This window comes from Azorhizobium sp. AG788, assembly GCF_004364705.1.
Lineage (GTDB): Bacteria > Pseudomonadota > Alphaproteobacteria > Rhizobiales > Xanthobacteraceae > Azorhizobium > Azorhizobium caulinodans.
Map to the genome: position 1 here is coordinate 227579 of NZ_SOBM01000002.1, position 111419 is coordinate 338997.

The window sequence follows — 111419 nt, forward strand, 5'->3', positions numbered from 1 at the left end:
GTGCTGCTGTGGCTGCTGCTGGCCCGCACCGACACCGGCAAGGCCATCCGCGCCGTCGCCAAGGAGAAGCTGGGCGCGAGCCTCGTCGGCATCAATGTGAAGCACATCTTCGCCGTGACCTTCGGCATCGGTTGCGCGACCCTCGCTATCGCCGCCTGCCTGCTCATGCCCATCTTCTATGTGAACCCGCGCGTCGGTCAGGCCTTCGTGCTGGTGGCCTTTACCATCGTGGTGCTGGGCGGCATGGGCTCCATTCCCGGCGCGGTCATCGGCGGGCTGTTCATCGGCGTGGTGGAGAGCCTCACCGGCCTCTTCCTCGGCGACAGCCTCGGCCAGATCGGCATCTTCCTCATCTTCATCCTTGTCCTGCTGCTGCGGCCCAGCGGCCTGTTCGGAGCCCGGGCCTGATGACGCGCGGCATCCTCCCCCTTCTCGCCCTTGTGGTGCTCATCGCGGCGCTGCCGCTCGTGACGGCCTCCAACACGGCCATCAATTTCGTCGTCTTCGTGCTCATCATCGCTTTGGGCGCGCAGGGCTGGAACCTGCTGGGCGGCGTCGGCGGCCAGTTCTCCTTCGGCCATGCGGCTTTCTTCGGCACGGGCGCCTATGTCTCGGCCGTGCTTCAGGCCCGCTTCGGCGTGAACGCGTGGGTGGCGTTCGCGGCCGGTGTCGCCATGGGCGCGCTGGTGGGCTGGGTCATCGGTTTCCTGAGCTTCCGGGCCGGCCTGCGCGGCTCCTATTTCGCCCTTGTGACGCTCGCGTTCGCGGAGGTGCTGCGCATTCTCGCCAATGCGCTGCCCATCACCGGCGGCGGCGCGGGCCTGCTGCTGAAGCTCGATTTGGGTCTCGGCAACTTCCAGTTTTCCAGCCGCGCCGTCTTTCTCTGGATCGCGCTGGCGCTGGTGGCGGCGGGGCTTCTGCTGTGCCGCTGGATCGCGGATTCCCGCTTCGGCGCGCAGCTCGTCGCCGTGCGCGAGAATGAGGATGCGGCGCGCGCGCTCGGCGTCGACGTGCTGAAGGTGAAGCTCAAAGCCATTACCCTTTCCGGCGCGCTCACCGCCGCCGCCGGGGCCTTCTATCTTCAGTATTTCCTCTATCTCGACGCCAACATCGCCTATGGCGTGTGGATCTCCGTGGAGGTGCTGCTGGCGGCCATGGTGGGCGGCCGGGGCACGGTGCTCGGCCCGCTGGTGGGCGCTTTCGCGCTCCATGGCCTCGGCGATGTCACCAAGCAATATGCCGGCGGCATTCCCGGCATCGATCTCGCCGTCTATGGCGCGGTGCTGATCTTCGTGGTGGCTTTCGCCCCCTCGGGCCTCATCGGGCTGGTGCAACGTCTGTTCGCCCGCCGCTCCACGGCCGCGCAGGGAGGCGCATGATGCTGGAGGTCTCCGACATCACCATGCGCTTCGGCGGCCTCGTCGCCATCTCGGACGCCTCCTTGAGCGTGCCGAAGGGCGGGCTCGTGGGGCTCATCGGGCCGAACGGCGCCGGCAAGACCACGCTCTTCACCATCATCGCCGGCTTCCAGATGCCGACCGCCGGCCGTGTACGCTTCGACGGGGCGGACATCACCGGGCAGCCGGCCCATGTGCGGGCGCAGCACGGCATCGCCCGCACCTTCCAGATCGTCCAGCCCTTCGCCGGGCTGAACGTGCGGGAGAACATCGCGGTGGGCTCCTATCTGCGTTATCCGCGCCGGGCCGACGCTCACGCGAAGGCAGAAGCCGTGGCCGCGCAGGTGGGCCTTGCGGCGGAGCTGGACAAGCCGGCGGCGAGCCTCACGGTCGCCGGCCGCAAGCGGCTGGAACTTGCCCGCGCGCTCGCCACCGAACCCAAGCTCCTGCTGCTGGACGAGGTGCTGGCGGGCCTCAACCCCTCCGAGATCCGCGACATCATCCCGGTGATCGAGGGCATCCGCGCCGGCGGCGTGACCATCCTGATGATCGAGCATGTGATGCAGGCGGTGATGAGCCTGTGCGAGCAGGTCTATGTGCTGGCGCAGGGGCGCATGATCGCTCATGGCCCGCCCCGCGAGGTGTGCGCCGATGCCCAGGTGATCGAGGCCTATCTCGGCAAGGGCGCCGCCGGGCGCATCAACGGCGGGGAGGCGGCCCATGCTTGAGGTTCGCGGTCTGCGCGCGGGCTATGGCGCGGTCGAGGTACTACGTGGCATCGACCTTCAGGTGAAGGCGGGCGAGATCATCGCCGTGCTCGGCTCCAACGGCGTCGGCAAGACGACGCTGAACAAGGTGCTCTCGGGCGTGCTGCCGCTCAGCGCGGGCGAGGTGACGTTCGAGGGGCGGCGGCTCAATGGCCTGTCGCCGGCCGCCATCGTCGAGGCGGGGCTGATCCACGTTCCCGAAGGGCGCAAGATCTTCCCGAACATGAGCGTGCGGGAAAATCTCGAGCTCGGCAGCTATCGTCGTGCCCGTCCGCGCCGCGCGGCCAATCTGGAGCGGGTGTTCACGACCTTCCCCCGCCTGCGCGAGCGCATGACGCAGGCTGCGGGGACGCTCTCCGGCGGCGAGCAGCAGATGGTGGCCATCGGGCGCGGCATGATGGCCGAGCCGAAACTGCTGATCCTCGATGAACCCTCCCTCGGCCTTTCGCCTTTGCTGGTGGAGGAGATGTTCGCGCTTATCCAGCGGCTGAATGCCGAAGGCCTGCCCATCATGCTGGTGGAGCAAAATGTGGTGCAGTCGCTGGAAATGGCGTCCCGCGCCTACATCATCGAGAACGGCCTGGTGACGCTGGAAGGCGCGGCCGCCGACATCCGCAGTGATCCCGAACTCAAGCGCGCCTATCTGGGGCTTTGACATGAGCATCGTCACGCCGGGCGTCGTGCCCGCTTCAGTTCTGCTCAGCGAACCGGCCCCCGAATGGCTGGGCCGCTGGACGCAGTTTGCCGCGGACTTGCGCTTCGAGGATCTGCCGGACGAGGTGATCGCCCGCGCGAAGCTGGTGCTGCTGGACAGCATCGGCGTCATCGCCGCCGGAATGCAGGAGCCGGAGATGGCCGCGCTGGTGGCGCGCCTCGGCGCCCGGCGCACCGGCAAGGCGGCGGCCATCGGTGCGGGGCAGGGGCTTGATGCGCGCGATGCCGCGCTCGTCAACGGCACCGCCGGCACCATGCTGGAGCTGGATGAGGGCAACCAATATGCCCGCGGCCATCCCGCCATCCATGTGGTGCCGGCCCTGCTGGCGCTGGCGGCGGAGAGCGACGTGTCCGGCCCGGACCTGATCACCGCGCTGGCGCTCGGCTATGAGATTGGCGCGCGTATCGGCATCGCCTCGCGCCTCAAGGTCACCATGCATCCGCATGGCACCTGGGGCACGGTGGGGGCGGCGCTTGGCGTCGCGAAGCTTCATGGGGCGGACGCGGGCGAGATCGGCCGCTCCATCGGTATCGCTTCGTCGCTGGGCCTCTCCACCAGCCGCCGCACCATGCTGGAAGGCGCGACCGTGCGGAACTGTTACGCCGGTTTCTCCAACCAGCTCGGTCTCACGGCGTGGGATCTGGCGCAGGCGGGCCTCATGCCCGAGCGCGACGGCATCGGCACGGTCTATGGCTCTGTGATCGCGGACGATTTCCGTCCCGAGGCCATGGTGGACGAACTGGGCTCGCGCTGGGAAATCGCGCGCAATTACTTCAAGCGCCACGCGGCCTGTCGCTACACCCACGGCGCGCTGGATGCGCTCATGGGCATCATGGAAGACGCCGGGGGGCTCAATCCGGAGAACATCGAGCACATCATAGTGGACACCTATGTGTGGGCCGCCCAGCTCGATCACCCCGCCCCGCAGACCATGCTGGCGGCGAAATTCTCGCTGCCCTTCGCCCTCGCCAGCGCCATCGTGCGCGGGCAGGCAGATGTGGAGGCCTTCCGCGATGCGGCCCGCGCCGATGCGGTGACCCAGGCCCTCGCCGCCCGCGTGGAGGTGCGCGAAGACCCCGCGCTCACCGCCAAGCTGCCGGGCCTGCGCCCGGCGCGCGTCACCGTCATGCTCAAGGGCAACCGCCAATGGACGGCCGAGGTGCTGACCAATCGCGGCGACACCGAGGATCCCTACACGGCGGTGGAAGTGGAAGAGAAGTTCCGCGAACTCGCCGGACCTGTCTGGCCAGCCGCGCGGCTTGAGGCCATCGCCGGGGCGGTTGCGAGCCTCGACAAGGCGCCGACCCTGGCGCCGCTGCTCGATCTTCTGGCCTGAGGCGAAACCGCCTCCGGCTTCTGTTGTGAACGGCGCCGTCCGGCCCATCGCTCCGGACCCCGCCCCTTTGGGAAAGACCTGTGCCATGAGTCTGAAAGCCCGCCTTGCGCAGGAGCGCGTCCTGCCCGCGCCGGGCATCTATGATGCCCTCACGGCTTCGCTCGCGGCCGCCGCCGGCTTCGAGGCCCTGTATCTCTCCGGCGCCGCCATCGCCTATACGCGCCTCGGGCGGCCGGACATCGGCCTCGTCTCAATGACCGAGGTGGCCGAGGTGATCGCACTGGTGCGCGACCGCGTGCCGACGCCGGTGATTGTCGATGCGGACAATGGCTATGGCAACGCGCTGAACGTGCAGCGCACGGTGCGGACCTTCGAGCGGGCGGGCGCAAGCGCCCTCCAGCTTGAGGATCAGACCATGCCCAAGCGCTGCGGCCATTTGCAGGACAAGAGCCTGATCAGCACCGCCGAGATGATCGGCAAGATCAAGGCCGCCGTGGACGCGCGGGCGAGTGAGGAGACGCTCATCATCGCCCGCACCGATGCGGTGGCGGTGGAGGGCTTCGAGCCCGCCATCGAGCGCGCCCGGCTCTATGCGGAAGCCGGGGCCGACGTGCTCTTTGTCGAGGCCCCGCGCTCGCGCGATCAGCTCGCCGCGGTCACTCAGGCGCTCGGCAATGGCCTGCCGCTGCTCGTGAACATGGTGGAAGGCGGCGACACGCCGCTCGCGACCACCGAGGAATTGGGCGAACTCGGCTTCAAGATCGTGATTTTCCCGGGCGGCATCGTGCGCGCGCTCGCCCGCACGGCGCAGGCCTATTACCGCTCGCTCTTCACCAATGGCAGCAACGAGCCGTTCCGCGAGCACATGTTCGATTTCTCCGCCCTCAACGGCCTCATCGGCACTGCCGACCTGCTGGCCCAGGGGCGTGAATATGATGTCTTCGGCGCGGCTCTGGCCGATGCGCCGCTCACCAGGAAAGCCGCGCGATGACCGCCATCGACCCCGTCACCCTTGCCGTCCTGAAGGGGCGGCTCGAGCAGATCGCCGACGAGATGGACGCGACGCTCTATCGCTCCGCTTTCAATCCCATCATCGCCGAGGCGCGTGACGCCTGCCACGGCCTCTATCATGCGGAAACCGGCGACACGCTGGTCCAGGGCACCAAGGGCCTGCCCATCTTCGTGGGCGCCATGGCCTTCGCGGTGCGGGCGGTGATCGAGAAGGTGGCGCGCGACGGCGACCTCCAGCCGGGCGACACCTTCCTGTTCAACGACCCCTATGCGGGCGGCACCCATCTGAACGATTTCCGCCTCGTGCGGCCGATCTTCCGGGGTGGCAAGCTCTATTGCTGGCTCGCCTCCGTGGGCCACTGGCTGGACATCGGCGGCAATGTGCCGGGCGGCTTCAACGCGCGGGCGACGGAGAGCTTCCAGGAAGGCGTGCGCATTCCGCCCGTGAAGCTGTTCAAGGCGGGCGTGCTCAATCACGACATCATCGAGATCCTCTCGGCCAATTCCCGCGTGCCGGTCTCCAACTATGGCGACCTCAACGGCCAATTGAACGCGCTCGATCTCGGCGAGCGTCGGCTGGCGGAACTGCTCGACGCCTATGGCGAGAGCATCGTGGCGCAGGCCTTCGATGCCTTCTCCGACCGCGCCGAAGCCATGATGCGCGCCGCCGTCCGCGCCCTGCCGGACGGCACCTATTCGTTCGAGGACTATCTCGACAATGACGGCATCACGCCGGACCGCCTGACCATCGCCCTCGACCTGACGGTGGACGGCGAGAAGATGACGCTCGATTTCTCGCGCTCCTCCGCCCCCTGCGCGGGGCCGCTCAACATCGCTTATTCCACGGCGGCGGCCTGCTGCTATGTGGCGCTGAAGCACGTCTTCACCGATGTGCCGGCCAATGCCGGGTGCCTCAGGCCCATCACCTTTGTCATCCCCGAGACGACGCTCCTCGGCGTGAAGCCGCCCAAGCCCGTGGGCGGCTACACGGAGACGATCCTGCGTGTCATCGGCGTCGTCTTCGGTGCGCTGGCGAAGGCGGACCCCGCCCGCGCGACGGCGGCGCCCTTCGGCACCATCAACGCCCTCTCCCTTGCCGGCCACCGGACGGATGGCTCGCGCTGGGTGATGTTCTCCTTCTTCGGCGGCGGCCTCGGCGGCAATCCGGAGAGCGATGGCCTCAGCCACGCCAACAACCCCATTTCCATGGCCACCATTCCGCCGGCGGAGATCCTTGAGGCGGCCTATCCCGTGCTGTTCACCCAGTGGGCGCTGCGGCCGGATTCCGCTGGCGCGGGCGCCCATCGCGGCGGCCTCGGCGCGGTCTATGAGATCGAGCCCCTCACCGATGCGGATGTGTTCCTGCTGGGCGAGCGCGGCATCTATCCGCCCTTCGGTGTGGCCGGCGGCACGCCTGCCGCGCTGAACGTCTTCTCGTGGCAGACCGAGGATGGCGAGCGTTCGCCCCCGCTCGCCTCCAAGGTGACGGACGTGAAGGTGCGTGCCGGCCAGCGCCTGCGCCTGGAAACCCCCGGCGGCGGTGGCTATGGCGACCCCAAGGACCGCAAGCGCGAGGATGTGGAGCGCGACGTCCGGCAGGGCCTCGTGAGCGTTGAGGCCGCCCGCACCCTCTATGGCGTCGAGATCGCGCCGGACACCACCATTCCGGCGCAGGGAGCAGCCGCATGAACGCCCATACCGCAACCCCCGAGGCTAAGCCCGCGCCGGTGGTCGGCGTGGATGTGGGCGGCACCTTCACGGACCTCTTCTTCTTCGACGCCGCCGCCGGCCGCTTCCGCACCGCCAAGGTGCCGTCCAATCGCGGCGACGAGGCGGTGGGCTTCCTCGAAGGGCTGAAGACCTTCGGCCCCGTGGCCCAGCTCGGCTCCATCGTCCACGGCACCACGGTGGGCACCAACGCCCTTCTGGAGCGCAAGGGCGCGCGCACCGCGCTCATCACCACGCGCGGCTTTCGCGACGTGCTCGAGATGCGCCGCCGCGACCGCCTGCACACCTGGGGCCTGTGGGGCGATTTCGTGCCCGTCATTCCCCGCGACATGCGCTTCGAGGTGAGCGAGCGCGTGCTGGCGGACGGCTCCGTGCGCACGGCCCTCGATATCGAGGAAGTAAAGGCGGCCACCAAGGCGGCGTTGGCGCAGGGCGCGGAGGCGATCGCCATCGTCTTCATCAATGCCTATGCGAATCCCGCCCATGAGCTCGCGGCGCTGGAGGCGGTGCGGGCCCTGTGGCCGAACGAGAACATCGCCTGCTCGGCGCAGATCCTGCCCGAGATCCGCGAGTTCGAGCGCACCTCCACCACGGCACTCAATGCCTATCTCCAGCCGGTGGTGGGCAGCTATCTGAAAAAGCTCGATGACGCGCTGGTGGGCGAGGGCTTCACGGGTCGCTTCCACATCGTGCAGTCGAGCGGCGGCGTCATGTCCACCGTCACCGCCCGCAAGCTGCCCGTGCGCACCGCGCTGTCCGGCCCTGCGGCGGGCGTCATCGCGGCGGCGGCTATTGCGGAAGCCGCAGGCTATCCGGATATCATCACCGGCGATCTCGGCGGCACCTCGTTTGACGTGTCGCTGGTGGCGGGCGGCAAGACGGCGCTGGCGGCCCAGACCACCATCGACTTCGGCCTCGTCATCCGCACGCCGATGATCGAGATCACCACCATCGGCGCCGGCGGCGGCTCCATCGCTTATGTGGATGCCGGCGGCATGTTGCAGGTGGGGCCGGAAAGCGCCGGCTCCCGGCCGGGCCCGGTGGCCTACGGGCAGGGCAACACCCGCCCGACGCTCACCGATGCCAACATCGTGCTCGGCCGCATCAATGCGGAGCGGCCCATCGGCGGCAAGCTGGCGCGGCTCGACGTGGAGGCGGCGAAGGTGGCCATTGACACCCATGTGGCCAAGCCCCTCGGCCTCGGCGTCATGGAAGCGGCGGAAGCCATCGTCCGCATCGCCGACGGGCGCATGGCGGGCGCCATCCGCCTCGTCTCCATCGAGCGCGGGCATGATCCGGCGACCTTCGCCGCCGTGCCCTTCGGTGGCGGCGGTGCACTCCATGCGGGCGCGCTCATCAAGGACGTGGGTCTCAAGGCGGCGCTGGTGCCGCGCTATCCGGGCGTCACCTCGGCGCTCGGCTGCGTCATCGCCGACATCCGGCACGATCAGGTGCAGACGGTGAACCTCACCGTGGATGCCCTCGATCCCGTGGCGCTCGACGCCCGCATGGTGGAGGAAGCCGCCGCCGCCCGCGCGGTGGTGGAGGCCGCAGGCCTTGCGGTGGACCGCATCGACACGGTGTTCGAGCTGGACATGCACTATGTCGGCCAGACGCACACGGTCTCCGTGCCGCTGCCCGTCGAGGTGGAGAACGGCACCACGGGCATCGACCGGGCGACCATCGCGGCCGCTTTCGATGCCGCCTATCAGGCCTCCTTCAGCCGCCTGCTGCCCGGCGTGCCGGCCAAGATCGTGAACCTGCGCACCGCCGCCATCGGCCGCCGTCCGCACTTCGATCTCAAGGCGTTGGCGCCGGAGGCCGAGGCGACGGTGGACGGCGCCAAGCGAGGCTCGCGGCCGGTCTGGTTCGCCGGAGCCTGGCACGAGGCGCAGGTCTTCGCCCGTCTCGAACTGCCGGTGGGCGCGACCATTCCCGGTCCCGCCGTTCTGGAGCAGCCCGACGCCACGACGCTGGTCGACCCCGATCTCGTCGCTCGCGTCGATGCGCTGGGCAACGTCATCGTGGAGCGCGCGTGATGCACGAAGCCATCCCGTTCTCACAGACGGCGCTGGTGCTCGTCGATCTCCAGAACGACTTCATCGACCCGAAGGGCGCCTATGGAAGGGCGGGGCAGGGGGCGGCGGCCATCGCCGCCCTTCCCGATCGGCTGGCGCCACTGGCGGATGCCATGCGGGCGAAGGGCGGGTGGATCGTCTCCACCCATTTCACGCTCGTCCCCGCCAAGGGCGGCGAACCGCTGATCTCGCCGCATCTCAAGGAATTGCGGCCCTTCCTCGCCAAGGGCGACTTCCTGCCGGGAAGCTGGGGCCACCAACTGGTGGATCGCCTCGGGCCGTCTGATCTGTCGGTGGAGAAGATCGCCTATTCGGCCTTCTACATGACGCGGCTCGAGTGGGTGCTGCGCAAGTGCGACATCCGCCGGCTCATCGTCGGAGGCATCGTCACCAATGGCGGCGTCGCCTCGACCGTGCGCGATGCCCATGTGCGGGACTTCGACGTGAGCGTGCTCTCCGACGGCAGCGCCGCGTTCTCGGACGAGGTGCACCAGACCGCCATCGCAGCGCTGAAGCCGGTCTGCACGGTCACCACCATCGCCGAGGTGATGGGTGAGGTCGGTGCGGCCTGAAAGGTCAGGGCTTCCGGTAGCGGACATGCTCCGGACGGAAGCCCAGCCCCACCAGCCGCCCCGCCAGATGAGCGAGCAGCGGCCAGCGGGCGATGGTGCGGATGAAGGCGGGCGGACCTGAAGACGGGCGGGCGTCCGTCTCGCGCTTGCGCCGGTCCTTCTGCATCATCAGCTGGAGCTTCTGCGTCGCCTTGGTCGGGAAGGTCCGGCGCTTCTGCACGGCGGCGAGCGCCGCCTCATCCACGGCGCCCTTGAGCAGAGGTGCCGTCAGGATATTGGCGGCGGCCACGGCATCCTGAATGGCGAGGTTCACGCCCACGCCGCCAATGGGCGACATGGCGTGCGCGGCGTCCCCGATGCACAGCAGCCCCGGCTTCCACCATTGCGTCAGCCGGTCGATGCGCACCTGAAGCAGCGAAACGTCCGTCCAGTCCCGCACCTCATCCATGCGGGAGGCGGGCAGGGGAGAGACGGCCGCCACCGTCGCCCGGAAGGCGTCGAGCCCGGCGCGCTTCACCTCATCGAAGCTGCCCTTCTTCAGCACATAGCCGCACTGCCAGTAGTCGCCCCGGTCGATCATCACGAACCCCTGCCGGGGGCCGGCATGGCCCATGGTGTAGGGCGGATCGTCGCTCTGGCGGGAGAGCTTCATCCACAGCACATCGCGCGGACTGCCGAATGCCTCCACCGCGAGCCCGGCCTTTGCCCGCACCCGCGAATGGCGCCCGTCGGCCGCCACCACGAGACTAGCCCTTATCTCCATGGGGGCGCCATCACAGGTGGCCCTGAGGCCCACCACGCGCCCGTTCTCCTCGATGAGGTCCTCCACGGCCGTGGACATGAGCAACTGGAACGAGGGATAGCGGGCCGCCTGCCGGGCCACATAATCGAGAAAATCCCACTGCGGCATGAAGGCGATGAAGCGGCAGCGGGTGGGCAGGCGGGAGAAATCGGCGAGCGTCACATCCGTGCCGCCGATCTCCGCATGAAGCTTCGGCGCCTGCGTATGCGGCAGCTTCAGTAGGCCTTCCAGAAGGCCGATCTCGTGCATCACCTCCAGCGTGGAGGGGTGGATGGTGTCACCCCGGAAATCCCGCAGGAAATCCTTGTGCTTCTCGAGGACGATGACCTCGACGCCCGCCCGCGCCAGCAGCAGCCCGAGCATGAGCCCGGCTGGCCCCGCGCCCACGATGGCGCAGCGGGCGGTAAAGACGGTGGGGCAGGGAAGGGGATCGGTCATGCGGCGCAAGATGGCCTCTGCCTGCGGGGCCCGCAACTGGCCGCAGGGCCTGTTGGGCTGATCGGCGAAGTCGCCCGCTCGCCGCTTGTGTCTGTTGAACGAAACAACCCGCGCCGGATGCGGCACGGTTCAAGACCGGAAGGGATGTCAGAGGCCATGGTTTCCCGGAAAGGGAGACGCTTCATGACCCCATCCCCCCTGATCGAACCCGCGCAGTGTGCGCTCATCCTCGTCGACCAGCAGGCCGGCCTGGCCTTCGCCTCCGGATCTGCGGATGCGCAGATGCTGCGCAACAACGGCCTTGCCGCGGCGAAGACCGCCGTCGCCTTCGGCCTGCCGATCGTCGTCTCCACCTCGGCAAGCAAGGTCTATAGCGGGCCGCTCATGCCCGCCTTTCGCGCCGTGCTGCCCGATGTGGCACCCATCGAGCGCCGAAACATGAACTTGTGGGAAGACGAGGCCGCCCATGCTGCGGTCGTCGCCACCGGCCGCAAGACGCTCATCTTCGCAGGGCTTCTGACGGAGGCGTGCATCAGCTTTCCCGTGCTCTCCGCTCTCGCCGACGGCTACCGCGTTTTCGTGGTGGCCGACGCCTGCGGCGGACTGACGGCGACGAGCCACGATCTGGCGCTCCGGCGTCTTGAGGCGGCGGGCGCGACCCTGACCTCCTGGCTACAGATGCTGCTCGAACTCCAGCGCGACTGGACCCGCCACGACACCTATGAGGCCGCGCGCGCCATCGTCGTGGAGCATGGCGGAGGCTACGGCACGGGCCTCGCCTATGCGCGCGACATGATCAAGCCGGCCTGATCCTCGCGTGCCGGTCCGGCGCGCGCCATCCCGCGGCGCCGGACGGCGCCCCCGACCTGCACCCCCTATCCATCATCCCGATCCTGTGGAGAGCCTCCTATGACTGACGCCGCAATCCGACCGACCGTCGTTCTCGTGCACGGAGCCTGGGCGGACGCCTCGAGCTGGCGCGCCGTGATCCGTCTCCTGCAGCAGCGGGGCATCGACGTGGTGGCGGTTCAGAACCCCACCACCTCGCTTGATGCCGATGTCGCCGCGACCCGCTTGACCCTCGACAGCATCGCAGGGCCGGTCGTGCTCGCGGGCCATAGCTGGGGCGGTACCGTCATCAGCGAAGCTGGCAACGACCCGAAGGTGAAGGCACTGGTCTATGTGGCAGCCTTCGCGCCGGATGCCGGCCAGTCCACGGGCGATCAGGTGCGGGCGCATGCGGCCCCTCCCGGGCTCGGCGGCGTCGTGCCCTTCGGCGAGCACTTCCTGAAGATGAGCCCGGAAAGCTGGATCGCCAACGTAGCGCAGGATCTGCAGGAAGAAGAGGCCCGCATCCTTGCGGCCGTCCAGACCCCGCTCGCGCTCGTCACCTTCGAGGACAAGGTGAAGACCCCCGCCTGGAAGGACCGTCCGTGCTGGTACGTCCTGTCGACGCAGGACCGCGCCGTCAGCGTCGATCTTCAGCGCGCGCTCAGCACACAGCTCAAGGCTCGGACCGTCGAGCTGCCGGCGAGCCACATGTCCCTCATGTCCCACCCCGAGGCCGTTGCCGGGGCGATCCAGGGGGCGGTGGCGGCGGTGTCTGCGGCCTAAATCAGGAAGGCGCCGGAAACGCTGGCGACTCGCGCTTCACGTCCCGCCGTCGTACATGTTCGACGGGACGGGGCTGTCTCACGGGCGGGGACGGCATCGATCTCCGTTCGGTGGCCATGCCCAAAAGATCGACGCCCGGCGAACGCTTTCCGTACAGTCCGGCAATCAGCGATCCGATAGAGAAAGCGGCGCAGCGTCACACTGTCGGCCGGTGCAGAGCGGGTGCTGTGGCGCGTGTTACGACAAATCGGCCCGACGCCTCTAGCGTGTCGAAGGGAGGCGGCTGTAGGCGAATACCCACTCTTATACCGTGGCCGCGACCATCGGAAGGCGAGGCCCGCCGCAGCTCATGCAGACCATGATGGCGGAAGGGGTGGGATTCGAACCCACGGTGGGCTTGCACCCACGGCGGTTTTCAAGACCGCTGCCTTAAACCACTCGGCCACCCTTCCGAACCGGCGTCGCAGACCTCTTAGCCGATCCAGCGCCCCGGCGTCGAGGTCAGGCAGGTGCGGTCCAAGATTGTTGTGAATGACGCGCGGCGTCCCTCGATTCGAGCCCCGAACCCGGGCAGGCTTGTGCGAAGCTGAGGTTTGCCGCTCGGGCGGAAGGGAGCACAAAGCGGCGCGGGTGCTCGCAAAACGTGGCGGAACATTACAGGGCGTTTACCTTAATCACAGGCGCGCCGCATTTCTGCCTCGATTTCCGCACCTCTTGTGGCAAATTCAACGCAGGCATGCACAGTCTGCTTGCTTCGAAAAATCCGCCCATGAGGGCCGGGTGGGTTTCGGCGACAAGGACGCACATGACGCGAGAAACTCAGATCGTTTCCTTCGTTCGCGCTTCGCGGGGCACCGTCGGCGTGGCGGCGCTCTGCCTGTCGCTCGCCGCCTGCAGCTCCGCCGGGAAGCTCGCGAGCCAGATCGATCCGAAATATGGCGTGTCGGCGAGCCCCAAGGTGGTCGCCGACGGCCAGCCCGTTCCCAAGGGCGGCGGCACCTACCGCGTCGGCAAGCCCTACGTGATCGCGGGCCGCACCTACGTCCCGCAGGAAAACCCCGACTACAAGGCGGAAGGCGTCGCCTCCTGGTATGGCGATGATTTCCACGGCCGCCTGACGGCCAATGGCGAGGTGTTCGACCGCACCTCCATCTCCGCCGCCCATCCCACGCTGCCCATGCCGAGCTATGTGCGCGTGACGAACATCCAGAACGGCCGCTCGATCATCGTGCGCATCAACGATCGCGGCCCGTATCACCAGAATCGCGTCATCGACGTGTCCCATCGCACCGCCGACCTGTTGGGCTTCTCGTCCAAGGGCGTGGCGCGCGTGAAGGTGGAATATGTCGGCCGCGCGCCGCTCGACGGCTCGGATGACCGCAAGCTCGTCGCCACCCTGCGGGACGACGGCTATCCGGCGCAGGTGCCGGCCAATTCCGCGGTGCAGGTGGCATCCGCCGCGCCGTTCGTGCCGGAAATCGCTCCGGTGATGCCGCGCACCGCCTCCAGCGAAATCCCCGTGCCGCTCCAGCGCCCGTTCGATCTCGGCCATGCCGATGCCGGCGATCAGGTGGCCGATGCGCAGCCGGCGGCTCCGACCCGCCGCACGGCGTCGGTCTCGTCGGATGCCATCAGCGCTCAGCTCGCCAAGGCCGATGTGACGGCGCCTGCCAGGTCAGGCACCGTGGCACCAAAGGTCGCCTCGGCCGCCAATGCGTCGCAGGCCATCCACAGCGCGACGGGCGGCTCCGCCCCGACCGGCTGGAACGTTGGCCCTGCGCCGGTTTCCGGCCTCAGCTATTCCGGCGTGACGTCGTCGCGCTGATCCGTAACGGGTGCTCCGGGGGGGCGTCCATGACGTTCGAAATGTGTCACGAGCAGCCCCGGTCGGGGCGCTCCGCAGGAATGAAGCGCCGCCGACCTCTCGGTCTGGCGGCGTTTTTGTCGGCGGGCGCCGGCGCGTTGCTGACGGTGGTGGCTGCGCTGCTGCCGCTTCAGGCGGCCCGCGCCCAAACGGCGTTCCAGACAGCGGTGCCCGAGGCGACGCTGGTGGATTTCGCTTCCGGCACGATCCTGTTCGAGAAGAATGCGCAGGGGCGCGTGGCGCCCGGCGGCATCGTCAAGATCATGACGGCGGCGGTGATCTTCGATCAGATCCGCGCCGGCAAGATCACCCTCGATACGCCCTTCTATGTGAGCGAGAACGCGTGGCGGCGCGGCGGCGGCCCGTCGGGCGGCGCGGCCATGTTCGTGCCGGTGAAGAGCCAGGTGCGCGTGGGCGACCTGTTGCAGGGCGCGCTCGTGGTCTCGGGCAATGACGCGGCCATCGCTCTGGCGGAAGGCCTCTCTGGCACGGAGAGCGAGTTCGCCCAGCGCATGAATGCGAAGGCGGCGGAACTCGGCATGTCCGGTTCGCAGTTCCGCAATGCCACGGGCTTTGCCGATCCCGACCAGTTCACCAATGCCCGCGACATGGCGGTGCTGGCGCGCTCGATCATCCGCAACGATCCCGAACTCTACAAGATTTTCGCCGTACCCGACATCGAGTGGAGCAAGATCAAGCAGCGCAACCGCAACTCGCTGCTGAATGCCGGCATCGGCGCCGACGGCCTGCACATGTCCTGGGTCAAGGATGCCGGCTATCACCTCGTCGGTTCGGCGGTGCAGGGTAACCAGCGGCTGATCGTCGTGGTGATGGGCGCCAAGACCGAGAAGGAGCGGCTGGAAGAGGCCCGCCGTCTGCTCGAATGGGGCTTCCATTCCTTCCAGTACAAACTGCTGTTCGCCGGCGACACCGAAGTCGGACGCGCCAGCATCTGGGGCGGGGCGGCAGGCTCCGTGCCGCTCGTCACCGGTTCGGAACTCTCGTTGCTGCTGCCGCGCAACAGCCAGGAGAAGCTGGTGGCCCGTGTCAGCTACAAGGGCCCGCTGCGGGCGCCGGTGGCCAAGGGCACGGAGGTGGGGCGCCTCGAACTGACGCGCGGCCAGCTCAAGGTGCTGGACGTGCCGGTCTATACGGCCGCCGATGTGCCTGTGGGCACACTGTGGCAGCGGGCGCTCGACGGCGGCTGGACGGTCGCGGGCGACGCGGCGCGGGACCTCACCACGCAGGTCATGGCGAAGTTCCGCAAATGAGTTCCGCCCGCGGGCGCTTCATCACGCTGGAAGGCGGAGAAGGCACCGGAAAGTCCACACAGGCCCGCCGTCTCGCCGCTGCCCTCCAGAAGGGCGGCCTCGAGGTGGTGCTCACCCGCGAACCCGGCGGCTCGGTGGGCGCGGAGGCGGTGCGCCATGTGCTCCTGTCAGGCGCGGCCAAGGACTTCGGCCCGCAGGGTGAGGCCCTCCTCTTCGCTGCTGCCCGGGCCGACCATGTGGACAGCCTCATCCGCCCCGCTCTGGCTGCCGGCAAGTGGGTGATCTGCGACCGCTTCATCGATTCCACGCGGGTCTATCAGGGCGCGGTCGGCGCTGTGCCCGGAGCGCTGCTGGACAGCCTCGAGTGGGTGGCCGCTGCCGAGGCGCGGCCGGACCTCACGCTTGTGCTCGACGTGCCGCCGGAGGTGGGCCTTTCCCGGGCTGCCGGGCGCGGGGAGGGAGCAGACCGGTTCGAGAGCGAGGGGCTTGCCTTCCACACCCGCGTGCGGGATGCCTTCCTCGAACTGGCGAAGGCTGATCCCGCCCGCTGTATCATTGTGGATGCCTCGGGCGGCCCGGATGACGTGGCGGCGCTCGTCTGGTCCAGTGTCCGCGAACGGCTGGTCCCTCCGGAAAAGCCTTTGGCGGCCAAGCCCGCCGTGACGCGCAAGCCGGCCGGAAGCGGCCGCCGCCTGACTCGTTGAGCGAAGGAGCAGATCTTGGCGCGTGCACCCGCCCCGAAGGATGACGGCGAGGCGCTGGAGGGCGATGTTCTGTCCGGCGCACCGCATCCCCGGCGTCAGGATCGGCTGTTCGGTCATGCGGAAGTGGAAGCCGACCTCATGGCGGAATGGCGCTCGGGCCGCCTGCCGCACGGGCTGCTGATCGGCGGGCCGGAAGGGGTGGGCAAGGCGACCCTGGCCTACCGCATCGCCCGCTTCGTCCTGTCGGGCGGCGCCGCGCCCGCCTCGCAGCACAGCTTCGATGTGCCGGAGAGCCACCCGGTCTGGCGCCAGGTGGCGGCGCTTTCCCATCCAGACCTCCTGGTGCTGCGGCGCGTGCCGGAGCCGGGCGAGGAGAAGATCCCCACCGTCATCCCCGCCGAGATGGTGCGCAAGGTACGCAATTTCTTCGGCGCGACAGCGGGTTCCGGTGGCTGGCGCGTGTGCATCGTGGACGCGGTAGATGATCTCAATGCCTTTGGTGCCAATGCGCTTCTGAAGACGCTGGAGGAGCCGCCCCCGCGCGCGCTGTTCCTGCTGGTGACGCACGCGCCGGGCCGCGTGCTGCCCACCATTCGCTCGCGCACCCGCGCGGTGCGGCTGAAGCCGCTAGGCGGCGCGGAGGTGCTTGCGGCGCTCGATCATCTGGCGCCGGCTCTCGCGCTGGAGGAAGCGGACCTGCCGGCGGCGGCCGCCGCCAGCGGTGGCAGCGTGCGGCGGGCGATCGTGCTCGCGCGGGGCGAGGGCATGGAGGTGCGCGCGGCCACCCAGCGGGCGCTGGAACAGTTGCCGCAGCCGCGCATGGAGGAGCTTCACGCCCTCGGTGCGCGCTTGCAGGGCGACCGGGGCGACGGGCTCGACCTCTTTCTCGAGACGGTGAGCGACTGGATCGCGGCGGAGGCCACCTCGGGCCTTGCCGGGCGTGCGCGCCTTGTCCGGCTAGGCGAGGTGTGGGAGAAGGTGAGGCGAAGCGGCGCTGAGGCGGACATCTACAATCTTGACCGCAAGGCGCTGGTTTTTCGGATTTTCACCGAGCTCGCGGAGGCCGCGCGCGCCTGAAATGGGCGCGGCCCGCATCCCGCCGGTCTTTTGTTCGGACGTGCCCCGATGTCTTCCAAGCGGCCCTTCTACATCACCACCGCCATCGCCTATCCCAACGGCGTGCCGCACATGGGCCATGCGTATGAGGCGATCGCCACCGACTGCATCGCCCGCTTCAAGCGGCTCGATGGCTATGACGTGCGCTTCCTCACCGGCACGGACGAGCATGGCATCAAGATGCTCCAGACCGCCCAGAAGGCGGGCCTGACGCCGCGCGAGCTGCTGGACCGCAACGTGCCCGCCTTCAAGGCCATGGGCCCGGCCTTCAACCTCTCCAATGACGACTTCATCCGCACCACCGAGGAGCGGCACATCAAGTCGTCGCAGGCCATATGGGAGCGCATGGCGGCGAAGGGGGACATCTACAAGTCCACCTATTCCGGCTGGTATTCCGTGCGCGACGAGGCCTATTACGCCGAAGACGAGACCACGGTGAACGAGCAGAACGTCCGGCTCGGCCCGCAAGGCACGCCGGTGGAATGGGTGGAGGAGGAGAGCTATTTCTTCCGCCTCTCCGCCTATCAGCAGAAGCTGCTCGACTTCTACGCCGCCAACCCCGGCTTCATCATGCCGGAGGCCCGGCGCAACGAGGTGGTGAGCTTCGTCTCCGGCGGCCTGCAGGATCTCTCCATCTCGCGCACCACCTTCGACTGGGGCATTCCGGTGCCCGGCGATCCGGCGCACATCATGTATGTGTGGGTGGACGCGCTGACCAACTACATCACCGCGCTCGGCTATCCCGACACGGATGCGGAGCTGTTCCGCAAGTTCTGGCCGGCGGACCTGCACGTCATCGGCAAGGACATCATCCGCTTCCATGCGGTCTATTGGCCTGCCTTCCTGTGGTCGGCGGGGCTGGAGCCGCCCAAGCGCGTGTTTGGCCACGGCTTCCTGTTCAACCGCGGGGAGAAGATGTCGAAGTCGGTCGGCAACGTGGTCGATCCCTTCGGCCTCGTTCAGACCTACGGCGTCGACGCCACGCGCTATTTCTTCCTGCGCGAGGTCTCCTTCGGCCAGGACGGCTCCTACAGCCACGAGGCCATCGTGAACCGCATGAATGCGGATCTCGCGAACGACCTCGGCAACCTCGCCCAGCGCTCGCTGTCGATGATCTCGAAGAATCTCGACGGCGTCGTGCCGGAGCCCGGCCCGCTCTCGCCGGAGGACGAGGCCATCCTCGCGCTCGCGGACGGCATGCTGGAGAAGGCCCGCGAGGCCATGGAGGTGCAGGCCATCCACCAGTATCTCGCCGCCGTCTGGGCGGTGGTGGCAGAGGCCAACCGCTATTTCGCGGCCCAGGCGCCCTGGGCCCTGCGCAAGACCGATCCCAAGCGCATGGAAACGGTGCTCTGGACCACGGCCGAGGTGATCCGTCAGGTCGCCATTCTTGCCCAGCCGGTGATGCCGGAGAGCGCGGGCAAGATGCTGGACCTCCTGGTGGTGCCTGCGGAGCAGCGTGGCTTCGATGTGTTGGGCGGTGCCTTCCGCCTGCCGGGCGGCACGAGCATCCCGGCTCCGACCGGCGTGTTCCCGCGCTATGTCGAGCCGGAAGCGCCCGCCGCCGGCTGAACGTCTGCGATCAGAAGACCAAAATGACAAAGGCCCGACGCGCTGCGCCGGGCCTTTGCTTTTGGGGCGCGCCTACGTGCAGATCACTCGTTGATCGAGGCGCCCGAGGCCTTGACGACCGGCCCCCATTTGGCGAGTTCCGCCTTCACATGGGCCGCCAGCGCATCGGGCGTGCTGCCGACGGAGACGGCACTGATATCGGCGAGCTTGGCCTTCACGTCCGGATCGGCGACGGCCGTCGCGCCGGCCTTGGCCAGCTTGTCGATGATGGCCATGGGCGTGCCGGCCGGGGCGAAGATGGCGTTCCAGCTATAGGTTTCATAGCCGGGCAGGCCGGATTCCGAGACGGTGGGCAGGTCCGGCGCGGCGGGCGAGCGCTCCTTGGTGGTGACGGCGAGGCCGACGACGGAGCCCTTGCGGATATGGCCGATGGCCGAGGGCAGGTTGTCGAACATGATCTTCACCTGACCGCTCACCACGTCCAGCATGGCCGGGCCGGCGCCCTTGTAGGGCACGTGCACCATCTTCACGCCCGCCATGCTCTCGAACAGCGCGCCGGAGAGGTGCAGCGGCGTGCCGATGCCCGAGGAGGCATATTCATATTTGCCCGGATTGGCCTTCAGCAGGGCGATCAGCTCTTCCGTGGTCTTCACGTTCAGCGAGGGGTGGACGATGACGACATTGGGCACGTTCACCAGCAGCGAGACCGGGGCGAAGTCCTTCACCGGATCGTAGGGCATCTTGGCGTAGAGGGCGGGATTGATGGCGTGCGTCGCCACCGTCCCCATCAGCACCGTGTAACCGTCAGGTGTCGCCTTCGCGACCGCCGCCGCGCCGAGATTGCCGCCGGCGCCGCCGCGATTGTCCACGATCACCTGCTGCTTCAGGATCTCGCTCATCTTGGCGGCGATGATGCGGGCGACGATGTCCGTCGAACCACCGGCCGCGAAGGGCACGATGAGGCGGATCGGCCGGTTGGGATAATCCTCCTGCGCATGCAGGGGGCCGCAGATCAGGGCCAGCGCGAGAGCCAGCAGGGCCGTCAGACGTGTCATGGCGTTCCTCCAAACGCGGCATGCCGGGCATGCCGTAGGGGAATTAGGAGGGTGAGTGCCGTTACGTCAACTTTCCGCGGAGATACCAGCGTCGCCGCGACGCGGTGCCCCTCAATCGCCGGCGCCTTTGGTGGGGATGCGCTCCACCAGCAGAAGTGTCGCAGCCGCCAGAAGAACCTTCACTCCTGCACCGGGCAGGAAGGGCACGAGCCCTTTCTCCACGGCGAGTGGAATACCTATTTTCGTGGCCAGCCAGCCGACGCCGATGGCGAGGAGAATGGCGTGGCCTAAAGCCATCAGGCCAATCAGCGACAGGGTCGTATGCCGGCTGCGCTCCGCCAGATATCCCACCACCAGCGCGGTGATGAGAAAGCCGGCCAGATAGCCGCCCGTGGGGCCGAGCAGGACAGAAATGCCGCCCTTCGCGCCCGAAAACACCGGCAATCCGAGAAGGCCCACCACGAGGTAGGCCAGCGTGATCTCGACCGCGAGGCGCCATCCGGCGAGGGCCGCGAGGGTCACCAGGGCATAGCTCTGCAGCGTCATGGGGACAGGCACCATGGGCACGTTGACCTGCGCACTGCCTGCGAGGGCTGCACTGCCGACGGTCACCAGCAGGAGGCGCGCGACGCGCGAGCGGAAGGCGATGCGGGCGAGCGGAATGGTCATTTGGACGGCTCCTGACGATCCTCTCTCGGTCAGGGCGGGGCACGAGGCAAGCACAAAGCGCTGCGCGGCTCGACGGATGTCCCCCCAGCGCTTATGTGAGGCGCACGTGCCTCGCCCCACCAGAGTTGCCTGATCCGTCATGCTCGTCGACAGCCACTGCCACCTCGACTTTCCCGATTTCGCCGCTGAGCTTCCCGACGTGGTGGCGCGCGCCAAGGCGGCGGGGGTGTCGCACCTCGTGACCATTTCGACGCGGGTGAAGCGTTTTCCGGAAATCCTCGCCATTGCCGAGCGCTTTGACGAGGTGAGCTGCTCGGTGGGCACCCATCCCCATCAGGCGGCGGAGGAACTGGACATCACCACCGCCGATCTGGTGCGGCTGTCCGCCCATCCCAAGGTGGTGGCGATCGGCGAGGTGGGGCTCGATTATCATTACGACAACAGCCCCCGCGAGGCGCAGGCGCACGGCTTCCACACCCACATCGCCGCCGCGCGCGAGACCGGCCTGCCGCTGGTGATCCATGCCCGCGAGGCGGATGATGACGTGGCCGAGATCCTTGAGACCGAAAGCGCCAAGGGCGCCTTTCCCTTCCTCCTGCATTGCTACACAGGCGGAGCCGATCTGGCGCACCGCGCGGTGAAGCTGGGCGGCTATGTCTCCTTCTCCGGCGTGATCACTTTCAAGAAGAGCGAGGACCTGCGTGCGCTCGCCGCCAGCCTGCCGCAGGACCGCCTGCTGGTGGAGACGGACGCGCCCTTCCTCGCGCCGACGCCCCATCGCGGCAAGCGCAACGAGCCGGCCTTCGTGCGCAACACGGCGATGGTGCTGGCGGAAACGCTTGGCGTGAGCCTTGAGGAGATCGGCGCCGTCACCACGGAGAATTTCTACAGGCTGTTCTCCAAGGCGCGGCGGACATAAGCCTCGCACGCGTCGACGTCCCCGCGCCAAAAGGACAAGAACCGGAGGAAATGCGCTTGGACCACGATCATTATGCGGACGCCTACATTCGGCGGATCCTGGACGGGGTGAAGACCATCGCCATCGTGGGCGCGAGCGCCAATGCGGTGCGCCCCTCCTTCTTCGTGACCAAGTATCTCGCCGAGCGCGGCTATCGCGTCTTCCCGGTCAATCCGGGGCAGGCGGGCAAGGAGATCGCCGGCCTGCCGGCCTACGCGCGGCTGGCGGACATTCCCGAACCCGTCGATATGGTCGACGTCTTCCGTGCCTCCGAGCACGTGCCGCAGGTGCTGGAGGAGGTGCTGGCTCTTTCGCCGCCCCCGAAGGTGCTCTGGCTCCAGCTCGGCGTGCGCCACGACGAGGTGGCCCGCAAGGCGGAGGCCGCCGGTCTGAAGGTGGTGATGAACCGCTGCCCCAAGATCGAGTACGGCCGGCTGTCCGGCGAGATCGGATGGACCGGCGTCAACAGCCGCACCATCTCTGCGAAGAGGCCCAAGCGGCTGGGGCAGGGCGTGCAGCGCCTCTCCATCAGCCGTACATCGACACCGCCCGAATAGCGCGGACGGAGCCGTCCGCGGTTAATTAACTCACCCGATCTGGTAGGTGTGGAAATTAACGCCACACCGCTGCATGATCCATAATTGCACGATCAAATCATGTTCGTCGTGCACATAAGCGCATCCGCCGGGCGGCTTCCGGCGCGGTGCCATACGGAGAGGCAAGCCCATGAGCGAACGCACGCCCGGTTTTTCCACCCTCGCCATTCACGCGGGGGCTCAGCCCGACCCCACCACCGGCGCGCGGGCAACGCCCATCTACCAGACCACCTCCTTCGTCTTCGACGACGTGGACCATGCGGCGGCACTGTTCGGGCTCCAGACCTTCGGCAACATCTACACGCGCATCGGCAACCCGACCGTCGCTGTGCTGGAGGAGCGGGTGGCGGCGCTGGAAGGCGGCACGGCGGCGCTTGCGGTCGCATCCGGCCATGCGGCGCAGCATCTGGTGTTCCACACGCTGCTGACGTCTGGCGACGAATTCGTCGCCTCGCGCAAGCTCTATGGCGGCTCCATCAACCAGTTCAACCATGCCTTCAAGAGCTATGGCTGGAACGTTGCCTGGGCCGATCCCGATGACGTGTCCAGCTTCGAGCGGGCCATCACGCCGAAGACCAAGGCGATCTTCATCGAGAGCCTCGCCAACCCCGGCGGCATCGTCACCGACATCAAGGCCATCTCGGCGGTCGCGAAGAAGGCGGGCATCCCGCTGATCGTCGATAACACGCTGGCGACGCCCTACCTCTGGCGGCCGATCGAGCATGGCGCGGACATCGTCATCCATTCCGCCACCAAGTTCCTGGGCGGTCACGGCAACTCCATCGGCGGCGTGATCGTGGACGCGGGCACGTTCGACTGGACGGCCAGCGGGCGCTATCCCTTCCTCACCCAGCCCCGGCCCGAGTATCAGGGCATCGTGCTGCACGAGACCTTCGGCAATTTCGCCTTCGCCATCGCTGCCCGCGTCCTGGGCCTGCGCGATCTCGGGCCGGCGCTCTCGCCCTTCAATGCCTTCCTGATCCTCACCGGCATCGAGACGCTGGGACTGCGCGTGCAGCGCCACAGCGACAATGCGCTGGCGGTGGCCAATTTTCTGAGCACCCATCCGGCAGTGGAAGGGGTGAGCTATGCGGGGCTGCCGGGTGACCGCTACCATGACCTCGCCAAGGCCTATCTGCCGAAGGGCGCGGGTGCGGTCTTCACCTTCCGGCTGAAGGGCGGCTATCAGGCGGGCGTGAACCTCGTCTCCAATGTCGAGCTGTTCTCGCATCTCGCCAATATCGGCGACACCCGCTCGCTCATCATCCACCCCGCTTCCACCACCCACCGCCAGCTCTCCGACGAGCAGAAGACGCTGGCCGGTGCCGGTCCCGAGGTGGTGCGTCTGTCGGTGGGCATCGAGGACGTGGCGGACATCATTGCCGATCTCGATCAGGCGCTTGCGAAGGCCTGAGGCGGCTCGCGCCCGCGCTGGCCGGATGGCCGGCGCGGGTATCCATCAGTTGCGCGCGCCGTGGACCTCGCGGGCGAGCGCGAGCCAGGCGCGGGCGGCGTGGGACAGATAACCGCCCCTGCGCCAGACCAGCGCCATGTGCCAGGCGGTGTCCGGCTCGTCCAGCAGCACCCGGGCAACGCCCGGATGGTGGCGCTGCTCGGCGATCATGCGGGGCAGGAAGGCCGTGCCGAGGCCCGCTGCCGCCAGCCCCACGAGGAAGTCGATCTGGCCGCTGCGGGCGGCAATCTGGGGGGTGATTCCCTGCTTCTGGCAGGCCTCCCGCAGTACCTTGTTGAGCGCGAAGCCTTCCTCGAAGAAGAGGAAGGGCGAGGCGGCAAGATCGGCCAGCCGGCAGGATGCGGCGCCGGCCAGGGGGTGGGTGTCGGCCACCAGCGCCACCAGCGGCTCGTCATGCACCGACTGCCACTCGAATTCGTCGGTGATGGGCAGGAGCGATCCGGCAAGGTCGAGATCGCCGGCGAGGATCATCTCCTCGAGACGTGCGCTGCCGTGTTCCACGAGCTGGATGTCGATGCCCGGATAGCGGCTGCGGTAGAGCGCGAATAGCGGCGCATAGAGGGTATCGCTGCCAAGCGGCGGCAGGCCGAGGCGCAGGCTGCCACGCTTGAGGCCGCGCAACTCCCCGAGTTCGGCCACCAGATCGTCCCGCTCGGCCAGCATGGTCACGGCGCGGCGATAGACGATCTCGCCCGCGGCCGTCAGCCGGCTCTTGTGCCCGACGCGGTCGAGCAGGGGGACACCCAGCTCGTCCTCCAGCTGCTTCACCGCCTTGCTGATGGTGCTCTGGGTGGCGAAGACGGCCTTGGCGGCCTGGGAAAAGCCGCCCTGCCGGACCACCTCCACGAAGGCGCGGAGTGTGCGCAGTTCCATTGATATTCCGATCGCGACTGAAATAAATTCGTCCAATTCATTTTACGCATGATGCGTTGCAACGTAAAGTGCAGGGCAAGTCGGATGAACCGGCGCCTTCCAGCATTTACATGGTTTTCCCATGCCCCGTTCCCTCAGTACCCGCCTCTCCATGTTGCACCGCACCCGCCCGGTGCAGATCGCCGTTCTCGGCGCCTTCTGGTTCTTCGGCGATACGGCCGCGCGCGCCATGGGCCTGCCCATTCCCGGCGGCGTCATCGGCATGCTGGCGCTGCTGACGCTGCTCGGCACCGGCCTGATGAAGGTGACGAGCGTCGGCGGCGGCGCGAAGGTGCTGCTGGCGGAAATGCTGCTCTTCTTCGTGCCGTCCGTTCTCGCCGTGCTCGACCACCGCGAGTTCATCGGTGCCGTCGGTCTCAAGATCGCCGCCGTGATCTTCGTCGGCACGGTCATGGTGATGGTGGTCACGGCCCTCACCGTGGACCTCTGCTACCGCTGGCAGGCCCGTCATGCCTGATGCCTTGCAGAGCCTTCTGGGCGCGCTGTTCTGGTCGCTGGTGACCATCGGCTGCTACGCGCTGGCGCGGCTCATCAATCAGAAGGCGCGGGCCTGGTGGTCGTCGCCGCTGATGCTCACGCCGGTCGCCGTGGGCGCCATCGTTGTCCTGCTGCACACGGGCTATGCCTCCTACATCCAGGGCACGCACTGGCTGGCGCTGATGATGGGTCCGGCGACGGTTGCCTTCGCCATTCCGCTCTATGAACACCGCGCCACCATCCGCAAGCATTGGCCGGTGCTGCTGGCGGGCGTCGCCATCGGCAGCATCACCGCCATGGGAACGGCCTTTGCGCTCGCCTACTGGCTGGACATTCCCTCCGTGCTGAGGGCGAGCCTCATGCCCCGCTCCACCAGCACGCCATTCGCCATGGCGGCCTCCAGCGAGATCGGCGGCATGCCGGAACTGACCGCCGTCTTCGTCATCATCACCGGCGTGACCGGTGCGGCGGTCGGCGAGACGCTGCTGCGCTTCATGCCCGTCCGCTCCTCGCTGGCCCGTGGTGCGGTGCTCGGCATGGGCGCCCATGGCGCAGGCGTCGCCAAGGCTCACCAGATGGGATCGGAAGAAGGGTCCATCGCCGGCCTCGTGATGATCCTCGCCGGCTGCTTCAATCTGCTCATGGCGCCGATCGTGGCGATGGTCATGGGCTGAGGCGCATCTCCGCGCCAGCCTGATCCCCGATCGGCAGAACCGCCCGCGCAGGTGCCGCTGCGCGGGCGGTTTCGTTTGTAGCGTCTTGGGCTCAGGCCACGATCTGGCGGCGGTTGCTGTCGCTGGCGTGGATCATGGCCGCGATAAGCACCAGCGTCGCGCCCAGTTGATGGGCCAGCGCCAGATCGAGCGGCACCATGTGCACCAGCGTCAGAATGCCGAGCATCGCCTGAGCCGCCACCAGCGCGAACACAAGCGCGGCGCGGCGGGCGGCGGTGCCGCCGAGGCGGAGGCAATCCAGAAGGTGCAGGAAGGCCAGCGCGAAGATGAGATAGGCGATGCTCCGGTGCACGAACTGAACCGTCATCGCGTTCTCGAAGAGATTGCGCCACAGCGGCTGCATGGCGCCGAGCTGACCGGCGGCGGGCACCAGATGTCCGTCCATCAGCGGCCAGGTGTTGAAGGACATGCCGGCATCGAGGCCGGCCACGAGGCCGCCGGCGAAGGTCTGGAGCAGGACGAGGCCGACCAGCACACGCGCCGTCAGCCGCACGCGATCGGGCAGGGCCTGCGCAGCAAGGGGGGAAAGGCTGCGGGCCACGGCAACGATGGCGGTGAGGATGATGCACGCGAGCGTCAGGTGGACGGCGAGGCGATACTGGCTGACGGACGTGCGCTCCGTGAGGCCCGAGGCCACCATCCACCAGCCCACCGCGCCCTGAAGACCGCCGAGCAGGAACAGTCCGAAGCAGCGGGCGAGCAAAGTGCCGCGCAGGGCGCCGGTCAGCGCGAAATAGAGGAAGGGGAGGAAGAAGGCGAGGCCGATGACACGGCCGAGCAGGCGATGGCCCCATTCCCACCAATAGATGGTCTTGAAGGCTTCGAGGCCCATGCCCTTGTTGAGGATTTCATACTGGGGAATGGTCTTGTAGCGGTCGAACTCGGCCTGCCAGTCCGCCTCCGAGAGCGGTGGCAGGGCGCCCGTTATCGGCTTCCACTCGGTGATGGAGAGGCCGGATTCGGTGAGGCGGGTCGCGCCGCCCACCACCACCATCAGCACGATGAGGGCGGCCACCGCATAGAGCCAGACCTGGACCGCGCGAGGTGACCGCGCCGCGACAGGCGCGCCGGCGAGAGCCATGCCTTGTGCCTGCGACATCGGTTTCCCTTCTCCTCGATATTCCTGCCCCCTGCGTTCCGTTATAGAGCAGGAAGGGGCCGTGCAAGGCGGCGCGCGGTCGCCGCCGATGACAGGCCCGTGTGGCGGGCGGCATCGGTGCCGGTCAGGACCGTATTGATGTGCCGGTGGAAGTTGAGGAATGCCGGCTAAAGCCTTGTTCTGCCGGTGATGTTGTTCACGAGCACGGGGAGGGGCCATGCGTCAGCGGGTGCGCAAGTTGATCGGAACGGTCCTGCTGCTGGTGCTGGTGGTCGTCTGGGCAGTGAGCGCCATGGCGCTGGCCCAAGGCCGCGTGACCGATCTGCCGTGGGCGTGGCAGACGGTGAGCTACATCCTGCTCGGAACGCTCTGGGTGATCCCCGCCGGTCTGCTGATCCGCTGGATGGAGCGACCCGATCGCCCGCGCCCGTCCTGAGCCGTCAGGCGGCTTTCGGCGCCGGCGCCCGAAGGGGCTCGGAGAGCGAGGGGCGGGGCAGGAGCGGCGAGGGAAGGCTGTCCGGCTGGCCGTCCGCATCCAGGCGCAGCGGCAGCATGGCCACGTTGGTGAAGCCTTCCGCCGCCAGCACGTCATAGGTCTCAACCGCAGCGGTCGGCACGGCCATGTCCTCATGAATGGCGATCAGCAGCGGCGCGAGGCCTGCCAGCCGGGTCGCTCCGGCGGTGCCGGCGAGCGGCGGCGCCGCCACGATGACCCGCCGATAGGTTCGGCGCAGCGCATCGAGGATCAGCGGCAGCCGGTCGGCTCCGACCACGCGCGGCCCTCCGAGACTGTCACGGCCCGGCGGGATGAGATGCGCCCGCGAGCCAGGATCGCGATGGATCGCCTCGCTGAAGCCGGCAACGCCGAACAGCAGTTCGGCCACGCCGGGTGCGCGCGGGTCGGTCAGCACATGGGCGAAGGCGGGCGCTTCGCCGTCGAGGGCCACGAGAACGATCTGGTCCTCGCCCTCCGCCAGACGCCGGGCGAGCGCAACGGCGCAGGTGGCCGCGAGGTCCGGCAGATCCTCGGAGGTGAGCACCACCAGATCATTCTGTCCGGCGGTCGCCACCGTCTCCACGAGGCGCTCGATGGCGGTATGCGGGCCGAGGCCGTCCCCCAGCGCCGAGCGCAGCCAGGCGACGCGGCGGTCTGTGGGAATCTCGCGCGGCAGGATGCCCTCCGCCACACGCCCCTCCGCACGCGGCGCACGGCGGCCGGTGTGCAGCGACAGGAGCGTGAGCAGCACGCCGGCCCCGGCGAGGAGAAGCCCCGGCACGGGCGTCGGCATGTCAGGCAGGCGACTCGCCTGTGCCGCGTGGGCAAGGCGCAGGGGCGGGGCGGGATCGTGCGCGCCTTCCAGTCCGCCGCGCACGCTCGCATCGAGGGAGAGCAGCGTGCCCGCATAGGCATCGGCCACGCGGGCGGCAAGGCCCGCATCCGCAAGGGTGACGGTGATGTCCACGCCGCGTCCGCCCTGGATGATGGTGGTGCGCACCGCCGTGTCGAGCACGCGGACCGCGCGGGCGGCGAGGGCGCCGTCATCGGCGTCCGCGCGCCGCCACAGGGCGGTGAGCCGCAGGCCCGACTGGTCGGCGATACGCCGCATGTCGCGGGCGCCAAGGGTCCGGGTGACGTCGAAGGCCACCGCGCGGGACTGAACCAGTTGCGTGACGCCGCGCACCACCGCCGTCGGCGGCGGCATGGCGGCATCGAACGTCAGCTCCGTGCGGGCGCTGTAGCGCAGGGGCAGCAGCGTGCAGACGAGGAGAAGACCGAGCGCGATCCAGCCGGCCCAGAGGGCACGCCGCACGAGCGTGTCCTGCCGGGAGCCATCGGTGTCGAACCGCTCTTCGCAGGCGAGGGCCATGCATGCGCTCCTGCGTCCCCGCCAGAGTGCGGGAGACGTCCGATTTCAGGGTGCGCCTGCATGGTTGATGAAGTGTAAATTGTCGCTCAGCGGTCTTCCCATTGCGGTGTGCGCTTGCCGATCACCGCCGAAATGCCCTCGTCCGCATCCCGCGCCATCATGTTCTCCGCCATGACGCGCGACGCATAGGCATAGGCGTCATCAAGACCCATCTCGGCCTGCGCATAGAAGGCGGCCTTTCCGAGCTTCACCGGGACCCGCGATTTCGAGGCGATCTTCTGTGCGAGTTCCAGAGCCAGCGCTCGCGCCTCGCCGGCCGGGGCGATTCGGTTGACGAGACCCATGCGATGAGCCTCGGGCGCTTCGACCCATTCGCCGAGCAACAGCATCTCCATGGCGTGCTTGCGCCCGACGGAGCGGGACAGCGCCACCATGGGCGTGTGGCAGAAGAGGCCGATGTTCACGCCCGGCGTGCAGAAGCGGGCGCCGGCCCCGGCCACCGCGAGGTCGCAGCTCGCGACCAGTTGGCAGCCGGCGGCGGTCGCCATGCCTTCCACGGCGGCGATCACCGGCTGGGGTTGGCGGACGATCTGGGTCATCAGCGCCGAGCAACGGGCCAGAACAGATTCGAAATAGGTACGACCGCGATCGTTGTCGCTGCGATGCGCCTGAATTTCCTTCAGGTCGTGGCCGGCGGAGAAGACCGGGCCTTCGGCGTCCAGGACAATGGCGCGAACGCTGGCGTCATCGGCCAATTCTGTCAGCGCGCCAGACACATCGGCCATCATGCCGTCGGAGAGGCTGTTGCGGCTGGCCGGCCGGGCGAGGGTGAGGATCGCAACGCCGGATGCGCGCTGTAGTCGGATAAATCCCCAGGAAGCTTCCATTTCGGATGCAGACGCTTCGCTCATTTCCGTCCTCCCGGTATTATGTAGGGGTATTGCTGCGCTTTATGCAGGTTTCAAACAAGCTTGCTCGTGTCATATGTAAGCTACACAGGGAGTGGAAGAACGATGCTGTCGGTTAGCGGCACCGCTATGTCGGTGAGTGACATGGAGGAATTCCTCGCCCGGGAATACCCTCAGTCGTTCGGTCCCGGCCGCCACCACCGCATTGAAGCCATTGCGCCCGGCGCAGCCACCGTCCGGCTGGAGGCGAGCAAGGAGCATCTGCGTCCCGGCGGCACCGTGTCCGGTCCCGCCCTCATGGCGCTCGCCGACATCACCATGTACGTGGCGCTGCTTGCCGAACTCGGCCCCATCACGCTCGCCGTCACTACCAATTTGAACATCAATTTCCTGCGCAAGCCCGAGCCCGGTGCGGTGATCGCGGACGCGCATCTCATCAAGGTGGGCAAGCGACTCGCTGTCGGCGAGATCGGCCTGCGCACCTCCAAGAGCCATGAGCTCGTCGCCCACTGCGTGGCGACCTATTCCATCCCCGCCCACTCCTGACCTCGATCAAGGTGCCTGACGTCGCGTTTGTCCATCCTCGGGTGCAACCCGGAGGAGAACAAAAGCGATGGCGTCCAGGTCCATCCTGATCATTCAGGGGCATCCCGACCGCGCCGGCGGACATCTGTGCCACGGGCTCGCCGATGCCTATGCGGCGGGCGCGACCTTGGCCGGGCATCGGGTGATGCGCGTGGACGTGGCCCGGCTGGAGTTCCCGGTGCTGCGCTCGCAGGCGGCCTTCGAGATGGACGCGCTTCCCGAGAGCCTCAATGCCGCGCGGGATGCGCTGATTGCGGCCGATCACGTGGTCATGCTCTTTCCGCTCTGGCTCGGCACCGTGCCGGCGCTTCTGAAGGCGTTCCTGGAGCAGTTGCTGCGTCCCGGCCTTGCCTTCCTGCCCGGCGATCATTCCTTCCCGAGCGCGCTCCTCACCGGACGGTCGGCACGCCTCGTCGTCACCATGGGGACCCCCGCTTTCGTCTACCGCTGGTTCTTCGCCGCCCATGGGGCCAAGAGCGTCGATCAGGGTATCCTGTCCTTCTGCGGCATGAGTCCCGTGCGGCACACCTATTTCGGCCGGGTGGACCAGGCCACGCCGGCGGAGCGGCAGGGCTGGCTGCTGAAGATGCGACAGCTCGGTGAACGGGCGATGTGAGCGGCAAAGGCCCGGAAAAACAGACGTTATCCAGTGGTGTTATGGCACCATTTTTATAAGCCATTGAAATACATGGAATATTATGCGCATGTGTCCGTTGACCGTTGCGCGGGCCTCCGTTAGAAGCCCCATACCGTCGGATCGCGCGGCAGATGCCTGCGCAACCCGGCCTCCTCATTTGGAAACGCATCCATGAAGACGTATTCGGCCAAGCCTGCCGATATCGAAAAGAAGTGGGTGGTGATCGACGCGACCGGCCTCGTTGTGGGCCGCCTCGCCACCGTCATCGCCATGCGCCTGCGCGGCAAGCACCGCGCCACCTTCACCCCCCACGTGGACACCGGCGACAACGTCGTGGTGATCAATGCGGAGAAGGTGGTGCTCACCGGCCGCAAGCGTGACCAGAAGGTCTATTACCACCACACCGGTTTCCCGGGTGGCATCAAGGAGCGGACTGCCAAGTTCATCCTCGACGGCCGGTTCCCGGAGCGCGTGATCGAGAAGGCCGTGGAGCGCATGCTCGCCCGTGGTCCGCTCGGCCGCAAGGTTCTCGGCAACCTGCGCGTCTACAAGGGCCCGACCCATCCGCATGAGGCCCAGCAGCCCACCGTCCTCGACGTGGCCGCCCTCAACAGCAAGAACGTGAGGATCTGACCATGGCCGAGGTTCTTTCGTCCCTCGACGCTCTTTCCGTCGCCAACGAGGCGCCGGTCCACGTCCAGAAGCTGGACAAGTTCGGCCGCGCCTATGCCACCGGCAAGCGTAAGGACGCGGTTGCCCGCGTGTGGGTCCGTCCCGGCACCGGCAAGATCATCGTGAACGACCGTCCGGTCGAGGTGTACTTCGCCCGCCCCGTGCTGCGCCTCATCATCAACCAGCCCTTCGCGGCTGCGGCCCGCGAGGGCGCCTATGATGTGGTGTGCACCGTTTCCGGCGGCGGCCTCTCCGGTCAGGCCGGCGCGCTGCGTCACGGCATCTCCCGCGCGCTCACCTTCTACGAGCCCGAGCTGCGTGGCCCGCTGAAGAAGGGCGGCTTCCTGACCCGCGACAGCCGCGTGGTCGAGCGCAAGAAGTACGGTCGCGCCAAGGCCCGCCGCAGCTTCCAGTTCTCGAAGCGCTGATCGGTCCAGGAGCTTTACGGCTTTGCGAAGCGGCGGGGTTATCCCCGCCGCTTTTTTGTTGTTGGCACGCAATCGCAATGCGGTAGCGCCGCACTTCCCGGCGTGCTCTCCTGCGCCACCATCGGGCTGGAGAGGATCAAGAGGGATGCGGGCCTTGATATCGGCCGCCGTCGGCGCGGCGATCACATGCGGCGCCACGTTCGGCTTCGTCGCGGAGGCCGCAGCTACGCCGGCGCGCCTCATCATCCTGCGTCACGGCGAGAAGTCCGACCCTTACCGGCTCTGCGAGATCGGCCGCCGCCGCGCACGGGCGTTGGTCGAGCAGTATCTGGGCCGCGATGCGGAGCGCAGCTACTTTGCGCCCGGAACGGCACCGGAGGCCATCTTCACCATCTCCATCCACACGGTGGAGACCGCGTCGCCTTTGGCCAATTCCTGGGAACTGCCGCAGGCCTTCTATTCGGTGCTTCCGGTCGGCAAGGCGCCGAAGCTGTTCGACAGTGATCTCGCCAAGCGCACCAAGCAGGCGGCCGAGGCGCTGCTGAACAATCCGCGCTTCGACGGAAAGACCGTGGTGGTGGTCTGGGAGCACAACCACATCGCCGATGCGTCGCTGCCGCCGGGGCGGCGCGCGCTCACTTTGCGCCAAGCGCTCAATCTCGACCAGCTTCCCGGGGTGCCGGAGACCTGGCCCGACAACACCTACGACTATTTCTGGATCGTCGATTACAAGCCGGGCAATCCCGTGCCGGTCTCGTTCCGGATGGAAAAGCAGGTCTTCACCGGCAAATATGCCGACCTGCCGCACAATGACTGGGGCCAGCCGGAAGGGCTGGACGTGCGCGAGACCGATTGCGAGCCGTGAGGCCGAAAAGCAGAAGGCCGGCGCGCGTGCCGGCCTTCGCAATCTGACAGATGCCGCTCAGAAGCTCGGCGTATCGCCGGGGAGCGGGCTCCAGCCGCCGCCGCTGGTGGGATCGCCGGGCGGGGAGGCGCCGTCGAAACCGCCGAGATCGGCTGGGAACACGTAGTCCTCGTTGCGGTCATCGCCGATCGGCACGTCCGGCTTGATGGCGGGGCCGGGGCCGGGATCGAGGTAGCTGCCCTGCGGAATCACCGGCAGCTGAACCACATCCGGCTTGCGGGGATGGATCTCGATATGGGGCACGGAGCCGCTGCTGCTCTGGGCGCGCGCCGCATCGGCCGGCAGCAGCACTACGGCTCCGAGCGCGCACAGCAGCGCGCCGCCCGCGGCACCCGCACCCGTGAAAGACCAAACCTTCGACATCCGAACCCCCGGAATGTGCCACCCATAGTCGCTTAGGTCAGCCGGTGCCGGGACGCAAGCGAGCGATCGGATCGTGGTTGAGAGCGGCGGTGGACAGGGGCGGTCCCCAGGCTCCGCGTGTCAGGCGCCGGCAGGGTTCCGCCGACGCCGTGGTGGCGGGGCCACGGTCGCCGGAAAAGCACCGGGCGACCGCGGCTCGTGTCTCACTTGAAGCCGATGACGCCGTGAGGAACGTAGGGCTCCTCCAGCGCTGCGACCTCGGCGGGCTCAAGCTTTAACGACAAGGCGCCGATGGCGTCATCGAGGTGCGCGGGCTTGGTGGCGCCGATGATGGGCGCGGTGATGACCGACTTCTGGAGCACCCAGGCCAGCGCCACCTGCGCCGCAGGCACGCCCCGCGCCGTCGCCACCTCGCGTACCCGGTCCACCACCTTGCGGTCGGCGTCGGCGGTGCGGGTCCAGAGCGTCTTGCCGAATTCGTCGGTTTCGGAACGGGCGCTGGTTTCGTCCCACGGGCGGGTGAGGCGGCCGCGGGCGAGCGGGCTCCAGGGGATGACGCCGACGCCCTGATCGGCACAGAACGGCAGCATGTCCCGTTCCTCCTCGCGATAGAGCAGGTTCACGAGGTTCTGCATGCTCACGAAGCGGGCCCAGCCGTGCTTCTCCTGCAGGAACAGGGCCTTGGCGAACTGCCACGCATGCATGGAGGAGGCGCCGATGTAGCGGGCCTTGCCGGAACGGACGACGGTGTCCAGCGCCTCGAGCGTCTCCTCGATGGGCGCGTCATAGTCCCAGCGGTGGATCTGGTAGAGGTCCACGTAATCAGTGCCGAGGCGGCGCAGGCTGTTGTCGATCTCCGCCAGGATCGCCTTGCGGCCGAGACCGGCGCCATTGGGGCCGGGGCGCATGCGGTTGAACACCTTGGTGGCGATCACCACCTCCTCGCGCTTGGCAAAATCGCGCAGCGCCCGTCCCAGGAACTCCTCGCTGGTGCCGTCGGAATAGACGTTGGCGGTGTCGAAGAAATTGATCCCCGCTTCCAGTGCCTTGCGGATGAAGGGACGGCTTTCCTCCTCCGGAAGCGACCAGGGGTGCGTGCCCCGGTTCGGTGCCCCATAGCTCATGCAGCCGAGGCAAAGGCGCGAGACTTCAAGGCCGGTACGGCCGAGCTTCACATAATCCATGTGGGATGGCCTCTTTCATGCGCGGCGGACGCCGCAAGGCAGGACGGGACCATACGCGCGGCTGGGGGAAAGCCGAGCATTTTTCTTCACGCGCGCGAATGGACTTGTGCGGTCCTACCGCCTCAAAGAGAGAGGCGTGCGTGCGGCCGCCGACCTCGACACCAAGATGAAGGCCTATCGCACCGACAATCCGAAGGCCAAGGCGATGGAAGCGGCTGAAAAGGCCATGGGGGCTGATCCTCCATCCGTGGGGTTTGGACGGAGCCGCTTGCGGTTCTGTCCGGGCCGCACGGGCGAGGCCGGCTCAACAGGCCAGACGATAGCGGCCGTTACCGGTTGAACGGCGGCGTGTAGGGGGCGAAGGGTTTGCCCGGTTCCATGGGCGCATTGGGCTGGAGAACGCAGTACAGGCGCTTGTTGTAGACGACCGCGAGGGGGAGGCAGATCTCAGCGACGCTTTTGGCGCCGTCCGAGCAGGACTTCCACGCCATCTGCATCTCACGGGCGCTGCACTTTTCTCCCGTGCATTCGTAACGGGAGATGGTGCCAGCCTTGGCGTAGAAGACGGTGGGCCTGCTGTAGGCGGCGGGATCGCCCAGCTCCTTTTCAAGCGCACGATAGGCGGCATCCGCATTGGCCTGCGTGCCCTGGCCGAAGACGGTTCCGAACCCCTCGCTCTGGAAGTCGAAGTCCCCGCCCTTGACCACGCAGGTCACGGCTTGCGCGGGCGAAATGGCGAAAGCGAACGCGAGGCATACGCCAAGCAGGCTGAACCGCCCTCTGTTCTTGGCTGTCTTACGCCACGTCCCGAAACGCATCACCGATCATCCTTCATCCAATGCACACGCCACCGAGCGAAGGGCAAGCGCTGCCCCCATGATTCTGGGAGCAGCGCTTCCGCCCGGACAACGGGCACCTTGACCCTGCTGCCGCCGTGCCCTACCACGCTCGCTCAAGTGAGCCCGTAGCTCAGCCGGTAGAGCACGTGACTTTTAATCATGGGGTCTCGGGTTCGAATCCCGACGGGCTCACCATCTCTCCCAGACAGTCGAAGCCGCGCCCTTAGCTTCAGCGATTCTGCGGCGGCGTCTGCAGATCGTTCGGCCCCTTGGGCCGCTCGGCCGGATCTGCGTGGCCCGCCTGCTGATCCTCCAGCGTCTCGGCGTGGTAGATGTTCCGCCCGACAAAGATCGCGACCATCATGAAGGCGACGGTCGCGACGATGAAAGCGGCGGCCTTGCCGGCGCCGCGGGGCGGGGAAGGGCGATCTGCGGACATGTTGGCATCTCTCCGTATCACGTGGGGTCCCTGGTGGAACGTGAAGGGAGGGCAAGCCGTTCCCGCTGCGCTTCCGCATCGCAGCATCGGCGCTTGACCCCATACCGGCCCGGTTCCACGATCCGGCTTCGACAGGAGCCCAAGATGCCCGTTCTGAATCGCGTTGCCGAAACCGCCGCCGAAATCGCCGCGTGGCGCCGTGAACTGCACGAATACCCCGAATTGATGTTCGATCTGCCCCGCACCTCCGCCTTCGTGGCGGAGAAGTTGAGGGGGTTCGGCTGCGACGAGGTGGTGACGGGCATCGGGCGCAGCGGCGTGGTGGCGGTCATACACGGCCGCGAGCGCGGAGCGGGGCGCGTCATCGGATTGCGCGCCGACATGGACGCGCTTCCGGTGGAAGAAGAGACCGGCGCGGCCCATGCCTCGAAGGTGCCGGGCAAGATGCACGCCTGCGGCCATGACGGCCACACTGCCATGCTGCTGGGCGCGGCCCGGCATCTTGCCGAGACGCGGGCCTTCGCGGGCACGGCCGTGCTCATCTTCCAGCCCGCCGAGGAAGGCGAGGGCGGCGCCCGCGTCATGATCGAGGACGGACTGCTGGAGCGCTTCCGGCCCGAGGAGATTTACGGCATGCACAACATGCCGGGCATTCCCGTGGGCCATTTCGCCATGCGGCCGGGCGCCATCATGGCCTCCACCGACCGGCTCGAGATCACGGTGGACGGCACCGGTGCCCATGCGGCGGCACCCCACCGGGGCGTCGATCCGGTGCTGGTGGGCTCGGCCATCGTGATGGGCCTTCAGCAGGCGGTGGCGCGCAATGTGGACCCGCTGGAGGCGGCGGTGGTGTCCATCACCATGTTCCATGCGGGTGCGGTGGAGAACGTGATTCCGCCCAAGGCGGAACTCACGGGCACCGTGCGCACCCTGAAGGCGCAGGTACGCGATCAACTGCGCCAGCGGCTGCCGGAGATCGTCTCCAAGATCGCGGAGGCCTACGGCGCCCGTGCGGAGCTGCGCTGGATCGACGGCTATCCGCCGACCGTCAACCATCCCGGGCAGGCCGATTTCGCCGCGCGGGTGGCCCGCGACGTAGCCGGGACGGACAAGGTGGATGCGGACACGACGCCCATCATGGCGGCCGAGGACTTCTCCTTCATGCTGGAGGCCCGGCCGGGGGCGTTCATCTTCGTGGGCAACGGCGACAGCGCGGGGCTTCACAACCCGCGCTATGATTTCGATGACGCCGCCATTCCCTACGGCACGTCCTTCTGGGTGCGCCTCGTGGAGAGCGCCCTGCCGCTGTAAGCGGGCGCTTCAGGCGCCCGTCTTACGGGCCGGTCTTGGGCGCAGAAGTCTTGGGCGCGCAGGTCTTGCGCAGGCGGAAGGTGATGACGCCGTCCGTCACTTCGCGTCCCTCGAAGACATTGCCCGTCTCCGCCGCCAGATGCGGAATGTCGATGACCGACATGGGATCGGTGCAGGAGACCACAAGCCTCGTGCCGCAGGCGGCTTCCGCCAGCGCCTTGCGCGTGCGCAGGGCAGGCATGGGGCACTTCAGGCCCTTGAGATCGAGATAGAGCTCGCCGGTCACCGGATCGGCGGCCGGGGTGCGCCGGCCGAAACCGGGCGCGCGATCCTTGCTCGGGCTGTCCACCATGCGAAGCGCGCTCCTCATGCGGTCTGGTCCTTGAGACGCGCGAGGCTTTCCTCGCGGCCGAGAACGGCGAAGACGTCGAAGACGGGCGGAGAGGTGGTGCGGCCGGTGAGGGCGGCGCGCAGCGGCTGCGCCACGGCACCGAGCTTCACGCCTGCCTGCTCCGCATAGGCCCGCACCACTGTCTCGGTGCCGGCGGCGGACCAGTCGGCCGCCTCAAGTTGCGGGATCATGGCGGCGATATGGGCGCGCGCCTCCGCCGTGAGCACGGCTTGCGCCTTCTCCTCCAGCGGCAGCGGCCGGGTGGCGAAGATGAACTCAGCACCGTCCAGCAGTTCGGTCAGCGTCTTGGCGCGCTCCTTGAGCCCCGGAAGGGCCGCGCGCAGCTGCTCCATGCGCGCGTCCGTCAGTCGGGCGAGGCGGTGCTCGGCGTCAGGCAGGTGCGGGATCAGGCCCATCACCGCGTCGAACAGCTCCGCGTCGGAGCTGGCGCGCATGTAATGGCCGTTGATATTCTCAAGCTTCTGGAAGTCGAAGCGGGCGGCGGAGCGGCCGACGCGATCCAGATCGAAATGCTCGACCATCTCCTGCGTGGAGAAGATTTCCTGATCGCCATGGCTCCAGCCGAGGCGGACCAGATAGTTGCGCAAAGCGGCGGGCAGATAGCCCATGTCGCGATAGGCATCGACGCCCAGCGCGCCGTGGCGCTTGGAGAGCTTGGCGCCGTCCGGACCATGGATCAGCGGAATGTGCGCCATGCGCGGCACGTCCCAGCCGAGCGCATTGTAGATCTGCGTCTGGCGGGCGGCGTTGGTGAGATGGTCGTCGCCACGGATGATGTTGGTGACGCCCATGTCATGGTCGTCCACCACCACTGCCAGCATGTAGGTGGGCGTGCCGTCCGACCGCAGCAGGACGAGATCGTCCAGGTCCTTGTTCGGGAAGGTGACGGTGCCCTGCACCTGATCCTCGATCACCGTGACGCCCTCCTGCGGGGCGCGCAGGCGGATGACCGGCTTGCGGTCGGTGGGGCGCTCCGAGGCCGGGCGGTCGCGCCAGCGGCCGTCATAGCGCGGCGGGCGGCCCTCCTTGCGGGCGAGCTCGCGCATCTCGTCGAGTTCCTCGGGCGTCGCATAGCAGGGGTAGGCATTGCCCCGCGACAGCATCTCCTCCACCGCCTGCCGGTGCCGCTCGGCACGGGCGAACTGGTAGATGACGTCCCCGTCCCAATCGATGCCGAGCCAGGTCAGGCCCTCCAGAATGGCGTCGATGGCCTCCTTGGTGGAGCGCTGGCGGTCGGTGTCCTCGATCCGCAGCAGCATCTTGCCGCCCTTGGCCTTGGCGTAGAGCCAGTTGAACAGCGCCGTGCGGGCGCCGCCAATATGCAGAAAGCCCGTGGGGGAGGGAGCAAAGCGGGTGACGATCTGCGACATCTCGTAAAGGCCGGACGTGGGAGGAAAGCGGGTGGGCGAGACGCCCCTGTGAGGCCTGCCAGCAGGCCGACGCGCACGAAGCCGTGGCGCATGCGAGGCGCCCGTGTAGCATAGGCGCGGGAGCGAAGGAACACGGCCGATGGGGGACGGTCGGGCAGGGGCGCGGGGCCGCCCCGCCGAAGCACGCGCGGGCGTGCTCGGCGGCGCTGTCGCGCGCCCGGTCTTCATCCCCGCCCCGGTGTGGCCCGGTGCCCTCCTCGGCCGCCTGCGCGACCGCCTGTTGGCCGACGTCCGTGCCGAGGCGGCTTCCGGCCGGCTGGTCCTCTGGCTGCCGGTTGGCTTCGGCTGCGGCATTCTTCTCTATTTCGGCGCGGCGCAGGAGCCGTCGCTGCCGGCTGTCCTCGGTCTTGCCGGCGCCCTCGCAGTCGCAAGCCTTTGTGCGCGGGCGCGGCCCGTGGCCTTCGCGCTGCTGCTGTGGCTGACCGCGGTCGGAGGCGGTTTCGCCCTCGCTACCGCACACACCGCATGGATCGCGCACCCGGTGCTCCTGCCGCCTCAGACACCGGTGCGCCTCTCCGGTTTCGTGGAGCAGGTGGAGCGGCGGGCGAAGGCGGATCGCATTCTGCTGCGGGTGACGACAGCCGAGGGCAAGGGGCTTGCGGTGAAGCCGCAGCTCGTGCGGCTCTCGGTGGCGCGGGGCAGCGCACCGGCGGCAGGCACGCCGGTCTCCGTTCTGGCCCGCCTGCTGCCGCCCATGGAGGCGGCGCTGCCGGGTGGATATGACTTCGGCCGCAATATCTGGTTCCGCGGCATTGATGCGGTGGGATTCGGGCTCGGTCGCCCGCGGATCATCGCGCTCGCCGAGCCGGCTCCCTTCAGCGTGCGCATGGGGCGCCTCGTGGACGAGGTGCGTCAGGCGGTCGGCGCGCGCATCCGCGCCGTGCTCAGCGGCACCGCCGCCGACATCGCCGTGGCGCTGGTCGTGGGTGACCGTGCTTCCATCTCTCCGCAGGTGGAAGAGAGCATGCGCGTCTCCGGCCTCACCCATGTGCTCTCCATCTCCGGCCTGCACATGGCCACGGTGGCGGGTACACTCTTCTTTCTCGTGCGCGGCGGCCTTGCGGCCTTCCCCCCGCTGGCGCTGGGGTTTCCCATCAAGTCTCTGGCGGCTGCGACGGCGCTCGCGGGAAGCGGCGTCTATCTCCTGCTCTCCGGGAATGACTGGCCGGCCCAGCGCTCCTTCTGGATGCTCGCCATCGTGCTGGTGGGCGTGATCGCGGGGCGAGCGGCGCTCACTCTGCGCACGGTCGCGGTAGCGGCGGTTCTGGTGCTGGCGTTCGGCCCCGAATCCTTGCTGGAGCCCGGCACGCAGATGTCCTTCGCCGCGACGCTGGCGCTGGTGGCGGCCTACGAGCAATGGACCGGGCTGCGCGGCCGGCTGGCGGCCGGCCCGCTCGTGCTGCGGGCGCTGGCGCGCATGGGCCTGTTCTTGGCCGCCCTCTCCATGACCTCCGTGGTCGCCGGGGCTGCGACGGCGCCCTATGCGGCGCTGCATTTCCAGCGCCTGGGCATCATGGGCCTCCTCTCCAACCTCGCGGCCATGCCGGCGGTGGAGTTCCTCGTCATGCCCTTCGGCCTGCTCGGGGTGCTTCTCCTGCCGTTCGGCTGGGATTTCATCGCCTGGCCGGTGATGGGCCTCGGCATCGACATCATGGTGAAGGTGTCGGACGTGGTTGCGGCCCTGCCCGGTGCCGACATGCGCACCGATTGGGTTGGGGCGGGCACTGCCGCCTTCGCGACACTCGCTTTGCTGGCGCTCTGCCTGCTGCGGGGGCTTCTGCGCCTTGCCGCCGTGCCCTGCGTCGTCGCGGCGCTCCTGCTCCTGGGCGCGCCACCCCGGCCGGACGTGCTGATTGCCGCCAACGGCCAGACCGTTGCCGTGCGCGGCGGCGATGGGCGCCTGAGCATCGCGGGCGCGCGCAGTTCGCGGCTGGTGGCGGAGCAGTGGCTCAGCAAGGAAGCCGATCCGCGCACGGCGGAGGCGCCCGATCTGGCGCAGGGCTTTGCCTGCGATGCCCGCCGCTGTATGGCGCCGCTCCCGGACGGCACGAAGATCGTATTGGTTCGCAAGGCCGAGGCTCTTCCGGCCGCGTGCGGGGAAGCGAGCCTCGTGGTGACGGCGGAGGTCCCTTCGACCGAGAACATTTCGGCCTGCGCCGCCCGCCTGTTCACGCCGCAGGACATGAGCCGCACGGGGACGCTGGCGCTCTTTCATCGACCGGGGCAGGCGGCAGGGGAGATAGCCACCCCGCATCGGGTCGCGGGTGAACCTCCGCCGGCGATGGGAGAGGCCGCACCAGCGGCCGTGGAGCTGCCACAGGCTGCATCCGGCAACAGCGTGCAGGCTAAAGCCGCGCCCGAGCTCCGTCCTGAAACGCCGTCCGAAACAGACGCTTCGTCTTCCGAGGTGAGACCCGCATCGGCGCAAGCCGAACCGGATGGTCCGCCGCCGGCCCCGCCGGCCACGCGTCCGCGCCGCATGGCGGCCGATCACCGGGCCTCGCTCTGGCGCGATCAGCAGGCCCGCTGGGCCAAGGCGCGAGAGATAAGGGCGGCAAGGAACGGAGGCACCCAATCCGGGATACGCCCGATGTCCTCAGCGCCGCCGATGCCGCCAACGGCAGATGCCGGGGCAATCAGGCGCGCACATGTGGAGGAGGAGCCAACCGTGGGTAGGCAGAAGTCCATCGCTCCGTCAGCTCAGCCGCACACGCCCACGGAGAGGGCCCCTCGACAATCGGCGCGGAGCGCCATGACCCAAGCGCCTTCTCAGGCGCAAATCCGCCAGTCCTTCGCTGTGCACTGGCGAACTGTTCCGACGCGCCCTGTCGGCGTTCAGCGGCCCTGGATGCCAGTGCTCCCGGATCTGCCGATGCCCGTCGTCGATACGGAGACAGCCGGCCGCCGAAGCGCGGACGATGCGCAGGAGGAACCCTGATGGTCCCGCTGCATCTCACTGTCCCAAAACAATCCGTCTCTCGGAAACCGCGCTTCCGAACGCGCCCTCAGTACCGGCGGATGAGCCCCACGAGCCGCCCCTGGATGCGCACGCGGTCGGGGCCGAAGATGCGCGTTTCATAGGCGGGATTGGCGGCCTCAAGGGCGATGGAGGCGCCCTTGCGGCGCAGGCGCTTGAGGGTGGCTTCCTCGTCATCCACCAGCGCCACGATGATGTCGCCGGTGTCGGCCGTGTCGCACTTGCGGATGAGCACCGTGTCGCCGTCGAGAATGCCGGCCTCGATCATGCTGTCGCCGCGCACCTCAAGGGCGAAATGCTCCCCCGTGCCGAGCATTTCGGGGGGCAGGTTCAGCGTGTTGCTGCGGGTCTGGATGGCCGAGATGGGCGAGCCGGCCGCAATGCGGCCCATGACGGGCACGGCCACCACGGCGGCTGGTTCCTCGTCATCCACCACCGGGCGCACGCGCCCGAGGCTGCCCTCGATCACGCTGGGTGAGAAGCCGCGCCCGCCGCTGCGGGCGGCCGCGAGACCCGGCGCCGCGCTATCCGGCAGGCGCACCACCTCCAGCGCCCGCGCGCGGTTCGGCAGGCGGCGAATGAAGCCGCGTTCTTCAAGGGCCGTGATGAGGCGATGGATGCCGGACTTGGAGCGCAGATCCAATGCTTCCTTCATCTCGTCGAAGGAGGGAGGCACGCCCGTTTCCTTCAGGCGCTCATGGATGAAGCGCAGAAGATCATACTGCTTGCGGGTGAGCATCGTGTGGTTCCGCCCCTTGCGACCAGGCCCATCGGACCGGGAGACGATCCGCTCCGCGCCCTGCGAAACAAATCAGGAACATTATGTACCTGTTTCTTGTTTGTTCCACAAGCCTCAACATCGGGTAAACGCCGGTCTCAGGCGTTGAGCGGAATGATTTCGCACGGGTCGCCCACCTTTGCCTCGGGCGCATGAGCGGGGCGAATCAGCAGGCAGTCGGCGCTCGCGAGAGCCGAGAGCATGCTGCTGTCCTGATTGGTCAGAGGATGGGCAATGGCTTGCCCGTCCTCGAAACGCAGCCGCGCCCGCACGAAATCCATGCGCGTGTCATTGGCCGGCATGGCGGTGCCGAGCCGCGCCGGGCGCGTCGCCATCAGCGGGGCATCCTCGCCCTGCATCCGGCGCAGGATGGGCAGCAGGAAGAGCACGGCGCAGACATAGGCCGAGACCGGATTGCCCGGCAGGCCGAGGGCCCGCATGTTGCCGCCGGCGCCGAACATCAGCGGCTTGCCGGGGCGCAAGGCGATCTTGTGCACGGCGAGCGCGATGCCCTCGGCCTTCAGTGCCGGGGCCATCAGATCATGCTCGCCCACGGAGGCGCCGCCAGAGGAAACGAGCACATCGATGCCGAGGTCACGGGCGCGGCTTATGGCGGCGCGGGTCTCGTCCATGCCGTCGCGCACGAGGCCGAGGTCGATCACCTCCGCGCCCGCTTCGCGCGCGAGCGCCGCAAGACCATAGACGTTGGACACCACCACCTCCGAAAGGAGGCCGGTGGCCTGTCCGGGATAGACCAGCTCGTCTCCCGTCTGGATGATTCCCACCCGCGGGCGGCGGGCCAGCGGCAGGATGGCGTGATCGGCGGCTGCAGCGAGCATCACGTCGCGAGCATTCAGCCGCCGGCCGGCCGGCAAGAGGGCGGTGCCGGCGGCGAAATCAAAGCCCGCCTTGCGCACATTGCGGCCCTTGGCGAGCGGCACGGTGATGGTGACGCTGTCGCCGTCCCGCGTGGTGTTCTCCTGGATGACCACGGTGTCCGCGCCGGGCGGCACGACGCCGCCGGTGAAGATACGCGTGGCTTCTCCCGGCCCCACGGCGCCGTCGAAGGCGCGGCCAGCGGCCGATTCGCCCACCACCTTCAGGGTCAGCGGGATGTCCAGCGTCTCGGGATAGGCGAAGGCATAGCCGTCCATGGCCGACATGTCGGCACCCGGCTGGCTGCGGCGGGCGGCGAGCGGGGCCGCGAGCACGCGGCCCACGGCTTCGTCCACTGGCACCATCTCGGTTGCCAGAACATCGAGATCGCGCGTGATGAGCGCGAGGGCGTCGGCCACCGGCATGAGCGGGGCCTTCTTGGGCGTGCCGGTCATGCTCACGCCGCGCGCCAGTCGCCCGAGCGGCCGCCGGATTTTTCAAGCAGGCGGATGTTCTCGATGCGCATGCCGCGATCGGCGGCCTTGGCCATGTCGTAGATGGTGAGGCAGGCGACGGAGACGGCCGTCAGCGCCTCCATCTCGACGCCGGTCTGGCCGGCGGTCTTCACTCGCGCGACCACATGAAGACCGGGCAGGGTTTCGTCCGGCGTCACTTCCACTTCCACCTTGCTCAGCATGAGGGGATGGCAGAGGGGGATGAGCTCATGGGTGCGCTTGGAAGCCATGATGCCGGCGATGCGGGCGACGCCGAGCACGTCGCCCTTCTTGGCATTGCCGGACTGGATGAGCGCGAGGGTCTCGGGGGCCATCACCACCTGTCCTTCCGCCAGCGCCTCGCGCGTGGTGGAAGGCTTGTCGGACACATCCACCATGCGCGCGGCGCCGGTGGAATCGAGGTGGGTGAGGCGCGTCATCAGCGGACCCTGGTCCAGGTCTGGGTCTGGCACAAGGGCACGACGATGCAGCCGCGCACCTTGAGCGTGTTGTCACCATCCAGCGTCAGCGAGGCGCTGTAGGTCTTGCCGTCATCGGCATTGTAGATCTGCCCGCCGGTCCATTCCGTGGGGCCGCCGGAGAAGCCGCCGAGAATCTGCAGGCCCTTCAGCACGCGGTCGCGCTTGGCGGCATCCGAATTCTTCGTGTCCTTGAGGTTGGGGTCGGCCTTGATGCCCTCGGAGGTCACGATGCGGCCGCACACCGAGGCGCCGCACTTGCTGATCTCCACCTGTCCGCCATGCACCGGCGTCGCCCACAGGCCGGTCACGTCAGCGGCCGCGGCCGGGAGCGTGAGTCCGGTGAGGCCCATAAAGGCGCTCGCGGCGAAAATACCCACCATCTTCATGCGCATCTCCCTAGGGGCCGCATCTTGCGGCGGCCTCGGGGCCAGTATGCCCCCGGCCGTTCCGCGCCGGAAGTCAGCCGTTCAGCAGCGTGCGGGTGGCGGAGGTGACATCCTCCTGCCGCATCAGGCTTTCGCCCACGAGAATGCTGGCGATGCCCACCTGCCGGAGCAGCTTCACGTCCGCATGCGTGAAGATGCCGCTCTCGCCGATGACGATGCGGTCCTTCGGCACGCGCGGGGCGAGACGGCCGGAGGTGGCGAGCGTCGTCTCGAAGGTACGCAGGTTGCGGTTGTTGATGCCGATGAGCTTTGAGGGCAGAGCGAGCGCCCGGTCGAGCTCGGCTTCGTCATGCACCTCGATGATCGAATCCATGCCGAAATCGGTCGCCGCGGCCACAAGGTCGCGGGCGAGCGTGTCATCCACGGCGGCCATGATGACGAGGATGCAGTCGGCGCCCCAGGAGCGGGCTTCCGCCACCTGATAGGTGTCGAACAGGAAATCCTTGCGCAGCACCGGCAGGCTCACCTGCGCGCGGGCAGCGATGAGATATTCCGGCGCGCCCTGAAAAGAAGGCCCGTCGGTCAGGATGGAGAGGCAGGCCGCGCCCCCGTCCTCATAGGCGCGGGCCAGCTCCGGCGGATCGAAATCCGGACGGATGAGGCCCTTGGAGGGGCTTGCCTTCTTGATCTCGGCGATTAGGGCCGTCTGGCCGGCGGCGATCTTCGCCTCCAGCGCCTTGGCGAAGGGGCGCACGGGATCGGCCGCGCGGGCGGCCGCCTCGGTCGCGGCCTGCGGACGCGCGGCGCGCGCGGCTTCGATCTCGGCGCGCTTGTAGGTCTCGATGCGGGAGAGAATGTCGCTCATGCGTCCACCTGCGGGGCAAGCGCCTGCGTGGCGCGGGCAAGTTGCTCAAGCTTCGCCTTGGCGGCGCCGCTGTCGATGCTGGCCTTGGCCATGTCCACCCCGTCGCGCAGCGAGGCAGCGCGGCCGGAAATGAGGAGGGCGGCGCCGGCATTCATGACGGCGACGTCGCGATAGGCGCCGGGGGCACCCTCAAGCACGGCGCGCAGAGCTGCCGCATTGTGCTCGGCATCCCCGCCGCGCAGCGATTCCGGTGCGGCGCGGGTCAGGCCCACGTCCTCCGGGCTGATCTCGAACGTGTGCACGCGCCCGTCTTCGAGGCTCGCCACGTCCGTCGTACCGGAGATGGTGATCTCGTCCAGGCCGTCCGATCCGTGCACCACCCAAGCGCGCTCGGAACCCAGGGCTTTGAGCACCTCGGCCAGCGGCGAGAGCCACGCCTTGGCGAACACGCCGACCATCTGGCGCTTGACGCCGGCCGGATTGGAGAGCGGGCCGAGCAGGTTGAAGATGGTGCGGGTGCCCAGTTCCACGCGCGTCGGGCCGACGTTCTTCATGGCCGGATGATGCGTCGGCGCGAACATGAAGCCGATGCCGGTCTCCGCAATGCAGCGCGAGATGGCGGCGGGCGCGAGGTCAATGCGAACGCCCAACGCTGCCAGCACATCCGCCGCGCCGGACTTGGAGGAAAGCGCGCGGTTGCCGTGCTTGGCCACCGGCACGCCGGCGCCCGCGACGATGAAGGAGGCGCAGGTGGAGATGTTGTAGGAGCCCGAAGCGTCGCCGCCCGTGCCCACCACGTCCACCGATCCGACGGGGGCGTCCACGGTCAGCATCTTGGCGCGCATGACGGAGACGGCGCCGACGATCTCGTCCACCGTCTCGCCGCGCACCCGCAGGCCCATGAGCAGCGCGCCCATCTGCGAGGGCGTCGTCTCGCCGGACATCATCTTGTCGAAGGCGTAGGCCGCCTCGTCGCGGTTGAGCGCCGTGCCCATGGCGACCTTGTTCAGGAGGGGGCGGAAGCGTTCCATCGGGTCAGTCCTTGGCGCGCGCGGCGTTGAACGCGGTGGCGATGTCGAGGAAGTTGCGCATCAGCGCATGGCCGTTCTCGGAGGCGATGCTCTCGGGATGGAACTGCACCCCGTGCACCGGCCGGGTGCGGTGAGCGAGACCCATGATGAGGCCGTCGGCCGTGTGGGCGGTTACTTCCAGATCGGCGGGCAGCGTCTCGCGCGCCACGATGAGCGAATGGTAGCGGGTCGCCTGGAAGGAATGGTTGAGCCCGCGGAAGACCGAGCGGCCCTCGTGCAGGATCTCGGACATCTTGCCGTGCATGGGTGTCGGGGCACGCACCACGTCGCCACCGAACACCTGACCGATGGCCTGATGGCCGAGGCAGACGCCGAACATGGGCACCGTGTCGCTGGCCCTGGCGATCAGGTCGCAGCAGATGCCCGCCTCGTTGGGCGTGCAGGGGCCGGGGGAGAGCACGATGGCGTCCGGCTTCTCGCCGAGGATGCCTTCCACGTCCATGGCATCGTTCCGGCGCACGGTCACGGTGGCACCGAGTTCGCCGAGATAGTGCCAGAGGTTGTAGGTGAAGCTGTCGTAATTATCGATCAGCGTGACGGCGGTCATGGCGGCTCCAGCGTCCGGCGGATCCGGACGGCGCCCCTCGCATGGGCGAGGCGTGGCGCTCCGGACAAGGGTTAAAGCGTGGCGGCGTTCACAGGGTCAAGCGCCGCGCCATCGCCCTTCCGGTGTGGGGAGTCCGGCCCGCCTCATTGGCCGCGCCCCGCCCGTGCCGCAAAGCGCACCGCTTCCTCGCCGGCGCGGAACAGGGCCTTGGCCTTGTTGACGCACTCCTGATGCTCGCTCAAAGGCACGCTGTCATAAACGAGGCCGGCGCCGGCCTGCACATACATGCGTCCGTCCTTCACGATGGCGGTGCGCAGGACGATGCAGGTGTCCATCTCGCCATTGGCGCCGAAATAGCCGATGGCGCCGGCATAGATGCCGCGCTTGTCGCGCTCCAGCTCGTCGATGATCTCCATGGCCCGCACCTTGGGCGCGCCCGAGACCGTCCCGGCCGGGAAGCCCGCCGCCAGCGCGTCCAGCGCATCGAAGCGCGGGTCCACCTCGCCCTCCACGTTGGAGACGATGTGCATGACCTGGCTGTAGCGCTCGATGAAGAAGCTGTCCGTCACCTTCACGGTCCCGATCTTCGAGACGCGGCCGGTGTCGTTGCGGCCGAGGTCGAGCAGCATCAGGTGCTCGGCTCGCTCCTTCGGGTCGGCCAGAAGTTCGGTCGCGAGCGCCTCGTCCTCGGTGGGGCTCGCGCCCCGCCGGCGCGTACCGGCGATGGGGCGGATGGTGACCTTGCCGTCGCGCAGCCGCACGAGGATCTCCGGGCTCGAGCAGACCACCGAGAAGCCGGCGAAGTTCAGATAGACGAGGAAGGGCGCGGGATTGATCCGCCGCAGCGCGCGGTAGAGCGCGAAGGGCGGCAGGGTGAAGGGACTCTCGAAGCGCTGCGAGAGCACCACCTGGAATATGTCGCCGGCCCGGATGTAGTCCTTGGCCTTTTCCACCATGGCGCAGAAGTCGGCTTCGGTGGTGTTCGATGTGGCCTCCACCGCACCATGGAAGGGCTCGGGCGCCGGATGGGCGATGGGCTGTTCCAGCGCCAGCGTCACCCGGTCGAGACGGGCGAGCGCGGCCTCGAAGGCGGCGGTGGCGGAAACGCCGGGCTTGGGTCGCACGGGTGTGACGGCGGTGATCTCGTCCTTCACCGCGTCGAACACCACCATGATGGTCGGGCGGATGAGCAGGGCTTCCGGCACGCCGATGGGGTCGGACTTGGCGGGGCCGAGCTTCGGCTCCATCTGGCGCACCATGTCGTAGCCAAGATAGCCGAACACCCCGGCCGCCATGGGGGGGGCACCCTCGGGCAGCTCGATGCGCGATTCGGCCAAAAGGCTGCGTAGCGCGGCGAGCGGAGCTTCGGGGCAGGGCTCGAAGGTCTCGGTGTCGGTGAGCGCGTGGCGGTTGATCTCGGCCTTCGCACCATTGCTGCGCCAGATCACGTCCGGCTCGAGCCCGATCATGGAATAGCGCCCGCGGGTCTCGCCGCCTTCCACCGATTCCAGGAGGAAGGCATTGGCCTTGTCGCCGGCGATCTTGAGGAAGGCCGAGACGGGCGTCTCGAGGTCGGCGACCAGCGTGGTGCTGACTACCTGGGCCTCGCCCCGCACGTAGCGGGCGGCGAAGCCGTCGAACGAGGTCGGTGCGCTCATGCCACGCTCCCTCAGTTGACCTGATTGGCGCCGACCGCCTGCTGCACCGCGCGCTGGTTGATGGTGAGGCCGATCTGGCCCTGCAGGGCTGTCAGATACTGCTGGAGAATGTCGTTCTCCACCTGCTGCTGGAGCTGGTTGTCGATCCGGATGTCGTTGGCGCTCGGCGGCGATTCCACCTTCGTCACCTGGAACACCAGTTGCTCGGCATTGGCGGTGCCGAGTGCCACGCCATAGCCGTTGAGCGCCACGCCGAACACCTTGGCCACCGCTTCGGTGGTGAAGTCGCCCTCGGCGCGACCGCGTTTCAGGCCGCTGGCGGTCTTGACCTCAAGGCCGTTGGCGCTGGCCACGTCCGCGATGGACTTGCCGGCCTCGAGTTCCGTCAGCAGACCCTTGGCCTTGGCTTCAACCGCCTTGACCACCTCGTCCTCGCTCCAGCGGGACGCCACCTGCTCGCGCACCTCGTCGAAGGGACGCTCGCGGGAGGGGGTGACCTCGTTCACGTCGAACCACACATAGCCGCCGTTCTGCGCCAGCTGGATCGGATCGTTGTCGACGCCCGGCCGGCTGGAGAAGGCGGCACTCAGCACATTGACGCGGTCGGGAATGTCGGTGACCTCGGCGCCGGAGGGCTCTCGGCCCGAGCGGTCCACCGCATCGACCACCTCGGGCGTGAGACCGAGCTTCTGCGCCGTCTCGCTGAGCGAGGCGCCTGAGGAGCGCTCGTCTTCGATGGCATCGTGCTTGTCCAGAAGCTCCCGCCGCGCGCGCTCCAGAGCGAGATCGCGCCGCAGGCCTGCTTCCACTTCCGCGAAGGGCTTGACGGTCGCGGGAACGATCGTCGTCACATGCACCAGCGCATAGCCAAAGCGCCCCTGCACCGGATCGGACGTGCCGTCCGCCGGAAGGGCGAAGGCGGCGTCTGCAACCTTGGGATCGATGATGGCGGACTTCGCCACAAGGCCGAGGTTGGTGTCCTTGTCGGAGAGGCCGCGCGCCTTGGCGATGTCAGCGAAGCTCGTGCCACCCTTGATCTTGTCCAGCGCCGCCTTCGCATCCGCCTCACTGGGGAACACGATCTGCTGCACGTCGCGCTGCTCGGCCGTGCCGAAGCGGGCGGCGTTGCGGTCGTAGGCGGCCTTGGCGTCGGCATCCGAAATCTGGATCCACGGCGCCAGCGTCGCGGGCGTGAGCACGAGCAGCGTCAGCTTGCGATATTCCGGCGCGCGGAACACCACTTTGTGGCCGTCATAATAGGCCTTGAGCTGTTCGTCCGTGGGCGCGGCCGGGGCGGGCACGGAACTGGAGGTCACGTCCAGATAGGAGACCGCGCGCTCCTCATTCTCGAAGCTATGCACCGCCGTCTTCAGCACCTCGGGCGCGCGGGCGCCGCCCAGCGATTCGATGAGCTGCTGGCGCAGGACGCGCTTGCGCTCGGAGGCGAGGAAGCGCTGCTCGGTCAGGCCGTTGGCCTGGAGAAGCTGCTGGAAATAGGCGGGATCGAAGGCCGTCGCTCCCGGCGGCCGAAGGGCCGGATTGTCGCGGATGCTGTCCGCGATCAGGGCGTCGGACATGCCGAGGCCGAGCTTGCGGGCTGCCTCGTCCAGCGTCGCCTCGGTGATCATCTGATTCAGCACCTGGCGGTCGAAGCCGAAGGCGCGCGCCTGGTCAGGCGTGATCGCCCGGCCGGCCTGGCGGCCGATGCGCTGGATCTGGTCCAGATACTGCTGGCGATAGGCGTCGGTCGAGATCTGCGTGCCGCCGATCTCCGCCACCGTGCCGGTGCTGTAATTGGTGAAGACGCCGGAGATACCCCAGAGGACGAAGCTGACCGTCAGCACGAGGAGGAAGACCTTGGCGATCAGGCCGGATGCGCCCTTGCGGAGATTCTGGAGTACCATCGTTCGGTCTGGTTCGAGGAGCACCGGCAGGTCCGGCGCGGAAGGCGCGCATCATAGGGAGGGGGACCCGCGGCCGCAACGGCGCTCGCGCCCCCTGCTACCAGCCTTTTTGCGGTCACGGTTTGCGGCTTCCGGCCGGCTCTGCTAACGGGGCGGCACCGCAAGCTGGAGATGATGATGTCCGCCGAACGCCGCCCCCTCGTTGCCGGAAACTGGAAGATGAACGGGCTGAAGGCGTCCACGGCGGAAATCGGCGCGATCGCGGCCGGCTATGATGCGGCCCTTGCGGGCAGGATCGATCTGCTCCTCTGCCCGCCCGCCACCGTGCTGGCGCAGGCCGCGACCCTCGCGGACGACCGTATCCTTGTGGGCGGTCAGGACTGCCACGCCAAGGCGAGCGGCGCCCATACCGGCGACATCTCCGCCGAGATGCTGGCGGATGCCGGCGCCAAGGCGGTGATCGTCGGCCATTCCGAGCGCCGGGCCGACCACCACGAGAGCGATGCCGATGTCCGGGCCAAGGCGGAAGCCGCCTGGCGCGCCGGGCTCGTGGCCGTCATCTGCGTCGGCGAGAGCGAGGCTCAGCGCCGGGCGGGCGAGCACGGCGCTGTCGTGGCGGCTCAGGTGCGCGGCTCGGTGCCGGATGGCGCGACGTCGTCCAATACGGTTGTCGCCTACGAGCCCATCTGGGCTATTGGCACCGGCCTCGTGCCGACGCCGGCCGATGTGGCGGAAGTCCACGGCATTGTCCGCTCCGTGCTGGCCGAGCGCTTCGGCGCGGCGGCGGGCGGCATGCGCATCCTCTATGGCGGCTCCGTGAAGCCTGAGAACGCCAAGGCTCTGCTGGGCGCGGCCGATGTGGACGGCGCCCTCGTCGGCGGCGCCAGCCTCAAGGCGGCGGACTTCCTCGCCATCGCGCGCACCTATCTCTGAGGGCCGGGCCGCATGCGCGGCCTTCATGATTTCCCGGATCCGAGGTCGGCATGAGCGGTGAGGGGCAGGAACGGGTTCGGCTGGCCTTGCCGGCCGCCTATGCGGGCCTGTTCTTCGCCCTCGGCGTCTACATGCCCTTCTTCCCGCTCTGGCTCGGGGAACGCGGGCTCTCGCCCGGCGAGATCGGCACCGCCCTGGCCGTTCCGCTGACCACCCGCCTTCTCGCGACGCCAATACTGGGTTGGCTTTCCGACCGCATTGGCAAGCCGCGCGCGGTCCTGCTGCTGCTTGCGGCGCTGACGCTGCTGGTGATGAGCGCGCTGGTTCTCGCCTCCGGCGCCGGGGCGATCTTCCTCATCCTCGGCCTCGCCGCCATGGCGTGGAATCCGTCCTTTCCGCTGCTGGACGCATATGCAAGCCGGCAGGCGCGGGCCAAGCGCGTGGATTATGGCCGCAGCCGCATGTGGGGCTCGGCCTCCTTCATCCTCGCCAATCTTCTCGGTGGATGGCTCGTGGGTGCGGCGGGCGCGGGCGTCACCGTGCCGCTCATGCTTGCGGGGCACGCGGCCTTCCTGCTCACCTTGGTGATGCTGCCAGAGATGCCCCGCCCGCCTGCCGCGGCGGGGCTTCACGTCAGCGTGCCGCGGGCGCGGACGGCGCTTGTCATCGGCATTCTGGCGGCGGCCAGCGTGCAGGCGAGCCATGCGGTGCTCTATGCCTTCGGCTCCGTCACCTGGCAGAAGCAGGGGCTGTCGCTCGGCACCATCGGGATGCTCTGGGCGCTTGGCGTCGTCTCGGAAATCGTGCTGTTCCACTTCGGCACGCGGGTGCTGCGGCGCCTGCCGCCGGCTCTGTTGCTGGCCATCGGCGGTGCGGCGGCAATGGTGCGCTTCGGGGCGATGACGTTCGATCTGCCGCTGGCGCTTCTGCTGCCGCTGCAACTGCTGCATGGAGCGACCTTTGGCGCCACCTATCTCGGCCTCGTGGAACTGGTGGCCCGCGCCGTGCCCGAGCATCGGGCGGCAACCGTTCAGTCCTTGGCCGGCTGGACGGTGAGCCTTGCCATGGCGGCAGCGAGCGTCGCGTCAGGGCCGCTCTTCCAGGCCTTCGGGGCGAACGCTTTTTATCTCTCTGTGGCGCTCGGCGCCGTGGGCCTGCTGGCGGCGCTTGCCTCCGCCGCGCTTCAGCCCCAGAGGTCGGGCGTCGGGGGGTAGGCGAGGGCGCCGTCGTATCGGATGCCCGGTTGCCGGTCGCGGGCGAGCAGCAGAGGCCCGTCGAGGTCCACCACCTGCGCCTTCTGGGCCAACAGGAGGGCCGGCGCCATGGCGAGAGACGTCGCCAGCATGCAACCGACCATCAGTTTGAAGCCGAGCGCCTCACCCTCCTGCGCCAACGCAAGCGCTTCCGTGAGGCCGCCCGCCTTGTCGAGCTTGATGTTGATGGCATCATAGCGATCGCGCAGGGCGGCAAGGCCGTGACGGTCGTGCACACTCTCGTCGGCGCATATGGTGACGGGGCGCTTCACCTGCGCCAGCATCGCATCATTGTCGGCGGGCAAAGGCTGCTCGATGAGTTCGACCCCGAAGCGGGCGCAGGCCGCCATGCGCGGCTCCAGCGTGTCCGGCGACCAGCCCTCATTGGCATCGACGATGAGGCGCGCCTGCGGCACGGCTGCGCGGATCGCGGCAAGCCGCTCTTCGTCGCCTTCCGCTCCGAGCTTCAGCTTGAGCAGGGGGCGGCCCGCCGCCCTGGCCGCATGGGCCATGGCCTCGGGCGAATCAAGGCTGAGCGTATAAGCGGTCACCAAGGGGGCGGGCGGGACGAGGCCGAGGCGGCTCGCGACAGGAGTGCCGTGCGTCTTGGCCTCGAGATCCCAGAAGGCGCAGTCGAGTGCGTTTCGCGCGGCACCGGCGGGAAGGGCGGCCTGCAGGGTCTTCCGGTCAAGGCCGTCAGATACCGCTTTCGCCAAATCCTCCAATGTCTTGACCGTCCCTTCGACGGTCTCGCCATAGCGGGCATAGGGCACGCACTCGCCCTCGCCGGCGCGGCCGTCCGCCTCCAGCCGCGCCACCACCACCACCGCTTCGGTCTTGGAGCCGCGGGCAATGGTGAAGGTTCCGGCGATGGGAAAGCGTTCGACGCGGACACTGAGTTGGGGCATTTGGTTAAAGCGCTGTTCACACTGAAAGAAACGGGCTGACGCTGCGTGCTGCGCAGCCGCAGCATCTCGACGCCGGAAGGCCGGGCGAGTATGAGCATGGGGACGCTTGTGCCTCAAGCGACCAGATCCACGCCGGAGACCAGAGTGGCCGACGCCTCGCTCCTCGATGTCCATGCCGAAGGCGACCGTATCAAGGTCGAAGGGCAGGGGGCCTGGACGTCCGAATATGCGGACAGCCTGGAGCAGGCCGTCATGCAGGTCGCGTCCCACTATGGCGAGGCGAAGGCGGTCGAGATTGACCTCTCCCGGCTCGACCGCATGGACACCTTCGGGGCCCTGCTGCTGGAGCGTCTGCGCCGCGTCTGGCAGGAAAAGGGCGTGGAGCCGCAGATCGTCGGCCTCAATCCCGCTTATTCCGTCCTCATCGAGGAGATGACCCGCACCGGCCGCGAGCCGCCACCGCCCGAGCGCAAGCCGCCGGGTGTGTTCGAGCGCATCGGCCGGGAAATGGTGCTCATCACCGAAGACGCGGTCTCGCTGCTGAACTTCGTCGGTGCTGTGGTGGCAGCCTTCGGGCGCGTGCTTACGCGCCCGCGCTCGTTCCGATTCACCTCCATGGTCAACCAGATGGACCGCGTGGGCTTCCGCGCGATGCCCATCATCATCCTCATCACCTTCCTCATCGGCTGCATCATCGCCCAGCAGGGCATCTTCAACTTCCGCCGCTTCGGGGCCGACATCTATGTGGTCGACATGGTGGGCGTGTTGGTGCTGCGCGAACTGGGCGTGCTCATCGTCTCCATCATGATCGCCGGCCGGTCGGGCAGCGCCTATACGGCCGAACTCGGCTCCATGCGCATGCGCGAGGAAGTGGACGCGCTCCGCGTCATGGGCTTCGACCCGGTGGAGGTGCTGGTGGTGCCGCGCCTTCTGGCACTCATCATCTGTCTGCCGCTGCTGACCTTCGTCGGCTCCATGGCGGCGATGATCGGCGGCGGGCTGGTCGCCTGGTTCTACGGCGGCATCGCCCCGGACGTCTTTATCAACCGCCTGAAGGACGCCATTACGCTCGCCCAGTTCGAAGTGGGCATGATCAAGGCGCCGTTCATGGCCGCCATCATCGGCGTCGTCGGCTGCATGGAGGGCCTGCGGGTCGGCGGCAGCGCCGAGTCGCTCGGCCAGCACACCACAGCCTCGGTGGTGAAGGCCATCTTCCTCGTGATCGTGGTGGACGGATTGTTCGCCATCTTCTTCGCATCCATCGATATGTGAGGCCGCGATGGACGCTACAGCCCCTCCTCCCGTCCCGCAGCGGCGCCGACAGCTCAGCCGTGAGGTGATCATCAGCGTGCGCGACATCGTCGTCGGCTTCGGCGAGCGCGTCATTCTGAACCACCTCGATCTCGACGTTTACAAAGGCGAGATCCTGGGGTTCGTCGGCACCTCCGGCGGCGGCAAGTCGGTGCTCACGCGCACCATCCTCGGCCTCGTGCCCAAGACCTCCGGCAAGGTGGAGGTGTTCGGCCAGGATCTCGATCACCTGAACGAGCGGGAACGATCCGCCCTCGAGCGGCGTTGGGGCGTGCTGTTCCAGCAGGGTGCGCTCTTCTCGTCCCTGACGGTTAAACAGAACATCCAGTTCCCGCTCCGTGAAACGCTGCGGCTCTCGCAGCGCATGATGGACGAGATCGCCTTTGCCAAGATCGAGATGGTGGGCCTGAAACCGGACGTTGCGGAAAAGCTGCCCTCGGAACTCTCCGGCGGCATGATCAAGCGTGCGGCCCTCGCGCGTGCCCTGGCGCTCGACCCGGAAATCGTCTTCCTCGACGAACCGACCTCGGGCCTTGACCCCATTGGCGCGGGCGATTTCGACGAACTGATCCGCACCCTTCAGCAGACTTTGGGCTTGACCGTTTTCATGGTAACGCACGACCTGGACAGTCTGCATACGGTCTGCGACCGCATTGCAGCATTGGCCGACGGCAAGGTCATTGCCCAGGGAACGATCGAGACAATGATGGCGGCGCAGCATCCCTGGTTGCGCGCTTATTTCCACGGCGCCCGTGCCCGGGCGGTTCAGGCAGCGCGCTAAGGCAGGACGAGGCATGGAAACCCGGGCCAATTACACCGTCATCGGCATCTTCACCCTCGCGGTGATCGCTGCGGCCTTTGTGTTCGTCTACTGGTTCGCCGGCCCCAAGGACAGCGACAAGCGCAAGCTCTATGAGGTCCTGTATCAGGGCTCGGTGAGCGGCCTGCGCGAAGGCAATGCGGTGCTGTTCAACGGCATTCCGGTCGGTCAGGTGACCAAGCTCGGCCTCGTTCCCGGCGCGCCCAACGAAGTGCTGGTGCAGATCGGCGTGCGCAATGACGTGCCGATTCTCGCCGATGCCCGCGCCAGCCTGGAATCGCAGGGCATCACCGGCATCGTCGCCGTGAGCATCCAGGGCGGCAACGCCAAGGCCGGTCCGATCCCGCCCGGCCCCAACGGACTTCCGCGCATCGAGGCGCTGGGTGGCACCGGCATGGCCGGCCTGCTCCAGAATGCCCAGGGCACGGTGGCGAAGGTCAACAGCATCCTCGACGCCATCGACCCCGACCAGGTCAGGCAGATCGTCGCCAATGTCGAGAATGTCAGCAAGCAACTCTCTGACAATTCCGGCGATATCGCCAGCATGATCAGCGGCGTGAAGGATGCCGTGGCGCAGGTCAACGAGATCGCCAAGAAGGTGGACGTGGTGGTGGTGAACCTCCAGCACGCCTCGGGCGACAAGGACGGCCTGCTCAATCAGGCGACCGAGGCCGCGACCGCGGTGCGCAAGCTGGCCGACAATCTCGACCAGCGCACGGCGCTGCTGACCAACGAGATCAGCCGCTTTACCGGGCCGGGCCTGAGACAGTACGAAGCCCTGGCGGCCGACGGCCGCCGGACCTTGACGGAGATCGAGCGCGTCTTCCGGAACCTGGAGCGTAACCCGCGCCAGTTCATCTTCGGGGGCAATTCGATCCCGGAATACAACAAGCGGTGATGCCTGATGATGCGCGACAGTGGGGCTGAGGGGACGCAGCGTTTCGGCGTCGGTCGCGGGCGGGCCATGCTCGGGGTGTTTCTCGCCCTTGCGCTCGCCGGCTGCGCCTCCGCGCCCATCCCGACCTATGACCTCTCCGCTCCCACGGGCTTTGCGGCGCGGGGCGGCGGAAATGGTCAGCTGGTGGTGGTGACGCCCACGGCGCTCGCTGTGCTGGATTCCGAGAAGATCGTGGTCGAGCCGACGCCGGGGCAGGTGACCTATCTGCCCGAAGCGCAGTGGAGCGACCGCCTCACCTCACTGCTTCAGGCCCGCACCATCCAGGCCTTCGAGAACAGCAGCCGCCAGCGGCGCGTCGCCCGCCCCGGCGACGGTGTGACGGGCGATTATCAGCTGAACATGGACGTGCGCAGTTTCGGCATCAAGGTTCTGCCGGAGGGCACGTTCGCGGTGGTGGAGATCTCCGCCAAGCTCATCGCCACCCAGACCGGGCGCATCGTCTCGGCCCGCATCTTCAGCGCCCGCGTGCCTGTTGCGAGCGTGAGCGGCACCTCCGCCACCACGGCTCTCGATCAGGCCAGCAATCAGGTGCTCATGGAACTCGTGCGCTGGGCCAACGGCGCGCAGGGCTGAGGTCAGGTCCTGAGCCTCTTCAAACCAAAGGGCCCGCTGCAGCACGCGCCGGGCCCTTTGTTTTTGGGGCATGAGCATGAGTGGGCTGTTGGCCGGGCTTGTGTCCGATTGGCCTACCGGGCCAGCCGGATTTCGCTATGGCGCCAGTCCTTCAGGTCTCCGGCGGCGGCCAATCTCCCCGCGTCCGCGAGAGCCTCGATCCGGGTGGCGATGGCCGCTTCGGCACCGCGCTCACCAAGCTCCCCGGTCTTTTCCATCACCTTGACGATGACCATGGCCACCTTCTGCCAGCGGTCATGGCAGCTTGCGAGAATGAGATCGTCCATCTCCATGCCGATCAAAGCGTCCTCCGAAGCCCTGCGGTCCGTCCGTGGTGTCTAGCAGTCCCCCAGAGCTCGCACGGACGGGGAGGCCTGAGGCCCGATCTGATGCCCCCAAATGCAAACGGGCGCCCGTATGATCCCTCATACGAGCGCCCGCCAGTTTTCATCTTGAATGCTTCAACTCTCGCGGGACCTCAGTCGAAGCGGCCGGCCGCGTGGGCGAGCATGGTGTAGACCTTGCCCGTGTCCGAGGTCAGATAGGTCTTCGTCAGCACGTTGCCGCGATCGTCGGCCGCCACCTGCTCCAGCAGGCGGTCGAACTCGGCAATGTAGCGGTCCACGGTCTCGTGGAACTCGGCGTCGGTGCGGTACTTGCGGCGCAGTTCCTCGAAGGCCTGCTGGCCCTGCATGGTGTAGAGCCGGCGGGTGAAGACGTTGCGCTCGCCGCGCTTGTAGCGCTCCCACAGCTCCACCGCCGCGTCGTGATCAATCATCCGGGCGATGTCCACTGAGAGCGAGTCGAGGGACTCGATCATGTGGTGGTGCGGGCGTGCGGCGCGGGTGGGCTGGCGCTGCGGAGCCGTCTTGGCGCCGTCCTCCGGTTCATTGGAGGCGCGGGCCAGCAGGTCCGACAGCCAGCCGCCACGGCCTTCCTCACGCGGCGCCTGACGCGGTGCGCGGGCCTCGGGGACGCGCGGAGCCGGACGGGCCTCGGTCACGGCCGTGCGCTCATCCTCGCGCCGTGGGGCGGGGCGACGCTGCGCCTCGGCCACGGGGGCCTCGATCCGCGGGCGCACCACCTGCGGGATCTCGCGCTGGGGCGGACCGGCCGGAGCCTGAGCCTGGGTGGCCGGAGCCGGCATCACCGGACCGGGATGGACGGGACCCTGCGGCACAGGCGCAGCCGGGCCATAGGCCTCGCGGGCGGACACCTCACGGGGCGCCGGCGCGGCCGGCACGCGGGTGGTCTCCACCGGACGGGCCGGCGGCTGGAGCGCGGGCGCCGTGGCGCGCGGCAGCGGGCGGGCGGGTGCCGCGGCCACATCGAGCGCCTGACCCTGACGGGCGACGATCTCGTTCAGTTCCGCGAGCGCCTTGATCTGCTCGGCCACGGCGCGGCGCATGGTGGCGGCGCTCGCCTCGGTCTCGCCCGGCAGTTCGAGGATGCCGCGCTTCATCTCCTCGCGCGCCAGCTCGATGGACTGCTGCACCTCGCTCGCGGCGCTCTTCAGCTCGCGGGCGACGTCGAGGAAGCGGCGGCCCCCTTCCTCGAAGACGTGGTTCACGTCCTTGAGGGCGGCGTCGTAATTGGTCTTGAGCGCTTCCGTGAGGCGGGCGCGTTCGGCTTCGGCAGCGGCGCTCAGGGCCTGATGCTGGTTGTCCAGCGCGCGGGCGGAGGCTTCCGTCGTGTCGGCCACCACATTGGCGATCTGGCGGGCGCGGTCCTGCGCGTTGCCCAGCGTCTTGGACACGGTGCTCTGGAAGGCCTGGAGGCCCTGCTCCAACTGCGCCACGCGCTCCGCAATGGTCGCGGTCAGGTCCTCGATGGCAGCCTTCCGGTTGGAGAGGACCGCATCCACCTGCTCGTGGGTTTCGCCGAGCGTCTCGGAAGCCTTGAGGACCAGACGGCCCTGGCTCTCGAACCGCTGGGTGAGGGAGGCGATGTCGTTGAGTGTGCTCGCCGCCACCGCCTTGAGGCTCTGGACCTGCCCGTCGAGCCGGGCAACCGTGGCCTCGGCGGAGGAGCCGATCGTCTCGGCGCTCACGCGCAGGGCCTCGGCCTTGTCGGCGAAGCCGCCCTCGAAGGTGCCGATGTTCTCGAACACCTGACCCATCGCGGACTGGAACGAGGCGTTGGTGCCGCTGAGGCGGTCGAGGATGCCCTCGATGTCGCCGCGCAGGCGGTCGTTGGCCGCGCGGATCTCGTACACCGCCTGACGGCTCGTGCCCTCCAGGCTGCCGAGGAAGGCGCCGCTCTTGGTGTCGAAGAGGCCGGCGATCTCCGCCAGACGGGCGTTCAGCTTCTCCGTCATGTCGTCGGCCTGGCCCGTCATGGTGCTGGCAACGTTCTGGATGAGGCGCTCGACGCGCTCCTCCACGTCGCTGGCGCCGATGCGCAGGGTGGTGATCGCCCGGTCGGTGCGGTCCGTCAGCGTGCGGGTGATCTGCTCGGCGAGCGCGGAGAGGCGGCCGTCGAGGTCGCCCGTTCCGTTCTGGAGGACGGCGACCGCCGCCTCGGCGCGGGTGGAGAGGGCGCGCGTCACATTGTCGGCGGCGGCGTTGATGCGGTCCTCCACCTCGCCGGCGCCGGAGCGCAGGGCGATGGTGACGAGTTCCGCCTGCGTGCCGATGGAGCGGCCGATCGTGTCAGCGAGCGAGCCGATGCTCTGCTCGATCTCGCTGGAGCTGGTCTTGAGCGTCTCGGCGGCCTGCGCGGCCTTGGTCCCGATGGAGCGGCCGACGCTGTCGGCGAGCGAGCCGATGCTCTGTTCGATTTCGCTGGAGCTGGTCTTGAGCGTCTCGGCAGCCTGCGCCGCCTTGGTGCCGATGGTGCGGCCCACCTGATCGGCGAGGGTCGTGAGGCTGCGCTCCATCTCGCTCGCGTTGGTGGTGAGCGTGCCGGTAACCTGCTCGGCCTGGGAGGTGAGGGCGCGGCCCACATTCTCCGACAGGTTGGTGAGGCTGAATTCCACCTGGCCCGCGCTGGTGCGCAGGGTGGCGGCAACGCCCTCGGCCTGGGCGTTGAGGGTGCGGCCCACATTGTCGGCAAGGCCGTTCAGGCTCTGCTCGATCTCGTTGGCACCGGTGCGGAGCTGCCCGGTGACCGCCTCGATGCGGGTCGCCAGCGTATCGGCGACCGACAGGCCCCGCTCCTCGATGAGGCCGGAGATGTTCTCGAAGCGGCCGGTGACCAGATCCTCGATCCGCTGCACGCGGCCGTCGAGGGTCGCCGCAATGTCGTTGGCGCGGGCGCCGATCGCTTCGCTGACACTTTCGGCGCGGGAGGCGATGAGTTCGCCGATCGCCTTGCTCCGGCTGGCGAAATAGGTGTCCAGCGTGCTCATGGAGTGGTCGAGCGCCTGCGACACGGACTGCGAACCGTCCGTGATGGCGCGGGCGAGGTCCACAGTGCGGTTGGCGAGCGTCTCGGTGATGCTCTGCGTGCGCTGCTCCAGCGTCTGCTCGATGCGGCCGAGGCGTTGGTCGAGGGTAATGGTGACGGCTTCGCTGGTCTGCTCGAAGGCTTCGCTGGCGAGGCGCGTGCCTTCGCTCACCGCGCGGGTGAAGTCGGCGGCACGGGTCTCCAGCGTCTCGGTCAGGTTGCGGGCGCGCTCGTCCAGCGTGCGCTCGATCTCGCCGAGGCGCTGGTCGATGCTGGCGGAGACGGCTTCGCCGGTCTGCTCGAAGGTGTGGGTGGCGTTCTGCGTGCTCTCGGTGACCACGCGGGCGAATTCGCTGGCGCGGGACTCGAGGGCACCGGTGAGGCTCTTGGCGCGCTCGTCGAGCACCTGCTCGATCTGCGTAAGCCGGTCGCCGATGGCGGCGGCCACCGCGTTGCTGGTCTGCTCGAAGGCGCTGTTGGCCTCGCGGCTGCTCTCGGCCACCGCGCGGGCGAAGGCCTCACCCCGGGTCTCGATCATCTGCGTCAGGCTGTGGGTGCGCTCGTCGAGCACCTGCTCGATCTGGCCGAGCTTCTCGCCGATGGCGGCGGCGACCGCATTGCTGGTCTGCTCGAAGGCGCTGTTGGCCTCGCGGCTGCTGTCGGCGACCGCGCGGGCGAAGGCTTCGCCGCGGGTCTCGATCATCTGCGTGAGGCTCACGGTGCGCTCGTCCAGAACCTGCTCGATCTGGCCGAGGCGCTCGCCGATGGCGTTCGCCACCGCCTGGCTGGTCTGCTCGAAGGCGGCGTTGGCGTCGCGGGTGCTGTTCTCCACCGCCTCGGCGAAGGCGCTGGCGCGGCCGTCGAGCGTGCTGGTCAGGCTGTCCGTGCGTTCGCTGAGCACCTGTTCCACATGGGCGAGGCGCTCCTGGATGACGGTGGTGACGAGTTCGCCGGTCTCCTCGAAGGCGGTCGCGGCCTCGCGGGTGCTCTCCGTCATCGCCTTGGTGAAGTCCTGCGCACGGGTCTCGAGGCCCTGCGTGCGCTCGTCGAACAGCTGCTCGATCTGGCCGAGGCGTTCGTCGATGAGCGCGGCCACCGACGTGCTGTTCTGCTCGAACACCTCCGAGACGCTGCTGGTGGCCTCGCTCACGGAGCGGTTGAAGTCCTGGGCGCGGTCATGCAGCGCCTCGGTGAGCGTGCGGGCGCGGGTGTCGATGACCTGCTCCAGATGGGCAAGGCGCTGCTCCACCGCATTCGCCACAGTGCCGCTGGTCTGCTCGAAAAGGGTGGTCGCGCTGGAGGTGGCCTCGCTGACCACGCGGTCGAAGTCCATGGCGCGTTCCTGCAGGGCCTCGGTGAGGCTGCGGGCGCGCTCGTCCAGCGTCTCCTCGATGCGCACGAGGCGCTGGTCGATGGCGTTGACGATGGTTTCCGCGGTCTGGTCGAAGGCATCCTGCGAGACGCGGGTGCCCTCCGCCACCGCCTGCACGAAGGCATCGGCGCGGCCGTCGATGGACTGGGCCACGGCTTCGGTGCCGGCGGTGAGGGCGAGTTCGATGCGGCTGAGACGCTCGTCCAGCGTGCTCGAAAGGGCGTCGGACGTCTGCTCCAGCGCCTCGGTGGCGGCGCGTGTGCCCTCGCTCATGGCCTGGGCGAACTCGGCGGCCCGCTGCTCGATGGCCGCGGTCAGCTCGCCGCTACGGGCGGCCAGGGTTTCCTCGACCTGCGACAGGCGCTCGTCCAGCGCGACGGACAGGGCGCCGGAGGTCTGTTCCAGCGCTTCGGTCGCCGCACGGGTGCCTTCCGACATGGCGGCCGTGAAGTCCGTGGCACGCTGCTCGATGGCGGCCGTGAGCTCGCTGCCGCGCGTAGAGAGCAGGTCCTCGATGCCGGCCAGACGCTCGTCGAGCGTGCTCGACAGGGCACCGGAGGTCTGCTCCAGCGCCTCGGTGGCGGCGCGGGTGCCGTCCGTCATGGCGGCGGTGAAGTCGGCGGCCTGCCGCTCGATGGTGGCGGTCAGTTCGCCGCCACGCACGGACAGGGTTTCCTCGATCTTGGCGAGGCGCTCATCCAGCGTGCTCGACAGGGCGCCCGAGGTCTGTTCCAGAGCCTCGGTCGCGACGCGGGTGCCCTCGCTCATCACCTCGGCGAACTCGGTCGCGCGCTGCTCGATGAGAGCGGCCAGATCGCCGCTGCGACCGGAGAGGGTCTCCTCCACCTTCGCGATGCGCGTGTCGAAGACGGTGGCAACGGTCTCGCCGGTGGCGCCGAGGCGACTGTCGAGGTCGGAAAGCTTGGTGCCAAGCGTCTCGGACACGGCTTCGATGCGGTCGGCGAGCTGCGCCACCAGTTCGGGTGCGTCCTCGCGGATGGAGGCATCGAAGGCGGTGATGCTGTCGTGGATGGCCTTGGCCACCAGCGCGCTGTCCTGGCCCACACGGTCGGCGAGGGCGAAGCCGCGCACCGAGATGGCCTCGTCGAGCGCCGAGAGGCGCGACGTGAGCATCTGCTCAAGCGCTTCGCTGTTCGTGCCGAGCGTGGCGACCATCTGGTCCGCATTGAGGCGGAAGGCGTTGTTGAAGGCCTCGCCCTGGCTGCCCATGACGTTGTTCACGTCGCTGGCGATGCCGTCGAACCGCTCGCTCATCTCGTTGGCGGTCTGGGTGAGGGACGCGGCGATCTCGTCGCCCTTCACCGCAAGGGCGTCGGTCACGGCGGCGCTGGTGCGCTCCAGCGCCTCTGCCACGCGCTCGGCGGTGTCGCTGAGTTGCTGCTGGAGGACTTCGCCGCGCACGGTCACATCCTCATGGATGCGGCTGCCGGTGATCTCGATGCGGTCGGCGATGTCGCCGCCGCGCTGGGCGATGGTTTCGGCCACGCGCTCGCCGGTGTCCTGAACCTTGCGGATTAGCTCGCCGCCGCGGTTGGACAGTTCGTAAACGACGCTCTCGGCGGTCGAGCGGAAGGTGCTGTTGACCTCGGCCGCGCGCACGGTCAGCTCGTCATGGACGAGGGCGCTGCTCTCGACAAGGGCCTGGATCAGGGTCTCGCGGGCGGTGTCGGCATTGACGCGGACATCCTCGCTCCAGCGGCCCACCAGTTCGGTGACCTCGGCCGTCGAGGCGGCGAGGTTCTGCGCCAGATCGTCGGTGCGGGACTTGAGCGCGGCGCTCACGGCATCGCTGGACCGGGTCAGGTCGCCGCGGATCTCGGCGCCTGTGGTCTCCAGCCGGTCGATGAGCTCGGAGCCCTTGGCACTGATGGCGCCGATGACGGTCTCGCCGATGCGCGACAGTTCGCCGGTGATGGCCGCGCTGCGTTCCTCGAACAGGCTGGTGATGCGGTCGGCCGCGCCGGACACCGAGGCATTCACGCGCTCGGCAATGTCCTTCACATCGTGGGCGAGCAGCTTGTCGGCATCCACGATGCCTTCGCGCAGGCGCTCGGAATGGATCAGGATGTTCTGGCGCTCCGCCTGCAACTCGTCGATGAGGTTGCGGATGCGCAGCTCGTTTTCCTCATAGGCGCGCTCGAGCAGCGACACTTCGCTGCGCACGACGGTTTCAAGCTCGGCGGCGCGGGCGATCGTGCGGTCCACGCCCTCGCCCATGGCCGCCACCTCGCGGCGCACCGCCTGGCCGACGCTGACCACGGCCTCGGTGCCGATGGCCTCCGGCTGCGCGAGGCGCAGGGCGACCTCGGTCATGGCGCGGGCGATGAGCTGGAGATCCCGGGTCCGCCGCACCACGCTGGCGGTGCCGAAGAAGCCGACGGGGGGCAGGATGATGCCGGCGATGATGGCGAGCAGAAGCGGGGACTCGATCACGCCCTGCAGCGAGGAGATGTCGGAAATGGCGGCGCGCTGCGTGGCGAGGGCCAGCGCGACGCCGATGCCCATCCACACCACCGAGCCGATCAGCGCCCACCAGTAAGGTGCCGGCGAGGAGCGGCGCTGGAGGGCCGCGAGCAACTGGCCAATGGTCTGGCGGTCGTCATTGGCGGCCCGGCGTTCGGCCACGTCGAGGCGGCGGCGGCCGTTGCCCGCGTCCCGCGGCGGCTGGGCCGCAGCCTGCGGCGGCGTGCTCTGCTGGGCGGCTGGCTGTGGCGACTTCGTCGGGGCCGGGCGGTCATCCGCGCCGGGAGGCTGCGGGGCAGCAGGTTCCGCGGCGTCGAGCTGGAGCGTCAGCGCTTCCTGGATCGCCGAGAGTGCGGCCTCGGTGGGATCCTGAATCTTCTTCGGGCTCTTCATATCGCCGTCGCCTTTGCCGCCGGTTGGACGCGCCATTGGCCCGTCGTCTCCGGAAGTGATGCTGCCCATCGTCTAAGGCATTCAGCGCAAGGCCGGGCACATAGCCGAGGGTTTACCTTAACTGATCTTAACGTGTAGAGGCCTTGGAATGAAACCGGCCGCGCCATAGAGATGAAGATATCGTTAATGGCCGTACCGCGGTGCGCTGGAAACGGTTGGCCGATCCGTTTATACGCCTTTCAAAGAACCCGTTTTCCGGCCGCATGTCCGGACCAGAAAAGAGCCTGATAATGCCCGCGATTACTTTCGTCAGCTTTGAGGGGACCTCCCGCACGGTGCAGGCGCCGGTGGGGGCGACCGCCATGGAAGTGGCGGTGCGCAACGGCGTGCCGGGCATCGATGCGGACTGCGGCGGGGCCTGCGCCTGTGCCACGTGCCACGTCTATGTGGACGAAGCGTGGCGCGCCGCCGTGGGCGAGCCCGAGGGCATGGAAGAGGACATGTTGGACTTCGCCACCGACGTGCGCCCCAGCTCACGCCTGTCCTGCCAGATCAAGATCACCGAGGCGCTCGACGGTCTCGTGCTCCACACGCCGGAACGTCAGGGATGACCCATCTGGAACCCCTTCCGGCCGAGGCCTCAGGCCCCCTCGAACTCACCATCCTGATGCCCTGCCTCAACGAGGCCGAGACGCTCGGCGTGTGCGTGGACAAGGCCATGGCCTATCTGAAGCGCAGCGGCATCTCCGGCGAGGTGCTGATCGCCGACAACGGCTCCACCGACGGCTCGCAGGCCATCGCCACGGCTGGCGGGGCGCGCGTGGTGGCCGTGCCGGAGCGTGGTTATGGCGCGGCGCTGAAGGGCGGCATCGCCGCCGCTCGCGGCCGCTACATCATCATGGGCGATGCGGACGATTCCTACGATTTCTCGCGCCTCGACGCCTTCGTCGAGCGGCTGCGGGCCGGAACGGACATCGTCATGGGCAACCGCTTCCAGGGCGGCATCGGGCCGGGCGCGATGCCCTTCCTGCACCGCTATCTGGGAAACCCCGTGCTGTCCTTCCTCGGGCGGCTCTTCTTCGGCATCGAGGTGGGGGATTTCCACTGCGGCCTGCGGGGTTTCAACACGGAGGCGGTCCGCAAGCTGCGGCTTGAGACGTCGGGAATGGAATTCGCCAGCGAGATGGTGGTGCGGGCCTCGCTCGCCGGGCTTTCCATCGTCGAGGTGCCGACCACGCTGAAGAAGGACGGCCGGTCGCGACCGCCCCACCTCAAGACGTGGCGCGATGGCTGGCGCCACCTGCGCTTCCTGCTCGTCTACAGCCCGCGCTGGCTGTTCTTCTATCCCGGCCTCGTGCTCATCCTGCTCGGCGGCACCGGCGTTGCGGCACTCTATCCAGGGCCGCTCTCCATCACCCCGCACCTGCGGCTCGACATCCACACCTTCCTGGTTGCGGCCATGACGGTGCTGATCGGCGTGCAGGCCATCTCCTTCGGCGTGGTGGCCCGGCGCTATGGGGCGCTGCTCGGCTTCCTTCCGGCGTCGGAAGATCTGGAGCGGGTGCTGCACGCCTTCAGTCTGGAGCGCGTGCTGCGGGCCGCGCTGGTGCTCGGCGTGCTCGGCCTCGGCTTCCAGATCTGGGCGGTGTCCAACTGGGCACAGGCGGGCTTCGGGGATCTCGTTTTCGGCGCCACCATGCGCAAGCTCATCCTCGGCCTCACGGCTCTGGTCGCGGCGGTTCAACTGGCGCTGACGGCCTTCCTTGCGAGCGTCGTGGAGATGCCGCTCAAGCGGTAGAGGTACATGGGGCGCATCGTCCGCCGCGCCGGTCGTCCCAGATCCGCATGGCGGCGATGAACAGCGCCGCCACTGCCACCCAGATGATGCGCGACTGGTAGCGGTCGTGCGGGTTCGAGAGGATGCCGCAGACGGCCGCATTGGCGATCAGGAAGGCGAGTGCACTGCCGGTCAGAAGGGCAATATCGCGCCGGCCCCGCACCATGGCCCCGACGGTCACCACTGCCAGCAGAAGCGTTGCCACAAGCCCCACGGGGACATGCACGGCGCTGTAGCGGTCGAAGTCGATGGGCGGGTTCTGCTGCTGTCTGGCCGCCATCATGGCGGCGTTGGAGCGGGGATAGAGATCCGCGATCACGTCGTAGCTGTCGGTGAGTTCCTCGGACATGAGGTCGCCCGTCTGGAGCGCCACCATCTGCCGGGCCGCCGCCCTGAGCGCCAGCGTGACATTCTCCAGCGGATAGCTGCGCAGCACGCCGACGATGACCTGACGCATCTCGGCTGCGCCGCCTTCGAAGCCGCCTATCTCGTTGAAGGTCTGGTCGTCGTCCCAGAGGAAGTCGTCCGCGGTGGCGGGCAGGTTCATCCGCGCGGCGCAAAGCTTCTCGATCCCGGCCTGGGGGCAGGCGTCGGCGAGATAGCGGTGCACGAGGCCGTCTTCCAGCAGACGGCCGAAGATGAAGCCGGTGCCGCCCGGCGTCGCGGCGAAGCGGCCGGCGAGGGCGAGATTGGTGACCGGCGTCAGAACGAGCGCGCCGCAGGCGGCGAGGAGAGGCAGCGTCAGGTGGGCGCGGGGGAAGCGGTGTGGCAGCAGCGCGCGCCCGATGGCGGCGGCCCCGACGCACGCCAGCGTGATGGCAAGCACCGAGCTGTGCGCCGCGCCCCCGAAGGCGATGACGACACCCAGCGTCACCGCCTCGCCGCGCTTCAGATCCTCCTGCCGCCACAGGAGCAGGTAGAGGCCGAGCCCGGTGAGGCCCGCGAACACGTCCGGCATCAGTTCGCCCGAAACGAAGGGCAGGGCGGTCGCCACCGTCAGCAGGGCCGAGAGGGCAATGAGCATCAAGGGGCGTCTGTCGAGGCCGTTCACCCGCATCACGAGAGCGAGCGCCCAGACACAGAGGGCACTCTGGAGGACGACGACCGGCCAGAAATCCGGGCGGCTGCCCAAGGCCAGCAGCACGCCATAGACGGTCGAGCGTCCCGGTTTCACCAGATGATTGACCGCCGCATCGAGATAGCCGCCGGTGTCATAGAAGAGGAAGGGAAAGCCGTTCACCAGAGCCGGGGCCAGCAGGAGGAGCGTCGCGACCACACCGGCCGCGGTGATCGCCAGCACGCGGGGCGTCACGCGGGCCAGCGGCGGGGCGGCGGGCAAGGCGTCGGTCATGAATGCAGGAACTCCGGGCCGGACCATAGGGACCCGAACGGGCGCATGGCAATCCATATCGGCTGGAATGAGGCACCTGTCGCTTGTGCTCATTCTTCTTTTACGCGCCTCGGCCACAATCCCGCCCGTGCTCCCGAGGATAAGCCATGGCTGACATCCCTGCTCCGGCTCCGAGACTTGCCGTGCCGTCCCTCCATATCCAATGCCCCACCATCCTCGTGTTCGACAGCGGCCTCGGCGGGCTGTCGGTGTTCCGCGAGGTGGCCCGCGCCCGTCCGGACGCCAGCTTCATCTATGCCGCCGATGATGCCGCCTTCCCCTACGGCGCGCTGAGCGACGCGGCGCTGGTGGCGCGCGTGTCTTCGGTGATGGACACGCTGATCGCGGCCACCCGGCCGACGCTGGTGGTCGTGGCCTGCAATACGGCGTCCACCCTCGCGCTGCCGACCCTGCGCGCGGCCCACGGCCTGCCGTTCGTCGGCACGGTGCCGGCGGTGAAGCCCGCCTGCGCCGCATCGGTGACGCGCAAGGTGAGCGTGCTCGCCACCCCCGGCACGGTGCGGCGCGATTATACGGCGAGCCTCGTGCGGGATTTCGCGGGCTCCTGCGAGGTGACGCTGGTCCCGAGCCCGCGTCTCGCGGAACTGGCGGAGGCCACGATGCGCGGCGCCGTGATCGACGACGAGGACCTGCGCGCTGAGATCGCGCCCTGCTTCGTGCGATCGGAGACGGGGCGGACCGATACGGTGGTGCTCGCCTGCACCCATTATCCGCTGATCGTCGATCAGTTGCGCCGTGTCGCGCCCTGGCCCGTCAATTTCGTGGATCCTGCCCCCGCCATCGCCCGCCGCGTCGCCTCCCTGCTGGGGCCGACCGCGTTTGCCGGCAGCCCGAAGCCGGTGCGGGTCGTCTCGACGGGATCGGCCCTGGACGGTGCACTCGTCTCGCGCATCCTCCAGCGGGAAACGAATGCGCCGGAGGTGATCGCGCCGCCGTTTGCCCTCGCGTCCTGAGGCCGCGCCGATCACAAGGGCGCGGGCGCGCTGACGTTGCGGCAATTCGGGCTCGCCCGTGCCATCAGAATCTGGGAGGCTCCCGCGCCATGGACGACCACATGCGGCCCGCGCGGCACGGGATCGATCGCCGCCTGTTCCTCGGTGCTTTGACAGCGAGCGCGGCAGGCCTCCTCACGCCCGGTCTGGCGCTCGCCCAGAGTGCGGCGCAGCCGTTCGGTACCTGGGTGGAGAAGTTTCGCGCGCGGGCCCGTGCCCGCGGCATTTCGGACGCCACCTATTCCCGCGTCTTCGCCACCGTGAAGCCCGACCCGAGCGTGTTCGAGGCGGATCGGGCGCAGCCCGAGTTTCAGGAAGAGACGTGGCAATATCTCAACCGCCGCGTTTCGGACTGGCGTATCGCCACCGGCCGCCAGCGGGCGTCGGAATATGCCGCCCTCTTCACCCGGATCGAGAATGACTTCGGCGTCGATCGCTCGGTCATGCTCGGGTACTGGGGCATGGAATCGGCCTTTGGCGACGTGGTGACCAATCCCCGCCACATGAAGCCGGTCTTCAATTCGCTCGCGACCCTCGCCTGGGGCGATCCGCGCCGGCGCAAATATTGGGAGACCGAGCTTCTCAACGCGCTCGTCATCGTGGAGCGCGGCTGGAGCACGCCGCAGGAGATGGTCGGCTCCTGGGCCGGCGCCATGGGCCACACCCAATGGATGCCCGAGGTCTGGCTGAACATGGGCGTCGACTATGACGGCAACGGCCGCATCTCGCCCTTCGGCAAGCCGGACGATGCGCTGGCCGGCACCGCCAATTTCATCCTCAAGCGCGGCCGCTACCGGAAAGGCGAGCCCTGGGGGATCGAGGCCCGACTTCCGGCCGGATTCAACACGCAGCTTGCGGAGAACAAGACCTGGCGCCCGCTTTCCGCCTGGGGCGGCATGGGGCTGACCATGGTCGAGGGTCAGTCCATCACCGAATATGACAACCCCGCCCGCCTGTGGCTGCCCGGCGGCGCCGGCGGACCGGCGCTGCTGCTGCTCCATAATTTCTATGCGGTGCGCTCCTACAATCCCTCCTCCGCCTATGCGCTGGCGGTGGTGCATCTGGGCGACCGGGTGATGGGCGGCGAGCCGTTCAGGACGCCCTGGCCCGGCGGTGAGCGCACCCTGACGCTGGCCGAATTGCAGGAGATCCAGCAGCGCCTCACCCGCCTCGGCTTCGACACCGGCGGGACCGACGGGCGGGTGGGCAATGACACCATGCGCGCGGTGAAGGCCTTCCAGCAGCGCGCGGGGCTCACGCCGGCGGATGGGTATCCCGGCCTGCAGGTGCTGACGGCGCTGCGCGGAGCCCGCTGAAATACGCGCCACCGCTGGATTTGGGCGCATCCAGAATTGACAGGCTGACGCATCGGGGGTATGAGCGCCCACTCTTCGTGGGTCGGTTCGCCGGCCCGCGAGGCGTTTCACGCACCCGTGGACCCGAAGGCAGCGCGCCGACGGGGCCTGTCGGCGGAAGGATGGCTCTCCCTTCGAGGGGCGCCGATCCGGACGCAGAGGAGGGGCGCGATCCATCTGAAAACGAACATCCACAAGGATCAGCGTTTATGAGCAAGCGCATTTCGGCGAAGCACAAGATCGATCGCCGCATGGGCGAGAACATCTGGGGCCGCTCCAAGAGCCCCGTGAATCGCCGTGAGTACGGCCCCGGCCAGCACGGCCAGCGCCGCAAGGGCAAGCTGTCCGACTTCGGCGTGCAGCTGCGCGCCAAGCAGAAGCTGAAGGGTTACTACGGCTCCATCGGCGAGAAGCAGTTCCATGCCGTGTACGTCGAGGCTTCCCGCCTCAAGGGCGACACCGGCGCGAACCTCATCGGCCTGCTGGAGCGTCGTCTGGATGCGGTTGTGTACCGCGCCAAGTTCGTGCCCACCATCTTCGCCGCCCGCCAGTTCGTGAACCATGGCCACGTCAAGGTGAACGGTCGCCGCGTCAACATCCCGTCCTACCAGGTGAAGGTCGGTGACGTGATCGAGGTCCGCGAAGCCTCCAAGCAGATGGCCCTGGTGCTGGAAGCCGTCCAGCTCGCCGAGCGCGACGTGCCGGACTATCTCGAGGTGGACCACAATCGCCTCACCGCCAAGTTCAACCGCATTCCGGAGCTGAACGAAGTGCCGTATCCGGTGCAGATGGAACCGAACCTCGTGGTCGAGTTCTATTCGCGCTGAGCCGATTGGCTTTCCGCTTTCGAGGCCGCCCTTCGGGGCGGCCTTTTTGTTTGGCAGGTGCTGGCTGGCCTCCGCAGTCGGGGAGTCTCAGAACTCCCAGTCCAGTTGCTCGATGCCCGGCTGTTTCGCCAGCCCCTCGATCCGTTCGGGCAGGCCGGCGCCCTGCGGGCCGGCATAGCGCAGCTCGAAGCGCAATTCCCGCCGTCCGGTCGCCGGCTCGATCCGCACGAAGGAGCGGCGGATGCGGAAGGGCTTGAGGGTCAGCACCGCACGCACGTCGTCCTCCGACGGGCCGTCACGCGAGAGGATGAGCGTGAGCCGCGCGTCCCGGTCGTGCTGGATGTGGCGCTCCACATGCTTCAGCAGCCACAGCGTCACGATGCCGCTCACGAAAGCTGCGCCGCCCAGGCCATATTGCCCGGCGCCGAAACACAGCCCCATCACGGTGACGAACCACAGCGTCGCGGCCGTGGTGACGCCGAGCACGAAGCCGTCCGACCGGCGCATGATGGCGCCGGCACCAATGAAGCCCATGCCTGTGAGAATGCCCAGCGGCAGCCGCATCACGTCCATCTGGACGTAGGAATCGGCCTGCTTGCCGCCCATGGGCAGAATGAGATTCGCGCTCATCATCGCAAAGCAGGCGGCAAGGCCCACGAGGATGGTGGTGCGCATCCCCGCCGCCCGCTCATGCAGTTCGCGGTCGAGGCCAAGCACCAGGCTCGTCGCGAAGGCGGAGAGGAAGCGGAGGGCGAATTCCGCCAGATCGATGTGAAGGGTCAAGCCCGCCTCCGGCGCTCACGCTCCGGAGCGCCTGTCGACCGACGGAATCGCAAAGTCGACGAAATGCGCTCAAGATTCGGTACTCTGGAGCATTCTCCCATCGCTCAGGTCGCGCAACCTGACCGGAGAATGCTCTCGCCGGGAACGGCAGGCGGAGCGCGAGGGCGCTCGCGCCCACGCCGTCACATCAACGCACGTACTGATTGGGCTGATAGGTCTGCGGCATGTTGCAATACTGCTGGCCGATGCAGCCATTGCCGTTGGCCGGCGTCCAGACGGTCGTGCCGCCCACCAGCGGGCCGGGAAGCGGCGGCGAGCCGTAATAGCGGGGCGGGGCAGGGAAGAAGAGGATGGGATTGGGCGCGGCATAGACCAGAGGCGCGGTCTGCGGCGGCGCGATCGCGATCGTCGGGGCGACCGGCATCTGCTGGGGAATCAGCTGCACGCAATTGGCGGGGACATAGGCCTGTCCGGGCCATGCGAGCTGGCACCAGCCCGATGCGCAGCCAAGCACTTCCACGGGGGCGCCATTGGTGATCTGGCCGACCGGCGGCGCCTTGGTGTAGGGGCCGCCGCGCACGGTGGCATTGCGCTTGGCAACGGCCGGCTGGGCGAGGTCGGTCGCCATGGCCGGTGCGCCTGCCAGAAGCAGCGCGGCAAGGGCCGCACCCCAGATCGTCTTCATCCCTCAGCTCCGATGCTTGCCGGCCTCCGCGCGTTTCAGCGCGGAGTCCGCGAAGTTCGGAGCAACTCACGCATGCGAACGCTGCGTGAAGCTTGCGTTGACGCTCGGTCTCAGCCCTCGGTGGAGATCTCCTGCGCCGCCTGGGCGAGGAACTCCGCCATGTTGCGGCGGATCTGATGATCGGAGACGTCCACACCCTTGGCGTCGAAATCGCCGCGGAGCTTGCGGAAGACGTCTTCTTCTCCCTGCTCCTCGAGATCGGCGAAGATCACGTCCTTGGCGTAGGTCTCGGCGGCCTCCCCGGAAAGTCCGAGCTTTTCCGCTGCCCACAGGCCGAGCGCCTTGTTCCGGCGCGCAAGGGCCCGGAAACGCAGCTGCTCGTCATGGGCGAAGCGCGCCTCGAAGCCGTCCTCGCGCTTGTCGAAGGTGGTCATGGCAGCCCTCATATTGACGTTTTTGTGACGTAACGGGTTCTTCTTCCAGAAGCATCCCGCGGATCGGCACCCTGCATATAGGTGCGGTTCCGCTAGATCAACGGGAGCGTCGCGGGCCTGCGGCCAGCGCGCGAGACCCATGCGTTGTATCGGGACGGCTGATGGGCTAGTGTCGCCCTGGGTGTTCCTGTACTGCAAACCAGTCGCAGTTGCGCCCCGCCGAGGAGCGTCACCCGAACGGAGCCTTGGCACATTATGGACTTCCTCAACCCACGGTACACCCCCATGAGCCGTCGCCGTCGCATTTACGAAGGCAAGGCCAAGGTCCTTTATGAAGGCCCTGAGCCCGGCACTCTCATCCAGCACTTCAAGGATGATGCCACCGCCTTCAACGCCAAGAAGCATGATGTCATCGACGGCAAGGGCGTCCTCAACAACCGCATATCGGAATATATCTTCCAGCGGTTGAACGAGATCGGCGTGCCGACTCACTTCATCCGCCGCCTGAACATGCGCGAGCAGCTGATCCGCGAAGTGGAAATCATTCCGCTGGAGATCGTTGTGCGCAACGTGGCGGCCGGCTCGCTCTCGACCCGCCTCGGCATCGAGGAGGGCACCGCGCTGCCCCGCTCGATCATCGAGTTCTATTACAAGAACGATGCCCTCAACGACCCGATGGTCTCCGAGGAGCACGTGACGGCGTTCGGCTGGGCCACCACCCAGGAAATCGACGACATCATCGCGCTGGCGATCCGCGTCAACGACTTCCTCACCGGCCTCTTCCTCGGCGTCGGCATCCGTCTTGTGGATTTCAAGATGGAATGCGGCCGCCTGTGGGAAAACGACATGATGCGGATCGTGGTCGCTGACGAGATCAGCCCCGATTCCTGCCGTCTGTGGGACATCAAGTCCAACGACAAGCTGGACAAGGACCGCTTCCGTCGCGATCTCGGCGGTCTGGTGGAGGCTTATTCCGAAGTGGCGCGCCGCCTCGGCATCCTCACCGACAACGAGCCGAATCAGACCAAGGGTCCGGCCCTCGTGAAGTGAGGCGGCTTGAGCCGCGCTGGAGCAGATGCTAGGGGCGGGGGCCGAGAGGCCCCCGCTTTCCGTTCGCCGGTGCCTTGTGCACGCGTTTGGACTGCGATCCGACCGCCGTGCCGTTGCGGCGCCTGATGAGACCGTTTCGGGAGCGCGGCCCAAGGCCAGCGCGAGTGTGAGTGAGCCCCATGAAAGCGCGCGTTATCGTCACGCTGAAGTCCGCCGTCCTCGACCCCCAGGGCAAGGCCATCGAAGGCGCCTTGCGCTCGCTCGGCGTGTCCGGCGTGCAGAGCGTCCGTCAGGGCAAGGTGTTCGACGTGGAACTGGCGGGCAATGACAAGGCCGCGGCCGAGGGCGCGCTGAAGGATGCGTGCGAGAAGCTGCTCGCCAATACGGTGATCGAGACCTACAAGGTCGAATTCGCCGAGTGAGTGAACATACGCCGCGTCCGAAACCGCAGTGAGGGGCGGATGGTGAGAGGCATGCGAGCCAGCGGATCGCGCGAACAGAATCGCGCCAAGGTGATCCGCTTTGCATCGCAGGCCTGCGCGAGCGCCATGCAGGGCTGCCCTGCGGCGCAGAGCCTGCCGCCCGCCCGCCGCCTGTGTCATGGACGCACCGTTTTCCAACTGTTCCATTCCGTTTTCCCGCAAGGCCCGAAGCAGGGTCGGCCCGTTGCCTCGCAGCGTGTCGCCTCCTGCCGGCGCGAGACCCGCTGAGAGCCCATGAAAGCAGCCGTTCTCCTCTTCCCTGGCTCCAATCGTGAAGGCGATGCGGCGCGCGCCCTTCGCCTCGTGACCGGACAGGAGCCCAAGGTCGTCTGGCACGCGGAGAGCGAGCTGCCGCAGGGCACCGATCTCGTGGTGCTGCCCGGCGGCTTCTCCTATGGCGATTATCTGCGCTGCGGCGCGATCGCCGCCCGCGCCAACATCATGGACGCGGTGCGCGCCCATGCCGCCCGCGGCGGCCTCGTCATCGGCATCTGCAACGGCTTCCAGATCCTCTGCGAGGCCGGCCTGCTGCCGGGCGTGCTCGTGCGCAACGCCAAGCTGCGCTTCGTCTGCCGCGAGGTCTTCCTGCGCGTGGAGCGGGCCGACACAGCCTTCACCAAGGCCTATCGCAAGGGCGACCTCATCCGCGTGCCGGTGGCGCACGGGGAGGGCAACTACACTGCCGATCCGGCCACCATCCAGCGTCTGGAAGGCGAGGGGCGCGTCGCCTTCCGCTATGCCCGCGCCGACGGCCAGATCGACGAGACCGATGGCCCGAACGGCGCCATCAACGGCATCGCCGGCATCTATTCCGAGAAGCTGAACGTGCTCGGCATGATGCCGCATCCCGAGAACTATGTGGACCCCGTGGTGGGGCCGACGGACGGGCGCGGCCTGTTCGAGAGCCTTGCCGGCGCGCTCAAGGCGGCCTGACGCGCCTGCGGCGCGCTTCCGCGCCCGGCGCCTTTCCCAAAGACCTGGATTGATCGGACGGACGAACGTGATCCCGAACACCCCCAGCATCACCCCGGAACTCGTCGCTGAGCACGGCCTGAAGCCGGACGAATACCAGCGCTTCGTGGAGCTGATCGGGCGCGAGCCGACCATCACGGAGCTCGGCATCGTTTCCGCCATGTGGAACGAGCACTGCTCCTACAAGTCCTCCAAGGTCTGGCTGCGCACGCTGCCCACCAAGGGCCCGCGCGTCATCCAGGGGCCGGGCGAGAATGCCGGCGTCGTGGACATCGGCGACGGTCTCGCCGTGGTCTTCAAGATGGAGAGCCACAACCACCCGTCCTTTATCGAGCCCTATCAGGGCGCGGGGACGGGCGTGGGCGGCATCCTGCGCGACGTCTTCACCATGGGTGCGCGCCCCATCGCGGCGCTGAACGCGCTGCGCTTCGGCGACCCCCACCATCCGCGCACCCGCCGCCTGCTGGCGGGCGTGGTGGCCGGCATCGGCGGATACGGCAACTCCTTCGGCGTGCCCACTGTGGGCGGCTCCGTGGGTTTCCACGAGCGCTACAACGGCAACATCCTCGTCAACGCCATGGCGGTCGGCCTCGCGAAGACGGATGAGATCTTCTATGCGGCGGCGGCCGGCGTCGGCCGCTCCATCGTCTATCTCGGCTCCAAGACCGGCCGCGACGGCATCCACGGCGCCACCATGGCCTCCGCCGAATTCGGCGCGGACGCCGAGGAAAAGCGGCCCACCGTGCAGGTGGGCGACCCCTTCGCCGAGAAGCTGCTGCTGGAAGCCTGCCTCGAGATCATGCAGGCGGGCTGCGTGGTGGCGATCCAGGACATGGGCGCCGCCGGCCTCACCTGCTCGGCGGTCGAGATGGGCGCCAAGGGCGACCTCGGCGTGGAGCTCGACCTCAACGCCGTGCCCTGCCGCGAAACCGGCATGACCGCTTATGAGATGATGCTCTCCGAGAGCCAGGAGCGCATGCTCATGGTGATCGCGGACGGCAAGGAAGATCAGGCCGAGGCCATCTTCCGCAAGTGGGGCCTGGACTTCGCCATCATCGGCAAGACCACCGATACGCTCCGTTTCGTCGTGAAGCACGACGGCGACGTGAAGGCTGACCTGCCCATCAAGGAACTGGGCGACGAGGCGCCGGAATATTACCGCCCCTTCACCGAGACGCCGCCGCGGCCCGTGCTCGGCCCGTCGGACGTGAACCATGCGGTGTCCGTCGCCGACGCGCTGGAGCGCCTCATCGCCTCGCCGGACCTGTGCTCCAAGCGCTGGGTCTGGGAGCAGTATGACCACCTCATTCTCGGCAACACCGTGCAGCGCCCCGGTGGCGACGCGGCCGTGGTGCGCGTGAACGAAGGCCCCAAGGCACTGGCACTGACCACCGACGTGACGCCCCGCTATTGCGAGGCGGACCCCTTCGAGGGCGGCAAGCAGGCGGTTGCCGAGGCGTGGCGCAATCTCACCGCCGTGGGTGCCACCCCCATCGCCGTGACCGACAACCTCAATTTTGGCAATCCCGAGAAGCCCGAGATCATGGGCCAGTTCGTGGGCTGCGTGAAAGGCATCGGCGCGGCCTGCGAGGCGCTCGACTTCCCGGTCGTCTCCGGCAATGTCAGTCTCTACAACGAGACCAACGGGCAGGGCATCCTGCCGACCCCCACCATCGGTGGCGTCGGTCTCATCGACGATGTGGAGCAGAGCATGACGCTCGCCTTCAAGGCGGCGGGCGAGGCCATCTTCGTGGTCGGCAAGACGGACGGTTGGCTCGGCTCCTCCGCTTATCTCTACACCGTCTGCGACCGCGAGGACGGCGCTCCGCCGCCGGTGGATCTGGTGGCCGAGAAGCGCAACGGTGACTTCGTGCGCGGCCTCATCAAGGACGACTTCATCACCGCCGCCCATGACGTCTCCGACGGCGGCCTGCTCGTCGCCATCGCCGAGATGGCCATGGCGGGCCGCATCGGCGCGTCGGTGGATGGCGTGCCCGCGGGCATGCCGGCCCATGCCTTCTGGTTCGGCGAGGATCAGGCCCGCTATGTGGTGACGCTCCCGGCCAATCAGGCCGCCGAGATGGTGCGCCGGGCGGAAGCGGCGGGCGTGCCCGTGACCAAGCTCGGCAAGACCGGCGGCGACAAGATCACGCTGGCCAACGAGCGGCCGATCTTCGTCGAAGGTCTGCGCGATCGCCACGACAGCTGGCTGCCCATCTATATGGGCGCCAACTAAAGGTCTGATCTCAGAGGCGGGGCCGCGCGCCCCGCCCGGAAACGAGGAACAACGCCATGGCCATGGACGCCGGTGACATCGAGCGCCTCATCAAGGCGGCTTTCCCCGATGCCGAAGTGAGCATCACCGATCTGGCGGGTGACGGCGACCATTATGCCGCGACCGTGGTGTCGGAAGCCTTCCGCGGCAAGAGCCGGGTGCAGCAGCACCAGATGGTCTATGCCGCCCTCCAGGGCAACATGGGCGGCGTGCTGCACGCCCTCGCGCTGAAGACCTCCGCGCCCGCCTGATCCTACCGATCCGGCCCAAGGCCCCGATCTGCCCCAAGGGAGGTGCTCCCGCCCCGCCTTGGGCTTGGCTATGGTACCGCCCTCTGGATTCGCGGGGGCGGACATGACGGACAAGATCGCAGCGCGCGAGGGTGAGGCGGCGACGGACCGCCCCGCTTGGCGAAATCCACGCCGCTGGCTGCTGGGCCTCGCCGTCTGCGTCGGTCTCGTCGCCCTCTCGGAAGCCTTCCTCGACCGGGCGATCAGCACCTTTTCCCACGACCATATCGGCCGGAACGGCGTCTTCTTCGCCATGCAGTATCCGCCGAACATCCTGTCGCCGCTGGCGGTGATCGGCGCGGTCGTCCTCGGGCTTCTCTGGCTGTTCGCCGGTCCGCCGCCCCGGTGGGGGCGGGTGCTGTTTACCGGGTCGGTGGCGCTCATCGTCGCCATCGCGGTCAAGGAGCAGCTCAAGTTCGCGTTCGGCCACACCTGGCCCGAGACCTTCGTGAACAACAACCCATCCTGGATCGACAACGGGGTCTACGGCTTCTTCTTCTTCCATGGCGGGGCGGGCTATGCCTCTTTCCCCTCCGGCCATTCAACGGTAATGGCGTGCGTGGGCAGTGTGCTCGCCTGCGCCTATCCCCGCCTGCGGTGGCTCGCCGTCCTCCTCCAACTGATCGTGGTAATGGGGCTGCTGGGCGAGGATTATCACTTCCTTGGCGACATCATCGCCGGCACCTTTCTCGGCGCCGCCATTGGAATCGCAGCCTCTGCCATCAGCGGCCTCCTGCCGGCCCCGCGCTGAGGACGCAGGTCCCCGCCATCTTGCGCTTTGCCCCCTCAGGCCCGATGTTGGGGCATGGGAACCGGCCCGACGCCGGCCAATCATTCCGGACCAAAAACCATGAGCATCCGCGATTTCATCGATAACGAGGTCAAGAACAACGACGTCGTCGTGTTCATGAAGGGCACGCCCCAGTTCCCGCAGTGCGGCTTCTCGGGGCAGGTGGTCCAGATACTCGATCACCTCGGCGTGAGCTACAAGGGCATCAACGTCCTGTCCTCCGACGAACTGCGTCAGGGCATCAAGGACTATGCCAACTGGCCGACGATCCCCCAGATCTATGTGAAGGGCGAGTTCGTGGGCGGCTGCGACATCGTCCGCGAGATGTTCCAGGCGGGCGAACTGGTGCCGTTCTTCGAGGAGAAGGGCGTCGCCCTCCACGACCGCGCCATCGGCTGAGCGCGCGTCTTCGATCTGTTTCAAATGCCCGGCTTCGTGCCGGGCATTTTCGTTTAGGCCAGATCAGCGGGGCCACTCCTGCCGGCCATGGAGGACGCGCAGGATAACGATGCGCTCTTCGGTCTCCGCATAGACAATGACATAGTTGCCGCAGACCATCTCACGGGTTCCTACGACGCGCCCGGAACGATAGAGCTTCGGATGCTCCGGGAGGCGCCCGGTTTTGCCTCTGATTTCGTCGACAAGCCGCTGTGCTGCGTCCGGATTGTCCTCGGCAATGTAGGAAACAATGGAGAGCAGGTCGGCGCGCGCGGCTTCCCGCCATTCAGGACCGGACACGGCGCGCCGCCGTGATCAACGATTGGGCCTCGTCCATGACGTCCGCATGGGGGACCGCAGGGCGCTGGTCCGCCAGCGCCTCCTGCACCTTGGCGCGGAACCAGGCGTCATAGGCCTGCGGATCCGCCGTTAGGCCAGCGGGCAGGCCGCCTTCGCGCACCACGCAGGTCAGCAAGATGCGCACCGCGTCCGAGACCGTCAGCCCGAACTTGGCGAGCGTCGCGGCGGCATCCTCTTTCAGCGCGTCGTCCACGCGCACATGCAGCATCGAGCTTTGGGCCATGTCTCCCTCCCGATGAGCACATCATGTATCTCATCTGAGATACATTCAAGGTCGTCAAACAAAAATGCCCGGCACAAGGCCGGGCATTCGCATCTCAGGTTCAACGAGGAAAATCAGGCGCGGCCGAAGACGCGGGTGAAGATCTGGTCCACGTTCTTGAAGTGATAGCCGAGATCGAACTTCTCGTTGATGTCGTCTTCGGAGAGATACTTGCGCACCTCTTCGTCGGCCAGCAGGAAGGCGCGGAAGTCGCCTTCGCCGCGCCAGACCTTCATGGCGTTGCGCTGCACGAGGCGATAGCTGTCCTCGCGGCTCGCGCCCTTCTGGGTCAGCGCCAGCAGCACGCGTTGGGAGTGGATGAGACCGCCCAGCTTGTCCATGTTCTTCTGCATGTTGTCCGCATGGACCACCAGCTTGTCCATCACGCCGGCGAGACGGGCGAGGGCGAAGTCCAGCGTCACTGTGGCGTCGGGGCCGATCATGCGCTCCACGGAGGAGTGCGAGATGTCGCGCTCGTGCCACAGGGCCACATTCTCCAGCGCCGGGGTCACATAGCCGCGCACCATGCGGGCAAGGCCCGTAAGGTTCTCGGTCAGCACCGGGTTGCGCTTGTGCGGCATGGCCGAGGAGCCCTTCTGGGCCTCGGAGAAATACTCTTCCGCTTCCAGCACTTCCGTGCGCTGGAGGTGGCGCACCTCGGTGGCGAGCCGCTCCACGGAGGAGGCGACGACGCCGAGCACGGCAAAGAACATGGCGTGGCGGTCGCGCGGGATCACCTGCGTGGAGACGGTCTCGACCGTGAGGCCCATCTTCTCCGCCACATGCTGCTCCACGCGCGGATCGATATGGGCGAAGGTGCCCACCGCGCCCGAGATGGCGCAGGTGGCGATCTCGGCGCGGGCGGCGACGAGGCGGGCGCGGGAGCGCTGGAATTCGGCGTGCGCAATGGCGAGCTTGACGCCGAAGGTGGTGGGCTCGGCATGGATGCCGTGGGAGCGGCCGACGGTGGGGGTCAGCTTGTGCTCGAAGGCACGGCGCTCAAGGATCGCCAGCAGATTGTCCACGTCCGCGATCAGGAGATCGGCGGCGCGGGTGAGCTGAACGGCAAGGCACGTGTCCAGCACGTCGGACGAGGTCATGCCCTGATGGACGAAGCGCGCGTCGGGGCCAACGATCTCGGCCAGATGCGTGAGGAAGGCGATGACGTCGTGCTTCACCTCGCGCTCGATGGCGTCGATGCGCTCCACGTCGAAGGTGGCGTTGGCGCCCTTCTCCCAGATCACCTTGGCCGCTTCCTTCGGCACTATGCCGAGTTCGGCCATGGCATCGGCGGCATGGGCCTCGATCTCGAACCAGATGCGGAAGCGGGTTTCGGGGGACCAGATGTCGGCCATCTGGGGCCGGCTGTAGCGGGGGATCATCGCGGTGCTCGCACGCCTTGTCGTTGAAGTCGGCGCTCTATCAGATCACGGCGCTGCTGGATAGGCGCGCGCCGGAACGCGAGCGTTGCGCTGAGATCATGCGCCCGTTCGGGCGTCGTGACGGTGGATGAGGTTCGCCACCGGTTTCATGAAGTAGGGCAGGAGATAGATGGGGAACTGCGCCAGCCCCACATAGAGCCAGGTTGTGTCGGGAATGGCACCGCCGGCGGCCGCGATGAGCATCATCATGTTCCTGAGGCCGGACGAGAAGCCGATCATCAGGGCCTGATCTGCGGGCGCGAAGAGGCGGAACAGGAGGCCGCCCGCCGCCAGCGCGCCAAAGGAGACGGTGAAGGCGAGCGCGCTGATGCCGAGGAGCCGTATCGGCTCGGCAATGAACTGCCGGGTGATGCCGTCCATGAAGGCCACCGCCATCAGGGCGAGGAGGATGACGTTCACGCCGTCCATGGGCGCGCGCCAGCGGGTGAGGCGGGTCGGGCCGATCAGTGCCCGGAGACCGAAGCCGACCGCTGCGGTGCCCGCGAGCACCAGTGCCAGCCGCACCGTGAGGGTGAGTGGGTCGAGATCGAGGGCGGCCCCGCTCAGGGCATGGACGATGGCCGGCGCGCTGAGGGGCGTCACGAGCATGGCCAGAACCATCACAAGCAGCGGCAGCGTTGGGTCGAGGCCGAGCAGGATGGCGAAGGCCGGTCCCGCCATGATGGGCGGTGCCGAAACCTGGAGCACGATGGCGAGCAGAATGTCCGGATCGGACACCGGCACGCCCAGCGCCAGCGCCGTGGCAAGGAGGGCGGGGGCGAGGCCCATGATCCAGACCACCGCCAGCACCGCCAGGCCGAGGCCGCGCCCGGTGCGCAGGCGGGCGAGGTCCGTGCGCATGAAGGAGGCGACCATCATCACATAGACGAGGGGCGTCAGCAGGGGCTTGGCTAGGCTCGCCAGCGGCGGGATGACAAGCCCGATGACGATGCTCAGCGCCACGGCGCGGGTGCCCTCGCGGCCGAGAGTGGACAGGAGCCGGAGGGGCAGGGCGGAGAGCGGGGGAGGGAGCATGCGACTCGGCGATCGGGTGGCGGACCGATGAGACCCTTCCCATCGCCCGGCGCTGGGGGCTCGACAACGCCTGCCCGCGCATGGCGGCGGTGACGGCCATGTGCGGGGCGATCATCTGGTCCCGTGACGCTGGCAAGATGGCGGAAGGGGCGCTAAGAGGCGGGCGGATCGGATTGGATGCGGGTTCTTCGCGCCGTTCAATCCGCCGCGCCTTTAATCGCGGGACCGTCGGCGTTACCTTCAGAGGGCACGCCATCGATGTCCCGCGTGCGAGTGAGGTCCCCTTTGCGTTACGTCTCCACCCGGGGCGAGGCCCCGACGCTGTCTTTTGCCGATGCGCTCCTCGCCGGTCTGGCCCGCGATGGCGGGCTCTATGTGCCGGAGACCTGGCCGACCCTTTCGGCCGCGGAGATCGCGGGACTTGCGGGCAAATCCTATGCGGACGTGGCGCGTGCGGTGATCACGCCTTTCGTCGGGGACGCGCTGCCGAAGGCCGCCCTCGACACCATGATCAGCGATGCCTACCGCGCCTTCCGCCATCCGGCGACGACGCCGGTGGTGCAGCTCGGCCCGAACCGCTTCCTGCTGGAGCTGTTCCATGGTCCGACCCTAGCGTTCAAGGACGTCGCCATGCAGTTGCTGGCGCGCCTGATGGACCACGTGCTCGCCACCCGCAACGGCCGCGCCACCATCGTCGGCGCCACCTCGGGCGACACGGGCAGTGCGGCCATCGAGGCGTTCCGGCACACGGATGCGGTGGATGTGTTCATCCTCTATCCGCATAACCGCGTCTCGGAAGTGCAGCGCCGGCAGATGACCACGGTGGGCGGGGCGAATGTCCACGCCATCGCCGTGGAAGGCACGTTCGACGACTGCCAGGCCCATGTGAAGGCCATGTTCAACCACGCCGCCTTCCGCGACCGGCTGGCCCTGGCGGGCGTGAACTCCATCAACTGGGCGCGCATCGTCGCCCAGGTGGTCTATTATTTCTATGCCGCCGTGGCGCTTGGCGCGCCCCATCGCGAAGTGTCGTTCGTGGTGCCCACGGGCAATTTCGGCGACATCTTCGCCGGCTGGGTGGCCAAGCGCATGGGCCTGCCGGTGCGCGATCTCACCATCGCCACCAACGTCAACGACATCTTGGCCCGCACGCTCGCCACTGGGCGCTATGAGGTGAAGGGCGTGCAGCCCTCCTCCTCGCCCTCCATGGACATTCAGGTGTCGTCGAATTTCGAGCGCCTGCTGTTCGAGGCCGTCGAGCGCGACGCCGGCACCGTGCGCCAGCTTATGGCGTCGCTCGGCCAGTCCGGTGCCTTCACCCTGCCGCACGCGGCGCAGGCGGCCATCGCCGGCGAATTCTCCGCCGACCGGGCCGACGAGCCGGAGACCGCCGCCACCATCTCCCGCCTCTATCGCGAGAGCGGCTATGTGGCCGATCCCCATACGGCCGTGGCGCTGGCCGTGGCGGAGAAGGTGGAGCACGCCCGCGCCGTGCCGCAGATCGTGCTCTCCACCGCCCATCCGGCCAAGTTCCCCGATGCCGTGGAAGCGGCCACGGGCAAGCGGCCGGTGCTGCCGCCCCACATGGCGGACCTGTTCAACCGCAAGGAGCGCCTGAGCGTGCTGCCGAACGATCTCGACGCCATCGAGGCCTTCATCTCGGCGCGGGCGCGGATCGTCTCGGGAGCCGCCGCATGAGCGCGCCCGAGACCGGCGTTAAGACGACGACCCTGCCGAACGGCATCACGGTCGTCTCAGATGCGATGCCTCACCTCGGCACGGCCTCGCTCGGCATCTGGGTGGGGGCCGGCGCGCGCGACGAGGGCGAGCAGGAACACGGCATCTCGCACCTTCTGGAACACATGGCCTTCAAGGGCACGCGCCGCCGCTCGGCCCGCCGCATCGCGGAGGAGATCGAGCAGGTGGGCGGCGACATCAATGCCGCCACCTCCGTCGAGCAGACGTCCTACAATGTGCGGGTGCTGGGCGAGGACGTGGGCCTCGGCATGGACATCCTGTCGGACATCCTCACCGAGCCCGCTTTCGCGCCCGAGGAACTGGCGCGCGAGAAGAACGTGATCGTGCAGGAAATCGGCGCGGTCATGGACACGCCGGACGATCTCGTGTTCGACCTCTTCCAGGAGAGGGCCTTTCCCGGGCAGGCGGTGGGCCGCTCCATCCTCGGCACGCCGGACACGGTGCGCAGCTTCGATCCTGCGGGCCTCGGCGCCTATCTGGGCCGCACCTATCGCGGGCCGCGCATGGTGGTCTCCGCCGCCGGCGCCGTGAACCACGACCAGCTTGTGGCCGAGGCCGCCGAGCGGCTCGGCACCATCGCCGGCGAGACCAAGCCTGAGGCCGCGCCCGCGCTTTATGCCGGCGGCAGCATCCTGACCCCCCGCGACCTTGAGCAGGTGCACGTGGTGCTGGGCCTTGAGGGGCGCTCCTACAAGCATCCGCAGTATCATGCGGCGCAGGTACTCTCGAACATCCTCGGCGGCGGCATGTCCTCGCGCCTGTTTCAGGATGTGCGGGAGGAGCGGGGCCTCTGCTATTCCATCTATTCCTTCCACTGGTCCTATGCGGACACCGGCATCTTCGCCATCTATGCCGGCACCGATGAAGGCGATGTGGGCGAACTGACCAATGTGGTCATCGACCAACTGGAAGCGGCGGGTGAGACCATCACGGAAACGGAGCTCGCCCGCGCCAAGGCGCAGATGAAGGTGGGCCTGCTCGCCGCGCTGGAAAGCTCCGGTGCTCGCGCCGACCAGCTTGCCCGGCAGTTGCTGGCCTTCAATCGGATCATTCCGGTGGAGGAGATCGTCGCCAAGGTGGAGGCCGTCACCGTGGACGCGGTGCGGCAGGCCGCGCGCGATCTCGTGGCCGGCGGTCGGCCGACGCTGGCCGCCATCGGTCCGGGCAAGGGGCTCGATCCGGCAGCGCGCGCGGTGGAGCGCCTGGCCCGCGCCTGATCGGGTTTCTCCTGATTTGAGGTGCGGCGCAAACAGGTTCTAGAATGAGACTGCCGTGCGCCCTCGGGAGCACGGCAGGGGTTATTGCCGTCATGTGGCTGTTCAAGTCGGTATTCGCGTCGGATCAGATCCCCGTCGTTCATGGCGACGGGGTATATCTGCGTGTGCCGCAGGCCTCCGATTTCGCGGACTGGCGCGATCTGCGCGAAGCCAGCCGCGATTTTCTCACGCCCTGGGAGCCGGTCTGGCCGGCCGATGATCTCACCCGCGGCTCCTATCGGCGGCGCATGCGGCGCTATGCCCGCGACATGATGGCGGACGAAGCCTATCCGCTCTTCCTGTTTCGGACCCACGACCATGCGCTGCTGGGCGGCATGACGCTCTCCAACGTCCGGCGCGGCGTGTGCCAGTCGGCGAGCCTCGGTTACTGGATGGGCGCGGCCTTTGCGGGGCAGGGCTATATGGGGGCGGGCGTCGCCGCCTTGCTTCCGTTGGCCTATGACGTGTTGCGGCTGCGGCGCATCGAGGCCGCCTGCATGGTCCGCAATACGCCCTCCATCCGGCTGCTGGAGCGTCTCGGCTTCATGCACGAGGGCTATGCCCGGCAGTATCTGTGCATTAACGGCCGCTGGGAGGACCACCTTCTGTTTGCCCGGCTGCGCACCGACAGGGCGAAGCCGCGCGAGGCCCGGCCGGACGCTGCCACCCAGTGGGGCGTCGTTCCGGGTGGCCGGGCGGAACAGCCCCTCGTGCGCTGAAGCGGCAGGCAGGATCGCGCCTGGAGGTGGCCGTCAGTTGGCGGTCTTGGCGCCGGTCGGCAGGAGTGGGCTCGGCTTCGAGATCTGCTCGATCACGGACCGCACGGCAGCGTCGCCGCCACGGCTCCGCACGGCATCCAGTAGCGGCTGCGCCGCGCCCGAGCGGCGGATCAGGCTCTGGGCATCGGGCATGACAAAGGCATTGTCCCATGTGCCCTGCACGATGAAGGGCAGCTCGAACTTCGTGCCCTCGCCAGAGCCGTTCACGAGGCTGGCGTCGCCCTTGAGATCCAGCGTGCGGTCAGCCACGGACACGGACCCGGCCAATTGGAGCTGGACCTGACGGCCCGTGATGCGCGCCGTATCGAGCGTCGCCTTGCCGTCCACGATCTGCGCCTTGGCCTCCATGGTCGTGAAGCTGGTGCGCCCGCCGCGCACGTCGCCGCCGCCCGAGAGCGGACGCTGTTCCAGATGGCGCAGCGCCTGGGCCACGTCGAGCCCGACGATGGCGCCGGCGCTCGCCTTCACAGAGACGGCGCCCCCCAGGGACTGGGCAATGGCATAGATGCTGTCTCCCTGTCCGCTGATGCTGGCCTGGATGTCGCCCTTGCCTTCGAGGCGCCGGATGTCCGCAATGTCCCCCAGCGCCTTCTCGAGGGCGACGCCGTTGCCGTCCATTTCGACCCGGACGGCGGTTCCGTGGGCCGGTGCCTCCGCCGGGGCGACGCTCAGGGTGGCGCGCAGCAGGCCCCCCCAGGCCTGCGCTTCACCCACGGAGGCCAGAAGTCGGCCGCCGCGCAGCACCACGCTGCTCGCGACCCGCTCGAACAGGCTGTCGTCTGCGCGGATGCTGTTGGCGGACAGGCGCAGGTCGAGATCGGCCTTGTGCAGCAGGGATACGTCGAGATGGCCGTGGTCCCAGTCTCGGCCACCATTGCCGGTCAGCGACTTGCGCCCGTAGGGCGTGATGTTCATGGCGTCCGCAGCAAACGTGCCTTCCACCGAGGGGCGACGGCCGTCGAGCTTGAGCGTCAGTCCGCCCTCGCCGCGGTTGCCGTCCATCTCCACATAGGCGGGGGTGAGTGAAATCTCGCGGCCGTGTGCGGAGAGGCGGGCACCGAAGGAGAAGCGGCCGAACCCGCCGCTGGTGGGCGGCGTGGTGCCGACCCAGTTCAGCACACTACGCAGATCCGGGCTGTCGAGGGCGATGTCCCCCTCGGCCGCCGGATTGGCGCCGGCGGCCGCGACGCCACGGAATTTCAAGGTGGCGCCGTCGGAGAAGAGATCGAGGCGCGTGTCGCTGTCCATGCCATCGAGGAAGGCGCTCGCATCGGCAACCGTCAGGCGTCCGCTGGTCGTCTTGTCCCGCCACGTGAAATCGGCGGAGGCACTGAGGCCCTTGCCGCCTGAGCTATGGTCGAGCCGGGCGCTGATGCCGCTCACCAGTTCCTGCGTGAGGCCGCCGCTGTCGCGCCAGGCAATGGTGCCGTCCTCGATCCGCAGCGACGGGGCGGTTGGCGTGCGCACGAAGGGCGCGAGCGACAGATGCGGCACCTCGACGGCACCGGACATGGTGAGGATGGGCCGGCGCAAGGTAACGCTGGAAACATCGGCCCGTCCGAGCAGCAAGGGCAGCAGCCGCAGCCGCGCCACCACCTGCTCGCTTTCGAGCGCCGACGTGCCCGGCATGGCCAGCGTCACGCGCTGGAGCACGATGCGGGGATAAGGCACGAGGGAGAATCGGCTCTCGCCTTCGATGCGCACATCGCGGCCCGAACTGGCGGCGAGCGCTTCCGTCGCGGCGCGACGCACTTCGCCCTGGGGCACGAGCGCCGGGGCGATGGCGAGCGCGAGCAGGCACACGCCGACGCCTGCGGCGGCGCTGATGCCGGCCGCGAGCGCAAGACGCCGGGCTTTGAGGCCGATCTTCACCACGTCCGTTCGAACATTCCAGCTGGAGGCAAGGTCACTCCCGCGCACCCATGGCGTGACGCCATGCGCGTGTCTACCCGTTCCGCCCGTGGCGCGACAATCTGCAGGCTCTGTGTCCCTTTCAAGGCTGGGCTCCGGACGGTCCACGGGAAGGGCTGTGACAGGGGCGAGGAACGGGGTAGCTTCTGCTGCGCCGCTCTCCGGTCCCGCGGGAACGGGGAGGGGCAGGGCGCGCACAAGGCGGCACCGCTTTGTGCGAAACCCTACCAAGGCATTGAAAAGAAACAGGTAGCGCTTGGGCGCCTCAGGCGTCCGTCGAATGTCAGAGTGCTAGGAGAGGAAGCGATGACCGAACAAGCCGCTCACCCGCTGTGGCAACCCGGCGCCGAGCGTATCGCCAAGAGCCACGTGACGTGGCTGATCGGCGAAGTGAACAGCCGATTCGGCACCTCCCTTTCCAATTATGCCGACCTGCACGCCTGGTCCGTGAAGAATCTCTCCGCCTTCTGGGATCTCGTCTGGGACACCTGCGGCGTGATCGGCCAGAAGGGCGCTCAGCGTCTCATCGACGCGGACAAGATGCCGGGCGCGCAGTTCTTTCCCGATGCGAAGCTCAATTTCGCCGAGAACCTGCTCCGCAGGACCGGCTCCGGCGAGGCGCTGGTCTTCCGCGGCGAGGACAAGCTGGAGAAGCGCCTCACCCATGACGACCTGCATGCGCTGGTCTCCCGCCTCCAGCAGGCGCTGAAGGCCGAGGGCGTGGGCGTCGGCGACCGGGTGGCGGCGATGATGCCGAACATGCCGGAGACTATCGCCATCATGCTGGCGACGACCTCTCTCGGTGCCATCTTCTCGTCCTGCTCGCCGGATTTCGGCGAGCGCGGCGTGCTCGACCGCTTCGGCCAGATCGAACCCAAGGTGTTCTTCGCCTGCGATGGCTACTGGTACAACGGCAAGCGCGTCTCCATCGCCGACAAGCTGGTGGAGATATCGAAGCACCTCACCACGCCGTCGAAGCTCGTGGTGGTGCCCTATCTCGGGGAAGCGGCGGAGACGGCCGGGCGGCTCGACCGGGGCGTGGATCTCGATGCCTTCCTCGCGCCCCATGCGCCGAAGGCCGTGACCTTCGAGCGCCTGCCCTTCAACCATCCCATCTACATCCTGTTCTCGTCCGGCACGACGGGCGTGCCCAAGTGCATCGTCCACGGCGCCGGCGGCACGCTGCTCCAGCACCTGAAGGAGCATCGCTACCAGTGCGACCTGTCGCCGGGTGACAAGCTCTTCTATTTCACCACCTGCGGCTGGATGATGTGGAACTGGCTCGTCTCGGGCCTCGCCAGCGAGCTGACGCTGTTTCTCTTCGACGGCTCGCCCTTCGCGCCGAGCCCGAAGGTGCTGTTCGATTATGCGCAGGACGAAGGTTTCAACGTCTTCGGAACCTCGGCCAAGTACATCGATTCCCTGCACAAAGAGGGGCTGAAGCCGATCGAGACCCACGATCTCTCGGCCCTGCGCCTGATCACCTCGACGGGCTCGCCTCTGGCGCCGGAATCGTTCGAATATGTCTATTCCGGCATCAAGAAGGACGTGCACCTCGCCTCCATCTCGGGCGGCACCGACATCGTGTCCTGCTTCGTGCTGGGGGATCCGACAGCGCCGGTGTGGAAGGGCGAGATCCAGGCGGCCGGCCTCGGCATGGCCGTGGACGTCTGGTCGGAGGACGGCCGTCCGGTGAAGCTGGAGCGGGGCGAACTTGTCTGCACCCGTCCCTTCCCGTCGATGCCGGTGATGTTCTGGAACGACAAGGACGGCGCCAAGTATCATGCCGCCTATTTCGACCGCTTCCCGAACATCTGGTGCCATGGCGACTTCGCCATGTGGACGGAGCATGGCGGCCTCGTGATCCTCGGGCGCTCCGATGCCACCCTGAACCCGCAGGGCGTGCGCATCGGCACGGCGGAAATCTATGCGCAGGTGGAGCAGATTCCCGATGTGATGGAATCAGTCGCCATCGGCCAGGATTGGGACAATGACGTGCGTGTCGTGCTGTTCGTGCGCCTGCGCGAAGGCACGACGCTGGATGAGGATCTCGTGCGGCGGATCAAGACCCAGATCCGCGTCGGCGCGAGCCCCCGCCATGTGCCGGCCAAGATCGTGCAGGTGACGGATATTCCGCGCACCCGTTCTGGCAAGATCACGGAACTGGCGGTGCGCGAGGTGGTGCACGGGCGGCCGGTGAAGAACACGGAGGCGCTCTCCAATCCCGAGGCGCTGGACCAGTATCGGGAAGTCCCAGACCTGCTGTCCTGACGTCGAGGACCGGAGCCCGCGGTGCGGGTTCCGGTTTCGCTGAAACTTCAGAAAGGCAGTTTAAGTGCCTGATTTTGAAGAGCTTGAGGGGCGAGCTGCGCCTTCTGCGGCCGACCGGGAGAGGCGGGCGAGCAGGATGACGGGGATGAGCCCCACCAGCACGATCACCAGCGCCGCCAGAGCTCCGTCCTCATAGGTGCTGCGGGCGGCTTCCGCATAGATGTGGGTCGCGAGTGTCTCGAAGCCGAGCGGGCGCAGCAGCAGCGTCGCCGGCAGTTCCTTCATTCCATCCACGAAGACGATGAGCGCGGCGGTGGCGAGCGCGGTGCGCAGCAGCGGCAGGTGCACCTGCCGCACCATGGCCCCGCGCGTGCAGCCGAGGCTGCGGGCAGCCATGTCGAGATGCGGCGAGAGCTTGGCATAGCCCGCCTCGACGCCGCTTGCCGGAATGGTGAGGAAGCGGATGCCGTAGGCGAGGATCAGCGCGCCGCCGGAGCCCGAGATCAGGAGACCGGTGGAGACACCGGCGAGCTGCCGCGTGAAGCCGTCCAGAAGATTGTCGAAGGCGGCCATGGGCGTGAGCAGGCCGATGGCGAGCACAGTGCCGGGAATGGCATAGCCGAGGCCGGCCAGGCGCACGAACGCCCCGGTGATCCGGCTGCGGTCCACCCGCTGGGCCACCGCCACCACCAGTCCCAGCGATACCGTCACCAGCATACCGGCTGTGGCGAGCAGGGCGCTGTTGCGCGCTTCCTTGAGGATATCGAGCGAAATGCCTGAAAACTCGATGCGTTGCGCCGCTGCAAGGGTCAGGTGGGCGAGGGGCACGGCAAAGCCGAGAAGCACGGGCAGGGCGCAGAACAGACAGGCCCCCCATGCCGCAAGGCCGGTGAGCTGGGTCGGCGCCTGCGGCCGGGTGGAGCCTGTCGCCACAAACCGCCGGCTGCGCCGGGCTGCCCGCTCGCCGAGAATGATGACGAGCACGAGCAGCAGCATGACGAGCGCGATCTGCGCGGCGCCCGGCAGGTTCGAGCGGTTCACCCAGGTGGTATAGATGGAGACCGTGAGCGTGCGCATGCCGAGGAATTCGGAGGCGCCGATGTCGCCGAGCGTCTCGAGCAGCGCCAGCGTCACGCCGGCGACGATGGCCGGACGGGCCAGCGGAATGGCGATGCGCAGGAAGGTGCGCAGGCGACCGGCGCCGAGCGTGCGGGCGACCTCCAAAGCGGCGGCGGACTGGACGAGGAAGCTCGCCCGCGCCGAGAGATAGACATAAGGGTAAAGCACGACGCTCAGCACGAAGATGCAGCCGCCGATGGAGCGCAGGTCCGGCAGGCGCAGGCCGCGCGGGCTGGAGATGCCGAGCAGGAAGCGGAGCGTCGACTGCACCGGCCCCAGGGGATGCAGCACGTCGAGATAGGAATAAGCGACGATATAGCTCGGCACCGCGAGCGGCAGCAGCAGCGCCCAATCCAACGCCGCGCGCCCCGGAAAGCGGCATGTGGCGACCAGCCACGCGCAGGGCACCGCCATCAGCGTGGTGAGGACACCGACGCCCAGCAGAAGAAGAAGCGTCTGCTGGAGCGCGACGGGCAGCACATTCTCGATGAGGTGCGGCCAGAGATCGCCCGAACCTTGCGCGGCAATCTCGATGAGCGCGAGGACCGGCAGGAGAACGAGAAGCGCCACGGCCGCAGCCGCGAGGACGAAGACGCCCCCGCGGCGGGCCGGCAGTCGCACGCGACGGGTCGCCGGAGGTCGAAAGGCAAGGTCCGTCACGTCGAGGGCCGGATCAGTTGTCGAAGCCGACCTTGTCCATCAGCTCGCTGGCCTTCTTGCGGGCCTTGGCCACTTCGACCAGCGAGACGGAATCGATCTTCAGCGGACCCAGGGCGGCGATGATGGGGTCGATCTCGGCACCCGCGAGCACCGGATATTCCATGTTCTGCTTGGCATAGACCGCCTGCATCTGCGGCGAGACGGCGAATTCCAGCAGCTTCACGGCATTGGCCTTGTTCGGCGCGTTCTTGGCCACCGCGGCGCCGGAGACATTCACATGGGTGCCGCCATTCTCGAAGGTGGGCAGAACCACGTCGATGGCCTCGCCCCACTTCTTCTGGTCCGGGCCGCCGGCGCCGGAGCGCATCAGGCCGACATAATAGGAATTGCCGACCGCGATGTCGCAGATCCCGCCCATGATATCGCGGGCGCCCTCGCGGTCGCCGCCGGTGGCCTTGCGGGCGAGGTTGGCCTTGAGGCCGCGCAGCCAGGCTTCGGTCTTCGCCTCGCCGTAGTGGACGATATAGGCGGCTGTCAGCCCGATATTGTAGGGATGCTGGCCCGAACGGATGCAGATCTTGCCCTTCCACTTCGGGTCGGAGAGATCCTCATAGTGGAAGCTGGTGAGCTTGGGCATGTCCTTGGCGGCATAGATCAGGCGCGCGCGCATGGAGAGGGCGAACCAGTTGCCCTGCGGATCACGCAGATTGGCCGGAATGGCGTCCGAGAGCACCTTGCTTTCCACCGGCTGGGTCACGCCGGCGTCCACCACGTCGAGCAGGTTGCCCACGTCCACGGTCATCAGCAGGTCGGCCGGGGAGGCGGCACCTTCCGCCTTCACGCGCTCGGCAAGCCCGTCCTTCACGAAGACGCTGTTGACGGTGATTCCGGTGGCCTTTGTGAAGGCCTCGAACAGCGGGGCGGCGAGGGCGGGTTCGCGGGTCGTATAGACGTTCACCACCTGCTGTGCGGATGCAGTGCCCACCAGCATCGCCGTGCCGCAAGCCGCCAGAAACAGACGCCGTCCAATGGAACGGAGCATCGTGAAGCCTCCCTTATTTTACCCAGGCCGGCTCGCATGAAGAGCCGATGGTTCTGGCCGTAGCGGGAGGGCTACGTGGCGTCAATCAAACAAGGGGCGAGGATAATATATTGGAAAATCTCTAAGAAGAGACCGCCCCCTCGCTGTACGGCGGGCTGCTTTTGCCTGTCTGGCGCAAAAAGAAACCCCGCCGGAGCGGGGTTTCGGATGGTACAGCTGCCCTTGGGGCTTGGGCTCAGTCGTCGAGATCGCCGATGTGGTGCTGCGCGTAGAGCTGCAGACCGAGCTTGGCGACGAGATCGAGCTGGGTCTCGAGGAAGTCGATGTGGCCTTCCTCATCCGCCATCAGCTCCTCGAAGAGGTCGCGGGTGGGGAAGTCCTTGACCGAAGCGCAATAAGCGGCGGCTTCCTGATAGAGCGCGCGGGCTTCGGTCTCGGCGGCGAGGTCAGCCTCGAGGATTTCCTTCACGTCCTGGCCGATGCGCAGCGGGTCGAGGACCTGCATGTTCGGGAAGCCGTCCAGGAAGAGGATGCGGTCCACGAACTTGTCCGCATGCACCATTTCCTCGATGGATTCGGCACGCCACTTCTTCGCCAGCGCCTTGTAGCCCCAGTTGTCCAGCATGCGGTAGTGCAGCCAGTACTGGTTGATGGCCGTCAGCTCCGAACGCAGGCCACGGTTCAGATACTCGATGACCTTCTGGTCGCCTTTCATGTGGCTCTCCTTGGCGGCTCAAGCCGCTCTGAACATATGGAAAAGTAATTAGACCAATTCCAAACTGCATTCAACCAATCAGCGGATGGAAATCCTGCGCGGCTCGCGCGGCGGGATCCCTCACTCGGCAGCGAGCATGCGGGTGGAAAGGTTGGCGGCAGGGCAGGTGGCGGGGCATTCGGCACAGGCGCTTGCCTGCACCTGATCGAGAATGGCGCGGATCGTGCGCGCGCAGCGGCCGCACTGGGGCGAGCAGCCGAGGCATCGATAGACCTGTCCAGGCGTCGTCACTCCGGCCGTGGACGCGAGGGCGTCCCGAACCTGGCTGTCGGAGAAGACGTTGCACGAACACACAATCATGACACGCCTGTTGTTTCTTAGATTAGATCGTTTCTAAAGAGCTGATCTACTTCCCATTCTTGTCAGACATCCTCGGCTGACGTCAATGCGCGGAGGCCATCCTGAAGGTCGCAGGGACCTGTTTTTGGCCTCAACTGGCGCTCTTTTTATCTGTTCTATTTTCAGAAGACATTTGAGGTGCCGCAACTTGGGCCGACAAGCCATTGAAGGCGCGCGCCAAAATGCATCCGGCCCCGGAGAGGGCCTCGGCACGCGCTCGCAGGGATGTGAGGGCTCAGGTGCGGGGTAGCGAGACCTGGGCGAGCAGGCCGGTATCGAGCCCGCGAGTCAGCGCAAGGTCGCCGCCCATGCCGCGCGCCAGGGCCCCGAGCCGGGCCAGCCGGAAGGGCCGGCCGGCGCGGCTGAAGCGGGTGGAGACGGTCGCCGCGCGTGTCGGATCGAGAGCGATGGCGATCTCTTCCTCGCTCAATGCCGCGCCCCCGTCGCGCACCTGAAGCAGCGCATTGGGAGCCGCATCGTCTGCGGTGAGGGTCACGATGACCTGCCCGCCATGGGGGGTGGCTTCCATGGCTTCCGTCAGGAGCTCGCGGGCGAGCCGGGCGAAGCCCTCCGGATTGGCGCGGGCCGTCACGTCCTCCGACAATGCCGTGCGCAGCAGCACGCCTCGCCGGCGGGCGGCGTCCGAGAGATGCGCCAGCGCGTCCGTCACCAGCGGCGAGAGCGAAACGGGCGTGACCGGCTCCGGCGGCAGCGCCAGGGCGCCGAGGTCGTCCAGCGTGTCCACCAGCGCCTGCCCGGCAGCCGCGGCGGCCTCCGCCTGCTGCTGATAACGCCGGCTGCCGACGGGCCCGTAGAGATTGCTGCGCACGCTGTCCACGAAGCCGAGCAGCACGGTGAGCGGATCGCGCAGATCGTGGGAGACCCGGCGCACGATGGCATCGACGCGCCGCGGGTCGTCAGGCACGCCTGCGGGTGGAAGGGGCGCGAGCGGTTGAGGCTGTGGCTGGGCCGGAACGGGAACGGCCCTCGGCGCCTCCACCACGGCCTCGGTGCGGGTCTGGAGCACGAGGCAGAAGCGCGCCGCCGGATCGCCCGTGGTCACCAGCATCGCTTCGGCCTGCTCCTCCGTGCCGAGCCGATGGCGCAGCGTGAGCGGCGCGTTCTGCTGACCCTTGCCGGCAGCCGCGGCATCGAGCATGGCCACGGCCTGCACATGGCATCCGGGTGCCAGAAGGATGGTGAAGGGCTCGCCCTCCAGATCATCGGCGGTAAAGCCGCAGGCGTCCGCTGCCGCCGTATTGGCCATTTCCACCGTTCCGTCGCGGTCGAGCAGCAGGACGGGATAGGGAATGAAATCGAGCGCCTGCCGCCGGGCGGCCGCCCGCTCGACGCGCATCTGCACGCCGCTGGCGGGGCCTCTGGGACTTTCGGGCGATGCCGCCGCGGCCGCCGGTGCCCCCTCGATCGGACGGATGACGTGGACGAGCGCCGGCCGCCCGCTCCAGGGCGAGGCGACGAGGCGCACCTCGACCGGCAGGCGGTCGCCATGCAGGGTTTCGAGATCGAGGCCGCCATGGCGGGAATCGCGCACGAGCCGGGGCGACAGGCCGCCGGTCGCGACAAATTCGGCCGTGTCGCGTACGCCCAGCCAGCCGAGCAGTGTCTTGTTGGTGCGCACGGTCTTGCCGCCCTGCTGCACCACGATGCCGATGGGCAGGCGGTCGAGCAGATGATCCTCGCCTTCGGCCTGTGCCCCGGAGGCGGTGCCTGCGTCCGGCTCGCGCAGCGGCTCGGTCTCGTCGAGCTCCGGCCGCGCCTCGGTGGCCGCTTTCGGCCATTCCTCGATGGCCTCGCTCAAGGTGCGGGCGATCTCATGGAAGGCGGAACGCTCGCGCGGCGTGAGGCTGCCGCCGTGCAGAGGCACCACGTTGAAATGCTGGGCTTCAGAATCCGAGCCGGCGGGCGCCTCGTCCTGCGGCTCTGCGCCCCAGAGGAGGCCGAAGCCACGCGTGCCCCGGCGCTGCCGCGCCTGATCGAACAACGGTACGCCGCCGAACTCGATGCGCCGCGCGGGATGCCCGCCGGTGCGGAGCGTCAGGCCGAAGAAGCTGCCCCCGGTGCGCAATGCCGCACGCATGGGGCCGGCATCGGCGATGAGGCCCACATCCTCCAGTTCCTGGAAGTCCCGGCCGACCCAGTCGCCCTCGGCGCTGCCCAATGCTTCGGGCAGTTCGGGGGAGATCCGCATCAGCCGGCCGGCGGCGTCCATCTGCCAGGAGAAGCGCAGGCACCGGCCATCTGCGTCGCGGCCATATTGCGGGATGACGGCTGGCAGCCCGCTGCGGGGTGGCAGGGCGCGGGTTGCCCGTCCGCCCTCGGCCAGCGCCAGCGGGTCGGCGAACAGCACCACATGGCCCGCAGGGGAATGGATGCCGATGCAGGCGAAGGGCAGGGGCGCCTGGGTGCCGGGCAGGCGCACGCGCTCAAGCCGAGGGGCGCGGCGCAGCGACATTGCGACGCGCTTGGCAACGATCTTGACGCTGAGAGGCGCTTCCGCACCCGTCTCCACGCCGAAGGCGGCACAGGCGGGCGTCGCGGCCACCACGCGCAGGTCCGGCAGCAGCACCACGAAGGACGGAAGGTCCTCCCGGGACAGCGGCGCAAAGAGCGCTTCCTGGTGGGGCGGCATGCGTTGCGTCTGCTCGCTCATGGCCTCGCTGGCGGTTTCAGGGGGCGAAGTCCGAATGATTCCCTGCTAGCGCGCGTGGATCGCCCGAGACTTGCCGGCGAAAGATTAACATGACGCCAATCGGCGCGGTGTCGTCGAAATGTTTCAACTTGCAGTGCATAGGGATTAACTGCCTAAAATCAGCCGGGGTGCATTTTCTGCCCTCCCTGCCCGAGGAGTAACCACATGACGCCGAAATTCGGTCCCGATCTGGAGTTGCCCACGGAGTTGAAGGCCATCGCTGAAAAGAACGTCGCCCAGGCGCGTCAGGCGTTCGATACGCTGTTCGATGCCGCCCGCACGGCCGTGGGCGAGTCCGAGGGGCGCCTCGAGGAGGTCCGCTCGAACATGAAGGGGTTGCGCCAGAAGACCCTCGGCCTCGTCGAGACCAATATCAATGCCGGCTTCGATTTCCTGAACAAGCTCGTGCAGGCCAAGAGCCCGCAGGAGGTTCTGGCGCTGCAGAGCGAATTCCTGACCCGTCAGATGCAGGCGCTCTCCGAGCAGGCCGCCTCCCTCGGCAGCGATGCCCGCTCGCTGGGCGAGAGCACGGTGCGCAGCCTCGACGAGCATGCCAAGGCGCTTGCGGAGCGGGTGAAGGCGCTGGGCACGCTCGCCACCCAGCACGCCCAGTCGGCCGCGGCCGATGCGCAGGCGGCCGGCAAGGCGGCGCAGTCCGACGTCCAGGCCACGGCCGAACACGCGGCGGAGAACATTCAGCAGCCCTACAATCCGAACCAGACCTACTGAGAGCGCGCACCGCTCACGGGTCCCGGCGCGCCGCGCGATTGTGCGGCGCAAAAATTTCTTTGCACTTTTAGTTGCAGCGCGTTACATTCCGCCCAAGTCTAGCGGTGTGGAGCCGCTGTGCGTTGCACCATGTCCTGCGGTTCAGGCCGTGTGACACGGAGCTGCGTAGCCATAATCGACTTTTAGCGCTCCGAGGAAACCATGACCGACGCCTTCAAAGCCTTTCAGGATCAGTTCACTTCTGCGTTCAAGCCGATGGACGTGCCGGCCGCGTTTCGCGACTTCGCGGAGAAGGGCGTGCAGAGCTATCGCGAGGGCTTCGAGAAGCTGAAGGCTTCCGCCGAACAGACGTCCGATCTGCTCGAAGGGACCTATTCCACGGCCACCAAGGGCGTCGCGGAATACAACCTGAAGTCGCTGGAAATCCTGCGCACGAACATCAATTCGGCTTTCGACTTCTGCGCCTCCGTACTGGCGGCGAAGAATGCCGCCGAGGCCGTCGAGCTGTCGTCCTCGCACCTGCGCACCCAGTTCGAGACCCTGTCCGAGCAGGCCAAGGAACTCGCCGCTCTGGCGCAGAAGGTGGCCGCCGAGAGCTCCGAGCCGATCAAGGCCGGCGTCGAGAAGACCCTGCGTACCGGCGCCTGATCGCCGCACGTCGAGACTGCCATTCGAGAGCGCCCTTCGGGGCGCTCTTTTCGTTTGCTGGGACGGGCATGGCTTGCCAAGAGCCCGCGTCCGCGCCAGATGCTACGGCAAGGCCGCGCCGCGCGCGGCGTGATCGCCCGGTCCGAGCGGGCGTGCCAGCGAGTGCCCATGCGTGCCATCGAAACCTATTCGCCGCTTCTGATCATCGGTCCCTCCTGGGTCGGTGACATGGTGATGGCGGCGAGCCTCGTCGCGAGCCTCAGGGCGCAGGAACCGGGCCGGCCCATCGATGTCATGGCCCCGCCGGCGGCGTTGCCCATCGCCCGGCTCATTCCCGGCGTGCGGCGGACCATCCCGCTGGGGCTCGGCCATGGGCAGTTCGGGCTCATGGCCCGCTGGCGGGCGGGGCGGGCGCTCCGCAGCGAGGGGTACGGCAAGGCGATCATCCTGCCGCGGGCCTTCAAGGCCGCGATCCCGCCCTTCGCTGCTGGCATTCCCGTGCGCATCGGCTACGCGGCCGAGGGGCGCAGCATCCTGCTCACGGACGCGCGTTCGGATTCCCAGCGCAAGACGGCGCGGACCATTGACCGTTTCGTCGCCCTCGGCTCGCCGGAAGGCGCGGCCCCCGCGTCCGAGCGGCCCGTGCTGCTGCTGCCCGAGGATGAGCGGCGCGCGGTCGCGGAGAAGTTCCCGCTGGCCGGCGAGGGGGCGGTGATGGCGCTCTGCCCCGGCGCTGAATACGGGCCCGCCAAGCGCTGGCCTACCGCAAAGTTCGCGGCCCTCGCCGCGCAGGCCCATGCCGCCGGCTACCAGTTGCGGGTGCTGGGCGGCCCCAAGGACGCGCCGCTGGCGCAGGAGATTGTCGCGCGTGCCGGCGTGCCGGTGGAGGATCTCACCGGCCGCACCTCGCTCATCGAGGCTGCGGGCATCCTGGCCGGGGCCGATGTGGTGGTGTCCAACGATTCCGGCCTCATGCATGTGGCCGGTGCCCTCGATCGGCCGCTGGTGGTGCTCTACGGTTCCTCCTCGGAGAAGATGACGCCACCCACCGGGCCGCGTTCGAAGGTCGTGTCCCACGATCTGCCCTGCCGTCCCTGCTTCAAGCGGGAATGTCCGCTCGGCACGCTTGCCTGTTTCGAGGCCATCGCGCCGCAGGAAGTGCTCGCCGCCGCCATGGCGGTGCAGGGATGAAATATCGGCGGTTGGGGGCCTGCTCGTCATGAAGGTCCTCGTGATCAAGCTTTCCTCGCTGGGCGATGTGGTGCACACCTTTCCGGCGATAACGGACGCCGCCCGCAGCGTTCCGGGTCTCGTGCTGGACTGGGCGGTGGAAGAGGCCTTCGTGCCCCTGGTAAAGCTTCATCCCGCCGTGCGGCACGTCATCTGCGTGCCCTTGCGCCGACTGAAGAAACGGCCGCTCGTCGCCTTCCGGAGCGGTGAGGGGCAGGCGGTCGGTGCCGCGCTCAAGGCCGAGCGTTATGATGTGGTGATCGATGCACAGGGCCTGATGAAGAGCGCCGTGGTCGGCCTGCTGGCTCGTGGCCGACGGCATGGCTTCGACCGTGCCACGGCACGCGAGGGGCTGGCCAGCCTCACTTACGGCACCGGCCACCATCTGCCCGAGCGCGAGCACATGGCGCTGCGCATCCGCAAGCTGTTTGCCGCAGCCCTCGGCTACAGCCTCGATGGGCTGGAAGCGGATGCCGGCCTCTCCGTCGCCCCGCCGCCAGCCGGACCGCCTTATTGGGTGTTCCTGCACGGCACCACGTGGGGCACCAAGACCTGGACAGTGAGACACTGGCGGGAACTTGCCGCCCACGCGGCCCGTGCGGGGCGCGCGGTGAAGATATTTGCCCACGGTGCGCAGGAGGAAGAGCGCGCCGCCGTTATCGCCGCCGACCTGCCGAATGTCGAGCGTCTGCCGCCCGTTGGTCTTGGTGCCGTGGCGCCCGTGCTGGCGGGCGCAGAGGCGGTGGTGACGGTCGACACGGGCCTCGGGCACCTCGCAGCGGCGCTGGGCGTGCCTACCGTCGGCGTCTATGGGCCGACCAATCCGCGCCTTACCGGCCTTTATGGGCCGAAGGTGCTGGAGCTGCGCTCCCTGCGCGACTGCGCCCCGTGCGAGAAGCAGACCTGCCGCATCGCGCCCGACCGCGCCGAGGGCCCGCCCTGCCTCGCGGATTTCACCGGCCGCGACATCTGGCGCGCCGTCAGCCTGCTGCGGCTCGGCCATGCGGACGCCATGGACAAGATGTGAGGGGGGAGGGATAAGGAGCGCGTTTCAAACGAGGCCGAGTTTCCGATGACCCACCCTGCCGCCGGTGCCCGCGATACCATTCTCGTGACCGGAGGTGCCGGCTTCATCGGCTCCAACATGGCCCGCGCTTTCGCCGAAGATGGCCGCCGCGTGGTCATTGCCGACTGGCTGGAAGACGGCCCGAAGTGGCGGAATATTGCAGACATCGCCCTCGATGACGTGATCCGCCCCGAGGCCATCACGTCTTTCGTGGAGCGCGAGTCGGGCCGGCTCGCCGGCATCGTCCACATGGGCGCCGTCTCGGCCACCACCGAGCGGGACGGGGACAAGATCGTCGCCCGCAACGTCCGCCCGACGCTGGACCTGTGGGACCAATGCGCCCGCAAGGGCCTTCCCTTCATCTATGCCTCGTCCGCCGCCACCTATGGCAACGGCACGCGCGGCTTTGCCGATGACGAGAGCCCGGCGGCGCTGGGGCAGCTGGCGCCGCTCAATGCCTATGGCTGGTCGAAGCTGATGGCGGATCGGCGCTTCATCGCCGATGTGCGCGCCGGCCGGCCCCGCCCGCCGCAATGGGCGGGCCTGCGCTTCTTCAACGTCTATGGGCCGGGCGAGGCGCATAAGGGCGACATGCGCTCGGTCATTCACAAGATCTACCCCACCGCCGCCAAGGGCGAGGCGGTGACGCTCTTCAAGTCGCATCATCCGGGCTACACGGACGGCGGTCAGTTGCGCGACTTCATCTATGTGAAAGATTGCGTGAACGTCGCCATTTGGCTCATTGAAAATCCTCACATTTCCGGAGTTTTCAATGTTGGCACGGGGGCCGCGCGCTCCTTCGCGGATCTCGCCCGCGCGGTCTTCTCTGCTGCCGGCCAGCCCGAGCGGATCACCTACATCGACATGCCGGAGGCGCTTCAGGGCGCCTATCAGTATTTCACGCAGGCCGATGTCTCGAAGTTGAGGGCAGCAGGCTACGCCAAGCCCTTCACGAGCCTCGAAGATGGCATCTCCGATTATGTGACGCGCCATCTGCGCGGCGCTAACGCGGCCTGAGCGGGGAAGAAAATGCTCGCCGAAACCCAGCTCGCGCCCATCGCCGTCATCGGCGACGTGATGGTGGACCGTTACATCACCGGCTCCGTCTCGCGCATCTCTCCGGAAGCGCCGGTGCCAGTGCTCGTCCATGGGGCCGAACGCATCGTGCCGGGCGGCGCGGCCAACGTTGCCGCCAATGCCGCCGCCCTCGGTGCGCCCGTGCTGCTCGTGGGTCTTGTCGGCGAGGACGAGGCGGCGAGCCAATTGGCCGATGCGCTCGCCACCTATCCCGGCATCAGCCTCGCGCACATGGTGGTGGACGCCAAACGACCCACCATCACCAAGACGCGGGTGATGAGCGGGCGCCAGCAGATCGTGCGCATCGACGCGGAAGTGACGCGGGCCTGCGACGCTGCCGAGGAGGCGGCGCTGATTGGTGCGGCGGAAGCGGCCATCGCCAAGGCGGGTGTCGTGGTGCTCTCCGATTATGCCAAGGGCGTGCTGAGCGATGCGGTGATCGCCGCCGCCATGGCTGCGGCCAAGGTGCGCAATGTGCCGGTGATCGTCGATCCCAAACGCCGCACTTTCGAGGCCTATCGCGGCGCCACCCTCGTGACCCCCAACCGCCGGGAACTGGCCGAAGCCACCGGCCTGCCGGATGAGACGGATGGGGATGCTGCCCGCGCCGCGGAGGCGGCTGGCCGCCAGTTCGGCGGCGATGTGCTGGTGACGCGGGCCGAGAAGGGCATGACGCTGTGGCGGCAGGACGGGCGCGTTCTGCACGTGCCTGCCGAGGCGCGCGAAGTGTTTGACGTCTCCGGCGCGGGCGATACGGCGCTGGCCGCGCTGGCCGTTTCGCTGGCAGGCGGGCAGAGCCTGGAGGCGAGCGTCGGCATCGCCAATGCGGCTGCCGCGCTGGCCGTCGCGAAGCTCGGAACCGCCGTCGTGACGCGCGCGGAACTCAGGGCCGCGCTGGAGCGCACGGCGGCGCAGATCGCACCACCCGGTGCGCTCGTCTCCCGCGACGATGCTTGCGCCGTGGTCGCCGCCTGGAAGGCGCAGGGGCTGCGGGTCGTCTTCACCAACGGCTGCTTCGATCTCGTCCACCCCGGCCATGTGAGCCTGCTGGAACAGTCGGCCGCGCAGGGGGACCGTCTGGTGGTGGCGCTGAACACGGACGCCTCCGTGCGCCGCCTCAAGGGGCCGAGCCGGCCGCTTCAGGACGAGCAGGCGCGGGCGCGGGTGATGGGCGCCATGCGCTGCGTCGATCTCGTGGTGCTGTTCGACGAGGAAACGCCGCTTGAAACCATCAAGGCGCTGCTGCCGGACGTGCTGGTGAAGGGCGCCGATTACGCCCCGCACGAGGTGGTTGGGGCCGACGTGGTGACGGCAAACGGTGGCGAACTGGTGCTGGTGGATCTGGTGGCCGGCAAGTCCACCTCCAGCCTCGTCGCCAAGGCGCGGACCTGAAAAATCCGCCTCAATTTATTGATCTGAAAAGAGAACGCCCCGAACCATCCGGCTCGGGGCGTCTTCATGTGATGCGTCAGAGCAAGAGGCTCAGGCGGCGCAATAAGCGATCACGCGGCGGATGAAGGCTTCGCAGGCATCGAGCTGGTTCTTCTCGAGATATTCATCTGGCTGGTGCGCCTGGACGATGGAGCCGGGGCCGCACACCACGGTCGGGATGCCGGCCATTTCCACGAATAGGCCAGCTTCCGTGCCGTAGGCGACCTTGGCGTGATCGTTGCGGCCGGCGAAGTGCTTCGCCAGCACGGCCACGGGCGCGTCGGGCGAGGTGGAGAGGCCCGGAAAGGCACTCTTCAGCTTGAACTCGATGCCGGTGTGGGGCGCCTTGGCCTTCATCACCGGCTCCAGCGTGTCCGTGGCATAGGCAATGATTTCGCAGGTCAGCGCCTCCACATCGTCCTCGGGCAGGGCCCGGACTTCCCAGTCGATCGTCGCCAGTTCCGGCACGATGTTTAGGGCGGTGCCGCCATGGAAGGTGCCCACGTGGGCGGTGCTGTGGGGGATGTCGTAGAGGTCGTCCCGCCGGCCTTCCGCCGCCAGACGATCGCTGAGATCGGCCACCTTGGCCACGAGGCGGCCGCCCGCCTCCACGGCATTCACCAGTTCAGGCGCGCGGGAGGAATGGCCGCCGGCGCCGGTGATGACCGTGGCGTAGCTCTTCTTGCCCTTGTGCCCGACCACCACCTGCATGCTGGTGGGTTCGCCGACGATGCAGGCCTCCGGCTTGTAGCCCTTGGCCACCATGTGCTCGATCAGCGGACGCACGCCGACGCAGCCCACTTCCTCATCATAGGAGATGGCGAAATGGATCGGCTTCTTGAGCGGCTGGGCCTTCATCTCCGCGACCATGCCGAGGCAAACGGCGAGGAAGCCCTTCATGTCGCAGGTGCCGCGCCCATAGAGCTTGCCGTCGCGCTCGGTGACGGTGAAGGGATCGGACGTCCATTCCTGCCCATCCACCGGCACGGTGTCGGTGTGGCCGGACAGGACAATGCCAGGCACGTCGCGCGGCCCGAGCGTGGTGATGAGGCTCGCCTTCTTTTCTTCCGTGTTCTCCACGCGCTCGAAGAAGATGCCTTCGGCGGTCAGGAACTCTTCCACCGCCTCGATCAGCGGCAGGTTGGAATTGCGGCTCGTCGTATCGAACGAAATCAGGCGCGCCAGCCAGTCGAGGGTCTGGGGATTGGGCATCGCGCGGAAACTCCGGGAAGGTTCTCTAAAGGGAAGGTTCTCGTGGGCGACGGATGCGACTCCAGCGCAACTCTGCCGCATTGCACACATATACCCCCTTTCGGAGCGGCGCAGCCCATTTGTCCGGGGCGATGCGGTGGATTGCGGGCGCGGCGCGCCTGCCATGTCGGGAGACGGTTGTCCGTCTCTCGGCGGTGCCATAAGAGCAGATCGCGCGCCGGCGCGGGGGAGAAGCATGGCGAGGATCACCCTGGTTCTGGGAGGCGCCCGTTCGGGCAAGAGCTGCCATGCCGAGCGGCTGGTGGAGGCGCTCCCCGCCCCATGGGCCTATATGGCGACCGCCCAGGCCTTCGACGCCGAGATGGAGGCGCGCATCGCGCTTCATCGCGACCGCCGGGGCGCGGGCTGGCAGACCTTCGACACGCCGCTCGATCTGGCCGAGGCCCTTGACGGCCTGCCCCCACAGATGCCCGCCCTCGTGGACTGCCTCACCCTCTGGCTCACCAACCACATGCTGGCCGAGCACGATGTAGAGGCGGAAGCAGCGCGCCTTGTCGCCGCCGTGGTCCGGCGCCCGGCGCCCGTGGTGCTGGTGGCCAATGAGGTGGGCCTTGGCATCGTTCCCGACAATGCGCTGGCACGACGGTTCCGCGATGCCGCCGGCCGTCTCAATCAGCAGTTGGCAGACAAGGCCGACCGGGTGGTGTTCCTGGTCGCCGGGCTGCCCATGACGGTGAAAGAACAATGATCAACGAACCCATCGATCCGCGCGATGCCGAGCGGCACCGGGCCAAGATGGCCAAGCGCAAGGCCGTGCAGGATGCCGAGGTGGCGTCCAAGAATATCGAGAAGGGCCTGCTGATCGTTCACAGCGGCCCCGGCAAGGGCAAGAGCACGGCCGCCTTCGGCCTTGCCCTGCGCATGCTGGGCTATGGGCGAACGGTGGGCATCGTCCAGTTCATCAAGGGTGCCTGGCACACGGGCGAGAAGGATGCCTTCGCCGCTTTCGGCAACCGCGTGAAGTGGCACACCATGGGTGAGGGCTTCACCTGGGAGACGCAGGATCTCGCTCGTGACAAGGCGGCCGCGGAACGCGCCTTCGACAAGGCCCGTGAGCTGATGGACGACCCTGCCGTTTCGCTGGTCATCCTTGACGAGCTGAACATCGCCTTGCGCTACGAATATCTCGACCTCAATGACGTGATTGACGTGCTGACCTCTCGCCGGCCGGACCTGCACGTGGTCATCACCGGCCGCAACGCCAAGCCGGCGCTGATCGAGGCGGCCGATCTCGTCACCGAGATGCAGCTGGTGAAGCACCACTTCGCGGCCGGCGTGAAAGCGCAGGTCGGCATCGAGTTCTGAGCGCGTCGACAGGAGCGGGGAGGGCCATGGCGCGCGCGCTGATGTTTCAGGGCACCGGCTCGGACGTGGGCAAGTCCCTGCTGGTCGCCGGCCTCGCCCGTGCCTTCGCTGACCGGGGCCTGAAGGTCCGCCCCTTCAAGCCGCAGAACATGTCCAACAATGCCGCGGTCACGGCCGACGGCGGTGAGATTGGGCGGGCGCAAGCGCTTCAGGCCCGCGCTGCCCGCGTGCCGCTCTCCGTGCATATGAACCCCGTGCTGCTGAAGCCGCAGAGCGAGGTTGGCGCGCAGGTGGTCGTGCAGGGCAGGGTGGTCGGCAGCGCCAAGGCGGCCGCCTATCAGCAGATGAAGGCAGGCCTCCTGCCCTCGGTTCTGGAGAGTTTTTGCCGGCTAAAGACTGAAGCTGACCTTGTGCTGGTGGAAGGTGCCGGCTCGGCCTCCGAGGTCAATCTGCGGGCCAATGACATCGCCAACATGGGCTTTGCCCGTGCGGCGGACGTACCTGTGGTACTGATCGGAGACATCGACCGGGGCGGCGTGATCGCGAGCCTCGTTGGCACGAAGACGGTGCTCGATCCGGCGGATGCGGCGATGATCCAAGGCTTCATCGTCAACCGTTTCAGGGGCGATCCCGCCCTGTTCGGGAGCGGCGTGGACCTCATCGCCGGGCACACGGGCTGGGCCGCCCTCGGCCTCGTGCCCTTTTACACGGGTGCCGCCCGCCTGCCCGCCGAAGACGCGCTGGGCGTCGCCGGCCCGCAGGCGCCGAAGCCCGGCGCCAAGGTGCGGATCGCGGTGCCGATCCTGCCCCATGTGGCGAATTTCGACGATCTCGATCCGCTGGACGCCGAGCCGGGTCTCGAGGTGCGGCGCATCCGTTCCTCCGACGTCCTACCGACGGATACGGATCTCGTGCTCCTCATCGGCTCCAAGGCCACCATCGCGGATCTGGCGGCCCTGCGGGCTGGCGGCCTGCATCATGACATCCAGGCCTTTGCACGTCGCGGCGGGCGGGTGCTGGGCCTGTGCGGCGGCTATCAGATGATGGGCGAGCATCTGTCCGATCCGGATGGCGTGGAAGGCCCGCCCGGCTCGACGGAAGGCCTCGGGCTGCTGAAGGTGGGTACGGTGATGACAGGCGAGAAACGGCTCATCGCCGTCACCGGCACGTCGCGGCTCGGTGCGCCTTTCTCCGGCTATGAAATGCACATCGGCGCAACGGAAGGCGCCGACACCGCCCGCCCCTTCGCCGAGCTAGACGGCATGGGTGCGGAAGGTGCCGTCTCGGCCGATGGCCGCATCATGGGCACCTATGTGCACGGCCTGTTCGGCGATGACCGCCAGCGTGCGGCCCTCATGGCGCTGCTGGGCGCGGGGCCGGCTCAGGTGGCCTATGAGGCGGGCGTCGAAGAGGCGCTGGACGGTCTTGCCGCTCACCTCTCGGCGCATCTCGACCTCGACCGCCTCCTCAGCCTCGCGCGATGACGAGGCCCGCGAGCGCGATCAACGTAACGAACGCCACCAGCAGCGCGTCCGCCGCCACATAGAGGCGCAGCGCCGCGCGGATGTCGCGGGCGTCGATGTCCCGGCGGCCGTTGCCCATGTAGGCCGCCTGCGCCGGCACGCCGCCATAGGAACGCGGGCCGGCGATGGAGATTCCGAGCGCTCCCGCCATGGCCGCCTCCGGCCAGCCGGCATTGGGCGAGCGGTGATGCGGGGCGTCCCGCAGCATGGCCCGCCAGGCCTCCTTGGGGGAACAGCCCGGCAGCAGTCCGGCCGCGAGCACGATGAGCAGACCGGAGAGGCGCGAGGCGGGCAGGTTCACGAGATCATCCAGCCGCGCCGCGGCCCAACCGAAATCCTCATAGCGAGGATTGCGGTGGCCGATCATGCTGTCGGCCGTGTTCAGCGCCTTGTAGCCGGCCCCGCCCGCAAGCCCGCCCACCAGCATCCAGAATGTGGGCGCGACGATGCCGTCCGAGAAATTCTCGGCCAGGCTCTCGATGGCCCCGCGCGTCACGCCGGCGACATCCAGTTGCTCGGGATCGCGTCCGACGATGTGCGAGACGGCGCGGCGCCCGGCGGCAAGGCCGCCCTTCTCCAGCGCCGTCGCCACGGCCGCAACGTAGGTATAAAGCGAGCGCTGGGCGATGAGCACGCTGCCGAGAATGCCGGCCAGCACCACGCCGAGCGCGAACTGGCGCAGGAAGGCTTCCAACAGCAGAGCCGGTAGCATGGCGCAGGCGAGCAGGACGAGGACGGTCAGGACGCCGTTCCGCTTGCGGGCGGGGCCGGGGAGGGTGGTGCGGTTGAGACGCGACTCGAGTGCGCTGATGAGCGTTCCGGCCCAGACGACGGGGTGGCGAATGGCGCGGAACAGCGGCTGCGGATAGCCGGTCAGGCCTTCCACAAGCAAAGCGACGCAGGTCAGATCAAAAGCCATGGCATGTCTTCGGGCATCAAGGGCGCGGGGACGCTGCGGTACGTCCGGCACGCAATCGCGGGAACGGGACGTCCTGTAATGTCTGTCACGGGAAGTGTCTTCATTTTCTCATGCCGAAGTGCGAGAAGCGCCTCGGTTGAATTTGGCAGGGAACCGTCATGCGCGTTGCGATGATTGGCACGGGGTACGTGGGTCTGGTGTCCGGCGCCTGTTTTGCCGACTTCGGGCACCATGTCACCTGCGTGGACAAGGACGCGCAGAAGATCGAGCGTTTGGAGCGGGGCGAAATCCCCATCTTCGAGCCCGGCCTTGATGCCCTGGTGGCGCGCAACCGCGCCGCGGGACGCCTCGATTTCGCGGTGGACCTGACGCAGGCGGTGCGCGAGGCGGACGCGGTGTTCATCGCGGTGGGGACGCCCTCCCGGCGCGGCGACGGCCATGCGGACCTTTCCTATGTCTATGCGGCCGCGCGCGAGATCGCCCAGGCGGCGGAGGGCTATACGGTCGTGGTCACCAAGTCGACTGTGCCCGTGGGTACCGGCGACGAGGTGGAGCGGGTGATCCGCGAGACCCGTCCCGATGCGGACATCTCCGTGGTGTCGAATCCCGAATTCCTGCGCGAAGGCGCGGCCATCGAGGACTTCAAGCGGCCCGACCGCATCGTTGTCGGCACGGATGAGCCGCGCGCCCGCGAGGTGATGGCGCAGCTCTATCGCCCGCTGGCGCTGAACAGCCTGCCGCTGGTCTATACGAGCCGCCGCACCTCCGAACTCATCAAATATGCCGGCAATGCCTTCCTCGCAGTGAAGATCACCTTCATCAACGAGATCGCCGACCTGTGCGAGCAGGTGGGCGCGAACGTCCAGGACGTGGCACGCGGCATCGGCCTCGACAACCGCATCGGCTCGAAATTCCTGCATGCCGGCCCCGGCTATGGTGGCTCCTGCTTCCCGAAGGACACGCTCGCCCTCACCCGCACGGCGCAGGAAGCCGGAACGCCCTTGCGCATCGTCGAGACGGTGGTCGGCGTGAATGACGTGCGCAAGCTTGCCATGGCCAAGAAGGTGGTAAACATCCTCGGCGGCGATGTGCGCGGCAAGACCGCGGCGGTTCTGGGCCTCACCTTCAAGCCGAATACTGACGACATGCGCGAGAGCCCGGCCATTTCCATCATCCATGCGCTTCTGGACCGTGGCATGAAGATCCGCGCCTTCGATCCCGAAGGCATGGAGGAAGCCAAGAAGGTGCTGCCCGCCGACGTCGCCTATGCGAGCGGCCCCTATGAGGCCGCGGACGGCGCCGACTGCCTCGTCATCGTCACCGAATGGGACGCCTTCCGGGCGCTCGATTTCGAGCGCATGCGCAAGCTGCTGAAGCAGCCGGTTCTTGTGGACCTGCGCAACATCTACCGGCCCGATGAGATGGCGGCGCTCGGCTTCACCTATGAGAGCGTCGGCCGCGGCACGCCCGGCGCGCCGGATACGCTGACGCTCGCGGCGCAGTGACGGCTACCATTTTGCCGTCACACTCCTGTGGTCCGACGCGCTTGAGCGAGAGCTTGGCCTTGATGCTGCGGATCTATCAGGGCGGGGCAGGGCGCTTCGGCCTCGTGCGCGCACCGGCCGGGCGGCCGGCGGCAGTAGGTGGAATATGCGTTTTCTGGTGACGGGCACGGCCGGCTTCATCGGCTTTCACCTGGCAAAGCGGCTTCTGGCGGGCGGGCATGTGGTGGTCGGCGTGGACGGCCTCACTCCGTACTATGACGTGCGCCTCAAGCACGCACGGCATGCGGAACTGGAGCGTCACAACGGTTTCTCCGCCGTCATCGGGATGATCGAGACGCCCGACGTGCTCGCGCAGGCGGCGGATTTGGCGCGGCCGGACGTCATCATCCATCTCGCGGCGCAGGCCGGGGTGCGCTACAGCCTCGAAAATCCGAAAGCGTATGTGGACGCCAATCTCAACGGCTCCTGGAACGTGCTGGAACTCGCCCGGCACCTGAAGCCGCGCCATCTGCTCCTCGCATCCACCAGTTCCGTCTACGGCGCCAACGCCAAGGTGCCGTTCTGCGAGACCGACCGGGCCGACGAGCCCATGACGCTCTATGCGGCCACGAAGAAGTCCATGGAGGCGATGGCGCATTCCTATGCCCATCTCTATGGCGTGCCGACCACCGCCTTCCGCTTCTTCACGGTCTATGGCCCATGGGGCCGGCCGGACATGGCCCTGTTCAAGTTCGTCTCCGCCATCCTGAAAGGCGAGCCCATCGACATCTATGGCGAGGGCCGGATGTCCCGGGATTTCACCTTCATCGATGATCTGGTGGAGGCAGTCCTGCGCCTCGTGGAGCGTGCGCCCCAAACGGGCGCGCCGGTCGGCCGCGCGGGCGTCGATTCCCTTTCGCCGGTGGCACCGTTCCGCGTGGTGAAC

104 protein-coding genes and 2 tRNA genes (2 of these 106 running past the window's edge) are annotated in these 111419 nt (G+C 67.9%); 64 read left to right on the forward strand and 42 right to left on the reverse strand.

What is annotated here, in order from left to right:
• From DFO45_RS05045 to DFO45_RS05085, 9 genes are all read left to right on the forward strand, one after another.
• Window positions 1–408, forward strand: partial view of a branched-chain amino acid ABC transporter permease gene (locus tag DFO45_RS05045; protein WP_043879218.1) — the 3' end only. The gene continues 465 nt to the left of window position 1, outside the view; 408 of the gene's 873 nt are visible here — the last part of the coding sequence; its start codon lies off the left edge, out of view; its stop codon occupies window positions 406–408.
• On the forward strand, window positions 408–1379 hold the full coding sequence (locus DFO45_RS05050; RefSeq protein ID WP_012170638.1) for a branched-chain amino acid ABC transporter permease: 972 nt from the start codon (window positions 408–410) through the stop codon (window positions 1377–1379). The genes DFO45_RS05045 and DFO45_RS05050 overlap by 1 nt, the downstream gene beginning before the upstream one ends.
• A complete protein-coding gene (locus DFO45_RS05055; protein ID WP_133864029.1) occupies window positions 1379–2125 on the forward strand; it encodes an ABC transporter ATP-binding protein in 747 nt (248 codons plus the stop codon). The genes DFO45_RS05050 and DFO45_RS05055 overlap by 1 nt, the downstream gene beginning before the upstream one ends.
• Window positions 2118–2819 (forward strand): ABC transporter ATP-binding protein, encoded by a 702-nt coding sequence (locus tag DFO45_RS05060; protein ID WP_133864030.1) that lies wholly within the window; start codon window positions 2118–2120, stop codon window positions 2817–2819. The genes DFO45_RS05055 and DFO45_RS05060 overlap by 8 nt, the downstream gene beginning before the upstream one ends.
• A 1-nt stretch (window position 2820) precedes the next feature.
• Window positions 2821–4215, forward strand: a complete 1395-nt coding sequence (locus tag DFO45_RS05065) for an MmgE/PrpD family protein (protein ID WP_133864031.1) — start codon at window positions 2821–2823, stop codon at window positions 4213–4215.
• 85 nt (window positions 4216–4300) lie between these two features.
• Window positions 4301–5206, forward strand: a complete 906-nt coding sequence (locus DFO45_RS05070; protein WP_133864032.1) for an isocitrate lyase/PEP mutase family protein — start codon at window positions 4301–4303, stop codon at window positions 5204–5206.
• Entirely contained in the window at window positions 5203–6915 is a 1713-nt protein-coding gene (locus tag DFO45_RS05075) for a hydantoinase B/oxoprolinase family protein (protein ID WP_133864033.1), read from the forward strand. Before DFO45_RS05070 ends, DFO45_RS05075 begins: the two co-directional genes overlap by 4 nt.
• Entirely contained in the window at window positions 6912–8993 is a 2082-nt protein-coding gene (locus tag DFO45_RS05080; RefSeq protein ID WP_133864034.1) for a hydantoinase/oxoprolinase family protein, read from the forward strand. The genes DFO45_RS05075 and DFO45_RS05080 overlap by 4 nt, the downstream gene beginning before the upstream one ends.
• Entirely contained in the window at window positions 8993–9604 is a 612-nt protein-coding gene (locus tag DFO45_RS05085; protein ID WP_043879220.1) for a cysteine hydrolase, read from the forward strand. Before DFO45_RS05080 ends, DFO45_RS05085 begins: the two co-directional genes overlap by 1 nt.
• Before the next feature lie 4 nt (window positions 9605–9608).
• On the opposite strand, the gene DFO45_RS05090 is transcribed toward DFO45_RS05085, so the two are convergent.
• Entirely contained in the window at window positions 9609–10844 is a 1236-nt protein-coding gene (locus tag DFO45_RS05090; RefSeq protein ID WP_133864035.1) for an FAD-dependent oxidoreductase, read from the reverse strand.
• A gap of 183 nt (window positions 10845–11027) precedes the next feature.
• Between DFO45_RS05090 and DFO45_RS05095 the strand changes: the two genes are divergently transcribed.
• Window positions 11028–11654 (forward strand): hydrolase, encoded by a 627-nt coding sequence (locus tag DFO45_RS05095; protein WP_133864036.1) that lies wholly within the window; start codon window positions 11028–11030, stop codon window positions 11652–11654.
• A 99-nt stretch (window positions 11655–11753) separates the two neighbouring features.
• On the forward strand, window positions 11754–12458 hold the full coding sequence (locus tag DFO45_RS05100) for an alpha/beta hydrolase (RefSeq protein WP_133864037.1): 705 nt from the start codon (window positions 11754–11756) through the stop codon (window positions 12456–12458).
• Window positions 12459–12820: 362 nt separating this feature from the next.
• On the opposite strand, the gene DFO45_RS05105 is transcribed toward DFO45_RS05100, so the two are convergent.
• Window positions 12821–12910: transfer RNA gene (locus DFO45_RS05105), tRNA-Ser, on the reverse strand.
• Between the two features lie 353 nt (window positions 12911–13263).
• Here DFO45_RS05105 and DFO45_RS05110 point away from each other — a divergent pair.
• The 5 genes from DFO45_RS05110 to metG all read left to right on the forward strand — a co-directional run bounded on the left by DFO45_RS05110 (window position 13264) and on the right by metG (window position 18985).
• On the forward strand, window positions 13264–14283 hold the full coding sequence (locus tag DFO45_RS05110; RefSeq protein ID WP_133864038.1) for a septal ring lytic transglycosylase RlpA family protein: 1020 nt from the start codon (window positions 13264–13266) through the stop codon (window positions 14281–14283).
• 116 nt (window positions 14284–14399) lie between these two features.
• Entirely contained in the window at window positions 14400–15593 is a 1194-nt protein-coding gene (locus tag DFO45_RS05115) for a D-alanyl-D-alanine carboxypeptidase family protein (RefSeq protein WP_245517956.1), read from the forward strand.
• Entirely contained in the window at window positions 15590–16297 is a 708-nt protein-coding gene (gene tmk / locus DFO45_RS05120) for a dTMP kinase (RefSeq protein WP_133864040.1), read from the forward strand. Before DFO45_RS05115 ends, tmk begins: the two co-directional genes overlap by 4 nt.
• A gap of 15 nt (window positions 16298–16312) precedes the next feature.
• The gene (locus DFO45_RS05125) at window positions 16313–17374 is read left to right on the forward strand and encodes a DNA polymerase III subunit delta' (RefSeq protein WP_245517957.1); all 1062 of its coding nucleotides are present in this window, start codon (window positions 16313–16315) and stop codon (window positions 17372–17374) included.
• A gap of 48 nt (window positions 17375–17422) precedes the next feature.
• Window positions 17423–18985, forward strand: coding sequence for a methionine--tRNA ligase (gene metG, locus DFO45_RS05130; RefSeq protein WP_133864041.1), 1563 nt, complete (start codon window positions 17423–17425; stop codon window positions 18983–18985).
• Between the two features lie 83 nt (window positions 18986–19068).
• Here metG and DFO45_RS05135 read toward each other — a convergent pair whose 3' ends face one another.
• Entirely contained in the window at window positions 19069–20040 is a 972-nt protein-coding gene (locus tag DFO45_RS05135) for a tripartite tricarboxylate transporter substrate binding protein (protein ID WP_133864042.1), read from the reverse strand.
• A 111-nt stretch (window positions 20041–20151) separates the two neighbouring features.
• Window positions 20152–20709, reverse strand: coding sequence for a biotin transporter BioY (locus tag DFO45_RS05140; protein ID WP_166657050.1), 558 nt, complete (start codon window positions 20707–20709; stop codon window positions 20152–20154).
• A gap of 139 nt (window positions 20710–20848) precedes the next feature.
• Here DFO45_RS05140 and DFO45_RS05145 point away from each other — a divergent pair, with 139 nt between their 5' ends.
• The 3 genes from DFO45_RS05145 (at window position 20849) to DFO45_RS05155 (ending at window position 23677) form a co-directional block, all read left to right on the forward strand.
• Entirely contained in the window at window positions 20849–21628 is a 780-nt protein-coding gene (locus DFO45_RS05145) for a TatD family hydrolase (protein ID WP_133864044.1), read from the forward strand.
• Between the two features lie 56 nt (window positions 21629–21684).
• Window positions 21685–22224, forward strand: coding sequence for a CoA-binding protein (locus DFO45_RS05150; RefSeq protein WP_133864045.1), 540 nt, complete (start codon window positions 21685–21687; stop codon window positions 22222–22224).
• A 169-nt stretch (window positions 22225–22393) separates the two neighbouring features.
• Window positions 22394–23677, forward strand: a complete 1284-nt coding sequence (locus DFO45_RS05155; protein ID WP_133864046.1) for an O-acetylhomoserine aminocarboxypropyltransferase — start codon at window positions 22394–22396, stop codon at window positions 23675–23677.
• 45 nt (window positions 23678–23722) lie between these two features.
• Here the strand turns inward: DFO45_RS05155 and DFO45_RS05160 are convergent, their stop codons facing one another.
• Window positions 23723–24610: a LysR family transcriptional regulator gene (locus tag DFO45_RS05160; RefSeq protein ID WP_043879241.1), complete on the reverse strand. Its 888-nt coding sequence runs from the start codon at window positions 24608–24610 to the stop codon at window positions 23723–23725.
• Window positions 24611–24731: 121 nt separating this feature from the next.
• Between DFO45_RS05160 and DFO45_RS05165 the strand changes: the two genes are divergently transcribed.
• Together DFO45_RS05165 and DFO45_RS05170 are read left to right on the forward strand one after the other, a co-directional pair.
• On the forward strand, window positions 24732–25127 hold the full coding sequence (locus DFO45_RS05165) for a CidA/LrgA family protein (protein WP_012170709.1): 396 nt from the start codon (window positions 24732–24734) through the stop codon (window positions 25125–25127).
• The gene (locus DFO45_RS05170) at window positions 25120–25821 is read left to right on the forward strand and encodes an LrgB family protein (RefSeq protein ID WP_133864047.1); all 702 of its coding nucleotides are present in this window, start codon (window positions 25120–25122) and stop codon (window positions 25819–25821) included. The genes DFO45_RS05165 and DFO45_RS05170 overlap by 8 nt, the downstream gene beginning before the upstream one ends.
• 91 nt (window positions 25822–25912) lie before the next feature.
• Here DFO45_RS05170 and DFO45_RS05175 read toward each other — a convergent pair whose 3' ends face one another.
• Window positions 25913–26980, reverse strand: coding sequence for a COX15/CtaA family protein (locus DFO45_RS05175; protein ID WP_245517958.1), 1068 nt, complete (start codon window positions 26978–26980; stop codon window positions 25913–25915).
• 217 nt (window positions 26981–27197) lie between these two features.
• Here DFO45_RS05175 and DFO45_RS05180 point away from each other — a divergent pair, with 217 nt between their 5' ends.
• On the forward strand, window positions 27198–27416 hold the full coding sequence (locus tag DFO45_RS05180) for a DUF2842 domain-containing protein (protein WP_012170712.1): 219 nt from the start codon (window positions 27198–27200) through the stop codon (window positions 27414–27416).
• Between the two features lie 4 nt (window positions 27417–27420).
• Here DFO45_RS05180 and DFO45_RS05185 read toward each other — a convergent pair whose 3' ends face one another.
• Both DFO45_RS05185 and DFO45_RS05190 read right to left on the reverse strand, forming a co-directional pair.
• Window positions 27421–28848, reverse strand: a complete 1428-nt coding sequence (locus DFO45_RS05185; RefSeq protein ID WP_133864048.1) for a hypothetical protein — start codon at window positions 28846–28848, stop codon at window positions 27421–27423.
• 86 nt (window positions 28849–28934) lie between these two features.
• Window positions 28935–29735 carry an enoyl-CoA hydratase gene (locus DFO45_RS05190; protein ID WP_245517982.1) on the reverse strand — a complete coding sequence of 267 codons (801 nt, stop codon included), beginning with the start codon at window positions 29733–29735 and terminating at the stop codon, window positions 28935–28937.
• 126 nt (window positions 29736–29861) lie between these two features.
• Here DFO45_RS05190 and DFO45_RS05195 point away from each other — a divergent pair, with 126 nt between their 5' ends.
• The 5 genes from DFO45_RS05195 (at window position 29862) to DFO45_RS05215 (ending at window position 32943) form a co-directional block, all read left to right on the forward strand.
• Window positions 29862–30302, forward strand: coding sequence for a PaaI family thioesterase (locus DFO45_RS05195; protein ID WP_043879244.1), 441 nt, complete (start codon window positions 29862–29864; stop codon window positions 30300–30302).
• A 67-nt stretch (window positions 30303–30369) separates the two neighbouring features.
• Complete coding sequence (locus DFO45_RS05200; protein WP_133864050.1) at window positions 30370–30957, forward strand: NAD(P)H-dependent oxidoreductase; 588 nt, start codon at window positions 30370–30372, stop codon at window positions 30955–30957.
• 192 nt (window positions 30958–31149) lie between these two features.
• On the forward strand, window positions 31150–31611 hold the full coding sequence (gene rplM, locus DFO45_RS05205; RefSeq protein WP_012170717.1) for a 50S ribosomal protein L13: 462 nt from the start codon (window positions 31150–31152) through the stop codon (window positions 31609–31611).
• Between the two features lie 2 nt (window positions 31612–31613).
• Window positions 31614–32078, forward strand: a complete 465-nt coding sequence (gene rpsI / locus DFO45_RS05210) for a 30S ribosomal protein S9 (RefSeq protein WP_012170718.1) — start codon at window positions 31614–31616, stop codon at window positions 32076–32078.
• 145 nt (window positions 32079–32223) lie between these two features.
• Window positions 32224–32943: a histidine phosphatase family protein gene (locus DFO45_RS05215; protein ID WP_133864051.1), complete on the forward strand. Its 720-nt coding sequence runs from the start codon at window positions 32224–32226 to the stop codon at window positions 32941–32943.
• Between the two features lie 57 nt (window positions 32944–33000).
• Here DFO45_RS05215 and DFO45_RS05220 read toward each other — a convergent pair whose 3' ends face one another.
• Both DFO45_RS05220 and DFO45_RS05225 read right to left on the reverse strand, forming a co-directional pair.
• Window positions 33001–33366, reverse strand: a complete 366-nt coding sequence (locus DFO45_RS05220) for a hypothetical protein (protein WP_012170720.1) — start codon at window positions 33364–33366, stop codon at window positions 33001–33003.
• 203 nt (window positions 33367–33569) lie between these two features.
• Complete coding sequence (locus DFO45_RS05225) at window positions 33570–34550, reverse strand: aldo/keto reductase (RefSeq protein ID WP_133864052.1); 981 nt, start codon at window positions 34548–34550, stop codon at window positions 33570–33572.
• Between the two features lie 136 nt (window positions 34551–34686).
• Between DFO45_RS05225 and DFO45_RS05230 the strand changes: the two genes are divergently transcribed.
• The gene (locus tag DFO45_RS05230) at window positions 34687–34890 is read left to right on the forward strand and encodes a hypothetical protein (RefSeq protein ID WP_133864053.1); all 204 of its coding nucleotides are present in this window, start codon (window positions 34687–34689) and stop codon (window positions 34888–34890) included.
• On the opposite strand, the gene DFO45_RS05235 is transcribed toward DFO45_RS05230, so the two are convergent.
• Window positions 34880–35266 (reverse strand): hypothetical protein, encoded by a 387-nt coding sequence (locus tag DFO45_RS05235; protein WP_133864054.1) that lies wholly within the window; start codon window positions 35264–35266, stop codon window positions 34880–34882. The two genes, DFO45_RS05230 and DFO45_RS05235, sit on opposite strands and share 11 nt — an antisense overlap.
• A gap of 242 nt (window positions 35267–35508) precedes the next feature.
• Between DFO45_RS05235 and DFO45_RS05240 the strand changes: the two genes are divergently transcribed.
• A tRNA-Lys gene (locus DFO45_RS05240) sits at window positions 35509–35584 on the forward strand.
• A 34-nt stretch (window positions 35585–35618) separates the two neighbouring features.
• Here DFO45_RS05240 and DFO45_RS05245 read toward each other — a convergent pair.
• A complete protein-coding gene (locus DFO45_RS05245) occupies window positions 35619–35828 on the reverse strand; it encodes a hypothetical protein (RefSeq protein ID WP_043879247.1) in 210 nt (69 codons plus the stop codon).
• 144 nt (window positions 35829–35972) lie between these two features.
• Between DFO45_RS05245 and DFO45_RS05250 the strand changes: the two genes are divergently transcribed.
• On the forward strand, window positions 35973–37139 hold the full coding sequence (locus DFO45_RS05250) for a M20 aminoacylase family protein (protein ID WP_133864055.1): 1167 nt from the start codon (window positions 35973–35975) through the stop codon (window positions 37137–37139).
• Between the two features lie 22 nt (window positions 37140–37161).
• Here the strand turns inward: DFO45_RS05250 and DFO45_RS05255 are convergent, their stop codons facing one another.
• Window positions 37162–37509, reverse strand: coding sequence for a sulfurtransferase TusA family protein (locus DFO45_RS05255; RefSeq protein ID WP_332118972.1), 348 nt, complete (start codon window positions 37507–37509; stop codon window positions 37162–37164).
• Complete coding sequence (gene gltX, locus DFO45_RS05260; protein ID WP_133864056.1) at window positions 37506–38921, reverse strand: glutamate--tRNA ligase; 1416 nt, start codon at window positions 38919–38921, stop codon at window positions 37506–37508. Before gltX ends, DFO45_RS05255 begins: the two co-directional genes overlap by 4 nt.
• Before the next feature lie 139 nt (window positions 38922–39060).
• On the opposite strand from gltX, the gene DFO45_RS05265 reads away from it, so the two are divergent.
• Window positions 39061–41919: a ComEC/Rec2 family competence protein gene (locus DFO45_RS05265; RefSeq protein ID WP_133864057.1), complete on the forward strand. Its 2859-nt coding sequence runs from the start codon at window positions 39061–39063 to the stop codon at window positions 41917–41919.
• A 67-nt stretch (window positions 41920–41986) separates the two neighbouring features.
• On the opposite strand, the gene lexA is transcribed toward DFO45_RS05265, so the two are convergent.
• From lexA to DFO45_RS05310, 9 genes are all read right to left on the reverse strand, one after another.
• Window positions 41987–42697 (reverse strand): transcriptional repressor LexA, encoded by a 711-nt coding sequence (gene lexA, locus DFO45_RS05270; protein WP_012170728.1) that lies wholly within the window; start codon window positions 42695–42697, stop codon window positions 41987–41989.
• Window positions 42698–42834: 137 nt separating this feature from the next.
• Window positions 42835–44067: a gephyrin-like molybdotransferase Glp gene (gene glp / locus DFO45_RS05275; RefSeq protein WP_133864058.1), complete on the reverse strand. Its 1233-nt coding sequence runs from the start codon at window positions 44065–44067 to the stop codon at window positions 42835–42837.
• Between the two features lie 2 nt (window positions 44068–44069).
• Entirely contained in the window at window positions 44070–44546 is a 477-nt protein-coding gene (moaC, locus tag DFO45_RS05280; protein WP_133864059.1) for a cyclic pyranopterin monophosphate synthase MoaC, read from the reverse strand.
• Entirely contained in the window at window positions 44546–44974 is a 429-nt protein-coding gene (locus DFO45_RS05285; RefSeq protein WP_133864060.1) for a DUF2147 domain-containing protein, read from the reverse strand. Before DFO45_RS05285 ends, moaC begins: the two co-directional genes overlap by 1 nt.
• Before the next feature lie 73 nt (window positions 44975–45047).
• Window positions 45048–45839 (reverse strand): indole-3-glycerol phosphate synthase TrpC, encoded by a 792-nt coding sequence (trpC, locus tag DFO45_RS05290; protein WP_133864061.1) that lies wholly within the window; start codon window positions 45837–45839, stop codon window positions 45048–45050.
• A complete protein-coding gene (gene trpD / locus DFO45_RS05295; protein ID WP_133864062.1) occupies window positions 45836–46870 on the reverse strand; it encodes an anthranilate phosphoribosyltransferase in 1035 nt (344 codons plus the stop codon). Before trpD ends, trpC begins: the two co-directional genes overlap by 4 nt.
• A gap of 4 nt (window positions 46871–46874) precedes the next feature.
• On the reverse strand, window positions 46875–47477 hold the full coding sequence (locus tag DFO45_RS05300) for an aminodeoxychorismate/anthranilate synthase component II (RefSeq protein WP_133864063.1): 603 nt from the start codon (window positions 47475–47477) through the stop codon (window positions 46875–46877).
• Between the two features lie 143 nt (window positions 47478–47620).
• Window positions 47621–49135: an anthranilate synthase component I gene (trpE, locus tag DFO45_RS05305; RefSeq protein WP_133864064.1), complete on the reverse strand. Its 1515-nt coding sequence runs from the start codon at window positions 49133–49135 to the stop codon at window positions 47621–47623.
• A gap of 11 nt (window positions 49136–49146) precedes the next feature.
• Window positions 49147–51039, reverse strand: coding sequence for a SurA N-terminal domain-containing protein (locus DFO45_RS05310; protein ID WP_133864065.1), 1893 nt, complete (start codon window positions 51037–51039; stop codon window positions 49147–49149).
• Between the two features lie 177 nt (window positions 51040–51216).
• On the opposite strand from DFO45_RS05310, the gene tpiA reads away from it, so the two are divergent.
• Window positions 51217–51972: a triose-phosphate isomerase gene (gene tpiA, locus DFO45_RS05315; RefSeq protein ID WP_133864066.1), complete on the forward strand. Its 756-nt coding sequence runs from the start codon at window positions 51217–51219 to the stop codon at window positions 51970–51972.
• Window positions 51973–52022: 50 nt separating this feature from the next.
• Window positions 52023–53186: an MFS transporter gene (locus tag DFO45_RS05320; protein WP_133864067.1), complete on the forward strand. Its 1164-nt coding sequence runs from the start codon at window positions 52023–52025 to the stop codon at window positions 53184–53186.
• Here the strand turns inward: DFO45_RS05320 and dgcA are convergent.
• Window positions 53156–54133 (reverse strand): N-acetyl-D-Glu racemase DgcA, encoded by a 978-nt coding sequence (gene dgcA, locus DFO45_RS05325; RefSeq protein ID WP_133864068.1) that lies wholly within the window; start codon window positions 54131–54133, stop codon window positions 53156–53158. The genes DFO45_RS05320 and dgcA overlap by 31 nt on opposite strands.
• A gap of 144 nt (window positions 54134–54277) precedes the next feature.
• Here dgcA and DFO45_RS05330 point away from each other — a divergent pair, with 144 nt between their 5' ends.
• The 4 genes from DFO45_RS05330 to DFO45_RS05345 are packed head-to-tail and all read left to right on the forward strand — an operon-like array spanning window position 54278 to window position 57795.
• A complete protein-coding gene (locus tag DFO45_RS05330) occupies window positions 54278–55405 on the forward strand; it encodes an MlaE family lipid ABC transporter permease subunit (protein ID WP_245517959.1) in 1128 nt (375 codons plus the stop codon).
• A gap of 7 nt (window positions 55406–55412) precedes the next feature.
• Window positions 55413–56225 (forward strand): ABC transporter ATP-binding protein, encoded by an 813-nt coding sequence (locus DFO45_RS05335; protein ID WP_133864070.1) that lies wholly within the window; start codon window positions 55413–55415, stop codon window positions 56223–56225.
• Between the two features lie 13 nt (window positions 56226–56238).
• Entirely contained in the window at window positions 56239–57162 is a 924-nt protein-coding gene (locus DFO45_RS05340) for an MlaD family protein (RefSeq protein WP_012170742.1), read from the forward strand.
• Window positions 57163–57168: 6 nt separating this feature from the next.
• Window positions 57169–57795 carry an ABC-type transport auxiliary lipoprotein family protein gene (locus tag DFO45_RS05345; RefSeq protein ID WP_133864071.1) on the forward strand — a complete coding sequence of 209 codons (627 nt, stop codon included), beginning with the start codon at window positions 57169–57171 and terminating at the stop codon, window positions 57793–57795.
• Between the two features lie 113 nt (window positions 57796–57908).
• On the opposite strand, the gene DFO45_RS05350 is transcribed toward DFO45_RS05345, so the two are convergent.
• Window positions 57909–58127, reverse strand: a complete 219-nt coding sequence (locus DFO45_RS05350; RefSeq protein ID WP_043880243.1) for a DUF3658 domain-containing protein — start codon at window positions 58125–58127, stop codon at window positions 57909–57911.
• Between the two features lie 185 nt (window positions 58128–58312).
• A complete protein-coding gene (locus tag DFO45_RS05355) occupies window positions 58313–65506 on the reverse strand; it encodes a hypothetical protein (RefSeq protein ID WP_133864072.1) in 7194 nt (2397 codons plus the stop codon).
• Window positions 65507–65760: 254 nt separating this feature from the next.
• On the opposite strand from DFO45_RS05355, the gene DFO45_RS05360 reads away from it, so the two are divergent.
• Window positions 65761–66081, forward strand: coding sequence for a 2Fe-2S iron-sulfur cluster-binding protein (locus DFO45_RS05360; RefSeq protein ID WP_133864073.1), 321 nt, complete (start codon window positions 65761–65763; stop codon window positions 66079–66081).
• Window positions 66078–67268 carry a glycosyltransferase family 2 protein gene (locus DFO45_RS05365; protein WP_133864074.1) on the forward strand — a complete coding sequence of 397 codons (1191 nt, stop codon included), beginning with the start codon at window positions 66078–66080 and terminating at the stop codon, window positions 67266–67268. Before DFO45_RS05360 ends, DFO45_RS05365 begins: the two co-directional genes overlap by 4 nt.
• Here DFO45_RS05365 and DFO45_RS05370 read toward each other — a convergent pair.
• Window positions 67258–68658, reverse strand: a complete 1401-nt coding sequence (locus DFO45_RS05370; protein ID WP_133864075.1) for a hypothetical protein — start codon at window positions 68656–68658, stop codon at window positions 67258–67260. The genes DFO45_RS05365 and DFO45_RS05370 overlap by 11 nt on opposite strands.
• Before the next feature lie 146 nt (window positions 68659–68804).
• Between DFO45_RS05370 and murI the strand changes: the two genes are divergently transcribed.
• The 3 genes from murI (at window position 68805) to rpsD (ending at window position 71892) form a co-directional block, all read left to right on the forward strand.
• Entirely contained in the window at window positions 68805–69671 is an 867-nt protein-coding gene (gene murI / locus DFO45_RS05375; RefSeq protein ID WP_133864076.1) for a glutamate racemase, read from the forward strand.
• 101 nt (window positions 69672–69772) lie between these two features.
• Window positions 69773–71026, forward strand: coding sequence for a lytic murein transglycosylase (locus tag DFO45_RS05380; protein WP_133864414.1), 1254 nt, complete (start codon window positions 69773–69775; stop codon window positions 71024–71026).
• 248 nt (window positions 71027–71274) lie between these two features.
• Complete coding sequence (rpsD, locus tag DFO45_RS05385; protein ID WP_012170751.1) at window positions 71275–71892, forward strand: 30S ribosomal protein S4; 618 nt, start codon at window positions 71275–71277, stop codon at window positions 71890–71892.
• 87 nt (window positions 71893–71979) lie between these two features.
• Here the strand turns inward: rpsD and DFO45_RS05390 are convergent, their stop codons facing one another.
• The 3 genes from DFO45_RS05390 to DFO45_RS05400 form a co-directional block, all read right to left on the reverse strand.
• Window positions 71980–72675, reverse strand: coding sequence for an MgtC/SapB family protein (locus DFO45_RS05390; protein ID WP_133864077.1), 696 nt, complete (start codon window positions 72673–72675; stop codon window positions 71980–71982).
• A gap of 187 nt (window positions 72676–72862) precedes the next feature.
• Entirely contained in the window at window positions 72863–73360 is a 498-nt protein-coding gene (locus DFO45_RS05395) for an SH3 domain-containing protein (RefSeq protein ID WP_133864078.1), read from the reverse strand.
• Window positions 73361–73470: 110 nt separating this feature from the next.
• On the reverse strand, window positions 73471–73794 hold the full coding sequence (locus DFO45_RS05400; RefSeq protein ID WP_133864079.1) for a DUF1476 domain-containing protein: 324 nt from the start codon (window positions 73792–73794) through the stop codon (window positions 73471–73473).
• Between the two features lie 255 nt (window positions 73795–74049).
• On the opposite strand from DFO45_RS05400, the gene purC reads away from it, so the two are divergent.
• The 7 genes from purC to grxD all read left to right on the forward strand — a co-directional run bounded on the left by purC (window position 74050) and on the right by grxD (window position 80052).
• Window positions 74050–74844, forward strand: coding sequence for a phosphoribosylaminoimidazolesuccinocarboxamide synthase (gene purC, locus DFO45_RS05405; RefSeq protein ID WP_012170755.1), 795 nt, complete (start codon window positions 74050–74052; stop codon window positions 74842–74844).
• Between the two features lie 179 nt (window positions 74845–75023).
• On the forward strand, window positions 75024–75266 hold the full coding sequence (purS, locus tag DFO45_RS05410; RefSeq protein ID WP_012170756.1) for a phosphoribosylformylglycinamidine synthase subunit PurS: 243 nt from the start codon (window positions 75024–75026) through the stop codon (window positions 75264–75266).
• A 294-nt stretch (window positions 75267–75560) separates the two neighbouring features.
• Entirely contained in the window at window positions 75561–76259 is a 699-nt protein-coding gene (gene purQ, locus DFO45_RS05415) for a phosphoribosylformylglycinamidine synthase subunit PurQ (RefSeq protein WP_012170757.1), read from the forward strand.
• Between the two features lie 67 nt (window positions 76260–76326).
• Window positions 76327–78534 carry a phosphoribosylformylglycinamidine synthase subunit PurL gene (gene purL / locus DFO45_RS05420; protein WP_133864080.1) on the forward strand — a complete coding sequence of 736 codons (2208 nt, stop codon included), beginning with the start codon at window positions 76327–76329 and terminating at the stop codon, window positions 78532–78534.
• A gap of 56 nt (window positions 78535–78590) precedes the next feature.
• Window positions 78591–78824, forward strand: a complete 234-nt coding sequence (locus tag DFO45_RS05425) for a BolA family transcriptional regulator (RefSeq protein WP_012170759.1) — start codon at window positions 78591–78593, stop codon at window positions 78822–78824.
• 103 nt (window positions 78825–78927) lie between these two features.
• Complete coding sequence (locus tag DFO45_RS05430; RefSeq protein ID WP_166657051.1) at window positions 78928–79614, forward strand: phosphatase PAP2 family protein; 687 nt, start codon at window positions 78928–78930, stop codon at window positions 79612–79614.
• Between the two features lie 99 nt (window positions 79615–79713).
• On the forward strand, window positions 79714–80052 hold the full coding sequence (gene grxD, locus DFO45_RS05435) for a Grx4 family monothiol glutaredoxin (protein ID WP_043879254.1): 339 nt from the start codon (window positions 79714–79716) through the stop codon (window positions 80050–80052).
• 63 nt (window positions 80053–80115) lie between these two features.
• Here grxD and DFO45_RS05440 read toward each other — a convergent pair whose 3' ends face one another.
• The 4 genes from DFO45_RS05440 to DFO45_RS05455 form a co-directional block, all read right to left on the reverse strand.
• Entirely contained in the window at window positions 80116–80391 is a 276-nt protein-coding gene (locus DFO45_RS05440) for a type II toxin-antitoxin system RelE/ParE family toxin (protein WP_133864082.1), read from the reverse strand.
• Entirely contained in the window at window positions 80378–80674 is a 297-nt protein-coding gene (locus DFO45_RS05445) for a type II toxin-antitoxin system RelB/DinJ family antitoxin (protein WP_133864083.1), read from the reverse strand. The genes DFO45_RS05440 and DFO45_RS05445 overlap by 14 nt, the downstream gene beginning before the upstream one ends.
• 113 nt (window positions 80675–80787) lie before the next feature.
• Window positions 80788–82095, reverse strand: coding sequence for an adenylosuccinate lyase (gene purB, locus DFO45_RS05450; RefSeq protein ID WP_012170764.1), 1308 nt, complete (start codon window positions 82093–82095; stop codon window positions 80788–80790).
• Window positions 82096–82191: 96 nt separating this feature from the next.
• On the reverse strand, window positions 82192–83169 hold the full coding sequence (locus tag DFO45_RS05455) for a hypothetical protein (protein WP_133864084.1): 978 nt from the start codon (window positions 83167–83169) through the stop codon (window positions 82192–82194).
• Window positions 83170–83454: 285 nt separating this feature from the next.
• On the opposite strand from DFO45_RS05455, the gene thrC reads away from it, so the two are divergent.
• The 3 genes from thrC (at window position 83455) to DFO45_RS05470 (ending at window position 86902) form a co-directional block, all read left to right on the forward strand.
• Window positions 83455–84867 (forward strand): threonine synthase, encoded by a 1413-nt coding sequence (gene thrC, locus DFO45_RS05460; RefSeq protein WP_133864085.1) that lies wholly within the window; start codon window positions 83455–83457, stop codon window positions 84865–84867.
• Window positions 84864–86144, forward strand: a complete 1281-nt coding sequence (locus DFO45_RS05465) for a pitrilysin family protein (RefSeq protein ID WP_133864086.1) — start codon at window positions 84864–84866, stop codon at window positions 86142–86144. Before thrC ends, DFO45_RS05465 begins: the two co-directional genes overlap by 4 nt.
• 92 nt (window positions 86145–86236) lie before the next feature.
• Window positions 86237–86902, forward strand: a complete 666-nt coding sequence (locus DFO45_RS05470) for a GNAT family protein (RefSeq protein ID WP_133864087.1) — start codon at window positions 86237–86239, stop codon at window positions 86900–86902.
• Window positions 86903–86935: 33 nt separating this feature from the next.
• On the opposite strand, the gene DFO45_RS05475 is transcribed toward DFO45_RS05470, so the two are convergent.
• Window positions 86936–88834 carry an AsmA family protein gene (locus DFO45_RS05475; RefSeq protein ID WP_133864088.1) on the reverse strand — a complete coding sequence of 633 codons (1899 nt, stop codon included), beginning with the start codon at window positions 88832–88834 and terminating at the stop codon, window positions 86936–86938.
• 345 nt (window positions 88835–89179) lie between these two features.
• On the opposite strand from DFO45_RS05475, the gene DFO45_RS05480 reads away from it, so the two are divergent.
• Window positions 89180–91144, forward strand: a complete 1965-nt coding sequence (locus DFO45_RS05480; RefSeq protein WP_133864089.1) for an acetoacetate--CoA ligase — start codon at window positions 89180–89182, stop codon at window positions 91142–91144.
• Between the two features lie 60 nt (window positions 91145–91204).
• Here DFO45_RS05480 and DFO45_RS05485 read toward each other — a convergent pair whose 3' ends face one another.
• From DFO45_RS05485 to DFO45_RS05505, 5 genes are all read right to left on the reverse strand, one after another.
• Window positions 91205–92833, reverse strand: coding sequence for an iron ABC transporter permease (locus DFO45_RS05485; protein ID WP_332119035.1), 1629 nt, complete (start codon window positions 92831–92833; stop codon window positions 91205–91207).
• A gap of 103 nt (window positions 92834–92936) precedes the next feature.
• Window positions 92937–93965, reverse strand: coding sequence for an extracellular solute-binding protein (locus DFO45_RS05490; protein WP_133864091.1), 1029 nt, complete (start codon window positions 93963–93965; stop codon window positions 92937–92939).
• Between the two features lie 235 nt (window positions 93966–94200).
• Window positions 94201–94680: a bacterioferritin gene (bfr, locus tag DFO45_RS05495; RefSeq protein ID WP_012170773.1), complete on the reverse strand. Its 480-nt coding sequence runs from the start codon at window positions 94678–94680 to the stop codon at window positions 94201–94203.
• A gap of 120 nt (window positions 94681–94800) precedes the next feature.
• Window positions 94801–95040 (reverse strand): (2Fe-2S)-binding protein, encoded by a 240-nt coding sequence (locus DFO45_RS05500; RefSeq protein WP_012170774.1) that lies wholly within the window; start codon window positions 95038–95040, stop codon window positions 94801–94803.
• Between the two features lie 274 nt (window positions 95041–95314).
• Window positions 95315–97750 (reverse strand): PAS domain-containing sensor histidine kinase, encoded by a 2436-nt coding sequence (locus tag DFO45_RS05505; protein ID WP_133864092.1) that lies wholly within the window; start codon window positions 97748–97750, stop codon window positions 95315–95317.
• A 204-nt stretch (window positions 97751–97954) separates the two neighbouring features.
• Between DFO45_RS05505 and DFO45_RS05510 the strand changes: the two genes are divergently transcribed.
• The 6 genes from DFO45_RS05510 to rfaE1 all read left to right on the forward strand — a co-directional run bounded on the left by DFO45_RS05510 (window position 97955) and on the right by rfaE1 (window position 103931).
• On the forward strand, window positions 97955–98518 hold the full coding sequence (locus DFO45_RS05510; protein ID WP_133864093.1) for a phasin family protein: 564 nt from the start codon (window positions 97955–97957) through the stop codon (window positions 98516–98518).
• A gap of 201 nt (window positions 98519–98719) precedes the next feature.
• Window positions 98720–99166 carry a phasin gene (locus DFO45_RS05515; protein ID WP_012170777.1) on the forward strand — a complete coding sequence of 149 codons (447 nt, stop codon included), beginning with the start codon at window positions 98720–98722 and terminating at the stop codon, window positions 99164–99166.
• A 168-nt stretch (window positions 99167–99334) separates the two neighbouring features.
• Window positions 99335–100357, forward strand: coding sequence for a lipopolysaccharide heptosyltransferase II (gene waaF / locus DFO45_RS05520; RefSeq protein ID WP_133864094.1), 1023 nt, complete (start codon window positions 99335–99337; stop codon window positions 100355–100357).
• A 28-nt stretch (window positions 100358–100385) separates the two neighbouring features.
• Entirely contained in the window at window positions 100386–101423 is a 1038-nt protein-coding gene (gene waaC / locus DFO45_RS05525) for a lipopolysaccharide heptosyltransferase I (RefSeq protein WP_133864095.1), read from the forward strand.
• 45 nt (window positions 101424–101468) lie between these two features.
• On the forward strand, window positions 101469–102479 hold the full coding sequence (gene rfaD, locus DFO45_RS05530) for an ADP-glyceromanno-heptose 6-epimerase (RefSeq protein WP_133864096.1): 1011 nt from the start codon (window positions 101469–101471) through the stop codon (window positions 102477–102479).
• A gap of 12 nt (window positions 102480–102491) precedes the next feature.
• The gene (gene rfaE1 / locus DFO45_RS05535) at window positions 102492–103931 is read left to right on the forward strand and encodes a D-glycero-beta-D-manno-heptose-7-phosphate kinase (protein WP_133864097.1); all 1440 of its coding nucleotides are present in this window, start codon (window positions 102492–102494) and stop codon (window positions 103929–103931) included.
• Between the two features lie 90 nt (window positions 103932–104021).
• Here the strand turns inward: rfaE1 and argE are convergent, their stop codons facing one another.
• Window positions 104022–105182, reverse strand: coding sequence for an acetylornithine deacetylase (gene argE / locus DFO45_RS05540; RefSeq protein ID WP_133864098.1), 1161 nt, complete (start codon window positions 105180–105182; stop codon window positions 104022–104024).
• A gap of 235 nt (window positions 105183–105417) precedes the next feature.
• Here argE and cobU point away from each other — a divergent pair, with 235 nt between their 5' ends.
• Genes cobU through DFO45_RS05555 form a run of 3 tightly spaced genes read left to right on the forward strand, consistent with a single transcriptional unit; the run spans window position 105418 to window position 108031 of the window.
• Window positions 105418–105930 (forward strand): bifunctional adenosylcobinamide kinase/adenosylcobinamide-phosphate guanylyltransferase, encoded by a 513-nt coding sequence (gene cobU, locus DFO45_RS05545; RefSeq protein WP_133864099.1) that lies wholly within the window; start codon window positions 105418–105420, stop codon window positions 105928–105930.
• Complete coding sequence (gene cobO / locus DFO45_RS05550) at window positions 105927–106547, forward strand: cob(I)yrinic acid a,c-diamide adenosyltransferase (protein ID WP_012170784.1); 621 nt, start codon at window positions 105927–105929, stop codon at window positions 106545–106547. The genes cobU and cobO overlap by 4 nt, the downstream gene beginning before the upstream one ends.
• 26 nt (window positions 106548–106573) lie before the next feature.
• Window positions 106574–108031 (forward strand): cobyric acid synthase, encoded by a 1458-nt coding sequence (locus tag DFO45_RS05555; protein WP_133864100.1) that lies wholly within the window; start codon window positions 106574–106576, stop codon window positions 108029–108031.
• On the opposite strand, the gene cbiB is transcribed toward DFO45_RS05555, so the two are convergent.
• Window positions 108015–108989, reverse strand: a complete 975-nt coding sequence (gene cbiB, locus DFO45_RS05560) for an adenosylcobinamide-phosphate synthase CbiB (protein ID WP_133864101.1) — start codon at window positions 108987–108989, stop codon at window positions 108015–108017. The genes DFO45_RS05555 and cbiB overlap by 17 nt on opposite strands.
• 158 nt (window positions 108990–109147) lie before the next feature.
• Between cbiB and DFO45_RS05565 the strand changes: the two genes are divergently transcribed.
• Both DFO45_RS05565 and DFO45_RS05570 read left to right on the forward strand, forming a co-directional pair.
• Window positions 109148–110494 carry a UDP-glucose/GDP-mannose dehydrogenase family protein gene (locus tag DFO45_RS05565; RefSeq protein WP_133864102.1) on the forward strand — a complete coding sequence of 449 codons (1347 nt, stop codon included), beginning with the start codon at window positions 109148–109150 and terminating at the stop codon, window positions 110492–110494.
• A 145-nt stretch (window positions 110495–110639) separates the two neighbouring features.
• A protein-coding gene (locus DFO45_RS05570) for an NAD-dependent epimerase/dehydratase family protein (protein ID WP_133864103.1) crosses the window boundary here: on the forward strand, window positions 110640–111419 show its 5' portion. 228 nt of this gene lie beyond the right edge of the window; only the first 780 of its 1008 coding nucleotides appear in the window; it begins with the start codon at window positions 110640–110642; its stop codon lies beyond the right edge, outside the window.

What these genes read in the sequence shown, in the direction of transcription:
- DFO45_RS05360 (WP_133864073.1), top strand. Translation starts at nt 65,761, where the DNA reads ATGCCCGCGATTACTTTCGTCAGCTTTGAGGGGACCTCCCGCACGGTG.
- metG (WP_133864041.1), top strand. Translation starts at nt 17,423, where the DNA reads ATGTCTTCCAAGCGGCCCTTCTACATCACCACCGCCATCGCCTATCCC.
- tpiA (WP_133864066.1), top strand. Translation starts at nt 51,217, where the DNA reads ATGTCCGCCGAACGCCGCCCCCTCGTTGCCGGAAACTGGAAGATGAAC.
- cbiB (WP_133864101.1), bottom strand. Translation starts at nt 108,989, where the DNA reads ATGGCTTTTGATCTGACCTGCGTCGCTTTGCTTGTGGAAGGCCTGACC.
- DFO45_RS05465 (WP_133864086.1), top strand. Translation starts at nt 84,864, where the DNA reads ATGAGCGCGCCCGAGACCGGCGTTAAGACGACGACCCTGCCGAACGGC.
- DFO45_RS05455 (WP_133864084.1), bottom strand. Translation starts at nt 83,169, where the DNA reads ATGCTCCCTCCCCCGCTCTCCGCCCTGCCCCTCCGGCTCCTGTCCACT.
- DFO45_RS05470 (WP_133864087.1), top strand. Translation starts at nt 86,237, where the DNA reads ATGTGGCTGTTCAAGTCGGTATTCGCGTCGGATCAGATCCCCGTCGTT.
- purB (WP_012170764.1), bottom strand. Translation starts at nt 82,095, where the DNA reads ATGATCCCCCGCTACAGCCGGCCCCAGATGGCCGACATCTGGTCCCCC.
- DFO45_RS05070 (WP_133864032.1), top strand. Translation starts at nt 4,301, where the DNA reads ATGAGTCTGAAAGCCCGCCTTGCGCAGGAGCGCGTCCTGCCCGCGCCG.
- grxD (WP_043879254.1), top strand. Translation starts at nt 79,714, where the DNA reads ATGAGCATCCGCGATTTCATCGATAACGAGGTCAAGAACAACGACGTC.
- dgcA (WP_133864068.1), bottom strand. Translation starts at nt 54,133, where the DNA reads ATGCCCCAACTCAGTGTCCGCGTCGAACGCTTTCCCATCGCCGGAACC.
- rpsD (WP_012170751.1), top strand. Translation starts at nt 71,275, where the DNA reads ATGAGCAAGCGCATTTCGGCGAAGCACAAGATCGATCGCCGCATGGGC.
- DFO45_RS05310 (WP_133864065.1), bottom strand. Translation starts at nt 51,039, where the DNA reads ATGGTACTCCAGAATCTCCGCAAGGGCGCATCCGGCCTGATCGCCAAG.
- DFO45_RS05185 (WP_133864048.1), bottom strand. Translation starts at nt 28,848, where the DNA reads ATGGCCCTCGCCTGCGAAGAGCGGTTCGACACCGATGGCTCCCGGCAG.
- rplM (WP_012170717.1), top strand. Translation starts at nt 31,150, where the DNA reads ATGAAGACGTATTCGGCCAAGCCTGCCGATATCGAAAAGAAGTGGGTG.
- DFO45_RS05425 (WP_012170759.1), top strand. Translation starts at nt 78,591, where the DNA reads ATGGCCATGGACGCCGGTGACATCGAGCGCCTCATCAAGGCGGCTTTC.
- DFO45_RS05075 (WP_133864033.1), top strand. Translation starts at nt 5,203, where the DNA reads ATGACCGCCATCGACCCCGTCACCCTTGCCGTCCTGAAGGGGCGGCTC.
- rfaD (WP_133864096.1), top strand. Translation starts at nt 101,469, where the DNA reads ATGACCCACCCTGCCGCCGGTGCCCGCGATACCATTCTCGTGACCGGA.
- DFO45_RS05065 (WP_133864031.1), top strand. Translation starts at nt 2,821, where the DNA reads ATGAGCATCGTCACGCCGGGCGTCGTGCCCGCTTCAGTTCTGCTCAGC.
- DFO45_RS05395 (WP_133864078.1), bottom strand. Translation starts at nt 73,360, where the DNA reads ATGAAGACGATCTGGGGTGCGGCCCTTGCCGCGCTGCTTCTGGCAGGC.
- waaF (WP_133864094.1), top strand. Translation starts at nt 99,335, where the DNA reads ATGCGTGCCATCGAAACCTATTCGCCGCTTCTGATCATCGGTCCCTCC.
- DFO45_RS05335 (WP_133864070.1), top strand. Translation starts at nt 55,413, where the DNA reads ATGGACGCTACAGCCCCTCCTCCCGTCCCGCAGCGGCGCCGACAGCTC.
- glp (WP_133864058.1), bottom strand. Translation starts at nt 44,067, where the DNA reads ATGACCGGCACGCCCAAGAAGGCCCCGCTCATGCCGGTGGCCGACGCC.
- rpsI (WP_012170718.1), top strand. Translation starts at nt 31,614, where the DNA reads ATGGCCGAGGTTCTTTCGTCCCTCGACGCTCTTTCCGTCGCCAACGAG.
- DFO45_RS05500 (WP_012170774.1), bottom strand. Translation starts at nt 95,040, where the DNA reads ATGATTGTGTGTTCGTGCAACGTCTTCTCCGACAGCCAGGTTCGGGAC.
- cobU (WP_133864099.1), top strand. Translation starts at nt 105,418, where the DNA reads ATGGCGAGGATCACCCTGGTTCTGGGAGGCGCCCGTTCGGGCAAGAGC.
- DFO45_RS05355 (WP_133864072.1), bottom strand. Translation starts at nt 65,506, where the DNA reads ATGGCGCGTCCAACCGGCGGCAAAGGCGACGGCGATATGAAGAGCCCG.
- DFO45_RS05380 (WP_133864414.1), top strand. Translation starts at nt 69,773, where the DNA reads ATGCGGCCCGCGCGGCACGGGATCGATCGCCGCCTGTTCCTCGGTGCT.
- DFO45_RS05565 (WP_133864102.1), top strand. Translation starts at nt 109,148, where the DNA reads ATGCGCGTTGCGATGATTGGCACGGGGTACGTGGGTCTGGTGTCCGGC.
- trpE (WP_133864064.1), bottom strand. Translation starts at nt 49,135, where the DNA reads ATGAGCGCACCGACCTCGTTCGACGGCTTCGCCGCCCGCTACGTGCGG.
- DFO45_RS05365 (WP_133864074.1), top strand. Translation starts at nt 66,078, where the DNA reads ATGACCCATCTGGAACCCCTTCCGGCCGAGGCCTCAGGCCCCCTCGAA.
- DFO45_RS05400 (WP_133864079.1), bottom strand. Translation starts at nt 73,794, where the DNA reads ATGACCACCTTCGACAAGCGCGAGGACGGCTTCGAGGCGCGCTTCGCC.
- trpD (WP_133864062.1), bottom strand. Translation starts at nt 46,870, where the DNA reads ATGGAACGCTTCCGCCCCCTCCTGAACAAGGTCGCCATGGGCACGGCG.
- DFO45_RS05515 (WP_012170777.1), top strand. Translation starts at nt 98,720, where the DNA reads ATGACCGACGCCTTCAAAGCCTTTCAGGATCAGTTCACTTCTGCGTTC.
- DFO45_RS05510 (WP_133864093.1), top strand. Translation starts at nt 97,955, where the DNA reads ATGACGCCGAAATTCGGTCCCGATCTGGAGTTGCCCACGGAGTTGAAG.
- DFO45_RS05200 (WP_133864050.1), top strand. Translation starts at nt 30,370, where the DNA reads ATGGCGTCCAGGTCCATCCTGATCATTCAGGGGCATCCCGACCGCGCC.
- bfr (WP_012170773.1), bottom strand. Translation starts at nt 94,680, where the DNA reads ATGAAAGGCGACCAGAAGGTCATCGAGTATCTGAACCGTGGCCTGCGT.
- DFO45_RS05190 (WP_245517982.1), bottom strand. Translation starts at nt 29,735, where the DNA reads ATGGAAGCTTCCTGGGGATTTATCCGACTACAGCGCGCATCCGGCGTT.
- DFO45_RS05445 (WP_133864083.1), bottom strand. Translation starts at nt 80,674, where the DNA reads ATGGCCCAAAGCTCGATGCTGCATGTGCGCGTGGACGACGCGCTGAAA.
- DFO45_RS05110 (WP_133864038.1), top strand. Translation starts at nt 13,264, where the DNA reads ATGACGCGAGAAACTCAGATCGTTTCCTTCGTTCGCGCTTCGCGGGGC.
- DFO45_RS05320 (WP_133864067.1), top strand. Translation starts at nt 52,023, where the DNA reads ATGAGCGGTGAGGGGCAGGAACGGGTTCGGCTGGCCTTGCCGGCCGCC.
- DFO45_RS05255 (WP_332118972.1), bottom strand. Translation starts at nt 37,509, where the DNA reads ATGAGGAGCGCGCTTCGCATGGTGGACAGCCCGAGCAAGGATCGCGCG.
- argE (WP_133864098.1), bottom strand. Translation starts at nt 105,182, where the DNA reads ATGCCCAATCCCCAGACCCTCGACTGGCTGGCGCGCCTGATTTCGTTC.
- DFO45_RS05090 (WP_133864035.1), bottom strand. Translation starts at nt 10,844, where the DNA reads ATGACCGATCCCCTTCCCTGCCCCACCGTCTTTACCGCCCGCTGCGCC.
- DFO45_RS05145 (WP_133864044.1), top strand. Translation starts at nt 20,849, where the DNA reads ATGCTCGTCGACAGCCACTGCCACCTCGACTTTCCCGATTTCGCCGCT.
- DFO45_RS05265 (WP_133864057.1), top strand. Translation starts at nt 39,061, where the DNA reads ATGGGGGACGGTCGGGCAGGGGCGCGGGGCCGCCCCGCCGAAGCACGC.
- DFO45_RS05050 (WP_012170638.1), top strand. Translation starts at nt 408, where the DNA reads ATGACGCGCGGCATCCTCCCCCTTCTCGCCCTTGTGGTGCTCATCGCG.
- DFO45_RS05480 (WP_133864089.1), top strand. Translation starts at nt 89,180, where the DNA reads ATGACCGAACAAGCCGCTCACCCGCTGTGGCAACCCGGCGCCGAGCGT.
- DFO45_RS05340 (WP_012170742.1), top strand. Translation starts at nt 56,239, where the DNA reads ATGGAAACCCGGGCCAATTACACCGTCATCGGCATCTTCACCCTCGCG.
- DFO45_RS05250 (WP_133864055.1), top strand. Translation starts at nt 35,973, where the DNA reads ATGCCCGTTCTGAATCGCGTTGCCGAAACCGCCGCCGAAATCGCCGCG.
- DFO45_RS05505 (WP_133864092.1), bottom strand. Translation starts at nt 97,750, where the DNA reads ATGAGCGAGCAGACGCAACGCATGCCGCCCCACCAGGAAGCGCTCTTT.
- DFO45_RS05170 (WP_133864047.1), top strand. Translation starts at nt 25,120, where the DNA reads ATGCCTGATGCCTTGCAGAGCCTTCTGGGCGCGCTGTTCTGGTCGCTG.
- DFO45_RS05490 (WP_133864091.1), bottom strand. Translation starts at nt 93,965, where the DNA reads ATGCTCCGTTCCATTGGACGGCGTCTGTTTCTGGCGGCTTGCGGCACG.
- DFO45_RS05180 (WP_012170712.1), top strand. Translation starts at nt 27,198, where the DNA reads ATGCGTCAGCGGGTGCGCAAGTTGATCGGAACGGTCCTGCTGCTGGTG.
- DFO45_RS05285 (WP_133864060.1), bottom strand. Translation starts at nt 44,974, where the DNA reads ATGAAGATGGTGGGTATTTTCGCCGCGAGCGCCTTTATGGGCCTCACC.
- DFO45_RS05245 (WP_043879247.1), bottom strand. Translation starts at nt 35,828, where the DNA reads ATGTCCGCAGATCGCCCTTCCCCGCCCCGCGGCGCCGGCAAGGCCGCC.
- DFO45_RS05195 (WP_043879244.1), top strand. Translation starts at nt 29,862, where the DNA reads ATGCTGTCGGTTAGCGGCACCGCTATGTCGGTGAGTGACATGGAGGAA.
- DFO45_RS05055 (WP_133864029.1), top strand. Translation starts at nt 1,379, where the DNA reads ATGCTGGAGGTCTCCGACATCACCATGCGCTTCGGCGGCCTCGTCGCC.
- DFO45_RS05085 (WP_043879220.1), top strand. Translation starts at nt 8,993, where the DNA reads ATGCACGAAGCCATCCCGTTCTCACAGACGGCGCTGGTGCTCGTCGAT.
- DFO45_RS05225 (WP_133864052.1), bottom strand. Translation starts at nt 34,550, where the DNA reads ATGGATTATGTGAAGCTCGGCCGTACCGGCCTTGAAGTCTCGCGCCTT.
- DFO45_RS05080 (WP_133864034.1), top strand. Translation starts at nt 6,912, where the DNA reads ATGAACGCCCATACCGCAACCCCCGAGGCTAAGCCCGCGCCGGTGGTC.
- DFO45_RS05300 (WP_133864063.1), bottom strand. Translation starts at nt 47,477, where the DNA reads ATGACCGCCGTCACGCTGATCGATAATTACGACAGCTTCACCTACAAC.
- DFO45_RS05215 (WP_133864051.1), top strand. Translation starts at nt 32,224, where the DNA reads ATGCGGGCCTTGATATCGGCCGCCGTCGGCGCGGCGATCACATGCGGC.
- cobO (WP_012170784.1), top strand. Translation starts at nt 105,927, where the DNA reads ATGATCAACGAACCCATCGATCCGCGCGATGCCGAGCGGCACCGGGCC.
- DFO45_RS05175 (WP_245517958.1), bottom strand. Translation starts at nt 26,980, where the DNA reads ATGTCGCAGGCACAAGGCATGGCTCTCGCCGGCGCGCCTGTCGCGGCG.
- waaC (WP_133864095.1), top strand. Translation starts at nt 100,386, where the DNA reads ATGAAGGTCCTCGTGATCAAGCTTTCCTCGCTGGGCGATGTGGTGCAC.
- lexA (WP_012170728.1), bottom strand. Translation starts at nt 42,697, where the DNA reads ATGCTCACCCGCAAGCAGTATGATCTTCTGCGCTTCATCCATGAGCGC.
- DFO45_RS05155 (WP_133864046.1), top strand. Translation starts at nt 22,394, where the DNA reads ATGAGCGAACGCACGCCCGGTTTTTCCACCCTCGCCATTCACGCGGGG.
- gltX (WP_133864056.1), bottom strand. Translation starts at nt 38,921, where the DNA reads ATGTCGCAGATCGTCACCCGCTTTGCTCCCTCCCCCACGGGCTTTCTG.
- DFO45_RS05165 (WP_012170709.1), top strand. Translation starts at nt 24,732, where the DNA reads ATGCCCCGTTCCCTCAGTACCCGCCTCTCCATGTTGCACCGCACCCGC.
- purQ (WP_012170757.1), top strand. Translation starts at nt 75,561, where the DNA reads ATGAAAGCAGCCGTTCTCCTCTTCCCTGGCTCCAATCGTGAAGGCGAT.
- purS (WP_012170756.1), top strand. Translation starts at nt 75,024, where the DNA reads ATGAAAGCGCGCGTTATCGTCACGCTGAAGTCCGCCGTCCTCGACCCC.
- DFO45_RS05350 (WP_043880243.1), bottom strand. Translation starts at nt 58,127, where the DNA reads ATGGAGATGGACGATCTCATTCTCGCAAGCTGCCATGACCGCTGGCAG.
- DFO45_RS05370 (WP_133864075.1), bottom strand. Translation starts at nt 68,658, where the DNA reads ATGACCGACGCCTTGCCCGCCGCCCCGCCGCTGGCCCGCGTGACGCCC.
- DFO45_RS05060 (WP_133864030.1), top strand. Translation starts at nt 2,118, where the DNA reads ATGCTTGAGGTTCGCGGTCTGCGCGCGGGCTATGGCGCGGTCGAGGTA.
- trpC (WP_133864061.1), bottom strand. Translation starts at nt 45,839, where the DNA reads ATGAGCGACATTCTCTCCCGCATCGAGACCTACAAGCGCGCCGAGATC.
- tmk (WP_133864040.1), top strand. Translation starts at nt 15,590, where the DNA reads ATGAGTTCCGCCCGCGGGCGCTTCATCACGCTGGAAGGCGGAGAAGGC.
- DFO45_RS05160 (WP_043879241.1), bottom strand. Translation starts at nt 24,610, where the DNA reads ATGGAACTGCGCACACTCCGCGCCTTCGTGGAGGTGGTCCGGCAGGGC.
- DFO45_RS05095 (WP_133864036.1), top strand. Translation starts at nt 11,028, where the DNA reads ATGACCCCATCCCCCCTGATCGAACCCGCGCAGTGTGCGCTCATCCTC.
- DFO45_RS05555 (WP_133864100.1), top strand. Translation starts at nt 106,574, where the DNA reads ATGGCGCGCGCGCTGATGTTTCAGGGCACCGGCTCGGACGTGGGCAAG.
- DFO45_RS05345 (WP_133864071.1), top strand. Translation starts at nt 57,169, where the DNA reads ATGATGCGCGACAGTGGGGCTGAGGGGACGCAGCGTTTCGGCGTCGGT.
- purC (WP_012170755.1), top strand. Translation starts at nt 74,050, where the DNA reads ATGGACTTCCTCAACCCACGGTACACCCCCATGAGCCGTCGCCGTCGC.
- moaC (WP_133864059.1), bottom strand. Translation starts at nt 44,546, where the DNA reads ATGACGCGCCTCACCCACCTCGATTCCACCGGCGCCGCGCGCATGGTG.
- DFO45_RS05430 (WP_166657051.1), top strand. Translation starts at nt 78,928, where the DNA reads ATGACGGACAAGATCGCAGCGCGCGAGGGTGAGGCGGCGACGGACCGC.
- DFO45_RS05220 (WP_012170720.1), bottom strand. Translation starts at nt 33,366, where the DNA reads ATGTCGAAGGTTTGGTCTTTCACGGGTGCGGGTGCCGCGGGCGGCGCG.
- murI (WP_133864076.1), top strand. Translation starts at nt 68,805, where the DNA reads ATGGCTGACATCCCTGCTCCGGCTCCGAGACTTGCCGTGCCGTCCCTC.
- DFO45_RS05100 (WP_133864037.1), top strand. Translation starts at nt 11,754, where the DNA reads ATGACTGACGCCGCAATCCGACCGACCGTCGTTCTCGTGCACGGAGCC.
- rfaE1 (WP_133864097.1), top strand. Translation starts at nt 102,492, where the DNA reads ATGCTCGCCGAAACCCAGCTCGCGCCCATCGCCGTCATCGGCGACGTG.
- DFO45_RS05135 (WP_133864042.1), bottom strand. Translation starts at nt 20,040, where the DNA reads ATGACACGTCTGACGGCCCTGCTGGCTCTCGCGCTGGCCCTGATCTGC.
- DFO45_RS05140 (WP_166657050.1), bottom strand. Translation starts at nt 20,709, where the DNA reads ATGACCATTCCGCTCGCCCGCATCGCCTTCCGCTCGCGCGTCGCGCGC.